Source organism: Streptomyces varsoviensis (assembly GCF_000718635.1).
GTDB lineage: Bacteria > Actinomycetota > Actinomycetes > Streptomycetales > Streptomycetaceae > Streptomyces > Streptomyces varsoviensis.
This window is the reverse complement of sequence record NZ_JOBF01000016.1, coordinates 1-115,343: the sequence shown is the minus strand read 5'-3', so window position 1 is coordinate 115,343 and position 115,343 is coordinate 1. Positions and strand designations below refer to the sequence as shown.

The 115,343-nt window shown below is 72.6% G+C and carries 81 protein-coding genes and 3 pseudogenes (1 of these 84 running past the window's edge); 43 read left to right on the top strand and 41 right to left on the bottom strand.

The annotated features are described in order from the left end of the window. The 3 genes from IF55_RS23255 to IF55_RS23245 form a co-directional block, all read left to right on the top strand. Positions 1-195, top strand: the end of a protein-coding gene (locus tag IF55_RS23255; RefSeq protein ID WP_030884120.1) for an NUDIX hydrolase. It extends 525 nt beyond the left edge of the window; the window shows 195 of its 720 coding nt (coding positions 526-720); its start codon lies off the left edge, out of view; it ends in the stop codon at positions 193-195. Positions 196-282: 87 nt separating this feature from the next. Next, the gene (locus IF55_RS23250; RefSeq protein ID WP_030884117.1) at positions 283-915 is read left to right on the top strand and encodes an HAD family hydrolase; all 633 of its coding nucleotides are present in this window, start codon (positions 283-285) and stop codon (positions 913-915) included. A gap of 251 nt (positions 916-1,166) precedes the next feature. Next, a complete protein-coding gene (locus IF55_RS23245) occupies positions 1,167-2,681 on the top strand; it encodes a N,N-dimethylformamidase beta subunit family domain-containing protein (RefSeq protein WP_063764025.1) in 1,515 nt (504 codons plus the stop codon). A 12-nt stretch (positions 2,682-2,693) separates the two neighbouring features. Here IF55_RS23245 and IF55_RS23240 read toward each other — a convergent pair whose 3' ends face one another. The 10 genes from IF55_RS23240 to IF55_RS23195 form a co-directional block, all read right to left on the bottom strand. Then, positions 2,694-6,611: an NACHT and WD repeat domain-containing protein gene (locus IF55_RS23240; protein ID WP_048832343.1), complete on the bottom strand. Its 3,918-nt coding sequence runs from the start codon at positions 6,609-6,611 to the stop codon at positions 2,694-2,696. After that, entirely contained in the window at positions 6,608-7,024 is a 417-nt protein-coding gene (locus IF55_RS39500) for a hypothetical protein (RefSeq protein ID WP_030884106.1), read from the bottom strand. Before IF55_RS39500 ends, IF55_RS23240 begins: the two co-directional genes overlap by 4 nt. A 152-nt stretch (positions 7,025-7,176) precedes the next feature. Continuing rightward, positions 7,177-7,686: a lamin tail domain-containing protein gene (locus IF55_RS23230; RefSeq protein ID WP_030884103.1), complete on the bottom strand. Its 510-nt coding sequence runs from the start codon at positions 7,684-7,686 to the stop codon at positions 7,177-7,179. 246 nt (positions 7,687-7,932) lie between these two features. Further along, entirely contained in the window at positions 7,933-9,681 is a 1,749-nt protein-coding gene (locus tag IF55_RS23225) for an RICIN domain-containing protein (RefSeq protein WP_078645030.1), read from the bottom strand. A gap of 157 nt (positions 9,682-9,838) precedes the next feature. Further along, entirely contained in the window at positions 9,839-10,828 is a 990-nt protein-coding gene (locus tag IF55_RS23220) for a zinc-dependent alcohol dehydrogenase family protein (RefSeq protein WP_030884096.1), read from the bottom strand. Then, positions 10,825-11,691 carry a carbohydrate ABC transporter permease gene (locus IF55_RS23215; protein ID WP_030884094.1) on the bottom strand — a complete coding sequence of 289 codons (867 nt, stop codon included), beginning with the start codon at positions 11,689-11,691 and terminating at the stop codon, positions 10,825-10,827. Before IF55_RS23215 ends, IF55_RS23220 begins: the two co-directional genes overlap by 4 nt. Then, on the bottom strand, positions 11,688-12,644 hold the full coding sequence (locus IF55_RS23210; protein WP_398243944.1) for a carbohydrate ABC transporter permease: 957 nt from the start codon (positions 12,642-12,644) through the stop codon (positions 11,688-11,690). Before IF55_RS23210 ends, IF55_RS23215 begins: the two co-directional genes overlap by 4 nt. 8 nt (positions 12,645-12,652) lie before the next feature. After that, positions 12,653-14,017 (bottom strand): ABC transporter substrate-binding protein, encoded by a 1,365-nt coding sequence (locus tag IF55_RS23205; protein ID WP_030884089.1) that lies wholly within the window; start codon positions 14,015-14,017, stop codon positions 12,653-12,655. Between the two features lie 133 nt (positions 14,018-14,150). Continuing rightward, on the bottom strand, positions 14,151-14,912 hold the full coding sequence (locus tag IF55_RS23200; protein ID WP_030884085.1) for a DeoR/GlpR family DNA-binding transcription regulator: 762 nt from the start codon (positions 14,910-14,912) through the stop codon (positions 14,151-14,153). Positions 14,913-15,210: 298 nt separating this feature from the next. Then, positions 15,211-17,307 (bottom strand): M6 family metalloprotease domain-containing protein, encoded by a 2,097-nt coding sequence (locus IF55_RS23195; protein ID WP_245661346.1) that lies wholly within the window; start codon positions 17,305-17,307, stop codon positions 15,211-15,213. An 87-nt stretch (positions 17,308-17,394) separates the two neighbouring features. Between IF55_RS23195 and IF55_RS23190 the strand changes: the two genes are divergently transcribed. Next, entirely contained in the window at positions 17,395-18,813 is a 1,419-nt protein-coding gene (locus IF55_RS23190) for a tetratricopeptide repeat protein (protein ID WP_030884080.1), read from the top strand. A 69-nt stretch (positions 18,814-18,882) separates the two neighbouring features. Here IF55_RS23190 and IF55_RS23185 read toward each other — a convergent pair whose 3' ends face one another. The 5 genes and pseudogenes from IF55_RS23185 to IF55_RS23165 form a co-directional block, all read right to left on the bottom strand. Further along, positions 18,883-20,094 carry a glycosyltransferase gene (locus IF55_RS23185; protein WP_030884078.1) on the bottom strand — a complete coding sequence of 404 codons (1,212 nt, stop codon included), beginning with the start codon at positions 20,092-20,094 and terminating at the stop codon, positions 18,883-18,885. Continuing rightward, on the bottom strand, positions 20,091-20,906 hold the full coding sequence (locus IF55_RS23180) for an alpha/beta fold hydrolase (protein ID WP_030884075.1): 816 nt from the start codon (positions 20,904-20,906) through the stop codon (positions 20,091-20,093). Before IF55_RS23180 ends, IF55_RS23185 begins: the two co-directional genes overlap by 4 nt. Before the next feature lie 118 nt (positions 20,907-21,024). Continuing rightward, positions 21,025-21,264, bottom strand: a pseudogene (locus IF55_RS40750) (acyl carrier protein); the annotation flags it as partial. A 139-nt stretch (positions 21,265-21,403) separates the two neighbouring features. Continuing rightward, positions 21,404-26,212, bottom strand: coding sequence for a type I polyketide synthase (locus IF55_RS23170; protein ID WP_245661360.1), 4,809 nt, complete (start codon positions 26,210-26,212; stop codon positions 21,404-21,406). Positions 26,213-26,400: 188 nt separating this feature from the next. Next, positions 26,401-33,600, bottom strand: coding sequence for a type I polyketide synthase (locus IF55_RS23165; RefSeq protein WP_245661345.1), 7,200 nt, complete (start codon positions 33,598-33,600; stop codon positions 26,401-26,403). A gap of 786 nt (positions 33,601-34,386) precedes the next feature. Here IF55_RS23165 and IF55_RS23160 point away from each other — a divergent pair. Next, the gene (locus IF55_RS23160) at positions 34,387-35,046 is read left to right on the top strand and encodes a DNA-binding response regulator (protein WP_030884060.1); all 660 of its coding nucleotides are present in this window, start codon (positions 34,387-34,389) and stop codon (positions 35,044-35,046) included. 64 nt (positions 35,047-35,110) lie between these two features. Here the strand turns inward: IF55_RS23160 and IF55_RS23155 are convergent, their stop codons facing one another. Continuing rightward, positions 35,111-36,454 carry a hypothetical protein gene (locus IF55_RS23155; RefSeq protein WP_048832341.1) on the bottom strand — a complete coding sequence of 448 codons (1,344 nt, stop codon included), beginning with the start codon at positions 36,452-36,454 and terminating at the stop codon, positions 35,111-35,113. Between the two features lie 156 nt (positions 36,455-36,610). Beyond that, positions 36,611-37,711 carry a sensor histidine kinase gene (locus tag IF55_RS23150; protein WP_048832340.1) on the bottom strand — a complete coding sequence of 367 codons (1,101 nt, stop codon included), beginning with the start codon at positions 37,709-37,711 and terminating at the stop codon, positions 36,611-36,613. A 754-nt stretch (positions 37,712-38,465) separates the two neighbouring features. On the opposite strand from IF55_RS23150, the gene IF55_RS23145 reads away from it, so the two are divergent. Beyond that, positions 38,466-39,164 carry a metal-dependent hydrolase gene (locus IF55_RS23145; protein WP_030884051.1) on the top strand — a complete coding sequence of 233 codons (699 nt, stop codon included), beginning with the start codon at positions 38,466-38,468 and terminating at the stop codon, positions 39,162-39,164. A 21-nt stretch (positions 39,165-39,185) separates the two neighbouring features. Here the strand turns inward: IF55_RS23145 and IF55_RS23140 are convergent, their stop codons facing one another. Beyond that, positions 39,186-40,676, bottom strand: a complete 1,491-nt coding sequence (locus IF55_RS23140) for an aminotransferase class I/II-fold pyridoxal phosphate-dependent enzyme (RefSeq protein ID WP_030884046.1) — start codon at positions 40,674-40,676, stop codon at positions 39,186-39,188. A 524-nt stretch (positions 40,677-41,200) separates the two neighbouring features. Between IF55_RS23140 and IF55_RS23135 the strand changes: the two genes are divergently transcribed. The 5 genes from IF55_RS23135 to IF55_RS23115 all read left to right on the top strand — a co-directional run bounded on the left by IF55_RS23135 (position 41,201) and on the right by IF55_RS23115 (position 45,583). Then, positions 41,201-42,523 (top strand): SMP-30/gluconolactonase/LRE family protein, encoded by a 1,323-nt coding sequence (locus IF55_RS23135; protein WP_245661344.1) that lies wholly within the window; start codon positions 41,201-41,203, stop codon positions 42,521-42,523. Positions 42,524-42,798: 275 nt separating this feature from the next. Beyond that, positions 42,799-43,191 (top strand): cell division protein SepF, encoded by a 393-nt coding sequence (locus IF55_RS23130; protein ID WP_030884042.1) that lies wholly within the window; start codon positions 42,799-42,801, stop codon positions 43,189-43,191. A 55-nt stretch (positions 43,192-43,246) separates the two neighbouring features. After that, positions 43,247-44,497 carry an AAA family ATPase gene (locus tag IF55_RS23125; protein ID WP_078645020.1) on the top strand — a complete coding sequence of 417 codons (1,251 nt, stop codon included), beginning with the start codon at positions 43,247-43,249 and terminating at the stop codon, positions 44,495-44,497. A gap of 118 nt (positions 44,498-44,615) precedes the next feature. After that, a complete protein-coding gene (locus tag IF55_RS23120) occupies positions 44,616-44,990 on the top strand; it encodes a nucleotide pyrophosphohydrolase (RefSeq protein ID WP_048832359.1) in 375 nt (124 codons plus the stop codon). A 116-nt stretch (positions 44,991-45,106) separates the two neighbouring features. Further along, positions 45,107-45,583: a DUF6099 family protein gene (locus tag IF55_RS23115; RefSeq protein WP_030884036.1), complete on the top strand. Its 477-nt coding sequence runs from the start codon at positions 45,107-45,109 to the stop codon at positions 45,581-45,583. A gap of 422 nt (positions 45,584-46,005) precedes the next feature. On the opposite strand, the gene IF55_RS23110 is transcribed toward IF55_RS23115, so the two are convergent. Beyond that, positions 46,006-46,935: an LLM class F420-dependent oxidoreductase gene (locus tag IF55_RS23110; RefSeq protein WP_030884034.1), complete on the bottom strand. Its 930-nt coding sequence runs from the start codon at positions 46,933-46,935 to the stop codon at positions 46,006-46,008. 59 nt (positions 46,936-46,994) lie between these two features. Here IF55_RS23110 and mmuM point away from each other — a divergent pair, with 59 nt between their 5' ends. The 6 genes from mmuM (at position 46,995) to IF55_RS23080 (ending at position 56,793) form a co-directional block, all read left to right on the top strand. After that, on the top strand, positions 46,995-47,927 hold the full coding sequence (gene mmuM / locus IF55_RS23105) for a homocysteine S-methyltransferase (RefSeq protein ID WP_030884030.1): 933 nt from the start codon (positions 46,995-46,997) through the stop codon (positions 47,925-47,927). 33 nt (positions 47,928-47,960) lie between these two features. Then, the gene (locus IF55_RS23100) at positions 47,961-49,523 is read left to right on the top strand and encodes a 3' terminal RNA ribose 2'-O-methyltransferase Hen1 (RefSeq protein ID WP_030884027.1); all 1,563 of its coding nucleotides are present in this window, start codon (positions 47,961-47,963) and stop codon (positions 49,521-49,523) included. Further along, positions 49,520-52,207, top strand: coding sequence for a polynucleotide kinase-phosphatase (locus IF55_RS23095; RefSeq protein WP_078645017.1), 2,688 nt, complete (start codon positions 49,520-49,522; stop codon positions 52,205-52,207). Before IF55_RS23100 ends, IF55_RS23095 begins: the two co-directional genes overlap by 4 nt. A gap of 577 nt (positions 52,208-52,784) precedes the next feature. Then, positions 52,785-54,008, top strand: a complete 1,224-nt coding sequence (locus tag IF55_RS23090; protein ID WP_030884021.1) for an arginine deiminase — start codon at positions 52,785-52,787, stop codon at positions 54,006-54,008. 152 nt (positions 54,009-54,160) lie between these two features. Then, complete coding sequence (gene argF / locus IF55_RS23085; protein ID WP_030884017.1) at positions 54,161-55,180, top strand: ornithine carbamoyltransferase; 1,020 nt, start codon at positions 54,161-54,163, stop codon at positions 55,178-55,180. 143 nt (positions 55,181-55,323) lie between these two features. Next, complete coding sequence (locus IF55_RS23080; RefSeq protein WP_030884014.1) at positions 55,324-56,793, top strand: amino acid permease; 1,470 nt, start codon at positions 55,324-55,326, stop codon at positions 56,791-56,793. Here IF55_RS23080 and IF55_RS23075 read toward each other — a convergent pair. After that, positions 56,771-57,250 carry an ATP-binding protein gene (locus IF55_RS23075; RefSeq protein ID WP_078645015.1) on the bottom strand — a complete coding sequence of 160 codons (480 nt, stop codon included), beginning with the start codon at positions 57,248-57,250 and terminating at the stop codon, positions 56,771-56,773. The genes IF55_RS23080 and IF55_RS23075 overlap by 23 nt on opposite strands. A 251-nt stretch (positions 57,251-57,501) precedes the next feature. Between IF55_RS23075 and IF55_RS23070 the strand changes: the two genes are divergently transcribed. Beyond that, positions 57,502-58,335, top strand: coding sequence for an enoyl-CoA hydratase family protein (locus IF55_RS23070; RefSeq protein WP_030884008.1), 834 nt, complete (start codon positions 57,502-57,504; stop codon positions 58,333-58,335). Between the two features lie 482 nt (positions 58,336-58,817). After that, positions 58,818-61,154, top strand: a complete 2,337-nt coding sequence (locus IF55_RS23065; protein ID WP_048832358.1) for a bifunctional salicylyl-CoA 5-hydroxylase/oxidoreductase — start codon at positions 58,818-58,820, stop codon at positions 61,152-61,154. Between the two features lie 7 nt (positions 61,155-61,161). On the opposite strand, the gene IF55_RS23060 is transcribed toward IF55_RS23065, so the two are convergent. Both IF55_RS23060 and IF55_RS23055 read right to left on the bottom strand, forming a co-directional pair. After that, positions 61,162-61,989: a PaaX family transcriptional regulator gene (locus IF55_RS23060; RefSeq protein WP_030884003.1), complete on the bottom strand. Its 828-nt coding sequence runs from the start codon at positions 61,987-61,989 to the stop codon at positions 61,162-61,164. Then, positions 61,982-63,619 carry an AMP-binding protein gene (locus IF55_RS23055; protein WP_030884001.1) on the bottom strand — a complete coding sequence of 546 codons (1,638 nt, stop codon included), beginning with the start codon at positions 63,617-63,619 and terminating at the stop codon, positions 61,982-61,984. The genes IF55_RS23060 and IF55_RS23055 overlap by 8 nt, the downstream gene beginning before the upstream one ends. A gap of 118 nt (positions 63,620-63,737) precedes the next feature. Here IF55_RS23055 and IF55_RS23050 point away from each other — a divergent pair, with 118 nt between their 5' ends. Both IF55_RS23050 and IF55_RS23045 read left to right on the top strand, forming a co-directional pair. Next, positions 63,738-64,937: an acyl-CoA dehydrogenase family protein gene (locus tag IF55_RS23050; protein ID WP_211270025.1), complete on the top strand. Its 1,200-nt coding sequence runs from the start codon at positions 63,738-63,740 to the stop codon at positions 64,935-64,937. After that, positions 64,934-65,416, top strand: coding sequence for a RidA family protein (locus IF55_RS23045; RefSeq protein ID WP_078645012.1), 483 nt, complete (start codon positions 64,934-64,936; stop codon positions 65,414-65,416). Before IF55_RS23050 ends, IF55_RS23045 begins: the two co-directional genes overlap by 4 nt. A gap of 38 nt (positions 65,417-65,454) precedes the next feature. Here IF55_RS23045 and IF55_RS39495 read toward each other — a convergent pair whose 3' ends face one another. Then, complete coding sequence (locus IF55_RS39495) at positions 65,455-65,619, bottom strand: Rmf/CrpP fold protein (RefSeq protein ID WP_157854385.1); 165 nt, start codon at positions 65,617-65,619, stop codon at positions 65,455-65,457. An 82-nt stretch (positions 65,620-65,701) separates the two neighbouring features. Between IF55_RS39495 and IF55_RS23040 the strand changes: the two genes are divergently transcribed. From IF55_RS23040 to IF55_RS23005, 8 genes are all read left to right on the top strand, one after another. Continuing rightward, positions 65,702-66,631, top strand: a complete 930-nt coding sequence (locus IF55_RS23040; protein WP_030883996.1) for a LysR family transcriptional regulator — start codon at positions 65,702-65,704, stop codon at positions 66,629-66,631. Between the two features lie 258 nt (positions 66,632-66,889). Continuing rightward, the gene (locus IF55_RS23035) at positions 66,890-68,074 is read left to right on the top strand and encodes an NAD-dependent formate dehydrogenase (protein ID WP_030883994.1); all 1,185 of its coding nucleotides are present in this window, start codon (positions 66,890-66,892) and stop codon (positions 68,072-68,074) included. A 233-nt stretch (positions 68,075-68,307) separates the two neighbouring features. Beyond that, positions 68,308-69,762: a glyceraldehyde-3-phosphate dehydrogenase gene (locus IF55_RS23030; RefSeq protein ID WP_030883993.1), complete on the top strand. Its 1,455-nt coding sequence runs from the start codon at positions 68,308-68,310 to the stop codon at positions 69,760-69,762. A gap of 195 nt (positions 69,763-69,957) precedes the next feature. After that, a complete protein-coding gene (locus IF55_RS23025; RefSeq protein WP_030883990.1) occupies positions 69,958-70,821 on the top strand; it encodes a phytanoyl-CoA dioxygenase family protein in 864 nt (287 codons plus the stop codon). A gap of 267 nt (positions 70,822-71,088) precedes the next feature. Beyond that, entirely contained in the window at positions 71,089-72,384 is a 1,296-nt protein-coding gene (locus tag IF55_RS23020) for a glycosyltransferase (RefSeq protein WP_157854383.1), read from the top strand. A 48-nt stretch (positions 72,385-72,432) separates the two neighbouring features. Then, positions 72,433-73,215 (top strand): PIG-L deacetylase family protein, encoded by a 783-nt coding sequence (locus IF55_RS23015; RefSeq protein WP_048832337.1) that lies wholly within the window; start codon positions 72,433-72,435, stop codon positions 73,213-73,215. 64 nt (positions 73,216-73,279) lie between these two features. Next, positions 73,280-74,464 carry an MFS transporter gene (locus tag IF55_RS23010; protein ID WP_048832336.1) on the top strand — a complete coding sequence of 395 codons (1,185 nt, stop codon included), beginning with the start codon at positions 73,280-73,282 and terminating at the stop codon, positions 74,462-74,464. A gap of 56 nt (positions 74,465-74,520) precedes the next feature. Next, on the top strand, positions 74,521-75,318 hold the full coding sequence (locus tag IF55_RS23005) for an HAD family hydrolase (RefSeq protein ID WP_063764023.1): 798 nt from the start codon (positions 74,521-74,523) through the stop codon (positions 75,316-75,318). Here the strand turns inward: IF55_RS23005 and IF55_RS23000 are convergent. Beyond that, entirely contained in the window at positions 75,275-76,804 is a 1,530-nt protein-coding gene (locus tag IF55_RS23000) for a helix-turn-helix domain-containing protein (protein WP_030883966.1), read from the bottom strand. The genes IF55_RS23005 and IF55_RS23000 overlap by 44 nt on opposite strands. 81 nt (positions 76,805-76,885) lie before the next feature. On the opposite strand from IF55_RS23000, the gene IF55_RS22995 reads away from it, so the two are divergent. Continuing rightward, a complete protein-coding gene (locus IF55_RS22995; protein WP_037965516.1) occupies positions 76,886-77,902 on the top strand; it encodes a DUF1648 domain-containing protein in 1,017 nt (338 codons plus the stop codon). Between the two features lies 1 nt (position 77,903). After that, positions 77,904-78,263, top strand: coding sequence for a GntR family transcriptional regulator (locus tag IF55_RS22990; RefSeq protein WP_030883960.1), 360 nt, complete (start codon positions 77,904-77,906; stop codon positions 78,261-78,263). A 133-nt stretch (positions 78,264-78,396) separates the two neighbouring features. On the opposite strand, the gene IF55_RS22985 is transcribed toward IF55_RS22990, so the two are convergent. Then, positions 78,397-79,077, bottom strand: coding sequence for a response regulator transcription factor (locus IF55_RS22985; RefSeq protein ID WP_048832357.1), 681 nt, complete (start codon positions 79,075-79,077; stop codon positions 78,397-78,399). Positions 79,078-79,305: 228 nt separating this feature from the next. After that, positions 79,306-80,082 (bottom strand): ABC transporter ATP-binding protein, encoded by a 777-nt coding sequence (locus IF55_RS22980; protein WP_078645002.1) that lies wholly within the window; start codon positions 80,080-80,082, stop codon positions 79,306-79,308. Positions 80,083-80,251: 169 nt separating this feature from the next. On the opposite strand from IF55_RS22980, the gene IF55_RS22975 reads away from it, so the two are divergent. Then, positions 80,252-80,788 carry a GNAT family N-acetyltransferase gene (locus tag IF55_RS22975; RefSeq protein ID WP_030883948.1) on the top strand — a complete coding sequence of 179 codons (537 nt, stop codon included), beginning with the start codon at positions 80,252-80,254 and terminating at the stop codon, positions 80,786-80,788. 106 nt (positions 80,789-80,894) lie between these two features. Here the strand turns inward: IF55_RS22975 and IF55_RS22970 are convergent, their stop codons facing one another. Beyond that, entirely contained in the window at positions 80,895-81,590 is a 696-nt protein-coding gene (locus IF55_RS22970; RefSeq protein ID WP_030883945.1) for an alpha/beta hydrolase, read from the bottom strand. 142 nt (positions 81,591-81,732) lie between these two features. Between IF55_RS22970 and IF55_RS22965 the strand changes: the two genes are divergently transcribed. After that, a complete protein-coding gene (locus IF55_RS22965; RefSeq protein WP_048832334.1) occupies positions 81,733-82,221 on the top strand; it encodes a MarR family winged helix-turn-helix transcriptional regulator in 489 nt (162 codons plus the stop codon). Between the two features lie 43 nt (positions 82,222-82,264). Here the strand turns inward: IF55_RS22965 and IF55_RS22960 are convergent, their stop codons facing one another. The 4 genes and pseudogenes from IF55_RS22960 to IF55_RS22945 form a co-directional block, all read right to left on the bottom strand. After that, complete coding sequence (locus IF55_RS22960) at positions 82,265-83,032, bottom strand: class I SAM-dependent methyltransferase (protein WP_106980455.1); 768 nt, start codon at positions 83,030-83,032, stop codon at positions 82,265-82,267. Between the two features lie 143 nt (positions 83,033-83,175). Next, positions 83,176-85,257 (bottom strand): iron ABC transporter permease, encoded by a 2,082-nt coding sequence (locus tag IF55_RS22955; RefSeq protein WP_030883935.1) that lies wholly within the window; start codon positions 85,255-85,257, stop codon positions 83,176-83,178. A 19-nt stretch (positions 85,258-85,276) separates the two neighbouring features. Continuing rightward, a complete protein-coding gene (locus IF55_RS22950) occupies positions 85,277-86,260 on the bottom strand; it encodes an iron-siderophore ABC transporter substrate-binding protein (protein ID WP_030883932.1) in 984 nt (327 codons plus the stop codon). 275 nt (positions 86,261-86,535) lie between these two features. Beyond that, positions 86,536-87,369: pseudogene (locus tag IF55_RS22945) on the bottom strand (ABC transporter ATP-binding protein); the annotation flags it as partial. Between the two features lie 199 nt (positions 87,370-87,568). Here IF55_RS22945 and IF55_RS22940 point away from each other — a divergent pair. Next, positions 87,569-88,723: an FUSC family protein gene (locus IF55_RS22940; RefSeq protein ID WP_030883927.1), complete on the top strand. Its 1,155-nt coding sequence runs from the start codon at positions 87,569-87,571 to the stop codon at positions 88,721-88,723. A gap of 21 nt (positions 88,724-88,744) precedes the next feature. Here the strand turns inward: IF55_RS22940 and IF55_RS22935 are convergent, their stop codons facing one another. The 4 genes from IF55_RS22935 to IF55_RS22920 form a co-directional block, all read right to left on the bottom strand. Further along, positions 88,745-89,554 (bottom strand): endonuclease/exonuclease/phosphatase family protein, encoded by an 810-nt coding sequence (locus IF55_RS22935; protein WP_030883923.1) that lies wholly within the window; start codon positions 89,552-89,554, stop codon positions 88,745-88,747. Between the two features lie 103 nt (positions 89,555-89,657). After that, entirely contained in the window at positions 89,658-90,641 is a 984-nt protein-coding gene (locus IF55_RS22930) for an SDR family NAD(P)-dependent oxidoreductase (protein ID WP_037965480.1), read from the bottom strand. A 122-nt stretch (positions 90,642-90,763) separates the two neighbouring features. Then, complete coding sequence (locus IF55_RS22925; protein ID WP_030883917.1) at positions 90,764-91,651, bottom strand: SDR family oxidoreductase; 888 nt, start codon at positions 91,649-91,651, stop codon at positions 90,764-90,766. A gap of 225 nt (positions 91,652-91,876) precedes the next feature. Next, the gene (locus IF55_RS22920; RefSeq protein ID WP_030883914.1) at positions 91,877-92,797 is read right to left on the bottom strand and encodes an SDR family oxidoreductase; all 921 of its coding nucleotides are present in this window, start codon (positions 92,795-92,797) and stop codon (positions 91,877-91,879) included. A 230-nt stretch (positions 92,798-93,027) separates the two neighbouring features. Here IF55_RS22920 and IF55_RS22915 point away from each other — a divergent pair, with 230 nt between their 5' ends. From IF55_RS22915 to IF55_RS22895, 5 genes are all read left to right on the top strand, one after another. Next, positions 93,028-93,315, top strand: a complete 288-nt coding sequence (locus IF55_RS22915; RefSeq protein ID WP_048832333.1) for a hypothetical protein — start codon at positions 93,028-93,030, stop codon at positions 93,313-93,315. Positions 93,316-93,548: 233 nt separating this feature from the next. Then, the gene (gene acnA / locus IF55_RS22910) at positions 93,549-96,290 is read left to right on the top strand and encodes an aconitate hydratase AcnA (protein ID WP_211270024.1); all 2,742 of its coding nucleotides are present in this window, start codon (positions 93,549-93,551) and stop codon (positions 96,288-96,290) included. Positions 96,291-96,651: 361 nt separating this feature from the next. Beyond that, the gene (locus IF55_RS22905) at positions 96,652-98,226 is read left to right on the top strand and encodes a S1 family serine peptidase (protein WP_030883906.1); all 1,575 of its coding nucleotides are present in this window, start codon (positions 96,652-96,654) and stop codon (positions 98,224-98,226) included. A gap of 195 nt (positions 98,227-98,421) precedes the next feature. After that, entirely contained in the window at positions 98,422-99,219 is a 798-nt protein-coding gene (locus tag IF55_RS22900) for a response regulator transcription factor (protein WP_030883903.1), read from the top strand. 42 nt (positions 99,220-99,261) lie between these two features. Beyond that, positions 99,262-100,545 carry a sensor histidine kinase gene (locus IF55_RS22895; RefSeq protein ID WP_048832332.1) on the top strand — a complete coding sequence of 428 codons (1,284 nt, stop codon included), beginning with the start codon at positions 99,262-99,264 and terminating at the stop codon, positions 100,543-100,545. A 1,287-nt stretch (positions 100,546-101,832) separates the two neighbouring features. Here IF55_RS22895 and IF55_RS38715 read toward each other — a convergent pair. The 3 genes and pseudogenes from IF55_RS38715 to IF55_RS22885 all read right to left on the bottom strand — a co-directional run. Then, positions 101,833-102,615, bottom strand: a pseudogene (locus IF55_RS38715) (IS5 family transposase); the annotation flags it as partial. 69 nt (positions 102,616-102,684) lie between these two features. Further along, positions 102,685-102,945 carry a DUF397 domain-containing protein gene (locus IF55_RS37515; RefSeq protein ID WP_078644997.1) on the bottom strand — a complete coding sequence of 87 codons (261 nt, stop codon included), beginning with the start codon at positions 102,943-102,945 and terminating at the stop codon, positions 102,685-102,687. Between the two features lie 12 nt (positions 102,946-102,957). Then, positions 102,958-103,812 (bottom strand): helix-turn-helix domain-containing protein, encoded by an 855-nt coding sequence (locus tag IF55_RS22885; protein ID WP_030883899.1) that lies wholly within the window; start codon positions 103,810-103,812, stop codon positions 102,958-102,960. Between the two features lie 196 nt (positions 103,813-104,008). On the opposite strand from IF55_RS22885, the gene IF55_RS22880 reads away from it, so the two are divergent. Together IF55_RS22880 and IF55_RS22875 are read left to right on the top strand one after the other, a co-directional pair. After that, a complete protein-coding gene (locus IF55_RS22880) occupies positions 104,009-104,344 on the top strand; it encodes a hypothetical protein (RefSeq protein ID WP_030883897.1) in 336 nt (111 codons plus the stop codon). 172 nt (positions 104,345-104,516) lie between these two features. Beyond that, positions 104,517-105,932, top strand: a complete 1,416-nt coding sequence (locus IF55_RS22875; protein WP_030883895.1) for a VCBS repeat-containing protein — start codon at positions 104,517-104,519, stop codon at positions 105,930-105,932. Positions 105,933-106,325: 393 nt separating this feature from the next. Here the strand turns inward: IF55_RS22875 and IF55_RS22870 are convergent, their stop codons facing one another. Further along, positions 106,326-106,934 (bottom strand): CGNR zinc finger domain-containing protein, encoded by a 609-nt coding sequence (locus IF55_RS22870; RefSeq protein WP_030883893.1) that lies wholly within the window; start codon positions 106,932-106,934, stop codon positions 106,326-106,328. 51 nt (positions 106,935-106,985) lie between these two features. On the opposite strand from IF55_RS22870, the gene IF55_RS22865 reads away from it, so the two are divergent. Continuing rightward, positions 106,986-108,473, top strand: a complete 1,488-nt coding sequence (locus tag IF55_RS22865; protein ID WP_030883891.1) for an MFS transporter — start codon at positions 106,986-106,988, stop codon at positions 108,471-108,473. A gap of 148 nt (positions 108,474-108,621) precedes the next feature. Then, on the top strand, positions 108,622-109,743 hold the full coding sequence (locus IF55_RS22860) for an epoxide hydrolase (RefSeq protein ID WP_030883889.1): 1,122 nt from the start codon (positions 108,622-108,624) through the stop codon (positions 109,741-109,743). 247 nt (positions 109,744-109,990) lie between these two features. Here the strand turns inward: IF55_RS22860 and IF55_RS22855 are convergent, their stop codons facing one another. Then, a complete protein-coding gene (locus IF55_RS22855) occupies positions 109,991-110,971 on the bottom strand; it encodes an FG-GAP repeat domain-containing protein (RefSeq protein WP_048832331.1) in 981 nt (326 codons plus the stop codon). Between the two features lie 379 nt (positions 110,972-111,350). After that, positions 111,351-115,256 carry a GH92 family glycosyl hydrolase gene (locus tag IF55_RS22850; RefSeq protein WP_037965476.1) on the bottom strand — a complete coding sequence of 1,302 codons (3,906 nt, stop codon included), beginning with the start codon at positions 115,254-115,256 and terminating at the stop codon, positions 111,351-111,353. Between the last annotated feature and the right edge of the window lie 87 nt (positions 115,257-115,343).

Here is a 115,343-nt window from a genome sequence, read left to right as displayed (position 1 = left end):
ACCGTGTACGAAGCGGTCTGGGGGCAGTACCTGGACCCGAGCAACTTCCGCCGCAAAGTACTCAAGACCGAGGGCTTCGTGCGGCCCACCGGGGAGCGGCGGCTGCCGCCCACCGGACGGCCTGCCGCCCTTTACCGCCGTGGCAGCGCGGACCTGCTCAGCCCGCCGCTGCTGCGCCGTGTCGACGAGTCGTGAGCCACGATCTGGCAGGGTCGTGAGCCACGATTCCCTGTTGAAGGAGGGAGGGGCTGACGCCGCTCCCGATCGTGTTATTCAAGTGCGGTGACGAATTCTTTGATATCGGACCGCTCGTTTGACGCGGTGCTGTGTGACCTGGACAACGTGATCCGCTTCTACGACACGAGCCGGCTGGCGGAGATGGAGCGGGCGGCGGGGCTGGCGGAGGGTACGACCGCGAAGGTGGCCTTTGAGCCCGCGACGGATCTGCCGGTGCTGCTCGGTGAGATCGGGAGGGAGGAGTGGGTCGATTCCATTGTGCTCGGGCTTTCGGGGCAGGTGCCGGGGGAACTGGCCCGGGAATTGGGGACGGCGCTGCTGAATTCGCCGTTCTCGGTGGACGAGGCGGTGGTGGCTCTGTTGCGCCGGGTGCGGGGGCGTGTGCCGCTGGTCCTGGTGACGAACGCGACGCTGGACCTGGAGGACGATCTGGTGACCATGGGGCTGGACGACCTCGCGGACCACGTCGTCAGCAGCGCCCGGGTGGGGGTGGTCAAGCCGGAGCGCGAGATCTATGAGATCGCCGCCGCGCGGGCGGGTGTTGGTATGGGGCGGTGCCTTTTCGTGGATGACCAACCGCAGAACGTAGAGGCCGCGATCGCGCTCGGCATGACCGGCGTGCACTATCGCGAATTGGCCGACCTTCGCGGGGCTTTGGGCGGCCTGCTGGGTGGTTGATTCGGCTGCCGGGGCAGCCGGGGCTGCCGGGCTGTCGGTCGTCGCTTGTCGGTTGTCGGAGGAGGGGGTGCGTGCGTCCTCGCATACGGAAATAGGTGCGCGGGCACAGGCTTGGTTGAGCGGTCGCGTTGATCGATGATCGGTCGCGGAGGGTTCCGCCCGGGGATCATGGGTGCCCATACTGCGGAAAGGGAAGCCCGAACTCCTCTTACCGTTCAGGCCGTTGCTCGATCGTTCTACAGGAGAAGCGCGTGTCCGTTGTGCAAGCTGATGTCACCACTGCCGCTCTCGCCGTCGACGGGTATCCCGGTTCGCCGAGCGTACGGGCCGGGGAGGTCCTGCGGCTGCATGTGTCGACGCGGGCTGAGCGGTTCCGGGTCGACTTCTTCCGTTGCGGGGCCGCCATTCGCCATATGGGCACGATGCACGGGATCGGCCGCTACGCGCCTCCTCGGGGGCAGGACGAGGACTGGGGGTGGCCCGGACATGACTTCGCCGTGCCACGGGATTGGCCATCCGGGGTGTATGTCGCCGTGCTGAGACCGTGCGGCGGGGACGGTTCCGGTGCCGTGGGCTCCAGCGCCGCAACTGCCAATGCCTCAGCTTCGAGCCTTTCGGTTTCGGGTGTCGATGGTTCCTCCACCGGAATTCCCTATAGCGGTGTTCCGCTCGGCGCCGAGGAACTGGACGCCCGCCACTCGCGGCTGCTCTTCGTCGTGAAGGCGCGCGAGCCGGCGCGGAGTACGAACATTCTCTACAAGGTCCCGGTCTTCACTTACCACGCGTACAACATCAGCGGCGGCGGCAGTCTGTACGGGCCGGTCGACCCCGACGATCCCGCCCCGCATACCGGCACGCCGGCCGTTTCCCTGCGGCGGCCCGGTGGGGGCATCGGGGGGCCGGTCAAGGGGCGGCCGGACCCGCATGATCCGCGGACCCCTCGGCAGACGTTCGCGCATTGGGACGCGCCCTTCATCGCCTGGCTCGAAGGCGCCGGGCTCACCGCCGACTACTGCACCGACCTCGATCTCCACGAGTCGCCCGGCATTTCCGACGGATATCGACTGCTGATATCCGTCGGCCATGACGAGTACTGGAGCGCCCGCATACGTGACAACGTCACCGCCTTCCGCGACCGGGGCGGCAACGTCGCGATATTCGGCGCGAACACCTGCTGGTGGCGGGTCGCGGTGACCGATGGCGGTACGGCCGTACGCTGTGCCAAGTATCCGCCGGGCGTGCCCCGTGGCGCCGATGTCGACCAGATGCGGGGCGCCCCCGACCACTGGTGGGAGACGGAGCCCGAGAACACCCTGACCGGCGTCAGCTACCGCAACGCGGGCGGTCATTGGGAAGGGGCCCGGGGGCCGTTGGGCTTCACCGTGCAGGGCACCGACCACAAGATATTCGCGGGCACCGGGCTGCACGACGGGGACGTGCTCGGCGCGGAGCACCGCCTGGTGGGGTACGAGTGCGACGGCGCCGCGTACGTCCGCGACGGCCTGGGGAGGGCCGTCGCGACCGGCGAGGACGGTACGCCCGCCGACTTCACCATCCTCGGCGTCGCCGACCTCCCCCAGGAGCCGGCCGCCGGCTGGCACACCGCCGCCCGCGAGGACCCCGCCCCGCGGCGCGCCGCGACCTTCGGCCTCTACACCCGGGGCGGCACGGTCTTCACCGCGGCCACCACCGACTGGCCCCGCCTCCTGCCGCTCGACGCGCGGGTACGCGCCATCACCGGCAACGTGATCACCTTGCTGTCCTGAGCACAGGGGGGCTCATCGGCGGCAGGGCGGTTCGTAGGGGAGCTGCGGAAGGTACTGCTTCCACTGCTGCCGGGTGGGGGGACCGGCGTACGCACAGATGCGTCGCGCGGCGCTGTCGGCGTCCATCGACCACAACCGCACCGTGTGGTCTGCCGAGGCGCTGGCGAGTGTCCGTCCGTCCGGGCTGAACGCGATCGACTCGACGACGTCGGTGTGGCCGGTGAGCGGGGCCCCTACCTGGTCCGTCCGGTCCGTGTCCCACAGCCGGATCGTCCTGTCGCCGCTTCCGCTGGCCAGGCGTCCGCCGCGGTCGAACGCGAGGGAATTGACGTCGTCGGCGTGGCCCGTGAGGGGTTCGCCGAGCGAGGTGGGACGGTCCGGGTCGGACACGTTCCACAGCCGTATCGACCTGTCGTTGCTGCCGGTGGCGAGCGTGCGCCCGTCCGGGCCGAACGCCACCGTGTTGACGTTGATGTCCTGGTGCCCGGCGAGGGCCCGGCCGACCGGGGCGGGCCGGGTCACGTCCCACAGCCACGCCTTCTTGTTCTGGGCCGCGCCCGCCAGCCGGCGTCCGTCCGGGCTGAACGCCACGAAGGTGACGCCGACTTCGGGTTCCGAGGTGAGGGTGCTGGGGTCGGTGGGGTGCGGCGGATCGGACACGTTCCACAGCTGTACCGTGCCGTCCTCCCGAGCGGTGGCGAGGGTGTGTCCTCTGGGGCTGAATGCGACCGACGTGACACCGGGGTTTTCGGTATCGCCGATGGCCGACCTGCCCACGCGGACGGGACGGTCCCGGCGCCGGGTCAGGTCCCACAGCCATGTCGTTCCGTCGTCGCCGACGCCGGCGAGCGTACGGCCGTCCTTGCTGAACGCGACCGCGACGATGCCGGCCGTGGGGCCGCTGAGGACGGTGGATTCGACGGGACGGTTCGGGTCCGACATGTTCCACAGCCGTATGGGGCCGCCCATGCCGGCGCTGGCGAGCGTGTGCCCGACCGGGCTGAACGCCACCGTCTTGACGGCTCCGGCATGAGAGGTCAGCACGGTGTCCGGTTGATTCCACAGCCGCACCGCCCCATCGGAGCCGGCGGTGGCCAGAGTGTGCCCGTCGCTGCGGAACGCGATGGCGTTGATGGCGTTGGTGTGGCCGGTGAGGGGCTCGCCGAGCCGAGTGGGGTGGGCCGGATCGGCCGTGTCCCACAGCCGTGCCGACTGGTCGAAACTGCCGCTGGCCAGCGTGTGTCCGTCCGGGCCGAACGCGACCGCGTTGACGGCGTTGGTGTGGCCGGCGATGGGCTCGCCGAGCTGAGTGGGGGTGGGGCGGGCTGGATCGGCCGCGTCCCACAGATAGATCTCCTTGTTGTTGCCGGTGGCCATGGTGCGCCCGTCCGGGCTGAACGCGACCGTCCGCACCTCGGGGAAGTGGCTGCTGAAGGGCTTGCCGAGTGGAGTGGGACGGGCCGGGTCCCGCACGTTCCACAGCCGCGCCGTGCCCTCGATGCTGCCGGTGGCCAGCGTGCGCCCGTCAGGGCTGAACGCCACCGCGCCGAAGCGTTCCCCACGATCGGTGATCGGCTTGCCGAATTCGGCGGGGTGTGCCGGGTCGGATACGTCCCACAGCCGCACCGTTCCGTCGAGGCCGCCGGTGGCGAGTGCGCTGCCGTCCGGGCTGAACACCACCGATCTGACGTGGCTGCTATGGCGGGTGAGCGTCGCGAGGCGGGCCGGGCGGGCGCGGTGGGACATGTCCCACAACTGCACGGTCCTGTCGACGCTGCCGGTGGCCATGGTGCGTCCGTCCGGGCTGAACGCGATCGCCCTCACCTCGTCGGAGTGACCGCTCAGCGGCGTGCCGAGGTCCGTGGGGTGTGTCGGGTCGGTCGTATCCCACAGCCGCACCGTCCCGTTGCTCCGCCCGCCGGCCAGCGTGTGTCCGTCACGACTGAACGCCACGGCCTGGACCGGGCCCGCCCTGTCCGGCAGGGCGATGGACAGCGGAGTGTTCGCGTCGGCCAGCAGGCGGGTGTACGCGTCAGGGGTGGGCTTCCGGCGGTAGGCGGTGAGGTCGAGCTGCGCCGCGAGGGACGGGTCGGTCTCGCGGAGACTGTCGGCTTCCGCCCGCAGTTGGTTGAGGATGGCGATGTTGCGCTGCCCCTCCGCGGCCATACGCTGGTCCTGCGCCGCCGAGCGCTCCACGAAGGCGTACGACGCCGCGCCCGAGGCGAGCAGGGCCAGGGCGGACAGGACGGCGATCACGACGCGCCGCACCCGCGCGGCGCGGCGCTGCTGGCGGGCGGAGGCGGCGAGGAAGAGGGTCGCGGTGGTGCTGGGGCCGTTGGCGGGCGCGGCGTCGGCCCATCGGCCGGCCGCCTCCAGTCGGCTGCCCCGGTAGAGCAGCCCGGCGTCGCGGTCCGCGCGCCGCCAGCCCGCCGCGGCGTCTTCGAGTTCCTGGCGCACGATGTTGCCGGGCCGGTCGGCGTCGATCCACTCGCGCAGCCGGGGCCAGGCGCGCAGCAGGGCCTCGTGGGTGAGGGCCACCTGGTCCGCGCCGCGCGTCAGCAGGCGGGCATCGGTGAAGGACGTGATGATCTCCGCCGCCCGGTCGGGGTCGCGGCTGTGGGCCAGCAGCGTCTCGTACGGCATCGGGCGGCGGACGTCCTCGGTCCCCTCGCCGACCTTGACGAGGCTCAGCAGCAGGCGGCGGGCGACCTGCCGGCCCGGCGGGTCGAGGCGTTCGTAGAGCTGGTCGGCGGTGTTGGCGAGGGCGTGGGCGATGCCGCCGGTGCTCTGGTAGCCGTCGACGGTGAGGACGTTGCCGTGCCGCTGCTGCCAGGTCGCCCGCAGGGCGTGGGCCAGCAGCGGCAGCCGCTCGGCCGCGTACCGGCCGCCGTCCGCGCCGGCCGCGGCGGGGCCGGTCACGGCGCTGAGGTCCCGTAACAACACCTCGACCAGGCCCGGTTCGACTTCCAGACCCACGGCGCGCGCCGGGTGGAGGATCGCCTCGCGCACCCCGGCCTCGGCCATCGGGCCGATGAACAACTGGCGGTCCTGGAGGGCGGCTTGCAGCTCCGGGTGGGCGGCGCACTGGGTGTAGAAGTCCGAGCGCAGACCGAATACGACGAGTCCGGCGGGGCCTTCGCCCGGTGCGGCCTCGGCGATGGCGGTGAGCACGTCCAGGAACCGGCGCAGCACCGGCCTGTCCACGCGCAGCGTGAAGAGCTCTTCGAGCTGGTCGACCACGATGACGCACCGGGGGGCCGGCACCTGGCCTTGGCCCCGGCCCTGCTGCCCCTGGTCCCGACCCTGACCCTGGCTCCGCCGGCGCAGCGCCGCGCGCAGCATCGCCGTGGTCTGCGCCGGCCCGAGCGCCAGGGCCAGTGCCACTTGCCGCGGCGAGGAACCGGTGATGTGCGCCAACTGCTCGGTCAGGGCCGACAGCGGGGCGGCCGTCGGGCTGAAGACGGCGCACGGCCACCGCCCCGAGCCCGGCAGCCGGCCGTCGGCGATCGCGGGCAGCAGGCCCGCCCGGAGCAGGGAGGACTTGCCCGTACCCGACGGCGCGACGAGAATCCGCGACCCGCCCTCACGCGACTGCCGGTCCAGCCGGTCCAGCAGGTCGGCGACCAGTTGGTCGCGCCCGAAGAACCAGTCGGCCTGCTCCGCCCCGAACGCCACCAGGCCGGGGTACGGGCATACGTCCCCGCCTGTGGCCGGTACGGCCCGCCGGGCGCCGCGTACACCGTCCACGAAGTGCAGGTGCAGATCCCGCTCCGTGACGGTGATGTACTGGTCCCCGACGGCCTGGTAGATACGGCTCCGCTCCGACGCGCGGGCGCGGAGGTACGGGCCCTGGTCTCGGCCCTCGTTCCGGCCCCGGTCCTGGCCCTCGGACGGGTCTTCCTCGTCCGGAGGGCCGGCGGCCGGGCTCACCGCTCGCTGATGTGCTGGTCCCGGCCCGCCTGGTACACCCGGCCGTGTCCGGTGGCGGACGCTTTCATCACCAGCGTCTCGACTCGCGCCCGTTCCGGGGCCGGAAGCGCCGGAGTGATCTCGTCGTCCAGCAGGCTCCGCAGTTCGCGGGCCAGCCGCGGGTCGGCCTCAAGGACCCGTCGCAGGCGGGCCTGCCAGTCCGAGGCCAACGCCGCCTCGCTCGCGGTGTCCCGCGCCTGCCGGGCCGCCAGGAGCTGGGGGCGGACCTGGGCCAGGGCCGCGTCCACGTCCTCGGCCTCCTCCGGCCGCACCCGTCGCCACCACGCGACGACGGCGCTACGGGCCGTCTGCCAGGAGTCCGTGGCCATGGCCCCCACCACGGCCGTACCGGCCGCCAGCACCAGCGCGTCCATCCAGGCCCCCTCAAGCAGATGCTGATGTCAACCACCGTACGCAGCAAGGCTGTTGTTCGTAAGTGCGGCGGATGAGGGACCCGGACACGGCGGTGCGCCGCGACCTGATGGTCGCGGCGCACCGACGCGAGAGGACGGACGGACAGCCGGGGTCAGCGGTTGCTGTGGTGGTGGTTGTGGTGCGGGTGGTGGTGGTTGTGGTGGGGGTGGCCCCAGTGCTTGGTGTCCACGGTGCGGTGGTGGGCGTTGCGCAGGGTGGCGGTGTCGCGGTGGTTGTCCCACGCGTAGTCGCGGCTGTTCTGGAAGACGTCCCGCGCGGTGTCGTGACCGCGGCCGGTGTGGACCTTGACGCTCTTGTGGCCGCCGAGCGTCAGATTGCGGAAGTGGTAGACCTTGTGGGTGCGGTCGCTGGTGAGGGTCCAGCCCTTGAGGTTGACCGGCTGGTTGCCGGTGTTCTTCACGGTGACCCATTCCGCGTTCAGGCTGCGGTTGGAGCGGTCGTCGTGCCCGGGGCTGTCGGCCTGTACGGCGCCCAGCACGACCGGCGAACGGTGCTTGCCCGGCGCGGGGTGGCCGGTGGCCGAGGCCGGCAGGGCCAGGGCGGCGGCCATGGCGGCCGAGCCCAGGGCGACTGTGGCGAGACGCGGTGCGAAACGGATCACGTGAACCTCCTGCGAACAGCCCTTTGTACTGGGGCTGCTGTTACCTGATGCCCGACCTGTCGCCGGGCGAGCCCCACTGTGGCCGAGCGCGAGTGCCGTGGCCGCAGAAGCGATCGCCCTTTACGAAATACGGACATTCGCACACCCTCAACGAGCCAGGCGCACACGCCTCGGCGCACCCGCACCGGCCCGCCCCCCCAAGCCTCAGCGGGCCGGCCTCAACGGTCTGATCTCAACGGGCCAGTCTCAGCGGGGAATCCGCTCCCAGCTCTCGTCCGGCTTTCCATTGCAGGTGTACTGGATCAATTGGGTGCCCTTGGTGGCGTTGGCGCCGAGGGCGAGGCATTTGCCGGAGTAGACGTTCCGCAGGGTCTTGCCGGCGTCGTCGTACCACCACTTCTCGTCGACGGCGCCTTTGCAGGTGTACTGGATCGCCCCGGCCCCGTCATCGAGGTGGGAGGCGACGCCCACGCATTTGCCCGAGTATTCGTTGCGCACGAAATAGGCGGCCTTGCCGTTGGAGTCCGTGGTGTTCTCGAAGACCCAGCGCTCGTCGCGGGCGTTGTTGCAGCCCCATTGGATGACGGGGTCGCCGTTGTCGATTCTGCCACCGCCTCCCGCGCACAGGGCGCTGTAGGAGTTGCGCAGATAGACGCTGTGGTCGGCGGCCCTGGGCTGGAGGGAGAAGACGGAGCGGTTGCCGGCGTCCTCGTTGAGTCCCCAGAGGCGGCCGGAGGATGGCGCGTAGGAGAGGTTCTGCGTGAGCCAGGGCGTGCGGGTCAGTACGGTTCCGACCTGGCCCGGCTTCGCCTCGTAAATACACGACCATTTGCCGTCGGTGGGTTCCGGCTGGCCCATGTATCCCTTCGGGCACTGGGCGGACAGGTAGTAATAGGTGCCGTCCGTGGCGACGCCCTGCAACTGGAGGACCGGGGCGTGGAAGCCGCCGTCCGCCGTGGTCGAGCCGATCGTGTCGCCGTTGTCCGCCAGGGGCAGGGCGGTGGCCGGGTTCAGGGGCCAGCGCGCCACGCGGGCGACCCCTCCGAGCCCGGCCTTGTAGTAGTCGCCCGAGACGAGGTGGTCGACCGGCCCGCTGCGGTCCAGGCTGAGCGAGCCGAGGCAGGCTCGCTGCGCTTCGGGGGGAGAGGGGCAGAACCGAGGGTCTTCTTGGGGGGAGCCGATGATGTAGCGGCCCACCATCGGCATGGCCCACTGGTGCCAGCGGGCGGAGGAGACGCCGTTCTTGATGCCGACGTCGGCGGAGGTGGTCCTCATCTTCCACAGGTGCTGGAAGTCGTAGACCTGGAGTTCGCCGCCGTTGGCCACGAAGAGTTTGTTGCCGTACCAGACCATTCCGTCGGCGTGGACGTTCATGACCGGTTCGAAATTGCCGTTGTTCTCGTCGCCCGTGGGCTTCACGAGCATGATGTGGCCGTAACTCCAGTCGTCTCCGGTCGAATTGACGATGGATACCCGGCCGTAGAGGTCGCGGTTGGGGCCGTTCTCGCCGTAGTGCCAGCTCGCCGCGTACAGGTGGTGTCCGTCGACGGTGCCGCCCGGCTGGGCGTCGTGCGAGGCGGTCAGCCCCTGGGGGTGCCAGCCCCCGCGGGGGTCGTAGGAACTGGTCTTGTCGTCTTCGGGGTCCCAGCAGAAGCCGTTGTCATGGTATGTGCCGTTGAGGTACGTCGTATGGCACAGCTTCTGCCCGACGCGCTGGCGGGAGAGGGCCACGGCGGCCGGCGTCGTCTTCGTGACGGCGCCGGACTTCTCGACGCCGCGAATGGCCGGGCCGTTGGCGTCGTACATCGACGCGCGGTCGATGAGCAGTCGGAAATTGCCGTATTCGCTCTTCGCCATCGGCGTCAACGGGCCTTCCATCGACGCGTCTTCGGCAGCCGCGGGCTGGGCCGCGATGAGGGTCAGCGCGGTCACGGCGAGCGAGAGCAATACCGCCGTGAAGCGGTGCAGGAATGCTGATGGTCTCTTATGTGTCACGCAGGGTCATGTTACTTTGCACGCCGCTTGTCTTCGTACGTTTATGCGACCACGGGAGGGCTCCCGACGGACGGTCCTGACCGCCCCGCAGGCGGCGGCAGTCCGCCAGGAGCCCGAAGCCCGCCGCCCCTACGGCGTCACGACTTCGGCGTCCCGACTACGGCGTCACCACGATCTTCCGCCCCTGCCCCGCCTTGAAGCGGTCGATCGCCTGCGCGTACTCGTCCAGCGGCAGCCGGTCGCTGATGAAGACGGACGGGTCCAGGACGCCCCCGGCGAAGAGCGCCGCCGCGCGCTCGTAGCTGTGCAGGACGGCCATCGAGCCGGTGATGGTGATCTCCTGGTTGTAGATCTTGTACGGCTCGATGACGGCGGTCGTCGCGTAGTCGGCGACCCCGAACTGGAGGAACGTACCGCCCTTGGCGACCCGGCCCAGGCCGTCCTGGATCGCGGCGGCGTTGCCGGTGGCGTCCACGACGAGGTTCCAGCCCTGTGGCCGGTCGAACTCGTCGGCGTGCGCGGCGGCCCGCGAGACGCCCAGCGAACGGGCCGTGGCCAGCCGCTCGGGGTTGATGTCGAGGACGTCGACGCTGACGGCGCCGGTGCGCTTGGCCAGCTCCAGCATCATCAGGCCCATCGTGCCGGAGCCGTAGATCAGGACCTCCGCGCCGAGGGTGGAGCGCAGCACGTCGTAGCCGCGCACCGCGCAGGACAGCGGTTCGATGAGGGCGGCGTCGCGCACGTCCACGTGGTCGGGGAGGCGTACGCAGTTGGCGACGGGGGCCACCGCGTACTCCGCCGCGCCGCCCGCGACGGTGACGCCGATCGCGCCCCACCGGTCGCAGAGGTTGCCGCGCCCGGCCCGGCAGTACGCGCACTCGTGGCAGTACAGCGAGGGGTCGACCGCGACCCGGTCGCCGACGGACACCTCCGTCACGTCCTTGCCGACGCCGACCACCTCGCCCGCGAACTCGTGGCCGGGCACCACGGGCAGCACCGGAGCGAACTCGCCCTGGAGGATGTGCAGATCGGTGCCGCACAGTCCGCACGCGGCGACGTCGACGACGACCTCGCGCGGCCCCGGCGTGGGGTCGGGCACCTCGGTGACCGATACCTTGCCGGGCGCCTCGATGAGCGCAGCTTTCATTTGACCGCTCCTAGCGAAAGGCCCTGGACGAGTTTGTCCTGGGCGGCGAAGCCGGCGACGAGCACCGGCAGGGACACGACGACCGACGCGGCACAGAGCTGGGCGAGGAACAGGCCCTGGCTGGTGACGAAGCTGGTCAGGAAGACGGGGGCGGTCTCGGCGACCACCCCGGTCAGGACTCGGGCGAAGAGCATCTCGTTCCAACTGAAGATGAAGCAGATCAGCGAGGTGGCGGCGATGCCCGGGCCGGCCAGCGGGGCGACGATGCGCACGAGGACCGTCGGCAGCCCGGCCCCGTCCATGTGCGCCGCCTCGATGACGGAGACGGGGATGTCGGCGAGGAAGGACTGCAGCATCCACACGGCGATGGGCAGGTTCATCGAGGTGTAGAGGATGACGAGCAGCCAGACGTTGTCCAGCATCCCGGCGTTCTTCGCGAACAGGTAGATCGGCAGCAGCCCCGCGACCACCGGCAGCATCTTCGTGGACAGGAAGAAGAACATCGCGTCGGTCCACTTGCGGACCGGCCGGATGGACAGCGCGTACGCCGCGGGCAGCGCCAGGACGAGGACGAAGAGCGTCGACATCACGCTCGCCGTCACCGAGTTGATCAGCGCGGGGGCGGGGTCGGCGCCGCCGCCCGCGCCGAAGAACTTCTTGTAGCCGTCCAGCGTGAGCGACGCGGTGAGCGAGGGCGGGTTGGTGGCCGCGTCCGGCTCGGAGTGCAGCGAGGTGAGCAGCATCCAGAAGACGGGCAGGCAGAACAGGATGCCGGCGACCCAGGCCAGCAGGCCGAGCGCGGCGGAGCGGCGCCGGGCCCGGCGGGCCATCGGCGGCAGGGACGTCGTGGCGATGGCGGTCATGCCTGGTTCCCTCCTTCGCGGAACAGGGACGAGACCACCCGCAGCGCGAAGGTCGCGATCACGATCGTGCCGATCACGACGAGCACACCGGCGGCGGAGGCCATCCCGTACTCATGCGCTCCGTAGAAGGTCTGGTAGATGGTGTACGGGAGGTTGGCGGTGCCCAGCCCGCCGGAGGTGATGGTGAACACCGCGTCGAAGTTCTGCACGACGTAGATGGAGCCGAGCAGGATGCCGAGTTCCAGATAGCGGCGCAGGTGCGGCAGGGTCAGGAAGCGGAACATCTGCCAGGCGTTCGCGCCGTCGAGGCGGGCGGCCTCCATCATCTCGGCGGGCCGGCTCTGCAGTCCGGCGAGCAGGATCAGCATCATGAACGGCGTCCACTGCCACACCAGCGCCGTCTCGACCGCGACCAGCGGCATGCCCGACACCCAGTCCGGCTGGGCCGGCGAATGGTCCCCGAAGAGCCCGGCGATCCATGTCCAGGCGCCGTTGAGCAGCCCGTACTCGGGGTTGTAGAGGGCGTGCTTCCACAGCAGCGCGGCCGATACGGGCACCAGCAGGAACGGCGTGATGAGCAGGGTCCGTACGAGCCCCCGGCCGCGGAACTTGCGGTCCAGCAGCACCGCGAGCAGCAGCCCGAGCACCACGGAGACCAGGACCACGGTCACCGTCAGCAGGATCGTGGTGAGGACCGACTTGCGCAGATCGGCGTCGGACGCGGCGGTGATGTAGTTGTCGAACCCGGCGAAGCGGCGGGCGTCGGGGGCGAGCGCGTTCCAGTTGAAGAGCGAGATCACCAGCGTCGCCACGAACGGGAGCTGGGTGACGACGATCAGGAACACCAGGGCGGGCAGCAGCGGGGCGCGTCTGGCCCAGGCGCGCTTGCCGCCGCGGCGGACGGGGGCGACGGGGCGCGGCGCCGCCGGGGCGGTCCGCGGGGAGTCGTTCAGGGCAGTGGTCACCGGTACTTCCTCCCGGTCTTCTCGGCCAGCGCCTGCGACTTCTTCAGGGCCGCGTCGACGGACTGGCGGCCGGCGATGGCGGCGCTGATCTCCTGGGAGACCTTCAGGCCGAGGTCGGTGAACTGGGGGATGCCGACGAACTGGATGCCGGGCGCGGGCCGGGGCTGCACGCCGGGGTCGTTCGGCCGGGCGGAGCGGATCGCCTCCAGCGTGACGTCCGAGAACGCCGACGCGGCCTCCTTGTACGCGGGACGCGCGTAGGTGGAGGCGCGGCGGCCGGCCGGCACGTTGGCCCAGCCGCTCTTCTCGCCGACCAGCTCCTCGTACTTCTTGCCGGAGGCCCAGGAGATGAACTTCCAGGCGCGTTCGGTGTTGCGGGACGCCTTCTCCATGCCCCACGCCCAGGTGTAGAGCCACCCGGAGCTCTTCGTACGCTCGACCGGCGCCGGTACGTAGCCGATCTTGCCCTTCACGGGGGAGTTCGCGGCCTCCAGCGAACCGGCGGCGGACGTGGCGTCGTACCACATGGCCGTCTTGCCCTGGGTGAGGTTGTTCAGGCACTCGGCGAAGCCGGACTGCGCGGCGCCGGTCTCGCCGTGCGAGCGGACCAGGTCGACGTAGAACTTCGTGGCCTTCTCGAACTCCGGGGAGTCCAGCCGGGCCTTCCAGTCCTTGTCGAACCAGGTGCCGCCCATGGTGTTGACGACGGTGGTCAGCGGCGCGGCCAGCTCGCCCCAGCCGGGCAGGCCGCGCAGGCAGATGCCCTTCATGCCGGGCTGGGCGCCGTCGGCCTTGGCGGCGAGGTCGGCGACCTGCTGCCACGTCGGATGCTCGGGCATCTTCAGCCCCTTCTGGGCGAAGACGTCCTTGCGGTACATGAGGAACGACGACTCGCCGTAGAACGGCTCGGCGTAGAGCTTGCCGTCCTCGGCGGTCAGCGACTGGGTGAGGGGGCGGAGGATGTCCTTCTGGTCGAAGGCGGCGTCCTTGGCGACGTAGTCGTCGAGCGGGTGCAGCCAGCCGTTCTTCGCGAAGAAGGGGACCTCGTAGTTGCTGATGGTGGCGACGTCGTACTGGCCGCCCTGGTTGGAGAAGTCCTGGCTGATCTTGTCGCGGACGTCGTTCTCCGGCAGCACCGTGAAGTTGACCTTGATGCCGGTCTCCTTCGTGAAATGGGCCGCGGTGAGCTTCTGCAACTCCATCATCTGCGGGTTGTTGACCATGAGCACATTGATGGTGTCGCCGCCGGAGCCGGTGCCGCCCGCTCCGGCGCACGCGGTGCTCGTGGCGAGGAGGGCGGCGGTGGCGGCGGCCACGCGTATGCGTGTGCCGCGGCCCCGGCGTCGGTGCTGAAGGGGCATGGAGCCTCCTGGCGTTCGGGCGCGGTAAAGGCGGTAGGGGCGGGTGAGGCGGATAGCGGCGGGCGGAAGGACGTACGTACGGGGGAGGGGTGGGGTCAGCCGCGGGGACGGGCCAGTCGCCCGCGGCTGCCGGTCAGACCCGGATGACCTGCGGGCCCAGCAGCGTGTAGCGCTGGGCCTCGGCCGGCGGCAGGCCGGTGTCGGTCACGATGGCCTCGAAGTCCGCGACATCGGCGAACCGGCAGAAGCTGACCGCGCCGAACTTCGTGTGCACCCCCGCGAACACCCGCCGCCGGGAGCCGCGCACCGCCTGCGCCTTCACCTCGCTGACGGCCGGGTCGGGCGTGGTCAGGCCGTGTTCCCGGGAGATCCCGTTGGCGCCGATGAACGCGAGGTCGATGACGAACCCGGCGAGCATCTTGGTGGCCCAGTGGTCGACGGTGGCCATCGTGCCGCTGCGCAGCCGGCCGCCGAGCAGCAGGACCGTGGCCTTCTCGGCGTCGGCCAGGGCCTGCGCGACGGCCAGCGAGGCGGTGACGACGGTCAGCGGCCGGTCGCGGGGCAGCGCCCCGGCGATGAGCTGCGGGGTGAACCCCTCGTCGATGAACACGGTCTCCGCGTCGCTGAGGAGCCGGGCGGCGGCGGCCGCCACCCGGGTCTTCTGCGGCACGAGCTGGGTGGTGCGGACGGCGAGGGTGGTCTCGAACCCGGAGCTCTCGACCGGGTAGGCCCCGCCGTGGGTGCGCCGGACCAGCCCGTGTTCCTCCAGTACGTGCAGATCCCGGCGGATCGTCTCCTTCGCCACCTTGAAGTCGGCGGCCAGACCGGTGACATCGACGCCTCCGGTCCGCCGAGCGAGTTGGAGGATTCCTCGTCGGCGTTCCTCGGTGTTCACGGCATCTTCCCTGCGGTCTGCTGTGGAGCGACGCCCGATCGGGCGCCTGGCATGTTTGTACAAGCGCCGGGGTGATGGTGAACAGGGTCTCCGAGAGATTGATGGGGCCCGTTCGTGCCCGTTTTCCGGCTCGTATCACCGCTGGTCAGGTGCGCCATGAGGGATATGTCGGGTGGAGCCGCGGCCCCGCTTGGGCCGACTGAGCTCCGTTTGAGGCCCGTTCGGGCATGGGAGGACGCCCGGCACGGCGGCGCCCCGGAGCCGTGGCATCCGGCCCCGGGGCGCGCGGGAGTGATCTTCAGCGACCGAGGTCGCAGGTGGCCCGCACGTGCTGGCGCGGGTCGCTCTCGGACCGGGCGTCGAGGGTGACGCGGCCGTGCCGGGCGGCGTCCGCGCGGGCGGTCACGGCGACCGGGACGGTGACGGTCTTCCCAGCCTCGGCGGTGGCGAGGCGGTTGGGCAGCCAGGCGGACCAGCCGCGGGCCGTGCCCGCGACGGAGAGCCGGTAGACATCGGAGGACAGGTGCGGCGCGCTCCCCGCGCCGCCGGTGTTGGTCAGCGGGAACGCGCACACGGCGCGCCCCTTGGCCGGCGAGCCGTGCGCGGTGCCGCGCCGCAGGTCCAGGCCGCGGCGCTGCGGACCCGCGCCGTCCAGGGACTTGACGGCGACGGTGTAATCGAGCACCCCGGAGGCGTCGCGGTGGATGTCCAGGACGTAGAAGTGCAGCCGGTTGGCCCGGTCCACGTACTCGTAGCTGCTGCCGGAGTCCGCGCCCGCGTGGAAGAGGGCGTCGCTGAGCTGCCGGTAGTCGCCTATGGTGATCTTCTGCTGGGTGCCGTCGGGGCGCTTGAAGTCCACCATGTCGATGTCCTCGGGGTGGGCGTCGACCACCCACGCGAAGGGCGCCCGGTCCTTGTCCTTGGTCTTGGAGATCAGCACGCCGTGGTCCGGGGTGAAGGAGTCCATGCCCATGCGGTCGACGACCTCGACGGTGTAGTTGTCGTAGCCGCCGCCGTCGCACATCGGATCTTTCGCGGGGGAGCAGGCGGGCGAGCGGTCGCCGCTCATGGTGATGTTGACGCCGGACAGGCCCCGCTCGCCGGGCGGCGCGGAGCGCGCGGTGACGCGGGCGACGGCGAGGCCGGAGCCGGCCAGGGCGTCCCGGTCCAGGCGCAGGACGTTCTTCTCGTCGACGATGCCGAGCTTGAGCTTGTCGCGCAGCACATGCTGGGAGCCCATCGTCGCGCCCTCGGTGGCCGGGATCTGCCAGCGGGTGTGCGGGCCGCCGGGCCCGTTGAAGGAGCCGCGCGAGAGCATGCTCCAGATGCCGGTGTACGCGCGCCGGGGCGGCGATCCGTAGGGGTTGTTGTAGTTGTCGGCGATGCCGAGGATGTGGCTGAACTCATGCGCGTACACGGCCATTCCGGAGCTTTCGGCCTGCGTGGAGGAGCCGTCCTCGGCGTTGGGCCAGATGCGGGCGGCGGCCTGCCAGGAGGTCCACGGCACATAGCGGGTGGCGGCCGCGTTGCCGCCGCCGGCGATCGGCGACGGCGGCCCCCAGGCGGCCGGCACGTCCTTGGGGCCGGCGAACTTCATCTGGCCGAACTCCTGCCAGGCCGCCGACTCGTCCTGCCCGGCGGTCAGGTAGAAGACGAAGTCGAACTCCTTGGTGCGCTCGGCGCCCACGTCGGCGATCCAGGCGGCCTTGCCGTCGGTGCGGATGTCCTTGCCGCAGACGTCGCCCACGGGGCAGGCGCCGGGGTTCATCGACGTCTCGATGCCGTACTGGTACGACTTGAACGGCATCCGGTACGTGCCGAAGCCGGTGAGGTCGACGCCGAGGCGGCCGCCGGAGTCCTCCATCCAGTACTCGTTGATCGTGTGGCCGTGGTTGAGCTTGCCGGGCTTGTTGAGGAAGTCCTGATAGAAGCGCGGCAGTTGGGCCCGCGGCACATTGGACGCGGCGGGCTGCGGGTTGCCGAAGATCGTCGCCCCGGCCGGCTTGCTGACCGTGAACTCCTCGTCGGGGTAGTCCAGCAGCACGAGCGCGCCCTTGAACGTGCGCTTGGTCGGCTTCACGTCCGGGTCGGCCCAGTGGGTGCCGGGCACCGCCCGGTAGTCGGCCCACGTCATGTCGTCCGGGTTGCGCCAGTTCTGCGGGTCGATGGGGCGGCTGAGCGGCGGCCGGGCCGGGGCCGCGGGGTCGGGGTGGGCGCGCGCGGGGGCGGCGGCGAGCGCGGCCAGCAGCCCGAGGAGGAGCGCGACGGTGCCGACGGCGCCGGGCCGCGCCAGAGGACCGCCGCGCATACGGGCCCGTCTGCGGGGGAGGAAGGGGAGGAGGGAGCGGGGGAGGAACACGACGCACCTCTTGTCGGTAATCTTCAACAAGGACATGACAAGCGATCGGACGGCTTTCCTACCGCTGCCAAGGTAAGGCGGGGGCGGAAGGGACACCAGAGGGTCGAGAAGTCGAAGGGGACCATGACGGACACCGACCGGCACGGCCACGCGATGTCGCACACCGGCCAGCAGGCCCTGACCCACTACGAGAACGCGCTCGGGGCGCTGCTCCTCTTCCGCGGCGAGGTGGCCGACGAGTCGCGGGCCGTCCTGGACGCCTCGCCGCACTCCGTCATGGGCAACGTACTCGCCGCCTACCTGGGGCTGCTGGGCACCGAGGAGAAGGACGCCGCCGCCGCGCACGACGCCTTCGTCCGCTACCAGAAGTCCTGCCCCGCCGGGGAGACCGCGCGCGAACGCATGCACCTCGCCGCCGCCACCGCCTGGTTCGCCGGCGACCTGCGCCGGGCCGGCGCGCTGCTCGGCGAGATCACCGTCGCATACCCCCGCGACGTGCTCGCGCTCGCCGCCGGGCACCAGATCGACTTCTTCACCGGCGACGCCGCCCGGCTGCGCGACCGCGTCGGCGGCGCCCTGTCCGCCTGGCCCGAGGGCGACCCGCAGTACGGGCAGGTGCTGGGCATGTACGCGTTCGGGCTGGAGGAGACCGGCCACTACAGCCGCGCCCAGCAGACCGCCCTCGCCGCCGTCGAACGCGACCCGCGCGACGTGTGGGGCATCCACGCCGTCGTGCACACCTACGAGATGCAGGGCCAGTTCGCGGAGGGCATCCGCTACCTCGACGCCCGCACCGACGACTGGGCCGCCGGCAACTACCTCAACGTGCACAACTGGTGGCACTACTGCCTCTACGCCCTGGAGGCCGGCGACACCCGGCGCGTGCTGGAGATCTACGACGCCGTGCTCCACAACGACCAGTCCCAGGGACTGGCGATGGAACTCCTCGACGCCTCCGCCCTGCTGTGGCGGCTCCTGCTCGCCGACCACGACGCCGGGCCCCGCTGGGCGGCGCTCGCCGACGCCTGGGCCGCCCGCCGCGACACGCCCTACTACGCCTTCAACGACGTGCACGCCGTCATGGCCTACGTCGGCGCGGACCGCATCGCCGACGCCGAACGCCTCGTACGCGACCGGGAGGCATGGCTCGCCGACGCCCGCCCCGACGTCACCAACCACGCCATGACCGAACACGTCGGCCTGCCCGTGTGCCGGGCCCTGATCGCCTACGGCCAGCGCCGGTACGGGCAGGTCGTCGAGGCGCTGGCCCCCGTCCGCTACCGCCTCGACGACTTCGGCGGCAGCCACGCCCAGCGGGACGCGATCCAGAAGACCCTGCTGGAGGCCGCCCTGCGCGCCGGACGCACCGACACCGCCCGCACCCTGGTCAGCGAGCGCATCAACCTGCGCCCCGTCTGCCCGTACAACTGGCTCGCCCAGGCCCGCCTCGCCGACCGCCTCGGCCGCGCGGCGGAGGCGGCGGCAGCGCGCGTACGGGCGGAGGAACAGGCATCCTCGGGGGCGGCGGCGCTGCGGGGGTGAGGGCGGGGGCGGCGCTGCGGGGGTGAGGGGGCGGTGCTTGAGCGGCCAGGGGCACTGTCCGGGTGCCGCTCACCCCGTCCCCGCCCGTACGTCTCCCGGCGGCCGTCGGCCCGCCGCCCGCGCGGCGGCCTCTTCCAGGCGGTCCGCCGCCGCCGACGTGCCGCCCGCCGCGCGGAAGGAGGCGCCGATCGCCTCGGCCGCCGCGCGGTGGCCGCCGGCCGGGTCGAGGACGGCGTCGATCGCCGCGCCCAGCCCCTCGGCGTCCACCCGGCCGAAGCGCACCCGCACCCCCGCGCCCGCGGCCACGACCTGCCCCGCCACGATCGGCTGATCGTCGCGGATCGGGGCGAGGACGAGCGGCACCCCGTGCCACAAGGACTCGCAGACGGTGTTGTGGCCGCCGTGGCAGACGACGGCGGAGACGCGGCGCAGCAGATCGAGTTGCGGCACGTACGGGCGTACGAGCACGTCGGGCGGGACCGGGGCCCCGGCGAGCGTACGGCCGGGGTCGACGACGATGCCCTGCACGCGGTGGCGCGCGGCGCGCAGCGCGGCCACCGCCTCCGCCAGGAACCGGCCGCCCGCGTCCGCGTTCGCGGTGCCGAGCGTCACGAGCACGGCGCGGCGGCGCGGGTCCAGCGCCGACCAGGGGAAGTCGGCGGGGGCGGGGCGGGCGGCGATGGCCGGACCCACCAAGTGCACGTCAGGGTGCGGGAGTCGAGCGGCGCCGAGTAGCGCGCGGCCGGTGAAGGCGACGACCCCGTACGGGGAGAAGCGCGGGTCGGTGCCGCGGGCGGGGTCGCCGATCCGTTCCCGCAGTCCGCGCAGCAGGCCGCTGACCCAGGCGGCCACCTTGGGCATGCCCGCCAGTGGATCGGCCAGTTCGGCGGAGGTGGTGCACGAGGTGACGTACGGGACGCCGCGGCGCTCGGCGACCAGGGCGCCCGCGACGGCGTGCTGATCGGCGACGACCACATCCGGGGCGAACGCCTCGATCGCCGCGTCCACGCCGGGCGCCATCGCCTCGGCCAGCGGGACGAAGAACTCCTCCCACAGGAACCGGAACGCCGCCGGCCCGGCCAGCTTCGGCGGCCTGCTCGTCGCCGTGCCGGGCAGCGCGCAGCCGAACACCGTGGCCTCCGAGCCCACCAGGCCCCGGAGCGGGTCGGCGTGGCCCGCCCACGCCACCCGGTGCCCGCGCGAGCGCAGCTCGCCCGCCACGCCCAGCAGCGGATTGACGTGCCCGACCAGCGGAGGGACGACGAACAGAAAGCGCGTCACGGCGCCGCCGCCCCGGACAGCGCGTGCTCCCGCACCCAGGAGAGAAGGAGCTCGCGGGTCTCGGCGGTGCGCTCCACCAGGACGGAATGGCCCTGCTCGGGCAGGACGACCGTCCGGCAGGACGGTAACTTCCGTCGCAGGACGGGGGCTTGGGCGGACAGCCCGGACTGGTCGCCGAAGAGCGCGAGCAGGGGGCAGCCGATCGCCCGCAGGCCGTCGTCGATGACCCGGCCCGCCGGCACGTCCTCGGCCAGCGTCGTGGTCTGCAGGATGCGGCCGGCGGAGCGGGAGAGCCGGGCTGTGTGCGCGCCGTGCTCGGCGCGGATCCAGCCGATGACCTCCTTGCGGGCGAGCCGGTCCTTCGCGTCGGCGAGCCCGTCGGCCATGTGCCGGGCCCACGCGGCGACCGGCGGCTCGGACTCGATCATGGTCACGGTCGCCACCCGCTCCGGGTGCCACGCGGCGACGGCAGCCGCGACCGTACCGCCGAACGAATTGCCCACCACATGCGCCGGCCGCCGTTCGCCGAGCGCGTCGAGCAGGGCCACCAGGTCGTCGACGAAGCACTCCAGGCGGTAGCCGGTGCGCGGGCGGTCGCTGCGGCCGTGCCCGCGCAGGTCGTACATGATCACGTCGATGCCCTCGGCGGCGAAGGCCGGGCCGAGGGTGAAGTAGTAGCTGGCCAGGCTGTCGGTGAGCAGGCCGTGCACGAACACCACCAGCGGCGCCCCGCCCGCTCCGGCGGGCGGCCGCACGGCGGCGTCGAGGCGCTGGACGTGCGTGGTGATCCCGCCCGTACGGATCTTGGCCATGGGGTCAGTCCTGTTCGGTGGGGGAGGGGGAGGTGGTTGCCTCCGTCGCGGCTGTCAGGTCTGTCGGGTCTGTCGGGTCCGTCGCGTCCGTTGTGGCTGTCGGGTCCGTCGTGGTTGTCGCGCGGAGGGAGTCGACTACGTAGTCGACCAGTTGGCCGATCGTCAGCGCGATGATCTCGTCCAGTTCGAGGTCGGCGATGAACGCGGCGAAGTTGACCCGGTCGCCGTAGTGTTCGCGCAGCGCTCCGGAGAGTCCGACCAGGTCGATGCTCTCCAGTTCCAGATCATCATGGAAGGTGGTCTCCCGCGCGATCTCGGCGTCGTCGAGCCCGTACTCCGCCAGCAGCTCACGCAGCATGCCCGCGATATCCGCCAGTACGGAGGCGGGGTCGGGGTCGGGGTCGGCGGCCGGGAGGAGGCCGTCACCGGGGCCCGCCTCGGCTGCCCCGGCAGCCTCGGCCGCCCCGGTAGCGTCCGCCGTCGCGAGCCCCGTAGCGTCAGTGGTCATCGCGTTCTCCTGTCTCCTCTTTCTCCTCTGCCTGCTCTTTCCGCGCTTTCTGTACTGGCTGCTCTGGCCGCTCTGGCTGTTCGTCAGTCGCCGTCCACGCGACGACGTAGCTCCGCGCGGGCAGGCCCGGCGAATTGGCGGTGTCGCACACCCGCACGGCGTACGGAACGCCGCCGGCCACCACGCGCAGCCGGTCGCTGTCCGCCGCCGCCACGCGGTAGTCGGCGGGGCGGCCGCGCAACCCGGTGCCGCGCGCCTTGGCGACGGCCTCCTTCGCCGCCCAGAACCGCGTGAACCACACGGCCGCGCCGTCGCCCCCGGCCCGCGTCAGACCGTCGAGGAGTGCCAACTCCTCGGCGGCGCAGGCTGCTTCGACGGTCGCCCTGGGCCGGTTCGTGACCTCCTCGACGTCGATGCCGCACGGGCCGCGCCGGGCGATGGCGACGCCCGTCTCCGCGCAGTGCGCGATGGAGACGACGACGCCGTCGACCGCCCGTCCGTGCACGCCGTACACGACCGGCCGCCCGGACTCGTCGTTGCGCACGGCGATCTCGGCGGGATAGATCTCGGCGGGGTCTTCCTCGCGCGGCCCCTCCTTCCACAGCAGGCCGCGTACCGCGTCCTTGGCGGCGATCCGTCCGAGCAGCCACTGTCGGCGGCGGACGGGGGAGAGCCGCTCGTACTGGGCGCGTTCGGCGCTGCCGAGCATGTTGCGCATGATCAGTTCGCGGGTGGCGAGGTCCGGCCAGCGCTCGCAGACCTGGGCCCAGCCCTCCGGCCGCAGCGTGGACAGCGTGTTCCGGCCCGGGAACCGGTCCACCGCCCGGATGCCGGGATCGGTGTCGAACCGGCGGTCCGTCCACCCCGTCACCTCGGCCCACACGCGCCCGCCGTGGACCAGTCGCATGTCGGCGGTCAGGGTGTTGCCGGTGACCTCGGTGATACGGATCGCGCACATCAGGCGCGTACCGGGGCGGGGCTCCGGCCCGTAGAAGCGGATGCGGTCCATGCCGACCGGGAGGACGGTGGTGCGCTCGGTGCGCGTCGCCATGATCCAGTAGCCGAGGAGCTGCCCGGCGTTGTCGAGCAGCGCGCCGGGCGCTGCGGGCGCGGTGAGCAGCCCGCGCACGTGCCGGTCGCCGATCGCGGTCAGCTCGGTGACGCCTTGGAAACGCGGGCCGTGGAACATCCACCGCTCGCTGTAGAGCTGCTCGGCGCGCAACTCCGGTACGCGCTCGGTGGCGGCCGGGGTTATGGGCCATGGTGCGGGCGGGTCCGGATGCGCCCCCTGCCTTCCCTCCCCGCCGCCCGCCAGCTCCACGACGGCGCGGGCGAACCCCGTCAGGCCCACTTCCACCCGGTTCGGCGCGGTCCGGCGCACCGTCACCGGTACGTCCACCGACGGAATCGCCTCGATCCACTTGAGCAGCCGCACCTGATGCACCGCGACGGACCGCAGGCCGGGCGCGGCCCGTTCGGCGATATCCATGAGATGGCGGATCACCGTGGTCGCGGGCACCACCGGCCACCGGTCGATGTCATCGGGCCAGCCCGGCCGCTGCCGGAAGAAGCAGTGATCGAGTAGGTAGGGCATTTCCTGCACGTCGATGCGGAGGGTGGCGGGGACGGGAGGAGCGGTGGACGCCGATGCGGGCGTGCGGCTGTCTGTTAGGGCTGTTTGAGGCGACATTCCTTCTTTTACGGGCGTGAGTCCGGCAGCGGCGCGAGGCGGGCGGAAACGGGGCTGAGGCGGCTCGGGGCTCCTTGGGCGGGCGTGGCCTCGCCGGGCGGCGGCTATCAGGTCGGCGGCGGTGGCGGCGGTATCGGCTAGCAGCGCGGAGAACTCGGCGGCTATCGGAAGTCCGGCCCCTACGCGTTCGAGGCGCGCCAGGGGGTTGTTGTCGGGGGCGGGGGTCTCGTCCGTATTGCTGTTGACGGGAGCGTCCGCTCGGGGCGCCTCTGCCGTTGGTCTGGGCGACAGCCCGGTGAGGATGCCCCGGGCCTCGGCGGGCAGGGAGACCGACGCTCCGCCGAGGTTCAGCCGGAAGCCGGGACGAGAGGGGCGGGCGGGACGGCCCGCTGCCGGAGTGGCGGCGGGCGGAGGCCCGTGCGGGGCGAGCAGCGGGCCCACGTCCGGTTCGGCGCCGTACGCCCACAGCGCGGTGGCCACCCGGCGGAGCTGCGCCAGGCTGTCCCGTGTCCCCGCGTGCGCGGAGACGACGAGCCGGTCCCGGCCGGCCAGCGTGTCGTCGATCAGCGAACCGAGCTGGCCCGCGCCGAGCTGGACGAAGGCGCGGAACCCCGCGCCGTGCATGGCGGAGATCAGTTGCCGGAACCGTACGGGCTCCAGCAGGTGGCGTACGAACAACTCCCGCACGGCGTCCGGTTCGTGCGGGTACGGCGCGGCGGTCGTCGCCGACCACACCGGGGTCGTCGGCGGGCGCAGCGTGTACGCCTCCGCGGCGGCGCGGATCGGCGCCAGGTACGGCGCGAGCATCGGCGTGTGGAACCCGGAGCGGAACGGCAGGACCTGGCCGACCACGCCCCGCGCCCGCAGGCGCAGCACGACGGCGGTGACCGCGTCGTGCGGGCCGCAGATCATCGACTGGTTCGGGGCGTTGTCGTGCGAGAGCACCACGTCGTCGCGGCCGGCCAGTTCGGCGCGTACCCGGTCGGCGGGCAGGCCCAGCACGGCGAAGGCCGCGCCCGGCACGCGTAGCGCGTCGGGGTCGAAGCCCGCGAGGAACGCGTCGACCTCGTCCGCCGCGTGCATGCCGCCGCAGGCCATGGCCGTCCACTCGCCGACGCTGTGCCCGGCGACCGCGTCGGGCACGACGCCCAGGCGTCGCAGGGCGGCGTCGAGCACCCGGCCGAGCTGGAACACGGCCGCGCCGTGCCGGCCCACGTCCCCGACCCTCGCCCCGCCGGGCGACCAGTCGAGGCCGAACCGCTCCGCCAGCTCGGCGACGCGCGGCTCGAACTCGGCCTCCAGCCCCGGGAAGACGAACGCCGTACGCCCGCCCGCCGCGCCCAGCAGAGGCGCAGGCGCGAACCACACATCGCTGCGCCCCCGCCAGGGCGTGCCCTGCGCCACGGCCCTGCGCGCCAGCGCGAGCCGGCGCCGCGTCGGGTCGACGACGCCCAGCCGGCACGGCTCGGCCACCCGCGCCCGCTCGTCCAGCCCGGCGGCCAGCACCGCCGAGTCGTCCGCGGCCAGCAGCGCCGCCAGCGCCTCGGGGGAGCCGGCGGCCAGCCGCAGCACCCGTTCCGGCTCGGTCAGGCCGGTCGTGGAGGTCGGGGAGGTCCGGGAGGTCGGGGAGGTGCGGGGGGTGGTGGGCCGCGTACGGGCGCCGGGGCGGGTGCTCGCGCTCGCGCCGGAGCTGGGGCCGGTGCTCGTACGCGCGTCAGGGCCCGTGGCGGTGCGTGGAGCCTCCTCCAGTACGACGTGGGCGTTGATTCCGCCGAAGCCGAAGGCGTTGACGCCCGCGCGGCGCGGGGCGCCGCTCGTGGGAACCTCCCATGGCCGGGCGCGGTCGAGGGGGGTGAAGCGGGTGCGGGCGAGGGCGGGGTGGGGCTCGTCGCAGTGCAGGGTGGGCGGCAGCACGCCGTGGTGCAGGGCGAGGGCCGCCTTGATCAGCCCGGCGACGCCCGCCGCCGGCATGGTGTGGCCGATCATGGACTTCACCGAGCCGATGACGGCGCGGCGCGCACTGCCGCCCGGCCCGCCGAACACCTCGGCCAGCGTGGCGAGTTCGGCCTCGTCCCCCGCCGGGGTCGCGGTGCCGTGCGCCTCCAGCAGCCCCACGGAGTCGGCGGCTCGCGGGTCGAGGCCCGCCGACTCCCACGCCTGGCGGACCGCGCGCACCTGGCCGCCGGAGTCCGGGCTGAACAGGCTCGCCGAGCGGCCGTCCCCGGCCACGCCGGTGCCGGACACCAGGGCGTAGACGCGGTCGCCGGCACGCTCGGCGTCGGCGAGGCGCTTGAGGACCACGACGCCCGTGCCCTCGCCGATCAGCACGCCGTCGGCGGCGCGGTGCAGGGGGCGGCAGCGCTGGCTGCGCGACAACGCGCCGAGCTGGCTGAAGACGCTCCACAGCGTGATGTCGTGGCAGTGGTGCACGCCGCCCGCCAGCACGACATCGCAGCGGCCCGAGCCGAGTTCGCGTACCGCGTGGTCGACGGCGACGAGGGACGACGCGCAGGCCGCGTCGACGGTGTAGGCGGGGCCGCGCAGGTCCAGCCGGTTGGCGAGGCGGGAAGCGGCCAGGTTCGGGACGAGCCCGATGGCGGACTCCGGCTGTTCGGGGCCGAGTTGACCGGCGAAGGCCGCCTGAATGCGCGTCAGTCGCTCTTCGTCGAGTTCGGGCAGCAACTCGCGCAAGGTACGCGTCAGTTGGCGTGTGACGCGCACGCGCTGGTCGAGGCGGGCCAGGCCGGGCGTGAGATAGCCGCCCCGGCCGAGCACGACCCCGACCCGCTGCCGGTCGGCCGGCAGCGCCCCGTATCCGCCCGCGTCCCGCACGGCCCGGTCGGCCACCTCCAGCGCGATGAACTGATCGGGCTCCGCCCCCGCGACCGACGCCGGCATGACGCCGAACCGAGTGAGGTCGTACGCCGCCCCCTCGTCCACGAACCCCCCGCGCCGGCAGTACACGCGATCGGCCCGCCCCGGCCCCTCCGGCACGTAGAACTCCTCGTCCCACCGGCCCGCCGGAACCTCCGTGATCGCGTCCACGCCGCCCACGATGTTCCGCCAGTAGCCGTCCAGGTCCCCGGCGCCCGGGAAGAGCGCCGCCATACCGACGATCGCCACCGGCGGTGTACGAGCCGCGATCGGGGGCTGTCCATGGGGCGGCTCCTCCGTGACCACTGCCCGGGGGGCGTTGGCCGGCGCGGCGCGGTCGCGGTCGGCCTCGGCTCCGCTTACGGGCCTGGCCCCGCTCGCCGTCCCGGCCCCGCTCCCGGGCCCGGCTCCGGTCCCGGCGGTCACCATCCCGACGCCGTGTAGAGGACCGAGTGGAGTGTGGGGGCGCCCCAGGCCAGTTCGCGCAGCAGGCTGAGGGGGCCCTCCTCGGGGTCGATGAGCTTGATGCCGCGGGCGGCGTACGAGCGCGCCAGCTCGGGGGTGACCATGCCGCCGCCGGTCTCCGTGGCGGCCCAGGGGCCCCAGTGCACCGTCAGGCCGCGGCGGTCGGGGGTGGACCAGCGGCGGCCCAGTTCCTCCAGGGCGTCGTTGGCGGCCGCGTAGTCGCACTGGCCGCGGTTGCCGAGGGCGGCGGCGAGGCTGCCGAAGAGGACCGCGAACCGCGGCCCGCCGTCGGGCAGTTCCCCTGCCGCGTCGAGGAGGACGCGCGCGCCGTCCACCTTCGTGGCGAACACGCGCCGGAAGGACTCGGCCGACTTCTCGGCGACGAGGCGGTCCTCGATGACACCCGCCGCGTACACGATCCCGTCGAGCCTGCCGTGCTCGGCGTGGATGTCCTTCACCGCGGCCCGCACCGCCTCCTCGTCCCGTACGTCGACGGCGCGGTAGCCCACCGGGCTGCCGAGTTCCCGCAGGTCGGTGATGGTGGCGCGGACCTCGCGCGCCGCGAGTACGGCCGAGGCCGCCCGTTCGATCCCGGCGGGCGAGCCCGCCCCGGCGGCGATGAGGGCGGCCCGCACCCCGTCCCGTCCGACGGCCCCCGCCGTCACGGCGTCCTCGGCGGCGGTCGGCGCCGGGGTGCGGCCCAGCAGTTCGATCCGGCAGCGGCTCGCCGCGGCGAGGGCCCGGGCGCAGCGGGCCGTGATGCCGCGCGCGCCGCCGGCGAGCAGGACCACCGCCTCGCGGTCGAGCCCGGCGGCGGCCGCCTCCGCGACGCCGTCGCCCGCCGGCCCCGCGCCGGTGGCGGCGAGGGTGCCGAGGCCGGTGGGCACCGGGCGCAGCGCACGCCGCCGGCCTCCGGAGGACAGGACGACGACCGGCTCCCGGCGTTCCGCGACGGTTCCGGCCGTTTCGGAGAAAGTCCCGGAGGCTTCTGCGGCGGGGGCCGCAGCGGCCTCGGTGGCGGCTTCTGTGGCGGGGGCCGCAGCGGCCTCGGTGGCGGCTTTTGTGGCGGGGTCCGTGTCCGGGCCTGTGGTGGCTTCCATGTCCGGGCCCGTGGTGGCTTCCGTGGCGGGCTCCGTGGCGGCCAGTTCCGCTACGACTGCCTCCGCCGCCGCGTCCGTACCGTCGGCCGTCCCCACCTCCACGAGCCGCACGGCGATGTCCTCGTACTCGCGGGCCAGGCTGCGGAAGAAGCCCCGCAGCCCGCGCACCGCGCCCGACTCCCGGCGCTCGACGGCGAGCAGCCGTCGCAGGCCGCCGTCCGCCAGTACCGCTTTGAACAGCGGAAACGCGTCAGGGAGTGAGGTCTCGGGGGCCTCGAAGGCGTGCAGGTACACGGCGGTGCCGCCGCTGATCCGCGCGGGGGGCTGGTCGCCGGGCGCGATCACGGGGTGCGTGCCGAGGGCTCGGAGCCGTTCCGCCAGGAGTTCGGCGAGCGGGCCGCCGCCCAGCAGCGTGACGGTGCCGCCGGGGGCGAGGGGCGCGGCGACCGGCGGCAGGTCGACCTCGGTGAACTCCAGCCGTTGCGGGGGGAGTACGGAGGCTTCCGGGGGTGCTGCGGCGGCGGGCGGCGGCGCGGCGGCTTCTGGCGGCGGCTGCTCCGAAGCCTGTGGGCCGCCGAGCCGGGCTGTGAGCAGCCCGGCTATCGCCGCCGCCGTACGCGCCGAGCTGACCTGGTCCAAGTCCGCACCGTCGCCCAGGGGCAGCCCGAGGCGGGTCGCCAGCTCCCCGGCGATCTCCGTCCTCTTGATGGAGTCGACGCTGAGATCCGCCTCCAGGTCCAGCTCCGGCTCGATCATGTCGACCGGATAACCGGTGCGCTCCGCGACCACCGCCAGTACGGACGCGAGGACGCGCCCCGGGTCGGCAGCGGCTCCTTCCTCGGCCTCGGTGGGCTCGTGTTCGGATACGGGCTGGTCTTCGGATACGGGTGCGGCTTCGGATACGGGCGCGTCTTCGGGCAAGGGCGAGGGCGCGGGGGAGAGTGCGACAGCGGGCGCCGGTGGCGCCCCAGCGGGCTGGGCCGGCTCCGTACCGCCCAGATAGCGCAGCAGTACATCGCGCTGGGCCGCGACCATCTCCCGGCTGCTGCGCAGGAATTCGGCGATCAGGGCGTCCGGGCCGGACGGCGGGGCGCCGGCGCCGTCTTGGGTGGGGTTCTCCGGCACGATCAGCTCCGTGAGGGGGCGGGCGGGTTGGAGGGCGTTGGGCAGGAGAGTGCCGTCGGCGTGGCGGACGAGCTGGCCGTCCACGGTCCACCCGGCGGCGGAGGGCGCGGTGCTCCTCTCCGCGTCCACGGCGTCGCGGCCTTGGAAGAGACGTCCGGTACGTACGTCGATCCCGGCCACGGCCAGTTGGGCGACGGCGGCCAGGAAGCCGTACAGTCCGCCGCGCCGCCCGCCGCCGTCCAGCGCGACGGCGCGGTGCGGGCGGTCGCCGAGCACGGCGGAGACCAGCCGGGTCAGCACCCGCCCGGGCCCCGCTTCCACGAAGACCCGGGCCCCGGCCGCGTACATGGCCTCGATCTGCTCGGCGAACCGGACCGGCGCGCCGATCTGTTCGGCGAGCCCGGCCCGTACGGCGTCCGGGTCGGCCGGGTACGGGGCGGCCGTGCTGTTGGCCCACACCTGAACCGATGGCGCGCGTACGGGCAGGGCCTGGAGCGTGCGGGCGAACGCGTCGCCCGCGCCCGCCATCAGCGGGCTGTGGAACGCGCAGGCCACTTGGAGCCGCTTCGCCGAGAGGCCCGCGTCCCGCAGGTGCCCGATCGCCGCCTCCACGGCCGCCGTCGGTCCGGAAACAGCCGTCTGGCGCGGCGAGTTGCGGTTCGCCGTGACGACCTCGCCCGCGAGTCCGGCGAGCGTCAGCACCTTGTCCACGTCCTCGGCCGCCGCCCTGACGGCCGCCATCGCACCGGGGTCCTTGCCCCGGACCCCGGAGAGGATCGCCTCGGCGCGGGCGGCGCTCGCCGTGAGCAGATCGGCGGGTGCCAGGGCCCCGGCCACCGCGAGGGCGACCAGCTCGCCATAGCTGTGACCTGCGGTCATGTCCGGCCGTACGCCCACGGAGGCAAGGAGTTCGGCGGCGGCGAGCCCGGTGATGCCGAGCGCGGGCTGGGCGACGGCCGTGTCGGTGAGCCGGGCGAGCTGGGCGGCCGCCGTCGCGTCGTCGAAGGCGGTCGGCGGATGGAGCGCCCCCGCCCACCGAGCGCCGAGCCGCAGCCATCCCTGCAACTCGGGGAAGGCCACAAAGAGGTCGGCGAGCATCCCGGGCCGCTGACTGCCCTGCCCGGGGAAGAGCAAGGCCACCTTGCCGTCTCCGATGGCCACTTCAGACGGCCCTTGGGCGCCCACGCCGGCCGGACCGCTGACGCCCCGCCCCCTTGCGCCGGCCGGGTCATTCCCACCCTGGCCCGTCCCTCCCGCCATGAAGAGCCGCCCTGTTGCCGCCCCCTCACCCTCGCTCTCCGTCCCCTCCACCGCCCTGCGCAGCAGCCCCGTCAGCTCCGGCACGCTGTCGGCCAGCAGGGCGATTTTGACGGGCTCGCCCCGCGCGGCGGCGGAATCGCTGCGGCGGGCGGTGCTACGCGCGTAGTCGCGCAATCGCCATGTGGCGCCGCTCTCGACCTGGTCGAGGAGCGTACGGGCGGCCCGGCGGGCGGTGGCGGCGTCCTTGCCGCGGAAGGTGAACAGCTCGGTCGGCCACTGGTCGAGCGCGTGGGCGGCCGGGGCCTGGGCGTACGCGCGTAGAACGACGTGGAAGTTGGTGCCGCCGAAGCCGAAGGCGCTCACCCCCGCGATCCGTTCCGCCGGTTCCGCGGGCCAGGGCTGGGCCGTGGAGTGGAAGACGAACGGGCTGCGGTCGGCGTCCCACGCCGGGTTGGGATCCCGCAGGTGCAGGGTCGGCGGCCGTACGCCGTGGTGGAGCGACAGGGCCGTCTTGATCAGCCCGGCCAGCCCCGCCGCGCACTTGGTGTGGCCGATCTGCGACTTCACCGAGCCGATGGCGCAGCTCCCCGGCGTGGCCCCGGCCGCGGTGAACACCTCGGTGAGGGTGGCCAGTTCGGTGCGGTCGCCGACGACCGTGCCGGTGCCGTGCGCCTCGATGAGGCCGACACGGGCGGGGGAGACGCCGGCGTTGCGGTAGGCGCGGGTGAGGGCGGCGCGCTGCCCTTCGGGGCGGGGCGCGGTCAGGCCGAGGGCGCGGCCGTCGCTGGCGCTGCCGACGCCGTCGATGACGGCGTAGACGCGGTCGCCGTCGCGTTCGGCGTCGGCGAGCCGCTTGAGCACCACGCAGCCGACGCCCTCGCCGAGCGCGATCCCGTCGGCCGACCGGTCGAACGTCGCCGAGCGGCCGGTGGGCGAGAGGGCGTGCACGGAGGAGAAGAGGAGGTAGTCGTTGATGCCGTTGTGCAGGTCGGCGCCGCCGCACAGCACCAGGTCGCTGGTTCCGGCGGTCAGTTCCTTGCACGCGACGTCGACGGCGGTGAGGGAGGAGGCGCAGGCGGCGTCGACGGTGTAGTTGGCGCCGCCGAGGTCGAGGCGGTTGGCGATGCGGCCCGCGATGACGTTGGCGAGCATGCCGGGGAACGAGTCCTCGGTCAGGCGCGGCAGTCGCTCGTCGAGGGCGGCGGGGAGGTCGCCGACGTACGCGGGCAGGACCGTGCGCAGGGTGGTCGCGTTGGCGAGGTCGCTGCCCGCCTCGGCCCCGAACACCACCGACGTACGGGCGTGGTCCCCGCCGGTCCGGCCGGCGTCCGCGAGGGCGCGCCGGGCGGCCTCCAGCGCGAGGAGCTGCACGGGCTCGATGCTGCTCAGGGAGGCGGGCGGGATACCGAAGCGCAGCGGGTCGAACGGGATCTCGGGCAGGAATCCGCCCCACCGCGACGGGGTGCGCTCGCCGTCGCCGTCCGGCGCGTAGTACCGCTCGGGGTCCCAGCGCCCGGCCGGCACCTCGGTCACGCAGTCCTTGCCTGCCAGTACGTTCGCCCAGAACGCGGCCGTGTCGGGGGCGCCTGGGAACATGCAGGCCATGCCGACGACGGCGATGCGCAGCGGTTGGGGCACGGGCCGCCCGGCGGGTTCGGGGATGAGGCCCAGGGCCTCGCGGACCGCCTCGTTCCGGGTCCGCAGCCAGTGGGCGGCCCCTTCGCCCACCGAGTGGTGGAGGGCGGCGACGGTGGTGACCTCGTCGCGCAGCACGCACACCTCGCCGGCCATGAACATGCCCTCGGCGTCCTGGCGCCCCTCATCCACGGGGCGCAGCTCCGCGCCGACGCGCTCGATGCCCTTGCTGGCCAGCCGCAACCGGCCGACGTTGAACTCTTCGAGCCGCGCCCACCGCTCGCGGTCCGGCAGCCCCCGCGCGCCCAGTTCCTCCTTGAGGGCGGCGAAGTCCGCCGTGAACGCGCTGTGCGCGCAGCGGGTGGCGTGCCCCGGCGCGGTCTCCAGCAGGTCGGTCCGCTCGGCGGCGAGGACCCGCCGCTGGAACGGCGGCCGCACGGCCCCGGCCCGTACCGCTTCCTCCGTGAACAGGTACGCCGTACCCATCAGCACCCCGAACGCGACGCCCGCGCGGGTCAGCGGGGCCGCGAGGGCGGCCACCATCGCGGCAGACCGCTCGTCGTGGACGCCGCCCGCGAACAGGACGGTGATGCCGGCGGGGGAGGGGCCAGCGGAATCCTCCGGGCCGGTGGGGGCCGCCCCGCCGCGCGTCGGGCCGGTGGAAGCCGCCCCGCTGCTCGCCCCTTCCGCCAGGAAGTCGAGCAGGACCTCGATCTGGGCCTCCCAGAGCGGAAAGCTGTTGCGCGGGCCGACGTGCCCGCCGCACTCGGCGCCCTCGAAGACGAACCGGCGCGCCCCGGCCGCGAGGAACTGCCGCAGCAGCCCCGGCGACGGTACGTGCAGGAACGCGGCGATGCCCGCCGCCTCCAGATCGGCGGCCTGCGCGGGCCGGCCCCCGGCGATGATCGCGTGCGTCGGCCGCAGCTTCCGTACGACCGCGAGCTGGGCGGCCCGCACCTCCTCGTCGGCGAACCCGAGGATGCCGACGCCCCAGGGCGCGTCGCCGACCGCCTCGCGCGTGCGCTCCAGCATCGCCTTGGTCTGCTCCGCGTCGCTGAGCGCCAGCGCGAGAAACGGCAGCGCGCCGCCTTCGGCGACCGCGACCGCGAACTCGGGACCGTCGCTGACGCGCGTCATAGGCCCCTGGACGATGGGGAGGTGCGTGCCCAACGCCCGGGCGCCGGGGGAGTGGGGGCCGAGCGCTGCGGCGGGCGCGTCGTCCCTGGCCGTGTCGGCGATCGCGGTCATGACGCCGCGTACGGCCTCGGCGACCGTCGGCCGGCTACGGGCGAAGGAGGCGGCGAGGAAGGCGTCCTGGCCGACGGGGAGGAACTGGGTCCGCAGATCGTCCCCGCCGATCGTCCTCTCGAACTCGGCCTTGGAGCCCGGTAGTTGGGGTGCGCCCGGCCCTCTCCGCAACAGGACGCGGGTGCCGTGGTGCAGTACGGTCTCCGAGCCGTCGAGGCCGCTGAGCGCCTCGGTGATCTCCAGCGGCAGCTCCGCCTCGTCCAGCAGGGCGAGTTGCGTGTCGAGGACGACGCCCGCCGCGCCTCCTGTCACGGCAGCGGCGGCGGTACGGGCCCCGATGCCGCCCCAGGCCCACACGGGCACGTCGATACGGGTGGAGCCGAGGAGCTGTTGCAGCAGCACGAACGTGCTCAACTCGCCGACTCTTCCCCCGCACTCGTTGCCGCGGGCGATCAGGCCCCACGCCCCTGCCTCGACGGCTCGTACGGCCTCGGCGAGATCGGTGACCTCGGCCAGGACCCGGCGGCCGGGTAACTCGTCGGGGCGCCGGGCCGGGTCGGCGAGCAGCACGAACTCCGCGCGGTCGGGCAAATCGGCTGCTGATATGGGGCAGTTGGGGCGGACGCGCACGCCGAAGGGGCGTCGGGATGGGGACCAGAGATCGGTGCGGGCGAGGAGTTCGGCGGCCAGTGCGGGGGCGTCGGCGGGCAGTTCGAGTACGCCGAGCGCGCCTGCCGCGCACGCCGCCGCGGTGAGCCGGGGCGACGGCCGGTGGACGGGGTTGACCACGATGACCGGTCCCGGCCGCGAACCGGAAGGCGACCGCGAACCGGAAGGCGACCACGAACCGGAAGGTGACCGCGGCGGCTCGGGGGAGGGGCGCTCCCGCTCGGGCGCGGGCTGAACGGAATCGGGCGTCGCGGAGGGCGCGTTGGACGGTCTTGGACCCGGCATCCTCATGGGTTCTCCCGGCTGCGTGATCGGTCAACCAGCGAGTGGTGCGTAGGGTGCGTAGTAGACGGGACGGTTTTCCGGACGGTCAACTGTCCACTTCCTACAGCTAGTTACTCTCCGTCGTCCGTGTGCGCCGCGCTCGCCGCCGGGCATTTCGCCCCTAGTGGCCCAACGGACCGTGGCTTATCGCGCCCGCCATGCCCGAGTAACGCAATGGAGATGAAATTGTCATGCTCACATAACTGTGTGCCTATCGGCGAGGTCGAGATTGTGGGGCAGATCACACCTGGGTGGCGACGGATTCCGGGCGGACGGTCCGCTCGTGCCAGGGGCGGGGCCGGCTGCGGGGGTGTGGACGGAGGGGTGGAGGGGTGGGCTGGAGGGCGCCCGGGGGGCGCTCCGGAACCTGATACCGGGTCAGTTCGGATCTAGTGGCGGCGGCGGTGCGGAACATGATGGTGCGTCAGTTCAATACCTGGCGCGAGGTCGGCCCTGAACCGTACGCGACCGGCCCGGCGTGGGTACGGTGGCGGCTCGGGGGGGTGTTCAGGGGCCCCGGGGGCGTCGCCGGGGGTACGGGCAGGGGATCGGGATTACGGGGACTGGGGAGGGGCGGTTCGTATGGCTGAGGCAGGCGCGCCGGTGACCGTCGCACTCGTCGACGACCACCCCGTCGTCCTGGCGGGCATCGAGTCCTGGTACGCCGCCTCCGAACGCCCCATCACCGTGGTCGCGAAGGGCCCCGACACCGCGCTCGCCCTGACCGGCCCGGGCAGCGCCGCCGACGTGGTGGTCCTCGACCTCCAGCTCTCGCGCGGCGCGCCGGTCTACCCTGAGCTGAAGCAACTCGTCGCGATGGAGCGGCAAGTCGTCGTCTACACCATGCAGGAGAGCCAGGAAGCCGCCCTGACCTGCCTCGACCTGGGCGCCTTCACCTTTCTCACCAAGGCCGAGGGAGAGAGCCACCTCGTGGCCGCCACGCTCGCCGCCGCCGACTGCCGCCCGTACACGCCCCCGGCCCTCGCCGGAGCCTTCGGCAGCGACGCCCGGCTCGGCCGGCCCTCGCTGGCGCCGCGCGAGGTGGAGGTGCTGCTGGAGTGGTTCCAGTCGGAGTCCAAGGCCATGGTCGGGTTCAGCCTCGGGATCTCGGTGCGTACGGTCAACACCTACCTCGACCGGGTGCGGATCAAGTACGCCAACGCGGGCCGTCCCGCGCCGACCAAGGCGAACCTCGTCGCCCGCGCCATTCAGGACGGCTGGGTCTCGCTCGACGAACTGTGAGCGGGGGAGGCGGGGCGGGGGGCGTGCCGTCCGTACCGTCGCCTGAGCCCGTGGTGGGTTCGCCTCAGCCCGTACCGTCGCCTGAGTCCGTGGCGGGTTCGCCTGAGCCCGTACCGCCCTCGCCGTCGCCCCCGTCACCGGTGGTATCGGCGGTATCGGCGGTGCCGCCCTCACCCCAGTCATCGGTGGTGCCGCCCGGTACGGCGCATGCCGCCTCGACCCACAGCCGGCCCTCGCCGCGCAGCGTCCGCACGTGGATGCCCGGCTCGCCGGAGAGCGGGATGTCCGTACGCGGGGCGTCCGTGACGACGCTGACACGCACCCGCCCGCCGCCGCGTATCACGGTCGCGCGGGCGGTGTGCTCGGCCGTGGTGAGGGCGGTGAGCACGGGTTCGGTCAGCGCGCGCCGCAGCCGGCGCGGCACGGGGGCGGGCGTGCCGCGCACGGCGAGCTGTACGTCCACGCCGTTGCGCTCCGCGACCCCGATGCACGCCCGCAACTCGTGCACCAGCGGATCGGCGGCCTGGTCCCGCTCCGCGAACAGCCGCCGCAGCCGAGCCGCTTCGAAGGCGCAGCGGCGGCGCACCCGGTCGTCCGCCGGGTCCAGCGCCCCGCCCGCCAGCCCGGCCAGCAGCGGCAGCACGGAACGGCGCAGATCCTCGTAGCGCGCCCGCTGGTCCGCGTGGATACGGGCGGACACCTCGGCCTCGGTCCGTACCCGCTCCTGCTCCCGCGCGGTCGCGCTCGCCGCGGCGGCGCACCCCCGCAACAGCCCGGCCATGACCGCGGCGGCCACCTGGAACGCGCAGATGACCATGGCGCTGACCGCCATCCCCGCCGCCGCCTGACGCGACGGCGCGCCCGCCGCCAGCAACTGCGCCAGCGTGAGAACCACGCAGCAGCCGATGAACAGCAGCGTCCACCGCAGCCGCTCGCCGTACAGCAGCAGGACGCCGAACCAGCCGATCTCCAGGAACGACCAGTGCGGAGTGGCGAGAAAGTACGCGGCGGGCAACTGGCTGGTCGCCACCGCAGACGCCGCCAGCGCACAGCCGAGCCCCACGACGGCCCACCGCCGCGAACGGGCCTGCTGTCGGGCCGGGGCCTGCTGTTGGGCCCGGGTCTGTGGCCGGAGCCGGGCCCGCGGCTTGAGCCGCCGCCCGCGCCCCCGCCCCCGCCCCCGCTCCCGCCCCCGGCCCCGCGCGCCGAGCCGTACATCCACGGCCATCACCAGCGTGAGCACCCCGAAGGCCGCGAACTGGAGCCAGGGCTGTCGGTAGTGGCCGAGATTGGCCAGCAGGGCGGGGAGCGCCAGCCCGAAATGCACCGCGCCGAGAATGACCAGCCCCGCCACGCGCAGCCCGCCGCGCATGTCATCGGCGATCCGTTCCGTCAGCGCCTCGGACACCCGGCCTCCCCTCCCGTCCGCCACCGCGGAACCCAGCCGCGGGAATCCGGCCGCGGGACCCAGCCGCGGAATTCCGGCCGCGGGAGCCCAGCCGCGGGACCCAGCCAGCGCGACGGCCCCGCAGACCTTCGGCCGCTCTCCCCTCCCCGCCCCTCCTCACACATGCGGCCACTCCAGCCGTACGGTCGTGCCCCGGCCCGGTGCGGAGTCGACGGTGGCGCGGCCGCCGACGGAGGCCATGCGCTCGACGACCGACCAGGCCAGCCCGCGGCAGTGGGCGGGTACGAGCGTCACGTCGAACCCGGCGCCGTCGTCGCTGACCGTCACGGTGACCCGGTCGCCCGCGCGCCCCGCCCGTACCGTGGCGTGGTCGACGCCCGAGTGCCGTGCCACGTTGCGCAGCGCCTCCGCCACGCCGTCGCGCAGCGCCACGACCGCCGGGTGCCAGGCGCTGCCGAGCCCGTCCGCGAACTCCGCCCGTACGCGCAGCGGGTTCTCGGCGATCTCCTCGCGCAGCTCCCCGGCCACCTCCGACTCCCCGGTCATGACCCGTTCCGCCGCCAACTTCCGTAAATCCTTGGCCGCCTGACGCCGCAGCACGTCGCCGGGGATGGACTGGCCGCGTACCGCGACCATCAGCAGGGTGGCACACGCGGTGTCGTGCAGCGTGGCCAGGTACTCGCGCTCCGCCGAGCGCTGCGCCTGGGCGACCTCGTGGCCGCGCCGGGCCGCGGCGGTCCTCGCGGCCGCCGCGTCGGCGGTGCGGCTGCTGCGCAGGACGAGCCGGTACAGCCCTTGGGCGAGCGAGGACTGCACCAGCAGCCACCCCACGTTGGGCAGCGCGTACGACCAGCCCGCCGGCCGGTCCAGCATCGCCCCGGCCAGATCGGCGGCGGCGAGATACAGGGCCAGCGCGAGCGCGACCGGCGCCGGGTACATCAACTGGTACGCCACGGCCACGATGCTGACGGCCACCAGCACCCAGGTGCTGCCGTGCAGCGTCTGCGACGCGGGGACCGTCAGGGCCTGGCTGAGACACATCCCGGTCAGCACCGCCACGTCGGCGGCGAGCAGCGGCCGGGGCCGCCGCCCGGCCGTGCCGAGCCGGTAGTGCACGGCGCTCCACCCGAGCACCCCAGCCGCGATCGCCGCGGCCGCCGGCATCGCCTCCACCGGCATCGCGGGCGCCGCGAGCAGCGCGCACGAGCACACGACGACCGCGCGGATGCGGTACGCGTACCGGCGCCCGAAACTCACGAACTCCCGCTCGGCGGGGCCGGGGCCAGGGCCGGGGCCGCCCGGTCCGTCCGGTCCGCCAGGCCCGTCCGGTCCGCCAGGCCCGTCCGGTCCGCCAGGCCCGTCAGCACGACGTTTCGGAGGCCGGTCAGGAGACCGGTCCGGAGACCGGTCAGGAGGCCGGTCCGGTTCGAATGCCACGCCTGTCACGCCGCGCCCCCGCCCGCCGGGATTTCCGCCGCCGATTATCGGTTGTCGGTTGTCGGTCGATTGACCGTCACACGTCCGCGGCCGCCGACGATAGCGTCTGTCAGGTCAGCGTGCGGGCCGCTCCGGCACCTTGCCGGGACGGGGCCCGCACATCGCCGGAACGTCCTCACCGCCCGGCCCGGGGCACCACCCGGTCGAGGCCGCCGAACTCAAGGCCGCCGACCGGTGCTCCGGGCCCGTGGGACACCCGGCCCCCAAAGCCCGGAACGCCGGGTCTCCTGCCCCACGGGGGTGGGCAGGGGCACCCGACCCGGCGTTCCCGGCGTTCCCAGCGGCCTCTGCGGCCGACGGCCCTCCACTGCCCGCCCATGCCGCCGCCCGGCAGATCGTTCGAGCGGTTCGTCCGAGCGGTTCGTCCCAACAGTTCGTCCGAGCGGTTCGTTCGAGCGGTGCCCGCCGGCCCCGCACCCTTGGCGAACCGGCTCTGATCAGGCTGATAGCGTCTCTGCCGAAAGTGAGGGCACGTCATATTCGTGCCGCCGGGTCGGGAAGGATCGAACGCGCGATGATGGGCCATTCGCACGCCATGAGCGGTGCGCTGATCTTCGCGGGCACCGCGACGTACCTCCCGCCCATGCTGCTGGACACGCACCTCTCGCCGCAGGAAATCCTGATGGGCACCGTGCTCTGCGCCGGCGCCGCGCTCCTGCCCGACCTGGACCACCACGACGGCACCATCGCCAACTTCCTCGGCCCGGTCTCCAAGACGCTGTGCCGCTTCGTCGCCTGGGCCTCCGGCGGCCACCGGCACGCCACGCACTCGCTGTTCTTCGTGGCGTTCATGACCATCGGGAGCTGGGCGGGCGTGACATATCTGGGCCGCCCGTTCACCCTCGGCATGTCCTTCTTCCTGCTGGCCCTGGCCGTACGGGCACTGAACCTCTGCCCGCCCGGGCACGGTTTCTCGGCCTGGGGCACCATCGTGGCGATGGCCGGAATGGGAACGGCCGTACTCGCCAAATTCATCCCCTCGGCCCCCGGCTGGCTGCCCTACGCCATCGGACTGGGCTGCCTGGCGCACCTGCTGGGCGACTCCATCACCAAGATGGGCGCGCCGTGGCTGTGGCCGCACAAGAAGCGCTACGAGATCGTGGTGATCCAGCACACCGGCAACAAGCTGGAGACGGAGATACTCACCCCCCTCATGGGCGTGGCCACCGTCGTCCTCCTCTGGTTCACCGCCCTGTCGCCGAACGCCATCTAGCCGCGCTCCCGCGCGTACCGCTCAGTCCTCCTTCCGTACGCGTACGGTCCGCAGGGTCGGGTCCATCGCGTCCGGGACGTGCATGCCGCCCGCGACGCCGGTCTCCAGGTAGCGCAGTACGGGGGCCGTCAGCCGCTCGCCCGGCAGGGCGGCGGGGATGCCGGGCGGGTACGGGGTCAGCATCTCGGCGACCACCCGCCCCTCGGCCTCGGCCAGCGGCACGGTCTCGATGGGGCCGAAGAACGCGTCGCGGGGCAGGCAGGCCTGTTCGAGCCGGAGTTCGCTGGACGGCGGGACGTCGACGACGGGGGCCGGGCGCAGCCGCGGGGCGTGGTCGGCCAGCCCGCGCAGGGCCGTGAGCAGCGCGTCCGTGGTCTCCGCGTCGTCGGCGTGGGTGATCTGGGAGCTGATCCTGCGGTGGTCGGCGAGGTGCGCGTCGATGTGGTGGTGCTCGCGCAGCCAGTCGGCGGCGCGGTAGCCCGTGGTCCCCAGCCCCTGGACGTCGATCACCACCGGGAGCGGGTCGAACCCGGCGGCCAGCCCTGGCCCGCAGAAGTCCTCGCGGTCGTTGACGTGCAGCCCCTCGATGTCCTCGATGGCCGCGCGCGCCTCGGCGGCCAGATCGAGGGCGTGGCTCAGCAGCCGGTGGCCGTCCAGCGCCATCTGCCGCCGCCAGCCGTCCATCCCGGCGTAGAGGAGTACGGAGGGGCTGGTGGTGCCCAGCAGATCGGCCCGCGAGGCGAGGACGGCGGGGTCGACCAGATCGCCTTGGAGGTGGAAGACGGAGCCCTGCTCCAGCCCGCTGCCCATCTTGTGGATGCTGGTGACGCAGACGTCGGCGCCGGCGTCCATCGCCCAGGACGGCAGCTCGGGATGGAAGGGCAGATGCGCGCCCCACGCCTCGTCCACGATGAGCGGGCGCCCCCGCCGGTGGCACACCTCGGCGATGGCCCGCAGGTCGGCGCAGCTCCCATACGGCGTGGGGCTGGTGACCAGCGCGCCCATGGCGTCCGGGTGCTCGTCGAAGGCCCGCTCGAACTCGGCCGCCGACGGCGGGTGCGCCAGGTGCCGCTGGTCGTCCCAGGACGGGTCCGTCCACACCGGCCGCACCCCGGAGATGATCAGCCCCGAGACCACCGACTTGTGCGCGTCGCGGCCCACCAGCAGCTTCTCGTACGGGCCGGCGACCGCGAGCATCGCGGCCTTGACGGAGAGGGAACTGCCGCAGGTGGAGAAGAAGGTGTGCTCGGCGCGTACGGCATCGGCCATCAGGGCCTCGGCCCGTTCCAGTACGCGGCCGGTGGTGCGCCGGTCGTCGAGGCCGCCGGACGCCAGCAGGTCACCGTAGAAGACCGCGTCGCCGAGCACCTCGCGCACCCGCGGGTCCGCCCCGCGGGCCTGCTTGTGCCCGGGCGGGGTGAAGGACAGCTCCTTCGACTCGCGGTAGCGGACCAGGGCGTCGAGTACCGGCGCCTCATGGTGATCCACGTGATCATCTTGATCGACAGCCATGGACAGACGACTGCCCCTGACGGCCCGCCCCCAATCCCTTTCCCTGGCGCACCCCGAATTGCCGCCGGTCACCTGATTGGCGATCAACTTCCTTGCTCGGCAAAGGACTGTGGTGCCGTGGGCCTTTATCCGTCTGCGGCGCAGGCGGCCGGCCGTTCACTTGATTGGCGGATGAAGTGGAAGGGACGGGGAACAGGTGTCATGGATGTGCTTACGGGTACTCCCTCCGGCACCGCCCGACGAATAGCTGAACGGATAGCGGAGACAGCGGAGATAGGGGAGATTGCGGAGCAGGGGAGATAGCCGAGAGGGGCCGGCGGAGACGGATGGCCGAAAAGCCGGCTGAACGGGTAACGGCGCAGGTGGGGCGGGCTGCGCATAACTGGAGGCGGCATGAGCGTTTTCCGTGATCCGGCAGCGGGTCGGGCACGACTTGTCGGGTGGGGTCGGGGCCGGTTTCCCGGGCGGGGTCCGGCGCGGCTTCCCGGGCGGGGTCCGACGCGGCTTCCCGGGCGGGGTCCGGCGTGCGGGACGGCTTCCGCTTCGGTACGGGCGTCGGCTCCCGCTTCGGCATGGGCGTCGGCTCCCGCTTCGGCATGGGCGTCGGCTCCCGCTTCGGCATGGGCGTCGGCTCCCGCTTTGGCATGGATGTCGGCATGAGTACGCGCCGATGGGGGCGGCCCGCCCGTACGAAAGAGCCCAGTCGCCCTCCCATTCCTCCTCCCCCTCCCGCCGTCGCCTCCGCGAAAGGGCCGCGCCCCCTGCCCGTACCGCGCGTCATCGCCCCCGAAATCGAGGGGCCGGAGGACGTGATCGTGGATGACGCGGGCCGGATCCTGGCCGGGGCCGCGGACGGGCGCGTGTGGCGGTTCGCGCTGCCGGAGGAGCCCGGGGGCGATATCCGGCCGGAAGTCGTCGCGCGCACCGGGGGCAGGCCGCTGGGCCTGGAGGCCGTACCGGGCGGCGGGGTGCTCGTATGCGACGCGGAGCGCGGCCTGCTGCGGGTGGACCCCGAGACGGGGGCCGTCGTCACCCTCGCGGACGCGGTGGCCGGCGCGCCCCTGCGCTTCTGCAGCAACGCCGCCGCGGCGGCGGACGGCACCGTCTACTTCACGGTCTCCAGCCGCCGTTACGGCCTCCAGGACTGGCTCGGCGACATCCTGGAGCACACCGCTACGGGCCTCCTGCTGCGCCTGCGGCCGGGCGGGGAGCCCGAAGTGCTGCTGGACGGGCTCCAGTTCGCGAACGGCGTGGCGCTCGCCACGGACGAGTCCTTCGTCGCGGTGGCGGAGACCGGCGCGTACCGCGTCAGCCGCTACTGGCTGCACGGGCCCCGAGCCGGCCGCTACGACTGCCTCGCTGACGACCTGCCAGGTTTCCCGGACAACATCTCGCGCGATATCTCGCGCGGTGCCGCCCGTGGCATCCGCGACGACATCTCCAGCGGCAGCTCCCCTGACGTTTCTCCCGGCATCTCCCGTGACGTCCCCCGTGGTGCTGACGGCGTGTTCTGGGTCGCTCTCGCCGGGCCGCGCCAGCCGGGCCTGGACTGGCTGCACCGCAGGGGCCCCGCCGTCGGTCGGGCGGCGTGGAAGGCGGCGCGGCACGCCCCGCCCCGGCCGAGCCGCACCGTACGCGTCCTGGGAATCGGTACGGACGGCGGCGTCGTCCACGATCTCCGGCGCGCCCGGAGCCCGTACCGGATGGTCACGAGCGTCAGCCGGGCCGGCTCGTATCTGGTGATGGGCAGTCTGACGGAACGGGGCGTCGCCGTCGTCGATCTCCCGCCGTTGCCGCCATTGCCGCCGTTGCCGACGGGCCGCGCGGATGGCGATAACCGGCATTAGCCGGTGGCGACCGCTTCCGCGTCCGCGCTTCTTTCTTACCTCTTCTACACCTCTTCTCCCTCCTCTCCCTCCCGCATCCTTCTCTTTCTCTGCTTCTCCCGGTGGGTGGGCGCAGATGCCCGTACTGGCCCGTGCGGCCGGGCCGGTTTGTATCGGCTTTGCTACGGGATCGTTCATACGCGGCCGGATGCGTGTCATTCGGCGCAGAGATTGTGTGTTCATCTTTAAGATTGCGGGATGCATATAGCCAGCACACTTCCCAACGGGGTGATCCGGTGATCGGTCGCGACGCCACCGACGAGCAGTGGGAGGGCCTGGCCGAGGTCGTCCCCCTGCGCAGCCGCAACGCATGGCCTTCCTGGCCCAACCACCGGGCGCTGCCCGAGGAGGAGCCCGACGAGGAGCAGCGCCGGTTCGTCGTCATCCGGGTGCAGGTCTTCGCCGACGCCCGTGAGGTCGCCGAGTACCTGATCGCCCAGATCCCGGTCCTCCTCGATCTCAGCGTCGCCGACAGCGAGGTCGCCAAGCGCATCCTGGACTTCTCCAGCGGGGTCGTCTTCGGCCTGGGCAGCGCCATGCACCGGGTCGACGCGAACGTCTTCCTGCTGGCGCCCGTGGGCACCGAGGTCGCGGAACCGGCGATCGGCTCCGGCGTACCCCGATCGTAGGAAGACCCGTCAGCTAAAACGGTTCGCCGTACGGGCCGGTGCATACGGTCCGGGCATGGACGCACGCTGCGCCGGACCGGCCGCCACAGTTCGCCCGACCGCTCGCCCCACCGTCACCGAGATCAGGCTCTCCGCCTTCAAAACGCACCGCAAAGCGACCTTCCCGCTCGGCCCGCTCACCCTCTTCACGGGCGCGAGCGGCAGCGGCAAGTCCACCGTCCTCCAGGCGTACGAGGCGCTGGGCCGGCTCGCCGGCGGTGAGCGCCTCGCCGCCGCCCTGGCCCCGGTGGCCGGCGGGAGCGCCGCCTGCGTACCGCGCCAGGCCCGACCGGACGCGCAGGGGCGGCGCGGGTTCCGCATCGGCTGCACGGTGGACGGGCCGGCCGGCGAGATCCGCCTCGACCTGGCCGTACAGGCCGAGCCCGAACTGCGCCTGGTCGGCGAACGACTCACCGGGGCCGGCTGCACCCTGCTGTCCAGCGCGCTGCGCGACCCCGAGCGGCGCAGCGTGCAGGCCGCCTGGCACACCGCCGGCGCCGTCCCCGTCACCCGCGCCCCGCTCCCCGACGACCTGCTCGGCACGGCCCTGCTGCCGCTGCGCGTCGCGGGCAAGACGGCGGGGCAGCGGCTCGTGCTCCAGGCCGCCGAACAGGTCGTGGTCGCCCTGCGCTCCGTCTTCGCCTGCGACCCGCGGCCGGAGCTGATGCGGGCCCCGGCCCAGGCGCGGGACGCGCTGCTGCGCAGCGGATGCGACAACGTTGCCGCGGTGCTGGGGCGTACGAGCAGGGAGTGCGCCATCCGGCATACGGCCCTGGTGGCGGCGGTACGGGCCGGGTGCCGGGGCGCCGCGGTGGACGGGCTGAGCGCGCGAGAGACGGAGGGCGGTCTCGTACGGGCCGTCCTGGCATCGGCGCCGGACGGCGACGGGATGCCGGTGGAGCGGCTGGGCGACGGCGAACTGCGCTACCTCGCGCTCGCCCTGGTCCTGCTGACCGGGCCCGGCGTGCTGGCCATGGAGCGGGCCGCGGAGGTGCCCGAGGCCCGGCAGTCGCTGACTCTGCTCCTCGACGGGTTCGACCGGTGCCTCGACCGGCGGCAGGCGCGCGAACTGCTGGCGCTCGCGGTGCGGATGTGCGCACGGGGGCACATCAGGCTGGTGGGGACGGTGGCCTCGGCCGAGACCCTTGGGGTGGGGGAGACGGGGAAGACAGGCGAGCCGGGGGAGCCGGGGGAGCCGGGCGAGCCGGGGGCCGAGTGGGGCGGGGAAGTGACGGTGGTAGACCTGGGGCGTGACCGAAACCCCTGATTCCGCACGTACGACCTCTGCTTCCGCGCCGTCGGCCCACGCACGAGACGCGGCTGACGCAGGATATGGAAGAGACGGAAGAGACGGAAGAGACGGAAGAGACGGAGACGTACGGACGCTGCAGCGGCGGCTCGTCGAGTTCGCGGCGGCGCGCGACTGGCAGCAGTTCCATACGCCCAAGAACCTGGCGGCCGCGCTGAGCGTCGAGGCGTCGGAACTGGTGGAGATCTTCCAGTGGCTGACGCCGGAGCAGTCGGGGCGGGTGATGGCAGATCCGAAGTCGGCGGCGCGGGTCGAGGACGAGGTCGCGGACGTGCTGGCGTACCTGTTGCAGTTCTGCGAGGTGCTGGGGATCGACGTGCTGGCGGCGCTGGCGGCGAAGATCGACCGCAATGAGCACCGCTTCCCGGCGGTGCTCCCGGGGGCGCTCCCGGGGGCCGCGGAGGCAGAGCGGAACGGTCCGCTTACGGCCGATCGTCACTCTCCGGAGTGATTGAGTTATCCACAACGCATTTGGTATCCACAGATTTCTGCTTTCCCCTGGCTTTTCCGGCGGTTAGTCATCACTCTGGGTAGTGAGGTCGAGACGGCGGAGAGCGGGGACGGAACATGGAGGCAATGCGGCTCATCGGAGTCACACGGCACGCCCTGGCAGGAGCCAGCGGCGTGTGCGACATCGTCATGGAGGCATGGCAGGTACAGGCGTTGGCCCAGGCGATGGGCAGTCATCTGGCGGCCACGGGCCCGGCGGAGATACGGGCGGAGGCGAGCGGCCTCAGCGAGGCGGGCGGCCGGGCCTGCGGCGCGTTACGCCAGTCCGTCCTGCGAGATGGCGGGGTGCGGGCCACGCAGCTCTCCGAGGTGCGGGACCCGCGGCGGGCCTTGCTGGGGCTCGGCGGACTGCTCGGAGATGTGGGAATCGCCCTGGTCACGGTCGCTTCGGCGTCCGACGAGGACGGCGTGTACTGGCAGTGCATGGAAGCCATCGACGCCGCCGACGAGTCCAGCGACCGGGTGCTCGGACTGCTCAGGCGCTTCGCGGTCCGCGAGCGCGGCCCTGACGACGCGTGGGCCCGCCGCGCGTGAGGCGAGCAGCGGCCCCAGGCCCGGACGGGGGCGGGCCCGGCGCCCGAGGAGCGGGGAGGAGCGCACTACTGACCACGCAGGCGGCGGCCCGCTACATACGCCCACGCACATCACCCCATGCACGCAAGCACGCACGCCACCGAGATCAGCTCACGCGCATCAACCCGTACGGATACGGCCACCCCTGGGCCCCACCACGGCAGCCCACCCACCCAGGACCGCACCTGCCCCCGCACGGGAGCCCACCCATGCAGGACCGCACCCCCGCCCATGCGCGGCAGCCATCCGCGCAGCGCCGCACCCAGTGCACCCCGCCTGGCCACCCGGCCATCCGGCCCAGCGGGCCATCCGGCCGCCGGCCGCCGGCCACTCGATCACCTGGGCCGGCCCTCGCGCGTGAGCGGACCAGCGTCAGCGAACCGTCAGCGGGTCGACACCTGCGGCATGACCTTGTCGGCGATCAGTTCCAGGTGGTCGAGGTCCGACAAGTCGAGGATTTGGAGGTAGATGCGCTGCGATCCGACCGACTCGAACTTGCCGATCTTCTCGGCGACCTCGTTCGGGGAGCCGGCGAGGCCGTTCTCCCGGAGGTCCTCCACGCTGCGGCCGATCGCCTCGGCCCGGCGTGCGACCTCCGCGTCGTCCTTGCCGACGCAGGCGACGAGGGCGTTGGAGTAGACGAGCTCGGACGCCTTGCGCCCCCGCTCCTCGGCCGCCGCCCGCACCCGGGCGAACTGCCGCTCCGAGTCCTCCGGGGACGCGAAGGGGATGTTGAACTCGTCCGCGTAGCGCGCGGCGATGGCGGGGGTGCGCTTGGTGCCGTGGCCGCCGACGAGTACGGGGATGCGGGGCTGGGCGGGCTTGGGCAGGGCGGGTGAGTCGGTGAGCTGGTAGTACGTGCCGTCAAAGGAGTAGCGGTCGCCGACGGGGGTGTTCCACAGCCCCGTGATGATCTCCAGTTGCTCCTCCAGCCGCCCGAACTTCTCCTTCGGGAAGGGGATGCCGTACGCCGCGTGCTCCTCGGCGTACCAGCCGGAGCCGAGGCCGAAGTCCACTCGGCCGCCGGACATCTGGTCGACCTGGGCGACCTGGATGGCGAGTACGCCCGGCAGCCGGAAGGTGCCGGCCGTCATCAGGGTGCCGAGGCGGATGCGCTTGGTCTCGCGGGCGAGCCCCGCCAGCGTGACCCAGGCGTCGGTCGGGCCGGGCAGACCGTCGACGTTCCCCATGTGGAGGTAGTGATCGGAGCGGAAGAAGGCCCCGTAATTGAGTTCCTCCGCGGCCTGCGCGACGCGGAGAAGGGTGTCGTAGGTTGCGCCCTGCTGAGGTTCGGTGAAGATGCGAAGATCCATGCCCCCCATCTTGCCTCGCGTGCCGGTGAGCCGGTCACCGCGTGGCGCGAGGACCGCTGATGACCCCTGTTCCCACTGTCCCGCTCGCCGTGGCCCTCGACCGCGGGCCGCTCGTCCTCGACGGCGGGCTGTCCAACCAATTGGAGGCGCAGGGCTGCGACCTCTCCGACGACCTGTGGTCGGCGCGCCTCCTCGCCGACGACCCGCGGCAGATCGAGGAGGCGCACACGGCCTATGCGAGGGCGGGCGCGCGGGTGCTGATCACCTCCAGCTACCAGGCCACGTACGAGGGGTTCGCGCGGCGCGGGGCCGGGCGGGCCGAGGCGGGGGCGCTGCTGCGGCGGAGCGTGGAGCTGGCCCGGCGGGCGGCCGGCGCGGTGGAGGGCGAGGTGTGGGTCGCCGCGTCCGTCGGGCCGTACGGGGCGATGCTGGCGGACGGCGGCGAGTACCGCGGGCGGTACGGGCTGAGCGTGGCGGAGCTGGAGCGGTTCCACCGGCCCAGGGTGGCGGCGCTCGCCGAGGCGGGGCCGGACGTGCTCGCCCTGGAGACCGTGCCGGACGCGGTGGAGGGGGAGGCGCTGCTGCGGGCGGTCGAGGGATGCGGGGTGCCCGTGTGGCTCAGCTACACCGTCGCGGGGGAGGCGACCCGCGCCGGGCAGCCGCTGGCGGACGCCTTCCGCCTGGCGGCGGGCAACGACCAGGTGATCGCGGTCGGCGTCAACTGCTGTGAGCCGGGCGACGCCGAGCGGGCCGTGGAGATAGCGGCGCGGACCACCGGGAAGCCGGTGGTGGTGTATCCGAACAGCGGGGAGGAGTGGGACGCCCGGGCGGGGGTCTGGAGGGGGCGGGCGACCTTCGACCCGGCGCGGGTCCAGGTGTGGCGGGCGGCGGGCGCCCGGCTCATCGGGGGGTGCTGCCGGGTCGGCCCGGACCGGATCGAGGAGCTGTCCCGCGTGCTCGGCGGCGCCGCGGGCAGCGGCGAAAACCAATAGGAGCGCAGGTAGAAGGGGGGAATAATGGCACATGTGTTCCTGACAATCACCACGACCGGCAGCCCTGAGCGCCCCGCGTCCGATCTCGGATACCTGCTGCACAAGCACCCCGACAACGCGCAGCGCTTCTCCACCTCCTACGGCACCGCGCACGTCCTCTATCCCGAGGCGACGGCGGAGCGGTGCACGGCGGCGCTGCTGCTGGAGGTCGATGCCGTGGCGCTGGTCCGGCGGGGGCGGGGCAAGGGGCGCGGCGGCGCGCCCGACTCGGCGCTCGCGCAGTACGTCAACGACCGTCCGTACGCGGCGTCTTCGCTGCTCTCCGTGGCGATCGGCAGCGTGTTCTCCAGCGCGCTGAAGGCGCAGTGCCGGGCCCGCCCCGAGCTGCCCGGGCGGCCGATGCCGCTGCGGATCGAGGTGCCCGCGCTGCCGGCGCGCGGCGCCGAGGACCTGGTGCCCCGGCTGTTCGAGCCGCTCGGCTGGGCCGTGACGGCGGAGCCGGTGGCGCTGGACGAGCGGTTCCCCGAGTGGGGCGACTCGCGGTACGTACGGCTCGTGCTGGAAGGCGAGCAGCGGCTCGCGGACGCCCTGCGCCAGCTCTACGTGCTGCTGCCGGTGCTCGACGGGGCCAAGCACTACTGGGTCGCGCCCGACGAGGTCGACAAGCTGCTGCGCTCCGGCGAGGGTTGGCTGGAGAACCACCCCGAGCAGCGCCTCATCACCAGCCGCTATCTGGCCCGGCGCGACCGGCTCACCCGGGACGCGCTCGAACGCCTCGAACTCGCCCGGCTCGCCGAGGCCGACGGCAGCGAGCTGGAAGAGCTGGACAACGCCGTGGACGAGGAGAGCGACACCGAGGAGAAGCCCGTCCCGCTGGCCGTGCAGCGGCGTGAGGCATTCCTCGGGGAGCTGCGCGCGGCCAAGGCGGCCCGGGTGCTCGATCTCGGCTGCGGGCAGGGGCAGTTGGTGGCCGCGCTGCTGAAGGAGGCGCAGTTCACCGAGATCGTCGGGGTCGACGTGTCGATGCGGGCGCTGAAGGCGGCGGCGCGGCGGCTGCGGCTGGAGCGGATGTCCGAGCGGCAGGCCGCGCGAGTGCGGTTGCTGCAGGGCTCCCTGGCCTACACCGACAGCAGGCTCAAGGGGTACGACGCGGCGGTGCTCAGCGAGGTGATCGAACACGTCGATCCGCCGCGGCTGCCCGCCCTGGAGTACGCCGTCTTCGGCGCGGCCCGGCCGGGGACGGTGCTGGTGAGCACGCCCAACGTCGAGTACAACGTGCGCTGGGAGACCCTGCCCGCCGGGCACGTCCGCCATGGCGACCACCGCTTCGAGTGGACGCGCGCGGAGTTCCGCGCCTGGGCCGAGGGCGTGGCCGAGCGGCACGGGTATGCGGTGGAGTTCCGGCCCGTGGGCCCCGACGACCCGGAGGTCGGCCCGCCCACCCAGTTGGCCGTCTTCACCATGGACGCGCGGGACGGGAACACACGGGACGGAAACGCGCGGCAGGGGAACGCGCGGCAGGGGAACGCGCGGGACAAGAGCGCTCAGGGTGACACCACGCGGAACGAGACCGAGAAGGAGGGGAAGGCGGCATGACCGGCACCGAGACCACCACCGCGGCCACAACCGAAGCCAAGACCGAAGCCAAGACTGAAGCCAAGACCGAAGCCACGAAGGGAGCCACGGCCGAAGCCGCCGGGGCGAATCGCGCCCAGCGCGCACTCGCCGTGCCCGATCTCTCCCTCGTGGTCCTCATCGGTGCCACCGGTTCCGGCAAGTCCACGTTCGCGGCGCGTCACTTCAAGCCCACCGAGATCATCTCCTCGGACTTCTGCCGCGGGCTGGTCAGCGACGACGAGAACGACCAGAGCGTCAGCCGGGACGCCTTCGACGTCCTGCACTACATCGCGGGCAAGCGGCTCGCGGCGGGGCGGCTCACCGTCGTCGACGCCACGAGCGTCCAGGCGGAGAGCCGCAAACAGCTCGTACGGCTGGCCCGCGAGTACGACGTGCTGCCGGTGGCCATCGTCCTCGACATGCCCGAGGAGGTCTGCGCGGCGCGCAACGCGGCGCGCCCCGACCGGGCCGGTCTGCCCCGCCACGTCATCCAGCGCCACCAGCGCGAACTGCGCCGCTCCCTGCGCCACTTGGAGCGCGAGGGGTTCCGCAAGGTGCACATCCTGCGCGGCGTGGAGCAGGCGGAGGCCGCCGAGATCACCCTGGAGCGGCGCTACAACGACCTGCGCCACCTCACCGGACCGTTCGACATCGTCGGCGACATCCACGGCTGCCGCTCCGAGCTGGAGACCCTGCTCGGCAAGCTCGGGTACGCCGTCGAACGGGACGGCGCGGGCCGACCGGTGGACGCCGCGCACCCCGACGGCCGCACGGCCGTCTTCGTCGGCGACCTCGTGGACCGCGGCCCGGACAGCCCCGGCGTGCTCCGCCTCGTCATGGGCATGGTGGCCGCGGGCCACGCGCTGTGCGTGCCCGGCAACCACGAGAACAAGCTCGGCCGGTACCTGAAGGGCCGAAAGGTCCAGCACACGCACGGGCTCGCCGAGACCGTCGAGCAGTTGGAGAAGGAGGACGACACCTTCGTCGCGGAGGTGCGCGCCTTCATCGATTCGCTGGTCAGCCACTACGTGCTCGACGGCGGAGGGCTCGTCGTCTGCCACGCCGGGCTGCCCGAGAAGTACCACGGCCGCACCTCCGGCCGGGTCCGCTCGCACGCCCTGTACGGGGACACGACGGGGGAGACCGACGAGTTCGGCCTGCCCGTGCGCTACCCGTGGGCGGAGGACTACCGGGGCCGTGCCGCGGTCGTCTACGGCCACACGCCCGTGCCGAACACCTCCTGGATCAACAACACCATCTGCCTCGACACCGGTGCCGTCTTCGGCGGCAAGATGTCCGCTCTGCGCTGGCCCGAGCGCGAGCTGGTGGACGTACCGGCCGAGCGGGTCTGGTACGAGCCGGCTCGGCCGCTCTCGACCGAGGCGCCCGGCGGCGCCGACGGCCGGCCGCTCGACCTCGCCGATGTCGCGGGGCGGCGGACCGTGGAGACCCGGCACCTGGGCCGGATCGCGGTGAAGGAGGAGAACGCCGCCGCGGCGCTGGAGGTCATGAGCCGCTTCGCGATCGACCCGCGGCTGCTCGCCTACCTCCCGCCCACCATGGCGCCCTGCGCGACCTCGAAGGAGGACGGCTATCTGGAGCACCCGGCGGAGGCCTTCGCCGGCTACCGCGCGGACGGCGTGCGCCACGTGGTGTGCGAGGAGAAGCACATGGGGTCGCGGGCGGTGGTGCTGCTCTGCCGCGACCAGGACGTCGCGCGGGAGCGCTTCGGCGCGGCCGACGGCCTGACCGGGGCCGTGCACACGCGCACCGGACGGCCGTTCTTCGACGACCCGGAGCGGACCGAGGCCGTCCTCGCGCGGCTGCGGGCCGCCGTCGACGCGGCGGGCCTGTGGGAGGAGCTGGCCACCGGCTGGCTGCTGTTCGACGCGGAGCTGATGCCGTGGTCCCTGAAGTCCGGCGGGCTGCTCCGCAATCAGTACGCGGCCGTCGGCGCGGCCTCCCGCGCCGTCTTCCCGGGCGTGCTGTCGGCCCTGGAGTCCGCGGCGGCGCGCGGCGTGGACGTGTCCGGCCTCCTCGGCCTCCAGCGCGAGCGGGCCGCCGACGCGGCGGCGTTCACCGAGGCGTACCGGCGCTACTGCTGGCCGGTCGAGAGCCTGGCCGACGTGCGGCTCGCGCCGTTCCAGATCCTGGCCGCCGAGGGGCGCAGCCTGGCCGCCGTCCCGCACGACGAGCAGTTGGCGTGGCTCGACCGCCTTGTCGACGCCGACCGGGGCGAGCAGGGCGGCGGGCTGCTGACCCGTACGCGCCGGCTCGTCGTCGACACGGAGGACGAGGCGTCGGTCGCCGAGGGCGTGCGCTGGTGGCTCGACCTGACCGCGGCGGGCGGCGAGGGCATGGTCGTCAAGCCGCTCCAGGCGTATGTGCGCCGGGAGGACGGCAGACTCACCCAGCCCGGCGTCAAATGCCGGGGTCGCGAGTACCTGCGCATCGTCTACGGCCCGGAGTACACGCGCCCGGAGAACCTGGACCGGCTGCGCGTACGGCATCTGGGGCACAAGCGCTCGCTCGCCCTGCGCGAATACGCGCTCGGCCTTGAGGCGCTGGACCGAATAGCGGACGGCGAGCCGCTGTGGCGGGTGCACGAGGCGGTGTTCGCGGTACTGGCCCTGGAGTCCGAGCCGGTCGACCCCCGTCTCTAGCCTCCCCGGCGGCCCCGGCCACCACCCCGGCGGACCCCGGCCACCCCGCTGGCCCTCGGCCTCCGCGGCGGGCCCTCGGCCTCCGCGGCGGGCCCCGGCCTCCGCGGCGGGCCCAGGCCCCCGCTGGCCCTCGGCCACCCTGGCGGCCGTCGGCTACCCCGGGTGCCTTGGTCGCCCGGTCGCCGGGCAGCCTGCCCCGGTGCCCCGGTGCCCCGGTGCCCCGGTGCCCCGGTGGCCCGGTGGCCCGGTGGCCCGGTGCCCCGGTGGCGGCCTCAGTGGCGGGGTGGCGACGAGGGGCGCGAGACGGCGTCCCGGCCAATCCGGGCCGGGGGGCCACGGGCCCAGGCCCCGGTGGCCCCCCACCGGGCTTTCGGACCTCGGGGCGACGGGAGCCCCGGCCGTCCGGTTCCGGTTCCGCGTCCCCGGTCCTGCGCCCCGGTCCTCCGGCTCCGGTCCCGCGTCCCGGTCCTCCGGCTCTGGTCCTGCACCCCGGTCCTTTGGCCCGGTCCGGCTCCACGCCGGAACCTGGCGCGTCGGGTGCTGAGTGATCACGGCTGGTTCGGGCCAGGATGGGCGCATGGGATTCCATGTCGACTCCGAGGCCGGGCGGCTGCGCCGCGTCATCCTGCACCGCCCCGACCTGGAGCTGAAGCGCCTCACGCCGTCCAACAAGGACGCCCTGCTCTTCGACGACCTCCTGTGGGTGCGGCGCGCCCGTGCCGAGCATGACGGCTTCGCCGACGTGCTGCGCGAGCGCGGCGTCGAGGTGCACCTCTTCCAGGACCTCCTCGCCGAGAGCCTGGCGGTGCCGGCGGCCCGTACGCTCGTGATGGACCGGGTCTTCGACGAGAAGGAGTACGGGCCGCTGGCCACCGGGCCGCTGCGCGCCGCGTTCGACGAGATGTCGGAGACGGAGCTGGCCGGGGCGCTGGTCGGCGGGATGACGAAGCGGGAGTTCCTGGCCGGGTACGCCGAGCCGGTGTCCGTGCGGTTCCACGCGATGGAGCTGGACGACTTCCTGCTCAACCCGCTGCCCAACCACCTGTTCACCCGCGACGCCTCGGCCTGGGTCTACGACGGGGTCTGCATCAACGCGATGCGCTGGCCGGCCCGCTGGCACGAGACGGTGCACTACGAGGCCGTGTACCGGCACCACCCGGTGTTCGCGAGCGCCGAGTTCAACGTCTGGTCGGAGGGGCAGGCGGCCTACCCGTCCACCATCGAGGGCGGTGACGTGCTGGTGATCGGCGACGGGGCGGTGCTCATCGGGATGAGCGAGCGGACCACGCCGCAGGCCGTGGAGATGCTGGCGCGCGGGCTCTTCGAGGCCGGGTCGGCCCGGACGATCGTGGCGCTGGACATGCCGAAGAGGCGGGCGTTCATGCACCTGGACACCGTGATGACGATGGTGGACGGCGACACCTTCACCCAGTACGCGGGGCTGGGCACGCTCCGCTCGTACACGATCGAGCCGGGCGCCGGGGAGCAGGACCTCAAGGTCACCGACCATCCGCCGGGCCATATGCACCGGGCCATCGCGGCGGCGCTCGGGCTGGACTCGGTGCGGGTGCTGACGGCGACGCAGGACGTGCACGCGGCGGAGCGGGAACAGTGGGACGACGGCTGCAACGTGCTGGCGATCGAGCCGGGCGTGGTGGTCGCGTACGAGCGGAACGTGACCACCAACACGTTTCTGCGCAAGAACGGGATCGAGGTCATCACGATCCCCGGCAGCGAGCTGGGCCGGGGGCGGGGCGGCCCGCGGTGCATGAGCTGCCCGGTGGAGCGAGATCCTGTGTAGTCGGTGATGGAGCCCGCGCCCGGGCCCGTCACGGAGCCGCGCCGTAGCCCGATCGAAGTCAGGCCGTAGCCCGTGCCGCATCGCTATACGGTGAGTCGTATACACTTCCGTAATTCCCCCTCCCCTGTAGTCGTGATCGAGGAGCCCACCCCATGGCGATAGATCTCACCGGCCGCCACTTCCTCAAGGAGCTGGATTTCACCGCCGAGGAGTTCCGCGGCCTGGTCGACCTGGCCGCGGAGCTCAAGGCGGCCAAGCGCGCGGGCGCCGAGGAGCAGCGGCTGCGCGGCAAGAACATCGCCCTGGTCTTCGAGAAGACCTCCACCCGTACGCGGTGCGCCTTCGAGGTGGCCGCCGCCGATCAGGGCGCGTCCACGACCTATCTCGACCCGGCCGGTTCGCAGATCGGGCACAAGGAGTCGGTGAAGGACACGGCGCGCGTGCTGGGCCGGATGTTCGACGGGATCGAGTACCGGGGGCGCGGCCAGGAGATCGTCGAGGAGCTGGGGGAGTACGCGGGCGTCCCGGTCTTCAACGGGCTCACCGACGAGTGGCACCCCACCCAGATGCTGGCCGACGTGCTCACGGTCGTCGAGCACACCGCCAAGCCGCTGGAGCGGGTCGTGTTCGCCTATCTGGGGGACGCCCGCTACAACATGGGCAACTCCTACCTGGTCACGGGCGCCCTGCTGGGGATGGACGTACGGATCGTCGCCCCGCGCCGGATGTGGCCGACGGACGAGGTGGTGGCCGAGGCGCGGCGGTTGGCCGAGGGTTCCGGGGCGCGCGTCACGCTCACCGAGGACGTGGCCGAGGGGGTGCGCGGCGCGGACTTCGTCGCCACCGACGTCTGGGTGTCGATGGGCGAGCCGAAGGAGGCGTGGGACGAGCGGATCAAGCTGCTCGCCGGGTACGCCGTGACCATGGACGTGCTGCGGGCCACCGGCAACCCCGAGGTGAAGTTCCTGCACTGCCTGCCCGCCTTCCACGACCTCGGCACCGCGGTCGGCCGGGAGATCCACGAGCAGCACGGGCTGACCTCCCTGGAGGTCACCGACGAGGTCTTCGAGTCCGAGCACTCCGTCGTCTTCGACGAGGCCGAGAACCGCATGCACACCATCAAGGCCGTGCTGGTCGCGACGTTGGGCGGCGGGGGCGCGGCGTCCGCGTGACGGCCGCCCCGCAATCGCATAGCCATACGCCCGGATGGGCGATCATGCATCGATAGCGGTTACTATTCACCTATTCGGTGGGGTCCGGGCGTCCATGCCCGGGCCCCACCCGCTTGTGCACGACCAGAGAAGAGAACCACCCCATGCCCCCGTCCGGCCTACGCGTCAAGTCCCCCGATCTGCTCATAGCCGAGTCCGGCGCGGATCTCGAAGGACATGGCCTCAAGCGCACCATGGGCCTCTTCCAGCTCGTGTGCTTCGGCGTCGGCGCGATCGTCGGCACCGGCATCTTCGTCGGCCTCTCCGACACGGTCGCCCAAGCCGGCCCGGCCGCCGCCGTCTCCTTTGTGATCGCGGCCGTGACCTGCGTCTTCACCGCCTTCTCGTTCGCGGAGCTGGGCGGCGCGATCCCCGTCTCGGGCTCCTCCTACTCGTACGCCTACGCGACGCTCGGCGAGGGCGCGGCCTTCGTCATCGGCTGGTGCCTGCTGCTGGAGTACGGCGTCTCGGTCTCGGCCGTCGCCGTCGGCTGGGGCCAGTATCTGAACGAACTGCTCGCCGGGGTCATCGGCCACCAACTGCCCGCGGCCCTGTCCAACGCCCCCGGCGAGGGCGGCGTCGTCAACCTCCCCGCCGTCGTCGTGATGCTGCTCGCCGCGACGCTGCTGGTGCGCGGGGTGCGGGAGAGCGCGCGGGCGACCGCGTTCATGGCCGTACTGAAGATCGCGGTGCTCGTTCTGTTCTGCGCCATCGCGTTCACCGCGTTCAAGGCCGGCAACCTCTCGCCGTTCGCCTCGCACGGCGTCGCCGGGGTCACCTCCGGCGCGTCGGTCGCGTTCTTCTCGTACATCGGCTTCGACGCGATCACGACGGCCGGCGAGGAGGTCAAGAACCCGCGGCGGACCGTCCCCCTGGCGATCATGATCTGCATCGGCGTCGTCACGCTGCTGTACTGCCTGGTCGCGTTCGCCGCGGTCGGCGCGATGTCCGCCGACGCCGTGGCCGACCGGCCCGCGGCCCTCTCGCTCATCGTCAACCAGGTCACCGGCTCGACGCTCGGCGGCGGCATCATCGCCTTCGGCGCGGTCGTCGCCATCGCCTCCGTCGTCCTGGCCGTGATGTACGGGCAGACCCGCATCCTCATGTCCATGTCCCGGGACGGGCTGATCCCGCGCGTCTTCGAGCGCGTCTCCCCGAAGACCTCGACGCCCGTCGCGGGCACCTGGATCGTCGCCGTGGTCTTCGCGGCCCCCGCCGCGCTCGTACCGCTGGACGTGGTCCTGAACCTCACCACCATCGGCACCCTCGCCGTCATGGCCGTGGTCAACGTCGCCGTGATCGCGCTGCGCCGCACCCGCCCCGACCTGCCGCGGCCCTTCCGGGCCCGGCTCTTCCCCCTCACGCCGCTCCTCGGCGTCGGCTTCTGCCTGTATCTGATGTACGGGACGGGGCCGGCGACCTGGGCGCAGTTCGCCGTCTTCCTGGCGGTCGGCGCGCTCGTGTACGTCTGTTACGGGCGCCCGCGCTCGCGGATCGGCGCCCGGGCGGGTACGGACGGCTCCCGCGTCCCGGCGCGCGCGGGCGCGAGCGTCAGTACGCGGGACGGAGGGTGAACCAGACGGCCTTGCCGTGTTCCGTGGCGCGATAGCCGGACGCCGCGCTCAGCGTACGGATCAGCAGCAGACCGCGGCCATGCTCGTCGAGGTTCTCCGGCGAGGGCGACGGCGCGGGGATCCGGCCGTCCAGGCCGCCCACCGGGGCCGGATCGCGGTCGTGCACCTCGACCTGGCAGCCGGTCTCCAGCACCTCGACCACCAGCTCTATCGGGTCGTCGCCGCTCGTGTGCTCCACCGCATTGGCCACCAGCTCCGCCGTGAGCAGCTCCGCCGTGTCGCTGTCGCCCGCCGCCTCGATGTCCGTGAGCGCACTGCGGATCAGGGCGCGTGCGATCGGCACGGCGGCCGTGGTGTGCGGCAGGAAGATGCGCCAGAAGGCCGGGCGGGCGGTATCGGGCAACGTATCGGTCCGTTCATAGCAGGCACCGGGGGGCGGAGCGGGCACAGCAGGCATAGCGGGACTAATAGAAAGACTCTTTCCAACTTCAACAGTACGAAATGGTGCGCGTGATGTCAGAGTCCCCGGTCCGGGGCTTGTGGGACTTACGGCCCCTCGACGCCGGGGCGCCGTGCGGCGGCTGTCTCGCCCCTCGTTCCTCGCCGTATAGCGCGGTTATCGCGCACTCGTGACGACAGTCACGCTTCGGTGATAGCTTCGATGGGCAGGCAGCACCAGCCGTCCGGCTGAAGGAGGCCGTGCCCCACATGAGTCCGTTCACCGGGTCCGCGCACCGCACCGAGGCCGAGGAGTGGCGGAATCTGCGCCTCACCCTCGACAACGGCGTCGCGACCGTCACCCTCGCCCGCCCCGAGAAGCTCAACGCCCTCACCTTCGGCGCCTACGCCGACCTGCGCGACCTCCTCCCGGAGCTGGCCCGCGACGGTTCCGTACGGGCCCTCGTGCTCGGCGGCGAGGGGCGCGGCTTCTGCTCCGGCGGCGACGTCGACGACATCATCGGCGCCACCCTGGCCATGGACACCGGTCAACTGCTCGACTTCAACCGGATGACCGGCCAGGTCGTACGGGCGCTGCGCGAGTGCCCCTTCCCCGTGGTCGCCGCGGTGCACGGCGTGGCCGCGGGCGCGGGCGCGGTCCTCGCCCTGGCCGCGGACTTCCGGGTCGCCGACCCCTCCGCCCGCTTCGCGTTCCTGTTCACCCGCGTGGGGCTGTCCGGCGGTGACATGGGCGCCGCGTATCTGCTGCCGCGCGTCGTCGGCCTCGGGCACGCCACCCGGCTGCTGATGCTCGGCGAGCCGGTCCGCGCCCCGGAGGCCGAGCGGATCGGCCTGATCAGCGAGCTGGCGGACGAGGGCCGGGCCCCGGCCGCCGCCGCCGCGCTCGCCCGCCGGCTCGCCGAGGGCCCCGCCCTCGCCTACGCGCAGACCAAGGCGCTGCTCACCGCCGAACTCGACATGCCGCTGGCCGCCGCCGTCGAGATGGACGCGGCGACGCAGGCGCTGCTGATGAACAGCGCCGACTACGCCGAGTTCCACGCCGCCTTCACCGAGAAGCGCCCCCCGAAATGGCAGGGCCGATGACACCCGCCTCCGGCGCACCAACGCCCTTGCCGGGCTCAGCGCCCTTGCCGGGCTCAGCGCCCTTGCCGGGCTCAGCGCCCTTGCCGGGCTCAGCGCCCTTGCCGGGCTCAGCGCCCTCGCCAGGAGCAGCGGCCGTCCCCTCGCCAGGGGCAGCGCCCCCGGCAGGAGCAGGCCCCTTGCCAGGGGCAGCGGCCTCGCCGGGGGCAGCGCCCCTGCCAGAAGCGGCCCCCGCGCCGGGCGCTGCGTCGCCGCCAGGCGCAGCCCCGTCCTCCGGGGCAGCATCGCCACCGGGCGCGGTCGCGTCCCCAGCCGCAGCCCCGTCCGCTGGGGCAGCCGCAGCGAGCCGAACAGCCGCAGCGGCCAGAGCTGGCCGAGAAGCCGCAGCGGCCGGAGCGTCCGGCACAGGCACAGGGTTCGGACCGGCCAAGACCGCCGCAGCGCTCGGCGCGGCCGAAGCCTCCGTAGCGCTTGGCGCGGCCGAAATCTCAGCGGGGCTCGGCGCAGCCGAAACGGCCGGCGTCGCCGTAGCCCGCCGCATCGCCGTCATCGGTGGTGGACCCGGGGGGCTCTATACCGCCGCGCTTCTCAAGCGGCTCGATCCCCGGCGCGAGATCACTGTCTGGGAGCGGAACGCTCCCGACGACACCTTCGGCTTCGGTGTGGTGCTTTCCGACGAGACGCTCGGGGGCATCGAGCATGCCGACCCCGTCGTGTACCGCGCGCTGCGGGAGGAGTTCGTGCGGTGGGACGACATCGACGTGGTGCACCGCGGGACGGTGCAGCGCTCCGGCGGGCACGGGTTCGCGGCGCTCGGTCGCCGGCGGCTGCTGGAGATCCTGCATGAGCGGTGCGCCGCGCTCGGCGTGGAGCTGCGTTTTCGGACGGAGGCCCCGCCCGCCGCCGTGCTCGCCGGCTCGTACGACCTGGTCATCGCCGCCGACGGGGTGCACAGCCTCACCCGCGAGGCCCACCGGGACGCCTTCCGGCCGCGCGTCACCACGCACCGCTGCCGCTACATCTGGCTCGCCGCCGACTTTGCCTTCGACGCGTTCCGCTTCGAGACCGCCGAGACCGAACACGGCATCATCCAGCTCCACGGCTACCCCTACGCTCCCGCCCGGGGGGAGGACCCCGGCGCCTCGACCGTCATCGTCGAGATGCGCGGAGAGGTCTGGCGCGCCGCCGGCCTCGACCGCTGCGACGAACAGGGCTCCATCGACCAGTGCGGCAAGCTGTTCGCCGACGCCCTCGGCGGCCGGCCGCTGCGCGGCAACAAGTCGAGCTGGACCGCGTTCCGTACGGTCGTCAACGAGCACTGGTCGCACGGCAGCACCGTGCTGATCGGCGACGCCGCGCACACCGCCCACTTCTCCATCGGCTCCGGCACCAAGCTCGCCGTGGAGGACGCCCTCGCGCTCGCCGCCTGCCTCACCGAGCGGCCGACGGTCGCCGAGGCGCTCGCCGCGTACGAGGCCGAGCGCCGCCCCGTCGTGCAGTCCACCCAGCGCGCGGCCCGCGCCAGCCTCGAATGGTTCGAGGACCTCGCCGTCTACGCGGACCAGCCGCCCCGGCAGTTCGCCTTCAACCTGCTGACCCGCAGCCGCCGCGTCACCCACGACAACCTGCGGCTGCGCGACGCGGAGTTCGTGGCCTCCGTCGAGCGCGAGGCGGCCGTACCGCCCGGCACGCCGCCGATGTTCACGCCCCTGACCCTGCGCGGGCTGACCCTGCGCAACCGCGTCGTCGTCTCGCCGATGGACATGTACAGCGCCGAGGACGGCACGCCCGGCGACTTCCACCTCGTCCACCTCGGCGCCCGCGCCCTCGGCGGCGCGGGCCTGGTCATGACCGAGATGATCTGCGTCAGCGAGCGCGGCCGCATCACCCCCGGCTGCGCCGGCCTGTACGCGCCCGAGCACGAGCGGGCCTGGCGGCGCGTCACCGACTTCGTGCACACGAGCGCGCCCGGCACCGCCATCGGCGCCCAGATCGGCCACTCCGGCCGCAAGGGCTCCACCCGCCTCATGTGGGACGGCATCGACCAGCCCCTGCCGCACGGCAACTGGCCGCTGGAGGCGCCCTCGCCGCTGCCGTACCGCCCCGGCGTCAACCAGACCCCGCACGCCCTCGACGCCGCCGGACTCGCGGCCGTACGCGAGCAGTTCGTACGGTCCGCGGAGGCCGCCGACCGCGCCGGATTCGACCTCCTGGAACTGCACTGCGCGCACGGCTATCTGCTCTCCTCGTTCCTCTCCCCGCTCACCAACCGGCGCACCGACGCCTACGGCGGCGACCTCGCCGCCCGGCTGCGCTACCCCCTCGAAGTGTTCGACGCGGTACGGGCCGTGTGGCCCGCCGACAAGCCGATGACCGTGCGGATCTCCGCGACCGACTGGGCGGCGGGCGGCACCACCGGCGCCGACGCCGTCGAGACCGCCCGCGCCTTCGCGGCCCACGGCGCCGACGCCATCGACGTCTCCACCGGCCAGGTGGTCCCCGACGAGGCCCCGGACTTCGGCCGCTCGTACCAGACGCCGTACGCCGACCGCATCCGCAACACGCTCGGCGTGCCGGTCATCGCGGTGGGCGCCATCTCCTCCTGGGACGACGTCAATTCGCTCGTCCTGGCGGGCCGCGCCGACCTCTGCGCGCTGGCCCGCCCGCACCTCTACGACCCGCAGTGGACCCTGCACGCCGCCGCCGAGCAGTCCTATACGGGCCCGGGCGCGCCGTGGCCGCTGCCGTACCGGGCGGGCAGCCGCACACCCCCGACGGGCCGCACGGACGGCCCTAAGCCCCGACTCACCCTCGGTACATGACGGCCCGTCAGGAAAGCTGTCGCGCCGCGTACACCGCCCCCGCGTCCCGCAGCTTGCGGTGCAGCGCGGCGAACACCTCGGCCGCCCGCGCGCCCGGCCAGTCCGGCGGCAGCAGCGCGGGCGGCAGCCCCGGGTCCGCGTAGGGGAGCCGCCGCCAGGAGTCCAGGGCCGGGAGGTAGTCGCGGTAGGCGTCCTCGGGCGGCACGACCCGGCGGCGCGCCCAGCGGTGCAGCACCGGCTCGTGCGCGTCCAGGAAAGCCTGGTGGCGTTTGGCCAGGCCGGTCAGGTCCCACCAGCGCGCGACCGCCGCGGCCGTCGGCTCGAACCCGGCGTGCTCGCCCCGGAAGAGATCGACGTAGCCGTCGAGCCCCAGCCGCTCCAGGGTGTGGCGTGTCTCGTCGTGGAGGTGCGCCGGAGCGATCCACACGCCCGGCGCCGCCGTGCCGAACCCCAGCCGGGCCAGCCGCGACCGCAGCAGATGGCGTTTGCTGCGCTCCTCCTCCGGCACCGAGAAGACCGCGAGCAGCCAGCCGTCGCCGCACCGCCCGGCGGGCCGCGGGTAGATGCGCCGGTCGCCGTCGTCGAGGAGCTGCCGGGCGTCGGGGGAGAGCGCGTAGCCGGCCGCCCCGCCCGCCGTACGGTCCGCCACGAGCAGCCCGCGCCGCTTCAGCCGGGAGACCGCCGACCGTACCGAGGGCGCGTCGACGCCCACGGCGCCCAGCAGCCGGACGAGGGCGGCGACCGGCACCGGGCCGGCGGGGGAGTCGGCGTCCCCGCGCCCGTACGCGCCGTAGAACGTGACGATGAGGGAACGCGGAGTGTGCTGGTCAGTCACGGGGAAACTGTAAAGCGCCGGTGCGCAGCCGGAACCGCTGGAGCTTGCCGGTCGGGGTGCGGGGCAGCGCCTCGACGAACACGATCTCGCGCGGGCACTTGTAGGGCGCGATCTCCTTCTTGGTGAACTCGCGGAGCGCGGCGACCGTCTCGGCGGTGCCCGCGAGCCCCAGCCGGAGGACCACATGGGCGACGACGATCTCCCCGCGCTCCGCGTCCGGCCGCCCCACCACCGCCGCCTCGGCCACGTCGGGGTGGCGGGACAGCGCGTCCTCGACCTCGGGGCCCGCGATGTTGTACCCGGCCGAGATGATCATGTCGTCGGCGCGCGCCACGTAGCGGAAGTAGCCGTCGGGCTCCCGGACGTACGTATCGCCGGTCAGGTTCCAGCCGCCCTGTACATAGCCGCGCTGCCGGTCGTCCGCCAGATAGCGGCAGCCCGTGGGCCCGCGCACCGCCAGCAGCCCCGGCGCGCCGTCCGCCACCGGCTGCCCGTCCGGGCCCACGACCCGCGCCTCGAACCCGGGCACGGGGAGCCCGGTGGTGCCCGGCCGGATGGCGTCGTCGGCGGCGGAGATGAAGATGTGCAGCATCTCCGTCGCCCCTATGCCGTTGATGATGCGCAGGCCGGTGGCCTGGTGCCAGTCGCGCCACAGGGCGGCGGGCAGGTTCTCGCCGGCGGACACGCACCGGCGCAGCGACGACGTGTCGTACGAACCGAGCCTGCCGAGCATCGCACGGTAGGCGGTGGGCGCCGTGAACAGCACCGAGACCCGGTGCTCCGCGATGTGGGCGAGCAGCCGCTCGGGGCCGGCCCGTTCCGCGAGCAGCGCGCAGGCGCCCGCCCGCAGCGGGAAGACCACCAGCCCGCCGAGCCCGAACGTGAAGCCCAGCGGCGGAGTGCCCGCGAACACGTCGGTGGGCAGGGGGCGCAGGACGTGCTCGGAGAAGGTGTCGGCGATGGCCAGTACGTCGCGGTGGAAGTGCATGCAGCCCTTGGGCCGGCCCGTCGTCCCCGAGGTGAAGGCGATCAGCGCCACGTCGTCGGCGGCGGTCGCCACCGGCTCGTACGAGGCGGGCTTGCCGGCCGCCAGCCGCAGCAGGTCGCCGGGGCCCTCGCCGCCGAACGCCGTGACGCGCAGCCCCGGCACCCGCGCCCGTACGAGATCGTCGAGGCAGTCGGCGGCGCACAGCGCGTGCCGTACGCGGGCGATGTCGCAGATGGTCGCCAGCTCGGAGGCGCGCTGCGCGGCCAGCACGGTGACGGCCACCGCGCCCGCCTTCATCACCGCGAGCCAGCAGGCCGCCAGCCAGGGCGTGGTGGGCCCGCGCAGCAGCACCCGGTTGCCGGGCACCACCCCGAGATCACGGGTCAGGGCGTGCGCTATCCGGTCGACGTGGCCGCGCAGCTCGTCGTACGTCCAGACGCCCGCCCCGTCCAGCACGGCCGGCCGCCGCCCGGAGTCCGCGCCGAGCCGCCGGACGGTGGCGTCGAGGAGTTCGGCGCCGCAGTTGAGGCGCTCGGGGTAGCGCGGCGCGGGAGGCTCGCGGAGCAGCGTCGGCCACGCGTGGGCTGGGGGCAGATGTTCGCGCGGAAAGGTGTCGACGTGGGCCGACGGACTGAGCTCCATGACGCATGCGCCCCCTCGCGCCGAAAAGGGAAGTGGGGGTCTTGCAGGCAGCGACGATCCGATGTCAGCGTAACGTCTTGGTGACGGCAGTCAACAGACCGCGATAAGGAGGCGCCCGGTGACCACCCCCTTCGCGCTGACACCGCACCAGCGGCAATGGTGCGCCGAACTGCGAACACTTGCCGCGGAACGCCTCCGCCCGCTCGCCGCCGAGGGCCCACTCGCCTCCGAGGGCCCGCCCGGCCGCGTCAATCGGCCGCTCGTCGCGGCGCTCGGCGACCTCGGGCTGCTGGCCCGTGTCTTCCCGGCCGAGGGGCCCGTACGGGCCATGGACCTCTGCCTGCTGCGCGAATCGCTCGCCGCCGAGTGCACGGAGGCCGAGACGGCACTCGCCCTCCAGGGCCTGGGCGCGTACCCAGTCGCCCTCTCCGGCACCGACGCGCAGCGCGCCCGCTGGCTGCCCGGCGTCGTCGCGGGCCGCGCCGTCGCCGCCTTCGCGCTCAGCGAGCCCGACGCCGGCTCCGACGCCGCCGCCCTCGCCCTGCGCGCCGAGCCGGACGGTTCCGGCCGGTGGCGGCTGACCGGCGAGAAATGCTGGATCTCCAACGCCCCCGAGGCCGACTTCTACACCGTCTTCGCCCGTACGACCGCGGGCGCGGGAGCCCGCGGCGTGACCGCCTTCGTCGTACCCGCCGACCGCCCCGGCCTCACCGGCGTGCCGCTCGACATGCTCAGCCCCCACCCCATCGGCGCCCTCGCCTTCGACGCCGTCCCCGTCACCCGCGACGACCTGCTGGGCGAGCCGGACGCCGGCTTCCGCGTCGCCATGCGCACGCTCAACCTCTTCCGGCCCAGCGTCGGCGCGTTCGCCGTCGGCATGGCACAGGCCGCCCTCGACGCCGCCGTGCGCCACGCGGGGGAGCGGCAGGCGTTCGGCGGCCCGCTCAAGGACCTCCAGGCCGTCTCCCACCAGCTCGCCGAGATGGCGACGCGGACGGAGGCCGCGCGGCTGCTGGTGTACGCGGCCGCGGCGGCGTACGACGCGGGGGCGCCCGGCGTCGCGAGCAGTTCGGCCATGGCCAAGCTGCTAGCCACCGAGACGGCCCAGTACGTCGTGGACGCCGCCGTCCAGCTCCACGGCGCGCGGGCGCTGCGCCGTGGCCACCTGCTGGAACACCTCTACCGGGAGGTCCGCGCCCCGCGCATCTACGAGGGGGCGAGCGAGGTGCAGCGGACGATCATCGCCAAGGAGCTGTACCGGGGGCGGGCGGGAGGCCCCGGCAGCACTGCCGCGTCACGAGAAGGAGAGAACCGATGAGCGACGAGTCCGCGGGGCGGGAGGCCGAGCCCGCAGGGCGGGAAGCGGGGCCCGCAGGGCGGGAAGCCGGGCCCGCCGAGCCGGAACTGGTGCGGATCAACCCGGCGGAGCTGTCGCCGCCCACCGGTTTCACGCACGCCGTGACGGCCACCGGCGGACGGCTGGTCTTCCTGGCCGGACAGACGGCGCTCGACGGCGACGGCAAGGTCATCGAGGGCGACCTGGTGACGCAGTTCGAACAGGCGCTGACCAATCTCCTGGCCGCCTTGCGAGCGGCGGGCGGGCGACCCGACCAACTCGCCAGGGTCACGGTGTACGCCACGGACGTGGCCGAGTACCGCGCCCACGCGCCCGAACTCGGCCGCGTATGGCGGCGGTTGGCGGGGAGCGACTACCCGGCGATGGCGGTCATCGGGGCGGCGCGGCTCTGGGACGAGCAGGCGCGGGTGGAACTGGACGGAATAGCGGTCCTGCCGTAACCGAACAACCGAACAAGGGGCTCACTCTCCCTCCCCTTTCACTCCTTTTTCACTCCTTCCGAGCGGGCGGCGGCGAAGCCGCGCAGCCAGGCGGCGCGCAGGGGGTCGCCGGCCGGGTAGGGGCAGTCGGCGCTGGACTCGCCCAGCTCGTGGGCCAGCCGCCCTTCCTTGAGCGCTGCCACCATTTCGCCCCGCGCCGCCATAGGGAATCCGCCTCGCCGTCCGTCTCATCCGATGTCGTACACAAGTTTGGCGTCTCCGTCCAAGATCGGGTAGACCGGGAAGGTGCTGTTTCGCCAACTCGAATATCTGGTGGCCCTGTCGCGCGAGCGGCACTTCGCCCGCGCCGCGCAGGCGTGCTACGTCTCCCAGCCCGCCCTTTCCGAGGCCGTACGGAAGCTGGAGGACGAACTCGGCGTGCCCCTGGTCCGCCGCGGCCGGAAGTTCGAAAGCCTCACGCCCGAGGGCGAACGCATCGTCCTGTGGGCACAGCGCATCCTCGCCGACCGCGACGCCCTGACCGACGAGGTCGACGCCCTGCGTACGGGCCTCAGCGGCCAACTGTGCGTGGGCTCCGTACCGACCGCCGCGACGGCCGTATCGCTGCTCACGGAGCCCTTCTGCACGGAACATCCGCTGGCGAGCGTACGCGTTCTCTCCGATCTCAGATCGGAGGATATGCTCCGCAAGATCCAGGATTTCGAGATCGACGCGGGAATCACTTATCTGCGCGCTGGAATTTCGGAGAAATTTCAGGTGGTTCCGCTTTATCGGGAGCGTTATGTGCTGCTGACCGGAACGGCCATAGGCCGCCCCGGCGCCCGTAACGCGACCTGGGCGGAGGCGGCCCGGCTGCCGCTGTGCCTGCTGGTCGGCACGATGCAGGGTCGGCGCGTGCTGGACGAGATCTTCGAGATGGCGGGCGCGCGGGCGGAGCCGGAGGTGGAGACCGACTCGGTGGCCTCCCTGTTCGCCCACGTCAGGACGGGGCGCTGGGTGGGCGTGGTGCCGTACGCGTGGCTGCATGTCTTCGGCGTGCCGCGCGGGATGCGGGTCCTGCCGCTCGTGGAGCCGGACCACACCGTGCCGATGGGGCTGGTGACGACGGTGCGGGAGCCGGGCTCGGTGATGGCGCGTGCGCTGACGGAGCTGGCGCGCAGGACGGACGTGGCGGCGGTGCTGGAACGCCTGCCGACGGATTCACTGACCGGCTGACCGGCTGACCGGCTGACCGGCTGACCGGCTGACCGGTTGAGCGGCTGAGCGGCTGACCGATTGAGCGGCTGACCGACTGGCTGGCTGAGCGCTGAGCGTGGCCGGGCCGCTGGACTCGACTCTGATAGGGCGGACTTATCAGATATTCCAAAATGCCTCTTTGACGGTGTCGGGAAATGGGGCCAGGGTGGAAGCAGTTCGGAATTCGGCACACGGCCGAAGGAATATCCGACTGCTTATACGGCACAGGAGTCGATGATGGCCAAGATAGTCTGCGTTCTGTACCCGGACCCGGTGGACGGATTCCCGCCGAAGTACGCGCGGGACGGCATTCCCGCCGTGACCGGCTACCCCGACGGCCAGACCACGCCCACCCCCGAGGCCGTCGACTTCACCCCCGGCGAACTGCTCGGCAGCGTATCGGGCGAACTCGGCCTCCGTACGTTCCTCGAAGAACGCGGCCACACGCTGGTCGTCACCTCCGACAAGGAGGGGCCGGACTCCGAGCTGGAGCGCGAACTCGCGGACGCCGATGTCGTCATCTCCCAGCCGTTCTGGCCCGCCTATCTCTCCAAGGCGCGCATCGCGAAGGCCCCGAACCTCAAGCTCGCCATCACCGCGGGCATCGGCTCGGACCACGTGGACCTGGACGCGGCCATCGAGCGCGGCATGACGGTGGCGGAGGTGACGTACAGCAACAGCATCAGCGTCGCGGAACACGCGGTGATGCAGATCCTCGCCCTGGTCCGCAACTACCTCCCGTCCCACCAGTGGGCGAGGGACGGCGGCTGGAACATCGCCGACTGCGTGGCCAACGCCTACGACCTGGAAGGCATGAACGTCGGCGTCATCGCGGCCGGCCGGATCGGCGTCGCGGTCCTGCGCCGCCTCGCGCCCTTCGACGTCAAGCTGCACTACACCGACAAGCGCCGGCTGCCGCGCGAGACCGAGGAGGAGCTGGGGCTGACGTACCACCCGGACGCGCGGGCGCTGGCCCGCGCCGTCGACGTGGTGTCCATCCACTGCCCGCTGCACCCGGAGACCGAAGGACTCTTCGACGAGAAGCTGATCGGGGAGATGAAGCGCGGCTCGTACATCATCAACACCGCCCGCGCGCAGATCGTCGACCAGGACGCGGTGACGGCCGCCCTCAAGTCCGGCCAGCTCGCCGGCTACGCGGGCGACGTCTGGTACCCGCAGCCCCCGCCCGCCGACCACCCCTGGCGCACCGCCCCCCACAACGGCATGACGCCGCATGTCTCCGGCACCACCCCCTCCGCCCAGGCCCGCTACGCCGCCGGCACCCGCGAGATCCTGGAGGACTACCTGGCCCAGCGCCCCATCCGCGACGAATACCTCATCGTCGACGGCGGCAGCCTCGCCGGCACCGGCGCCACCTCCTACACCGCGGGCACCGGCACCGCCCCAGGCGTCAGCGCCTGACCCCCTTCCCCCTCCAGCAGCACGGGCCGGCCCGGCACCCGCCGACCGGCCCGCTCCGCTGCGCGATTGCCGCCGAGGCCGAGGCCGAGGCTGGAGCCAGGGCCCGAGCCGGGGTCGGTACCGCTGGGGCGTACGGGAAACCGTGCCGGGTTTCCGCCTGGGCGGCACCGCCCGGAGGGGTGGAAATGCGTATGGCTATCATGTGAGCGCTGCCTAGCTCGAAAGATGGACCTGTGACTGTCAACGACGACTCGTTCACCAACTGGAAGCACCGCGAGGAGATCGCGGAGTCCATGATCCCGATCATCGGAAAGCTGCACCGGGAGCGTGATGTCACGATCCTGCTGCACAGCCGCTCGCTGGTGAACAAGTCGGTGGTGAGCATCCTCAAGACGCACCGCTTCGCCCGGCAGATAGCGGGCGAGGAGCTTTCGGTGACGGAGACGCTGCCGTTTCTCCAGGCGCTCACCGCGCTGGACCTCGGGCCCGCCCAGATCGACCTCGGGATGCTCGCCGCGCTCTACAAGGCCGATGACCGCGGGCTGACGGTGGCCGAGTTCACCGCGGAGGCGGTCGCGGGCGCGACGGGCGCCAACAAGATCGAGAGCCGCGCGGGGCGCGACGTCGTGCTGTACGGCTTCGGCCGCATCGGGCGCCTCGTAGCCCGGCTGCTCATCGAGAAGGCCGGCTCCGGCAACGGGCTGCGGCTCCGCGCCATCGTCGTGCGCGGCGGCGGCGAGCGGGCCGCCGAGGACCTGGTCAAGCGCGCCTCGCTGCTGCGCCGCGACTCCATCCACGGCCAGTTCCAGGGCACGATCACCGTGGACGAGGCGAACAGCACGATCGTCGCCAACGGCAACGAGATCAAGGTGATCTACGCCAACGACCCCTCCGAGGTCGACTACACGGCGTACGGCATAAAGGACGCCATCCTCATCGACAACACCGGCAAGTGGCGCGACCGCGACGGCCTCGCGAACCACCTGCGCCCCGGCATCGACAAGGTCGTCCTGACCGCACCGGGCAAGGGCGACGTCCCCAACGTCGTACACGGCGTCAACCACGACATGATCAAGCCGGACGAGCGCATCCTGTCCTGCGCCTCCTGCACCACCAACGCGATCGTCCCGCCGCTCAAGGCGATGGCGGACGAGTACGGGGTCCTGCGCGGTCACGTGGAGACCATCCACTCGTTCACCAACGACCAGAACCTGCTGGACAACTACCACAAGGCCGACCGGCGCGGCCGCAGCGCCCCGCTGAACATGGTCATCACCGAGACCGGCGCCGCCTCCGCCGTCGCCAAGGCCCTCCCGGACCTGAAGGCCCCGATCACCGGCTCCTCCATCCGCGTCCCGGTGCCGGACGTCTCCATCGCGATCCTCAGCCTGCGGCTCGGGCGCGAGGCCACCCGCGAGGAAGTCCTCGACTACCTCCGCGACGTCTCGCTGACCTCGCCGCTCAAGCGCCAGATCGACTTCACCAGCGCCCCCGACGCGGTGTCGAACGACTTCATCGGCTCGCGCCACGCCTCGATCGTCGACGCCGGCGCCACCAAGGTCGACGGCGACAACGCGATCCTCTACCTCTGGTACGACAACGAGTTCGGCTACTCCTGCCAGGTCATCCGCGTCGTCCAGCACGTGTCCGGGGTGGAGTACCCCACCTACCCGGCACCCGTGGCCTGAGGGCAGGGCTCCCGCCGACCTCCCGCCCCGGTGGGGCACGGTGGACGGACGTGCGTTGAGTTCAGGCCGCCCCGCCCCGCCGTGGCCTGAACTCCTCCGTTTTCGCACACACGTACGTGGGCAGCCTGCACCCACCACTGGAGGCTCACCGCCTCACGCACCGCACGCCGCGTCGGCGGAAAGGCGGGTACGTCCATGGCCGATCTGGCGAGATTCCCCCCGTCCGCCGCGCCCCAGGACCTCATCGACGCCATCGAACGGCACGGCGTCGTCGTAGCCGAGCACCTGCTCGCCCCGGACCTGCTCGACCGCCTCAACGCCGAACTCGACCCGCTCCTCGAACGGGCCGCGCCCGACCACGGCAAGGCGTTTCTCAACCCCACACTGTCCGAGTTCTTCGGCGAACGGACCCGCCACCTCACCGGGGTCTCCGCCGTCTCACGGGTGTTCGCCACCGAAATCCTCACCCACCCCCTCCTGCTCGCCGTCTGCGACGCCTTCCTGCTGCCCGGCTGCGCCCGCTACCAGCTCAACCTCGCGCACGTCATCGACCGGGGGCCCGGCGCGCGGCGCCAGTGGCCGCACCGCGACGACGAGGGCTGGGACGTCTACCTGCCGTGCGGCCACCCCGAGTTGCAGGTCGCCTCGGTCCTCGCGCTGCGTGACTTCACGGCTGACAACGGCGCCACGCTCGTCGTCCCCGGCAGCCACCGCTGGCCCGACCGGGCCCGTACGGCGACAGACGCCGAACTGGTGCCGGCGGAGATGAGCGCCGGCTCCGCCGTCATCTACCTCGGCTCCACACTGCACGCCGGCGGCGCCAACTCCACAACCGACCAGTGGCGCAGAGGCATGCAGGTCAGCTACGCCCTCGGCTGGCTCCGCACCGAGGAGAACCACTTCCTCACCACACCACCCGACATCGCCCGCACCCTCCCGCGCCGCTCCCAGGAACTGCTCGGCTACGCCGTCCATGACGCCGTGGAACGCCAGGGCGGTGCGCTGGGCCACGTCGACCTCCGCGAACCGGTCGAACTCCTTGCCGAGGGGGCTCTGTAGCGCGAAAGCCGTGGGCGGGGGTCGGGTCGGCCCGTACGCGTCCCCGCCGCCCACATCGAAAGCGTCGGAAGCGTCGGAAGCATCGGAAGCGAGGAGGCAGTGCCCGAAAGGCGATCGCCGCACTACGGCCCGGCCCGGCCGCCGACGGCCGCCCCGATGCGCGCGCCACTGCCCGTACAACGCGACGGCCACGAACGCGGCAGCGGCGAACGCAGCAGTCACGAACGCACACACCCGCGCGCCCTCCCCCAAGTGCCCCTACCCAGCGTGCCGTTGTCGCGCCTGACGCCCGTCATCGGCTCGGCGCGGGTAGCGGCCGCCGAGCGGGAGTTGTTCGCCCTGCGGTCCCGGCTCGACGGGCGCGAGGTCTGGCACGTCAGCGACACCGCGGCCCGCGGCGGCGTGGCGGAGGCGCTCCGCGAAGAGCTGCCGTACTTTCGCGGCGCGGGCATCGACACGCGCTGGGCGACCCTGGCGGCGCCCGCGCCCTTCCGGCGGTTCACCAAGGCGCTCTACTACCAGTTGTGCGGCGTGCGCACCGGCGAGGACGGCCTCTGGCCGGAGATCGAGCGCGGGCGCCTGCTGTACGAGCGTGTCTGCCGGGCTTCCGCGGACTGGCTCATCGCCGCTGCCGCCGACCGCGCCGGCATCGTCGTCGTGCACGACCACCAGGCGGCCGGCCTGGTGCCGCCGCTGCGCGAAGCCGGTTTCACCGTGCTCTGGCGGGCCCACATCGGCGCGCCGCTCCACCCTCAACAAGCCGAGCCCGCTTGGGAGTTCCTGTACCGCTATCTCGCGTACGCGCACGGCTGCATCGCCTCGTACCCCGGTGCGCTGCCCCGCGGCCTGCCGCCGCTGCCGGGCCCGTACATCGTGGCCCCCTCGATCAACCCGCTCGCCGCGAAGAACATCCCGTTGCGCGCACCGGCCGAGCGCGTACGGGATGTGGTGGGGCCGCTCCCGCCCCACACGCCGCTCATCACGCAAGTGGGCCGCTGGGACGCGGTCAAGGACGTCCCCGGAGTGATCCGCGCCTTCGCCGACCACGTGGACCCCGCGTTCGGGGCCCGGCTGCTGCTCGTCGGGCCCAGTACCGAAGGCGACCCGCAGGCCGCGGAGGTCTACGAGAGATGCTGCCGGGTGCGGTCGGAGCTGGGGCGGTTACGGGCGCGGGTGCACGTACTGCGCCTCCCGGTCGCGGACGCGCGCGAGCACGCGCTGACCGTGAACGCCATCCAGCGCTGTTCGGCCTTCGTGGTCCAGAAGAGCCTGGCCGAGGGGTTCGGGATGACGGTTTCCGAGGCGGCGTGGAAGGGCCGGGCCGTGATCGCCTCCCCGGTCGGCGGGCTGCGGCGGCAGGTCGCGCACGGCCGGAGCGGGCTGCTGCTGGCCGGCCCGGACGACCTGGCGGGCCTGGGCGCGGCGGCCGACCGCCTGCTCGCGGACCCCGCCTACGCCGCGGAACTCGGCCGCGAGGGGCGGGAGCGGGTGCGCCGCCACTTCCTCATCGACACCGGGGTACGCGACTTGGCGCGCGTACTCGCTCGCACGGCGCCGACCTGACGACTTAGTGGCATCAAGGCCCGATGGAGAAGGGAAAAGGGGAGATCAGTGCGCGTCCTTGCCCTGGGGGCCCACCCGGACGACATCGAACTGCTCTGCGCCGGCACCCTCGCCCACTACGCGAACCAGGGCGCGCACATCACGGCCGCGGTCTTCACCGACGGCGCACTGGGGTCCGGCGCCCCGGCCCCCGCCGATACCGCGGCACTGCGCGAGGCGGAGGCGCGGCGGGCCATGGCGGTCCTGGGCGCGGAACTCATCTGGCTGGGGCTGCCGGACGGGTTCCTGTACGACACCCGCGAGACCCGGACCCGTACCGTCGACGTCCTCCGCCGCGCCCGGCCGGACCTCGTCCTCGCCCACCATCCCGACGACTACCACCCCGACCACCAGGCGGCGAGCCGACTGGCGTCGGCGGCGCGGCTGCTGGCCCGCGAACCGGCGCTGACCACCGGGTACCCGGCCATCGCGACCGTACCGCCCCTGTTCCACCTGGACACCCTGGCGGCCACGCACGGCGCCCCGGACCTGTGGGTCGACATCACCGCGACCATGCCGCTCAAGGAGGCCGTGCTCGCGGAACACCGCAGCCAGAACGCCGCCAGGCGCGCCCGCAAGGGCAGCGACTTCATCGACCTGGCCCGGCAGCAGGCGGCGCGGCGCGGCGAACAGGCCGGAGTGCGGTACGCCGAGGCGTTCACCCGCGCCCCCGCCCACCCGGCCACCACCCCGGCCGACCTGACGCCGCCCGGCATCACCCTCCCGTACCGCCTGGCAGCCGAGCCGAGGCGCGGAACCGCCCTGGAGCACGGCCCGCCCGCGACGAGTTGACGCGGGAGGCCGGGGTCCGGGACCGACAAGACCGACAAGACCGACGAGGAGGCCGCGTACGGCCATGGGCACGGGCAGCGCGTACAAGGCGCTCACACGCGACAGGGGCGCGACGGCGCTCTACGCCGTCTTCTTCATCAACGGCCTGGTGCTGGCCAGTTGGGCTCCGCGCATCCCGCAGATCAAGGCGGACCTCGCTCTCACCGAGGCCGAACTCGGCGTGGCACTCCTGGGCGTGGCGCTGGGCTCCCTGCCGGCGATGGCGGTGGCGGGCGTCCTGGTCAACCGGTTCGGCGGCCACGCCGTCGCCCGTGTCGCCGTGGTGTGGTACGCGGCCGCCATCGTGCTGCCCGCGCTGGCCCGTGATCTGACCGGGCTCACCGCGAGCCTGACCGTGCTGGGAGCGGCGGTGGGCTCGCTCGACGTGGCGATGAACACCCACGCGGTGGACGTCGAGCGCGGCTCCGGCCGGTCCCGGATATCCTCGTTCCACGGTCTTTACAGCGCGGGCGCGCTGGCGGGCGCACTGCTCGGCACGGCCGCCGCGGCGCTGGGCCTCACACCGCTGGCCCAGTTCGCGGGCACGGCGCTCGTGACGGCCGCGGCCGCAGGCGTCGCGGGCGCTGCACTGCGCCCCGCCGCCACCACCCACCGGCCCAGCCCACGCGGCGGCCGACGGCTGACCGTTCACCCATTGCCCCTCCGCCTGCTGCTGCTCAGCGCGTTGGGCCTGTCCGTGCTGATGATCGAGGGAGCGATGACGGACTGGGGCAGCGTCTACCTGGCGGGCCCGCTGCACGCCGGGCCGGGGCTGGCCGGTACGGGGTACGCCGTCTTCGCGCTGGCCATGATGGCGGGGCGGCTCGGCGGGGACCGCGCCGCCGCGCGCCTGGGGCCGGTCAGGACGGTGCGGTACGGGGCCGTGCTGAGCGGATGCGCGGCGGCGGCCGCTCTCCTGGCCCCGCACCCCCTGGTCGCGGTGGCCGCCTACGGCGCCGTGGGCCTGGGCATCGCCGCCTCCTTCCCGCTGGTCGTCAGCGGGGCCGGGCGCCGACCCGCCGGCGCGCACGGTACGGCCGTGGCCACCGTCACCTCGACCGGCTACCTGGCGTTCCTGGCCGGGCCGCCGCTGATCGGCTCGTTGGCGTCGCTCGGCTCGCTGCGTACGGCGCTGCTGGTGGTGCCCGCGCTGGCGGTGACGGCGGCGTGTCTCGCCGGGCTGCTCGCCCCGGGGGCGGAAGAGACATAAGGAAGACGCAGACGACAGGCGCCTACGGAAGCCACCCACGAAACAGGAGATCGCTCATGCACACAGCCGCTCTGTTCGACCTCGACGGCACATTGATCAATACGGAGCCGCGCAACCGGGCCGCCTGGTCCCGCCTCTTCAGGCGTCACAAGGTGCCGCATGACGACGACACTTTGCGGGGGTTCGCCGGGCGCCCCGGAAAGGAGGCGCTGGCCGACCACCTCCACTCCTTCCGCGGGCACACGCTGGAGGAGCTGCACGCGGAGGTGGTCTCGTACTCGGAGGCGCCCGACCTGCCCGCCGTCGAGCCCGTCGCCGGGGCCCTGGACCTGCTGGCCCGGCTGAGACGGCAGCGCGTCCCGCTGGGCGTGGTGACATCGGGCCCCCGCGACTACGCCCGCGCCGAACTCGACGCCCTGGGCGTGCTGAGCGCCTTCGACGTGCTCATCACCGCCGACGACGTGACCCGCGGCAAACCCGACCCGCAGGGCTACCTCGCGGCCTGCGCCGCCCTCAAGGCCGAACCCGCCCGGACCGTGGTCTTCGAGGACGCCCCGGCCGGCATCAGCGCCGCGAAGAGCGCCGGAACCTTCTGCGTCGGCCTGACGACCACACAATCCGCCGCCGCCCTGACCGGCGCCGACCTCCTCCTGCCCGACCTGACCCAGGTGACCTGGCCCCTCCTCCCCCCGACGGACCCGGCCCCCGAAGACCAGGCCCCCGAAGACCAGGCCCCCGAAGACCAGGCCCCCGAAGACCCGACTGTCTCCAACGGCCGGGCCCCCGGCGACGCGGCTCCCGCGAGCGCCCTCAGATGTCGCGGAACGTCTCGATCTGGGCGCCGATCGAGTTGAGGCGCTCGGCCAGGTCCTCGTAGCCGCGGTTGATGACGTAGACGTTGCGCAGGACGGAGGTGCCCTCGGCGGCCATCATGGCGAGGAGGACGACGACGGCGGGGCGCAGGGCCGGGGGGCACATCATTTCGGCGGAGCGCCAGCGGGTGGGGCCTTCGACGAGGACGCGGTGCGGGTCGAGGAGTTTGACGTCGGCGCCGAGGCGGGTGAGGTCGGTGAGGTAGATGGCGCGGTTGTCGTAGACCCAGTCGTGGATGAGGGTCTGGCCCTGGGCGGCGGCGGCGATGGCCGCGAAGAAGGGGACGTTGTCGATGTTGAGCCCCGGGAACGGCATCGGGTGGATCTTGTCGATCGGGGCGCGCAGCTTCGACGGGCGTACGGTCAGGTCGATGAGCCGGGTGCGGCCGTTGTCGGCCGGGTACTCGGGGGTGCGCTCGTGGTCGAGGCCCATCTCCTCCAGGACCGCCAGCTCGATCTCCAGGAACTCCACCGGGACCCGACGGATCGTCAGTTCCGACTCCGTCACCACGGCCGCCGCGAGCAGGCTCATGGCCTCGACCGGGTCCTCCGACGGCGCGTAGTCCACGTCCCGGTCGATGTGGCGCACGCCGTGCACGGTCAGCGTCGTGGTGCCGACGCCCTCGACCCGTACGCCCAGCTCCTCCAGGAAGAAGCAGAGGTCCTGGACCATGTAGTTGGAGCTGGCGTTGCGGATGACGGTGACGCCCTCGTGCCGGGCGGCGGCCAGCAGCGCGTTCTCGGTGACCGTGTCGCCGCGCTCGGTCAGCACGATGGCGCGGGTGGGGGCCACGGAGCGGTCGACCTCCGCGTGGTACGTGCCGTCCGTCGCCGTCACCTCCAGGCCGAAGTGGCGCAGCGCCGTCATGTGCGGCTGAACGGTCCGGGTGCCGAGGTCGCAGCCGCCCGCGTACGGGATCTTGAACCGGTCGAGGCGGTGCAGCAGCGGGCCGAGGAACATGATGACGCTGCGGGTGCGGCGGGCCGCCTCGGTGTCCATGGCGGCGAGGTCCAGTTCGGCCGGCGGCACGATCTCCAGGTCGTTGCCGTCGTTGATCCAGCGGGCCCGGACGCCGATGGAGCCGAGCACCTCCAGGATTCGGTAGACCTCCTCGATCCGGGCCACCCGGCGCAGCGTGGTGCGGCCCGCGTTGAGGAGCGTGGCGCAGAGCAGCGCCACACACGCGTTCTTGCTCGTCTTCACGTCGATGGCGCCCGAGAGCCGGCGCCCGCCGACCACGCGCAGATGCATGGGCCCCGCGTACCCGAGGGAGACGATTTCACTGTCGAGCGCTTCACCGATTCGGGCGATCATCTCAAGGCTGATGTTCTGGTTGCCGCGCTCGATGCGGTTGATGGCGCTCTGACTGGTGCCGAGCGCCTCGGCGAGGTGCGTCTGGGTCCATCCCCGGTGCTGTCGGGCGTCGCGGATGAGCTTGCCGATGCGGGCGAGGTACGCGTCTGTCATGCGACAGACGGTATCTCAGATATGAGATTCCTTCTCAATCGACAGTTGTTCTACTACTATACGAACAACGGGAGGTTCACCATGACTGATACGCGCGCTTCGGCAGCAGCCGACCCGCACCGCAGCCCCCGGGCCGCCGCCGTCGCGGCCCTGCCCTTCCTGGCCGGAGCCCTGGTCGTAGCCGGTGTGTACGCCTCGCTGCGCCACCGGCTCCCCGACCCCATGGCCACCCACTTCGGCTCCGGCGGCGAGCCCGACGGATTCACCTCATTGGCCGCCACCATCTGGGTCCCGGTCATCGGAATGCTCCTCACCGGAGCCGTCTTCGCCGCCATCAACTTCTTCTCCGGCGCCCCGCTCCGCGCCCGCCGCGGCATCACGGCGATCGGCTACGCCGTCGCCGGCCTCCTCGGCTACCTCTTCGTCGCGATCTTCTACGTCAGCGCGGACGTCCCAGACGCCGCCGACGTGCGGTTCCCGGCGTGGCAGATCGCCGTCGCCCTCGGCCTCGCGGCCGCCGTCGCCGCCATCGGCTGGCTCGTCGCCGGCCTCCTCCCCGCTCCCGCCGGCCCCGGGCCGCGGGACGCCGCGCCCCAGGCCGAACGGCTCGGCCTCGCCGCCGGCGAACGCGCCGCCTGGACGCGCTCCATCGGCTCCATGCCCGCCGCCGTCATCGGCGTCGCGGCGTTCTGCGCGGGCCTCGTCCTCGTGTTCACCGTGGGCACCGGCCCGGCCATCGCGCCGCTCCTGCTCGGTCTCACCGCCGCCATGCTCGGCAGCCTCCGCGTCACCGTCGACCGGCGCGGCCTCAGCCTCGCCCCGCGCGTCCTGCCGCTCCCGCGCGTCCGCATACCGCTCAGCCGCATCGAGGAGGCGCGCGTGCGCGACATCCGCGTCTTCAAGAACTTCGGCTGGGGCTACCGCGTCCACCCCGGCGTCAGCGGCATCGTGCTCCGCTCCGGCGAGGCCATCAGCCTGCGGCTCGCCACCGGCAGCGAATTCCTCGTCTCCATCGACGACGCCCGCACCGCCGCCGGCCTCCTCAACTCCCTCATCGACCGGCGGCCCGCCGCCGGCCGCCGCGCCGGCGGGAGGTGACGTGCTCTTCCGCGTCGACCCGGCCTCGCCGGTGCCGCTCGGCGACCAGATCGCCGGCTGCGTCCGCGGCGCCATCGCCGACGGCTCGGTCCGTACGGGCGAACGCCTGCCCGCCGCCCGCGAACTGGCCCTCTCCCTCGGCGTCAACGTCCACACCGTGCTCCGCGGCTACCAGCGGCTGCGCGACGAAGGGCTGCTGGAACTGCGCCGCGGCCGCGGCGCCGTCATCACCGCCGGCGCCTCCCCCTCCCGTGCCCGCCTCATCGAGGGCGCCCGCGACCTCGTCGCCCAGGCCCGCGCCCTCGGCCTCGCCGACGACGAGATCCTGGCCCTCATCCGAACCGGGCTCGCCCCGGGATGAGGCCCGGCCCTGGCCCCCGGGGGCGGTGTGGGCCGGTCGTGCGTTCGTACGGCCGTAAGAGGCGTACGGGCCCGTCCTACGGCTACGGCCCCACAGCTCGTACGGCCCCCACGCCCCGCACGGCCTCGCGCGCCTACGACCCCAAGTACCGGATCACCGCCAGCACCCGGCGGTTCTGCTCCTCCGCCGCCGGCAGGCCCAGCTTCGTGAAGATGGCGGCCACATGCTTCTCCACCGTCCCCGGTGTCACCGTGAGCGTGTGCGCGATGCCCGCGTTGGAGCGGCCCTCGGCCATCAGGGACAGCACCTCCCGCTCGCGCTGGGTGAGCGCCGCCAGGTCCTCGGCGCGCCGGGTGGCGGCGGCCAGTTGTGTGACGACCTCGGGGTCGAGGGCGGTTCCGCCCGCGGCGACGCGGGTCAGCGCGTCGGTGAACTCGGCCACGTTCGCCACCCGGTCCTTGAGCAGATAGCCGACGCCCGCCGAACCCGCCGCCAGCAGCCGGGTGGCGTACCGCGTCTCGATGTACTGCGAGAACAGCAGCACCCCCGTACCCGGGTACGCGCCGCGAATGTCGATGGCGGCCCGCAGCCCCTCGTCGGTGTGGGTCGGCGGCATCCGGATGTCCACCACCGTGACATCCGGCCGGTATTCGGCCACCGCCGCGCGCAGCGCCTCGGCGTCGGCGACCGAGGCGCACACCTCGTGGCCGCGGTCGGCCAGCAACTGAGCGAGCAACTCCCGCAATATGCGGGCGTCTTCGGCGATGACTACGCGGCGCTGCCCCGCCCTCGTGGCGCGCGGCCGAGGGGTCAGACATCCCGCCGCCAGTATTCGGTCGCCGAGGACGAGAACGGTCGCGACGTAGAGCCACAGCACGGCGAAGCCCGCCCAGGGGTGGAGCGTGTCGGGGTCGGGTTCGGCCACGGCGAGGGAGCTGGACGCGATGATCGTGGGCAGGGACTTCGCCACCGTGGTGCCCGTGAAGCCGGAAGGCGCGGCGCGGCTCGGCCGGAACGCGGGGGAGCCCCGCTGCCGCCGCGGTCATGCGGTCCACTCCGTCCGCCCCGTCCGCTCGGCGCGAGATGGGGGGCCGGTGTCAGTGTCAGTGCCGCGATACTCGACGCTTCCGCCGGTCAGTTGGAAGAACGCCTCTTCCAACGTCCGTCCCTGTGCCGTCAGTTCGGCCACAGACGTGTCGGCGAGCAGCCGACCCCGCCCGATCACCACCAAGTGGTCGGCGGTCAGCTCCATTTCGCTGATCAGGTGGCTCGACAGCAGCACCGTGCGGCCTTCCGCCGCCAGCGACCGCATCAACTCCCTTATCCAGCGCACCCCCGCCGGGTCCAGGCCGTTGACCGGTTCGTCGAAGAGGAGCACGGCCGGGTCGCCCAGCAGCGCCGTCGCGATGCCGAGCCGCTGTGTCATGCCGAGCGAGAACGTGCCCGCCCGCCGCCGCGCGACGCCGCTCAGCCCTACGGTGGCGAGCACGTCGTCGACGCGGCGGCGGGGGATGGAGTTGCCCGCCGCCAGCGCCGCCAGATGGTGGTAGGCGCTGCGCCCCGGATGGAACGTACGCGCCTCCAGCAGCGCCCCCACCTCGCGCAGCGGCCGGCGCAGCTCCCGGTAGGCCCGCCCCCCGATCCGGGCCTGCCCGGCGTCCGGCGCGTCCAGCCCCGTGACCAGGCGCATCGTGGTGGACTTGCCCGACCCGTTCGCGCCGAGGAAGCCGGTCACGCTGCCCGGTCGCACGTCGAAGCTCAGCGCGTCGACGGCGACCGTCGAGCCGTAGCGCTTGGTGAGATTCCGGATCTCGATCATCACAACTCCCCGGCGCACAGTCGTATGTGTGCGCTCATGGACAGCCACGCTAGGCACCCGCGGCCCGCCCCGGAACGCGGCTGACCACCAACTCCGGCTGGGGGAAATCCCCCAGCCGGAGCGGATCGGAGTGGTGCCGGATGCGGGCTCGGGCCGTCATCATGCGGGGATGAACCGGTATCCGATGTACGGACCGACGCCGGCCGTCACGCGGCTCGCGCGGTACACGGGGAGCGAGTTCGACGAGATCAGAGGGGATGTCCCCGACCCCTTCGAGGTCCAGGGGTCGGGCCTGGTCTGGCGGCCCACGCGGGAGCACTTCGGCGTGCGGCTCGGCGAGCGCCTGGTGGCGCACGCGGGCTATGTGCCGGTGCCGTTGGCGGTGGGCGACGCCCGGATACGGGCCGCGGGCATCGGCAGCGTCATCGTCGCGCCCGACCAGCGGGGGCGCGGGCTGGCCCGTAGCGTCGTGGCGGCCGCGGTGGAGCACGGCCGCGGGCGGGGGCTGGAGTACGGGCTCCTCTTCTGCCGGCCGGACCGCGTCCCCGTGTACGAGCGGCTGGGCTGGCGGCTCCTGGAGGGCGACGTACAGATCGAGCAGCCCGGCGGGCCGATCGTCATGCCGCTGCGCTCGATGTGGCTGCCGATCAAGGAGGGGGTGGTGTGGCCGAGCGGGCCGATGCGGCTGCTGTCCCTGCCGATGTGACGCGCCCGCCACCGGCTCGGCAGCCGGGGCGCCCGCAACCGCTCCCCGCGCCGGACGCGCTGACGGCCCGTACGGCGGGCGGCCGTTGACGAGAGGCCGGGCGGGGTCAGTCCTCGGCCGAGGCGATACGGGCGAGGAGGGCGGCCAGTTCGGCGGGGGCGGACAGGAAGGGGGAGTGGCCCGTGGCGAGGCGTTCGATACGGCTCGTGCGCGCGGCCATCTTCTCCTGCATCGGCGGGCGGAGGGCCCGGTCCTCCTCGCACAGGATGTACGTGGAGGGAACGGTCCGCCAGGCCGCCTTGGTGAGCGGCTCGTGGAACGACCGCACGCTCTGCTCGACGAGTTCGCCGATGGCGCGCTCGGCCAGGTCCTCGGGCACGTCCTGGTAGAGCCCGGAGCGCGGGTCCTCGAAGCCGGGGGCGGAGCCTTCGAGGTCGTCGCGCTGCGGGATACCGTGCATGCCGCGGGCGTATTCGCCCTCCTCGGGCACGTAGGCCGCGAGGTAGACGAGGCGGGTGACGTTCGGGTGGTCGCCCGCCGCCTCGGTGATCGGGAAGCCGCCGTAGGAGTGGCCGACGACGACCACGGGGCCCGCTGTCTCGCGCAGCCGCGCGGACACCTCCTCGGCGTCGGCGTACATGCCCGCGCTGGGCGTGCCCTGCGGGCCGCCGCTGGGCAGGGCCACCGTCCGGGACTGCCACCCGTCGGCGGTGAGGGCTTCCTGGAGCGGGGCCCAGCAGGTGGGCCGGTGCCAGGCACCGTGGACGAGGAGGAAGGCCGGGCGGGGATCGGTGGTGGGCATGGAGGTGCTCCTGAGTTTGTGGCAGGCATGTGACAGGCTTACTGTTAAGTTGACAGTAGGCCTGTCATCTTGTGCCGGTCAAACTCCAGGCCGGCGCACCGGTCATGCGAAACTTGGGCGAGCACGAGAGGTGGAATCAGCGATGCCCCGAACGCCGTCGAGCGTCGAGACCGTCAGCGACGCGCACGAGGGGCGGCTCGAATACGCCCTGTGGCAGGTGAACAGGACCCTGCTGAAGGCCCTGGACGACGAGCTCAATCCGCTCGGCCTGACCATGAGCCAGTTCGGCACGCTGAACCGGCTCGCGGTGCACGGCCCGAGGTGCACCGCCGACCTCGCCCGCGACGCCGGGATGCGCCCGCAGACGGTGGCGCAGAGCCTGGCCCCGCTGCTCAAGGCGGGTCATGTGCGCCGCCGCGGACATCCGGTCCACAAGCGCGTCCAGCTCATCGAGCTGACCGACCAGGGGCGCCGTGTCTGGGAGGACGCCGATCGCAGGGCCGCCGCCGTGGAGCGGCGCATCCAGGAAGCGCTCGGCGAGCGATGCCATCAGACCATGTGCCGCGACGCCTGGAAGATCGTGGACGCGTTCGGCGGCACCGCCGACGAGGCGGCCGGCGGGCCTCACTGACCCGTGCTGCGACCTCAGTCGTGCCTGAAGGTCGGGGCCGTGGCTACAGGTCGGCGACGCGCCAGACGCCGACCGACTTGTCGGTGAAGTCGTACCGCACGCCCGTGTCGCCTTCCTGGGCCACATAGACCTCCGAGCAGTTCTCGTTGATGACATGGCTCGGCGCGGGGAGGGAGAACGGCGGGAGGGTGAGGTTGAGCGAGCGCCAGCCGCCGGTCTCGATATCGGCGGCATTGTCGGTGCGGTCCGTGAAGGTGGTCGTCGCGAAATACGTGGAGCCGCCGCGTTTGACGTTCTCCAGCGCGGCACGCACGGCCGAATCGCTGAAGTGCACCAGACAGTCCCGCGAGAAGACCATGTCGACCTTCGGAAGCGGACTCCGCGTGATGTCGAGAACGCGGAATTCGCGGCCCGGCCGCGCGAAAACGCGGGCGTTCCGCTCGACGATTTCGGGCACGAGGTCGGCCCCCGTATAGGCGTCGAGCCCGAGGTCCAGCCGGGACATCCAGTAGAAGTCCCCGCACGGGATGTCGAGCAGCGTACGGACGCCGAGCCGCGCGAGCAGCCGGGGCAGCTCGGCGCGGAGCGTGGCGGTCTGGGCCAGGTTCGAGCCGTTGCCCGAACGCGACGTGTCCTTCTCGTCGCCGCCGCTGCCCCGCTCTTCCGCGCCCGCGAGATACAGGTTCCAGGTGTCGTTGTCGTACAGCTCGGTGAAGACGCCCTCCATCGTCCGGTCCGACGAGGGGCAGGGGCAGGGGCTGGGGGAGCGGGGCACGCTGATGGACGGGAATCCGCGATTCATGGGGCTCATGACAACCCCTCCGATAAAGACATGACGGAATGAATCGATACCCGAACAGGCTCCCGTGGCCCCGGATGCCTGTCAACGGCACCTATCCGGCATCCGGCCCAATATCCGGGGCCCGTCCCGCCCGCAGGGCCCAGCCCCTTCCGCTATCGCCCCGCCGTCCGAGTCCGCACCAGCAGCCACAGGAAATACGGCGTCCCGATGACGGACGTGAGGAGTCCCGCGCCGAGCTGGGCCGGTGCGATCACGGTCCTTCCCAGCATGTCCGCCGTCCCCACCAGCACCGCGCCGAGCAGCACCGCCACCGGCACCACCCGTACGTGCCGACGGCCCACCAGGGCGCGCGCGGCGTGCGGGGCGACCAGGCCGACGAAGGCGATGGTGCCCGCGCAGGCGACGGCGGTGGCGCTGAGCAGTACGGCCAGCACCAGGAAACCGAGGCGGGAGCGGGACAGCCCCAGGCCCAGCAGTCGCGGCGTGTCCTCGTCGAGGGAGACGAGGTCGAGTTCGGTGCGGCGGACGGCCGCCACGGCGACGGCCACCAGCAGGACGATGGCGAGCGGCAGCAGATCGGGCGGCGTGCGCCCGTACGTGGAGCCGGAGAGCCAGGTCAGCGCTTTGGTGGCGTTGAACGGGTCGGTGAGGACGATGAACAGGCTGATCAGCGCGGCGCTCGCGGTGGCGACGCCCATGCCGACCAGGACCAGGCGGTTCTGCCGGAAGCCGCCGCGCGCGGAGAGCCCGAAGACGAGGGCGGAGGCGAGGGCGGCGCCCGCGAAGGCCGCGGCGGCGAGGCCCGTCGGGCCGGCCTGCGGCACGGTCGTCACGAGGATCACCGCGCCGAGCGCGGCGCCGCCGGAGACGCCCAGGACGCCCGGTTCGGCGAGCGGATTGCGGGTCACGGCCTGGACGAGGGTGCCGGACAGGGCGAGGGCCCCGCCCGCGAGGAGCGCGGCGAGCACCCGTGGCACGCGGGTGTCGAGGACGAAGGAGACGGCCCGGCCGGCCCTGCCCTGCGTCCAGTTCATGACATCGCCGAGCAGCAGCTTGGAGTCGCCGAGCAGGACGGCGGCGACGGCCAGCGCGATCAGCGCCGCCGCCAGCACCACGGTCACGGTCAGGAAGACGGTCCGGCTACGGATGCGCAGCCGGTCGGGCGGGGCGGCCGCGCCGGTGTCCTTGCCCCGGGTCGCGAGCACCACCAGGAAGACGGCGCCGACCAGGCTGGTGACCACGCCGGTCGGCACGGCCACCGACGTGTCCGCCGACACCAGCGCCCGTAGCGCGACATCGGAGCCGAGCACGAGGGCCGCGCCGGCCAGGGCGGACAGCACGACGCTCGGCCGTACCCGGGTGAGTCCGCGGTAGCGACGCGCCAGCAGCCGGATGACGGCGGGGGCGCACAGCCCGACGAAGCCGATGGGCCCGGCGAGGGTGACGGCGGTGGCGGAGAGCAGCGCGGACAGGACGACGGTGGTCACCCGGGTGGCGCGTACGGGCACGCCGAGGCCGCGCGCGGCGTCGTCGCCGAGGGCCAGGGCGTCGACGCGGCGGGCGATCAGCAGCAGCCCGGCCAGGGCGGCGACGGCGAGCGGCACCATCCACAGCACGCCGCCGAAGCCGTTCTGCGCGATGCTGCCCTGGTTCCACGCGTACAGCCCCTCCGTCTGTACGGGGAAGAGCAGCAGCAGCCCGCCCGTGACGGAGGCCAGGCCGAGGGTCAGGGCGCTGCCCGCGAGCACCAGCCGTACGGTCCCGGCGCCCAGGCCGGAGAGCCCGAGGACGAGCGCCGCGGCCGCCAGGCCCCCGACGAAGGCGACGCCGGAGGACGCGAACACGGGCAGCGAGACGCCGGTCGCGGCGGCCAGGCCGAGCGAGAAGTACGAACCGGCGTTGACGGCGAGGGTGTCGGGCGAGGCGAGCACGTTGCGGCTGACGGCCTGGAGGGCGGCGCCGGCCATGCCGAGCGCCGCGCCGACGAAGAGCCCGGCGGCCATGCGCGGCAGCCGGGAGGCGACGACGACGGACGCGTCCGCCGGGTCGGCGCCCCCGGTGAACGCCTTCCACACCTCGGCCGCGCCGACGGCGGAGGTGCCCTGGGTGATGTCGACGACCGCGAGGACGGCGACCAGCGCGACGAGCGCGGCCGTCACCACGACCGCGCCGCCCGTCCGGGGGGCCGCGGCCGCGGGGGAGGCGGGAGGTGCGGTGGGGGTGGTGACGGCCATGATGTCTACGCGCGCCCCGTCATCGCTTCTTCAGCGCGGCGACGACGGAGTCGACGTACGACTCCATGGAGGCCGTGCCGCCGAACATCCATACGCCGTCGGGCAGCCGGTGCGTCGTGCCGGCCTTCACGAACGGCAGCGACTTCCACACCGCGTTGTCGGCGAGGGCGCCGGAGAACGGTGAGCTGCTCTTGTCGTCGTCGTTGCCGATGTACCCGAACTCGGTGTCCTTGTCGAGCTTGGTCAGCCCCTCGACGTCGGTGGAGCCGAGCCCGTAGGCCGGGTCGCCCTTGAGCTGCCACGGGTTCTTCAGTCCGAGCTTGTCGTTCACCGCGCCGATCAGCGAGCCGCCGAGGTACGGGCGGATGGACACCTGACCGCCGTTCACGTACCCGTCCGCGAAGGCGAACTTCGTGCCCGTGCGCCCGGCCTTCGCCAGCTCCTCCCGGCCCTTGGCGAGCTTCGCCTCGAAGCCCTGCTTGAGCTTGCCGGCCTGCTCCGTGGTGCCGGTGGCCTGGGCGATCAGATCCAGGTTCCTGGTCATCTGCCCGATGGGGTCGGACCCGTCGGCGGACTTCACGTCCAGTACGGGGGCGATCTTCCGCAGTTGCGCGATGGCGGCCTTGGGGAGGCCGTCGGTGGCGACGATGAGGTCGGGCGCGATGGCGGCGACGGTGTCCATGCTCGGTTCGCCGCGCGTGCCGATGTCCTTCGGCTCGTTCTTCAGCGGAGCGGCCTTGTCCCAGGTCTTGTACCCCTTGACGTCGGCGACGCCGGCCGGCTGTACGCCCAGCGAGACGAGGTGCTCGACGACGTTCCACTCGGTCCCGACGACCTTCTTGGCGGGCCCGTCGAGCTCCACCTTCGTGCCGGAAGCGCCGGTGAGGGTGATGTGCCCGCTGCTCTTCTCGGACTTGTCCGCGGCCGGCTCGGACGTGCCGCACGCGCTGAGGGCGAGCGCGGCGGCGGCCACGGCGGCCGTGGCGAGGAGGGATCGTCTCATGGGATGGCACTGAGCCTTTCACTGTGCGCGCCGCGCCGTGCGCCGCGCGCGTTCTGCTTGCTGTCTTGCGTGACTGTCTTGAGTGGCTGTGTTGCCTGGCTGTCCTACGTGGTGGGGGCGCCGGACCGGGCCGGGACGCCGTCCGGGGACGCGGTGCCGCTGTCGTGCGGCACGCCATCGCCCGGGACGCCGTCCGGGGAAGTGCCGCCGGGGTGCGCGGTGCTTTGTCGCGCTGGGGCCCCGCCCGGGGCGGCGGTGTCCCCGTCCGCAGCCCGGCGCGTGTGGTAGCGGCCGATCGCTCGGGTGCGCAGCCGCCCCGTCAGCGGATCGGCGGAGACCTCGATGCGGATGCCGTACGTGTCCGTCAGCCGCTCCGGGGTGAGTACGTCCTCGGGCGCGCCGTCCGCGATGACGCGGCCCGACCCGAGCAGCACGATCCGGTCGGCGACGGCCGCCGCCTGGTCGAGGTCGTGCAGGACGACGCCGACGGCGATGCCGTGTTCGTCCGCCAGGTCCCGTATCAGGTCCAGGAGTTCCACCTGGTAGCGCAGGTCGAGGTAGGTGGTCGGCTCGTCCAGCAGCAGCACGCCGGTCTCCTGCGCCAGGCAGCCCGCGAGCCATACGCGCTGGAGCTGGCCGCCGGAGAGGTGCTCGGCGCCCCGCTCGGCGAGTTCGGCGACGCCGGTCATGCCGAGGGCCCGGTCCACGGCCGCGCGCCCGCCGGGGTCGGAGCGGCCCCAGCGGCCCCGGTGCGGGTACCGCCCGAACTCCACGACGTCCCGCACGGTCAGCCCGCTGGGCGTGGGCCGCCCTTGGGGGAGGAGCGCCACGCGGCGCGAGAACTCGCGGGGTGTCAGGGCGAAGCAGTCCGTCCCCTCGTCGAGCGTCAGCTCCGCGCTGCGCGCCCGCTGGAGCCGCGCGGCGGTGCGCAGCAGCGTCGATTTCCCGCTGCCGTTCGGGCCGACCAGTACGGTCACCTGGCCCGGGGACAGTTCGAGGGACGCCTCGTGCACGACGTCGACACCGTCGTACGCCACGGTGACGCCCGTGGCGGAGAGCGTGTGGCCGCGGGTACGCGCGGGCTGGGGGAGTTCTTCACCGACCTTCACGCGGCAAAGGTTAGCCTAACCTAATCTTGGCTGAAAATAGCCCCATGGAACGGCCCGCGCCGGCGGTCCCCGCGGCCGGGGTGAATCACGCCGAATGCCTACAAAACTCCAAATACCCCCAAATGCCCCTGAGATGTGTAAGGTCGCCGCAGACAGCCACCCGGGAACGCGCACCATTCCCGACCCAGGAGGCCGGCACATGTCCAACAGGCTGGGGAGCGCCCTCGCCGCCGAGGTCCGCGGCGTGGCGCGAGCCACCGGCCGGGCCGCGAAGTCCGCGGGCCCGGAACGCGACACGGCCGTACAAGCGCTCAAGGCAGCGGCGGCGGCCCTCGCGGCGTGGGCCCTCGCCGGCTGGTGGTGGCACGCGCCGATGGCGCTGCTCGCGCCGTGGACCGCCGTGGTTCTCGTACAGAGCACCGTCTACCGCTCGCTCTGGTCCGCGGCGCAGCAGTTCGTGGTCGTCGCGACGGGCACCCTGATCGCCGCCGCGGCCGCGACGCTCACCCACGACGTGATGGCCGCGATGGCGATCGCGCTGCCGATCACGGTGCTCCTCGGCACGTACTCCCGGTTCGGCGAACAGGGCTGGTACGCGCCGACCGCCGCGCTGTTCGTCCTCACCTACGGCTCGTACGGGCCCGTCGAAATCCTCCACCGGCTCCTGGAGACGCTGCTCGGCGCGGTCGTCGGCGTCCTCGTCAACGCGCTCGTGCTGCCGCCGGTGCACACCGGCGGCGTGCGCCAACTCCGCGCCCGCGTGCCCACGGACTGCGCCGACCTGCTGCGGGACGCGGCGGACGGTATCGAGAGCGGGTACGACTCGGCGGCCGCCGAGGACTGGTACGCGCGGGCCCAGCGCCTCGGCACGACGGTCGCCGAACTCGAATCCGCCCGCCGCCGCGCCGAGGAGAGCCGCCGCCTCAACCCCGGCCGCCGGCTCCGCCGCTCGGCCCCCCATCCCCCGCCGGGTGGCGGCGAATTCCGCTGGGAACGCGTGGCCGGTCACCTCGCGTCGCTGACGCGCTCCCTGGCCGAAACCGTTCGCGAACGCCCCCGCTTCGCCGCCCCTCCCGAGACGGCGCTGGGCGCGCTGGCCGTCCTGCTCCGCGCGGCGGGCGACGTCTGCGCCGTCGACGCCGACCGGTTCGGACCGGCCGAAGCCGACGAGGAACGAGCCGTACGCGCATGGGACGAGGCCCAGGAGGCGAGCCGCCGCCTCGCCTCGCACCACACCGACCCGGACGGCGGCCCGGTCACCGCCTCCCTCGGCGAACTCACAGTGGCGGCCACCCGCCTCCTCGACGACCTGGAAGCGGTAGCCGCCCCACCCGACGCCACCGGCCGCACCTGAACCCGGCCGCCCTCCGCCCCCTCACACCCAGGCCCCCGGGCTCCGCTCCGGCGCCTCGAAGTCGGCCAGCACCCCGTAGTGGTCGCTGACCCGCACCCCCTCGACCGGCTCCACGAGGAACCGTTCGCACGCCGTGACGCGCAGGGTCGGCCCGTACGCCCCACAGCGCGCCAGCACGTAGTCGATCCGCCGCCCGGGCTCCAGCGGCATGTCGCCCGCGCGCACCAGGGGGTTGCCGGGGTCGAAGGTGAGACCGGGGTCGCCGGGGTGGGCGCACTCCCAGGCGTCCTGGTAGCAGACGCTGACACCGTCGATGGAGCGCAGCCCCCGCCAGAAGCGCAGGCTCGCCGCGTCCGGGCGGGCGTCGAAGTCGCCCAGCACGATGGCGTGCCGGAGGCGGCCCTCGCTCTCGGCCAGCATCTCCTCCGCGAGCCCGGCCGCCCGCAGCGCCTGCCGCTCCCGCTCGTACTCGAAGCCGTACGGCCAGCTCGGCTTGTGGTGCACGACCAGGACGCCGCCCAGGGGTTCGCCGTGGCGCAGTTCCGCGGCGGCGACCCCGCACCAGGGCGTGCGGGGCGTCCGGTCGGAGACCTGGAGGGGGTCGGTGCGTACGCGGCCGAGGGGCGCGCGTACGGCGAGCGCCGCGCCGACGCCGTCCGGGGACCGGCACGGGTGGGGGACGACGCGCCAGCCGTCGGCGGCGAGGACGCGCAGGTCGTCCGCCACCACCTCCTGGAGCGCCAGCACATCGGGGGCCGCCTCCGCGATCCGGGCGGCGAGGGCGCGCCGCCGGGCCGGGCCGTCGGCGTACCAGGGTTCGAGGACGTTCATCGTCAGGACGCGCAGCCGCCGGGCGGGCCGAGCGTCCGCCGGCCCGGCCGGACGCGGGCCCGCACCGCCGGCCCCCGGCCTCCGGTCCGGCCGGCCCTCGGAGTCAGGCCGTCCGCTGGTTATAGGCATGGGCCGCCCTGTCGTTCATGGCGCTGCCCCAGGCGCGCAGCCGGCGGGCGGCGAAGCCTTCGGGCGGGGCGATGGAGTTGCCCTCGCGCAGGGGCTCGCGGGTGCCGGTGCCCTTGGGGAGGAGTCGCGCGGCGAGGGCGCTGAGGCGGACCGTGGTGGCGGGGGCGATGCCGTGGGCGAGGCCGGCGGCGCGGGCCGCGGGGGTCAGGACGACGCGGGCCCGCCGGCGGACCACGCCGGACACGATGCGCTCGGCCGCGCGCTGGGCGTTCATCGAGATCAGCGGGGCCCCGGCCAGCGCCGAGAACCACGCGAACTCCTTCGACCGGTCGCCGCCGAACTGGGCGTGCAGATGCGAACCCGTGCGCATGAGCCCCGGATAGACGCCCGTCACGCTCACCCGGTCGGCGGCCGTCTCCGTGAGCAGCCCCTCCGCGAGCACGCCCGTCGCCGCCTTCGCGCACGCGTACGGCAGCAGATGCGGTACGCCCAGGAGGCCGCCCACCGAGGAGATCAGCGCCAGCCGCCCCCCGTACGGGCTCCGCCGCAGATACGGCAGGGACTCCAGCGCGGTGTGCAGCGCCCCCGCGAACATGGTGTCCATGGCGGACCGGAACTCCTCGGCGCCGATCGAGTCCAGCGGCGCGACCTGGATGATCCCGGCGTTGGCGACGACGATGTCGGGCCCGCCCGCCACCTCGTGCGCCCTGCGCATCAGGGCCCGTACGGCCTCCTGGTCGCGCACGTCGCAGACGACGCCGTGCACGGCCGTCCGCGGGTGGCGGTGGCGCAGCATCGCCTCGGCGTTCTTGAGCTCGTCGCCGTCGCGGGCGGCCAGGGTCACGGCGCAGCCGCGGGCGGCCAGCCGGTCGGCGATCAGCAGGCCGAGCCCGCGCGACCCGCCGGTGACGCAGGCCGAATGGCTCTCCAGGTCCGGGGGAGCGGCTGAGGTGCGCATGGGGGGTGTTCCTCTCGTGGGGCGTACGGGCGTAGGGCGGCGCGGCGGCGTACGGGCGCGGGAGCGGCGGCGTACGGACGTAGCAGCGACCGCGTACGCGCGTACCGGCGGCGGCGCGTGCGTCACGGCAATGGTGTGCCGCCCGTCGCGTTCATGACCTCGGCGGTGATGAAGTTGGCGTGCGCGGAGGCCAGGAACACATAGGCCGGAGCCATCTCCGCGGGCTGCGCCGGCCTGCCCAGCGGCGCCTGCTTCCCGAACTCGACGGTGTCCGGCAGCGTCGCGGGGATCAGCGGGGTCCATACGGGCCCCGGGGCCACCGCGTTCACGCGGATGCCGTCGCCCACCAGCATCTGGGCGAGGCCCTGGGTGAAGGTGACGATCGCGCCCTTGGTCATCGCGTAGTCGAGCAGGTGGGGGCTGGGCTTGTACGCCTGCACGGAGGTGGTGTTGATGATGGAGCCGCCCGCGGGCAGGTGCGGCACGGACATCTTGCAGAGCCAGAACATGGCGTACAGGTTCGTGTGGACGACGCGGTCGAACTGCTCGGTGGTGATGGCCCCGATGCCGTCCGGCTGGGACATCTGGTAGGCCGCGTTGTTGACCAGCACGTCGATCCGCCCGAACTCCCCGGCCGCGCGGTCCACCACCTCGCGGCAGGCCGACTCCTCGCGGAGATCGCAGGGCATGGCGATCGCCGTCCGCCCCGCGTCCTCGACCAGCGCCGTCGTGCGCCGCGCCTCCTCCGCCTCTTCGGGGAGGTAGGTGAAGAGGACATCGGCGCCTTCGCGGGCGTAGGCGAGCGCCACGGCCCGGCCGATGCCGGAGTCGCCGCCGGTCACCACCGTCTTGCGGTCGTTGAGGAGGCCGCTGCCCCGGTACGAGTTCTCGCCGTGGTCGGGCGGCGGGTCCATCGGCCCGGTCCAGCCGGGGTGCTCCTGGCCCTGCTGGGGAAAGTCGGGCCGGGGGTGGGCGGTGGTCGGGTCCTGCGGGTCGCGCGCGTCGGTCATGGTCCCGGTGCTCCCTCTGTGGTGTCCGCGGTGTCGTGGTGTCCGCGGTAGCCGTGGTGTCCGTGGTGTCCGTGGTGCCTGTGCTGTGCGATCTCCGCCGCCGCCCGATGCCTGTGCCCACCTCCCCCCACCCTCTGTCGGTTCGCCCTCTTCCACCACCTCAAGGACTGCGGAGGGTGACGGGGAGCGGCGTGCGCCGCAGCGGGCGCCGGCCGTCGTCGATCGTCAACGGCTGTCGGTGTACCCGCCGGTCGCGGCGATAGTCTCGCCCACCGTGTAACTGGAGTCGGCGTCGCTGGCCAGATACACGAAGGCGGGGGCGATCTCCTCGGGCTGGGCCACCCGGCCCATCGGGGTCTGGGTGCCGAGCTCGGTGAGGTAGTCGTCGGTGAAGCGCTGCCCCGCGAGGTTGAGCGGGGTCCAGGTGGGCCCCGGGGCGACGACGTTGGCGCGGATACCGCGCTGGACGAGGTGCGGGGCGATGGACTTGGTGAAGACGACCACCGCGGCCTTGGAGGCCGCGTAGTCCATCATCAGGTCGCTTCCCTTCAGCGCCTCCTCGGAGACCGTCGCGATGATCGTGTCGCCCTTCTTCAGGTGCGGCAGAGCGGCCATGACCAGGTGGAAGTAGGCGTAGACGTTGGTCTTGAACACGAGGTCGAACGCCTCCGCCGTGAGCTGCGACAGCTCCGTCTGGCTGTTGAGGTACGCGGCGTTGCTCACCAGGATGTTCAGGTCGCCCAGCTCGGCCACGGTGGCGCGGACCGTCTCCGCGCAGAACTCGGGGTCGCACAGGTCGCCCGGCAGCAGCAGGCACCGCCGCCCGAGCGCGGTCACCTCGTCCCGGACCTGCTCGGCGTCCCGTTGCTCCGCCGGCAGGTAGACGATGGCGACGTCGGCGCCCTCGCGGGCGTAGAGCAGTGCCACGGCGCGGCCGATCCCCGAGTCCCCGCCCGTGATCAGGGCGGCCTTGCCGGTGAGTTTGCCGGCGGGCCGGTAGTTCCTCGCCTGGTAGCGCGGCTTGATCTCCATGTCCGCTTCCAGACCGGGCCGCTCCATTCGCTGGAAGCGGTAGGGCGGGAAAAGCTCGTCGTCGACCTGGGCGGCGGACTCCGACGCTGTGTTCGGTGCACCGTTGGCGGACATGGCGGGGGCCTCCTGGCGGGGTCGGTGGACACTCCTGGCGGTCGGTTGGCTCTCGAAGCCATTCCTAACCGGGGCGCAAGGTGCTAAACGGGCATTCGGGGGAGCCCCGGAGTGGCGATCCACGCGATTCATGGGTGCCGCCGATCCATGTGATTCGCCGGCGTCGCCGCGGGGCACTCGGCTGGCGCTCCGGCGATCGCGGAGGAGCATGTGCAGTACGGAGGACCCTCATGAGTCACGGGAAGAACATGAGCCACGAGAAGCACGAGCACCGGCACGAGCCGCGGGAGCACGCCTCGCGTACGCCGCCCGAGCGCACGCCGCATGAGCACAAGCCGCCCGAGCACAAGCCACACGGCCACGCGGAGACCGCCGCCGAGGAGGTCATCGACGAGGTCGAGGACGCGGAGGCGCGCGGTCCGCTCGCCGAGGAGGAGCGCGAGGCCGAGAAGGGCGGCGAGGCGGCGGACACGCTCACGCCCAGCCCCAAGGCCCAGGAAGATGTCCAGAACACCTGAAGCCCCGCCGGAAGTCCCGCCGGAAGTCCCGCGTGGGCCCGGTCGGAGGCGGTCGCGGGCCGGGCGGCGCATGACCGGGCGGGAGCGATGTACTAGAGTTATCTCGACATCGAGATATCTGCCGAGAGGCGTACCGCTGCCGCGCCAGTAAGGCATACCTAACTTAGGTTGACCTTAGCGGATCGGCAAGATCCTGTGACGGCAGGATCGCGGTAGTACGCGCGAATTCATGCATGAAGGAGACTGTCGTGTCGGCGAACAGCTTCGACGCCCGCGCCACGCTGCGCGTGGGCGACGAGTCGTACGAGATCTTCAAGCTGGACAAGGTCGAGGGCGCCGAGCGCCTTCCCTACAGCCTGAAGGTGCTGCTGGAGAACCTGCTCCGCACCGAGGACGGCGCGAACATCACCGCCGACCACATCCGCGCGCTGGGCAACTGGGACCCGAACGCCCAGCCCAGCCAGGAGATCCAGTTCACGCCGGCCCGTGTGATCATGCAGGACTTCACCGGCGTGCCCTGCGTCGTGGACCTCGCCACCATGCGCGAGGCCGTCAAGGAGCTGGGCGGCGACCCGGCCCGCATCAACCCGCTCGCCCCGGCCGAGCTGGTCATCGACCACTCCGTGATCGCCGACCGGTTCGGCACCCCCGAGGCGTTCACGCAGAACGTGGAGCTGGAGTACGGCCGTAACAAGGAGCGCTACCAGTTCCTGCGCTGGGGCCAGACCGCGTTCGACGAGTTCAAGGTCGTCCCGCCCGGCACCGGCATCGTCCACCAGGTCAACATCGAGCACCTGGCCCGTACGGTCATGGTCCGCGGCGGCCAGGCGTACCCCGACACCCTCGTCGGCACCGACTCGCACACCACCATGGTCAACGGCCTCGGCGTGCTCGGCTGGGGCGTCGGCGGCATCGAGGCCGAGGCCGCGATGCTCGGCCAGCCGGTCTCCATGCTGATCCCGCGCGTCGTCGGCTTCAAGCTCTCCGGCGAGCTGCCCACCGGCACCACCGCCACCGACCTGGTCCTCACGATCACCGAGATGCTGCGCAAGCACGGCGTCGTCGGCAAGTTCGTCGAGTTCTACGGCGACGGCGTCGGCGCCGTGCCGCTGGCCAACCGCGCCACCATCGGCAACATGTCGCCGGAGTTCGGCTCCACCGCCGCGATGTTCCCGATCGACGCCGAGACCATCAAGTACCTGAAGCTCACCGGCCGCGACGAGCAGCAGCTCGCCCTGGTCGAGGCGTACGCCAAGGAGCAGGGCCTCTGGCACGACCCCAGCCGCGAGCTGGAGTTCTCCGAGTACCTGGAGCTCGACCTCGCCACCGTCGTGCCGTCCATCGCCGGCCCCAAGCGCCCGCAGGACCGCATCGTCCTGGCCAACGCCAAGGAGCAGTTCGCCACCGACGTCCGCAACTACGTCGCGGACGACGAGGAGGCGGGCAAGGAGTCCTTCCCGGCCTCCGACGCCCCCGCCGCCCACAACGGCGTGCCGACCAAGCCGACCACCGTGACCGGCCCCGACGGCGTCACCTACGAGATCGACCACGGCGCCGTCGCCGTCGCCGCGATCACCTCCTGCACCAACACCTCCAACCCGTACGTCATGGTCGGCGCCGCGCTGCTGGCCAAGAAGGCGGTGGAGAAGGGCCTCACCCGCAAGCCGTGGGTCAAGACCACCCTGGCCCCCGGGTCCAAGGTCGTCATGGACTACTACGACCGCGCCGGCCTCACCCCGTACCTCGACAAGCTGGGCTTCAACCTCGTCGGCTACGGCTGCACCACCTGCATCGGCAACTCGGGCCCGCTGCCCGAGGAGGTCTCCAAGGCCGTCAACGAGAACGACCTCGCCGTCGTCTCGGTGCTCTCCGGCAACCGCAACTTCGAGGGCCGGATCAACCCCGACGTCAAGATGAACTACCTGGCGTCCCCGCCGCTCGTCGTCGCGTACGCCATCGCCGGCTCCATGAAGGTGGACATCACCACCGAGGCGCTGGGCACCGACACCGAGGGCAACCCGGTCTACCTCAAGGACATCTGGCCCTCCGAGTCCGAGGTCGAGACGGTCGTCGCCTCCGCCATCGGCCAGGAGATGTTCACCAAGGACTACTCCGACGTCTTCGCGGGCGACGCGCAGTGGCAGGCCCTGCCGATCCCGACCGGCAACACCTTCGAGTGGGACAGCGAGTCCACGTACGTCCGCAAGCCCCCGTACTTCGAGGGCATGACGATGGAGACCTCCCCGGTCTCCGACGTCGCGGGCGCCCGCGTCCTCGCCAAGCTCGGCGACTCGGTCACCACCGACCACATCTCCCCGGCCGGTGCGATCAAGGCCGACACCCCGGCCGGCAAGTACCTCACCGAGCACGGCGTCGAGCGCCGCGACTTCAACAGCTACGGCTCGCGCCGCGGCAACCACGAGGTCATGATCCGCGGCACCTTCGCCAACATCCGGCTCCGCAACCAGATCGCCCCCGGCACGGAGGGCGGCTTCACCCGCGACTTCACCCAGGCCGCGGACGCCGCCGACGCCCCCGTCTCGTACATCTACGACGCCTCGCAGAACTACCAGGCGCAGGGCATCCCGCTGGTCATCCTGGCCGGCAAGGAGTACGGCTCCGGCTCCTCCCGCGACTGGGCCGCCAAGGGCACCGCGCTGCTGGGCGTGAAGGCCGTCATCGCCGAGTCCTACGAGCGCATCCACCGCTCGAACCTCATCGGCATGGGCGTCCTCCCCCTCCAGTACCCGGAGGGCGCCTCGGCCCTCTCCCTCGGCCTGACCGGCGAGGAGACCTTCGACATCACCGGCGTCACCGCCCTCAACGACGGCGGCATCCCCGACACGGTCAAGGTCACCACGGACAGCGGCGTCGAGTTCGACGCCAAGGTCCGTATCGACACCCCCGGCGAGGCGGACTACTACCGCAACGGCGGCATCCTCCAGTACGTGCTGCGCTCGCTGATCAGCGAGTAGGCAGTCCCGTACGGCAGTCCTGTACGGCAGCCCCGTACGGCAGTTGAAGGGCCGCATCTCCGAAAGGGGGCGCGGCCCTTCCGCATTCCGTACGTCGCCCCCCACGCCGCGTTACACGGCTGTGGCGATACACGGCTGTGGCGATACACGACTGAGCGGTCGTCGCTGAGCGTCTGATACGCGCGTGAGCCCTGCCGGCGGTCCGGCGGGTCCAGCATCGGTGGCCGGAAGGGACGGGCCGGACGCCGTTCCTCCTTCATGCGAGCCAGCCATGCGAGCCGGCCGTGCGAGCCGGCCGTGCGAGCCGGTCGTGCGAGCCGGTCGCGGGGACGGCCCGCGGCGGACGAAAGGGGAGACGCTGATGCGCAATTGGAGAAGCCGGAAGGCGGCCGCCGCCCTGACGGTCGGGGCCGCCATGGCCGCGACCGTGCTGGCGGCCCCACCGGCGCAGGCCATCCTCGGCGGCGCCGAGTCGGCCCACGCCTACTCGTTCATGGGGTCGTTCCAGCCCTCCTACCCAGCGTCGCCGCGCCCGGACGGACACGGCTGCGGGGTGGAGGTCCTCGCACCGCAGTGGGTGCTGACCGCGAGCCACTGCGCCGGGAAGAACCCGACCGGGGCGAGAGTGGGGGTCCCCAAGGGCTGGAAGGTCCGGGTCGGGTCGCTGGACCCCGCGTCCGGCGGCGAGGTCGCGGAGGTCGATCACTACTACCGGCTGGCGACCGTCGACGACGAGGGCGGGTTCTGGGGCAAGGACATGGCGCTGATGCACCTGCGCACCCCGGTGCGGGCCAAGCCCGTGCGGATCGCCTCGGCCACGCCGGCGGACAACGCGCCCGTACGGATCATGGGCTGGGGCATGACCTGCGACGACCTCGACGACTCGGCGTGCTTCCCGAAACGGCTCCGGGAGGCCGACACCGTGGTCCAGCCGGTCGCGAAGTGCCCGAATCACGCGGACGCCGGAGAACTGTGCATCGGCAGCGCCGACGGCCGCGTCGCCGCGTCGAACATGGACTCCGGCGGGCCCGCGCTCGTCCGTGAGGACGGCCAATGGGCGGTGGCCGGTGTGGTCAGCGGCCCCGACGAGGCGAGCGGCCACACGCTGTATACGGACGTCACCCGGCACGCCGACTGGATCAACGGCATCATCAGCGGCGCCCACGTGCCGCCCGACGACAAGATCCCGAACGTGGAGGGCGCGGTGGACCTGGGCACCTGCGCGGGCTCGGTGGTCAGCACCCCGGCCTCCCGGCCGCAGGACCCCGCGCTGATGATGACCAACGGCCACTGCGTACAGGGGAAGCGGCCCGCGCCCGGAGCCGCGCTGACGGACCAGCCGGCCGACCGCGACGTGCCGATCGCGGACCGCCAGGGCTACCCCAAGACCACCGCCCACGCGAAACGGCTGGTGTACGCGACGATGACGGGCACCGATGTCGCGCTCTACCGTCTCGACCAGACCTACGCGCAGTTGAAGGCCAAGGGCGCGAAGGTCTTCCGGCTCGCGTCCGAGCCCGTACGCGCGGGCGATTCGCTGACCATGGCCTACCCCAGCCGCCGCTTCCACTGCACCGCCGAGGCCGTGGTCCCGCACCTGCGGGAGGGCGGCTACCAGCAGGACCACTCGATCCGCTACGCCACCAGCGAGGACTGCGCCCCCTGGTTCGGCACCTCCGGTTCGGCGCTGCTCTCCTCCGACGGCTCCACGGTGGTCGGTATCCACAACACCCACAACGACGCCGGTGAGAAGTGCACCGACGACAACCCGTGCGAGGTGGGCTCGGACGGGACCGTGACCTCCGTCAAGGGCCGTGGCTACGGCCAGCAGGTCTACGGGGTCGCGGCGTGCGTGACGGCGGGGTCGAAGCTGGACCTGTCGCGCCAGGGCTGCACGCTGACTGGTGCCGAGCCGCGTGGGGGCCACGGGAGTTGAGGGGGAGCCGTCGTCACGGGCGCTGATGGGGCGAGGCGCGGTCGCGGGCGTTGATGGGCCCCCGGCGGGCGCTAATGGGCCAACCTCGGTGGCGGGCGCTGTTGGGTAAGCCTCCGCCACGGGCGCTGATTGGGCAATGGTGACCTCCTCGTCGCATCATGGTCCCCCACTACCCAGCACGTCCGATGGGGGAAGATGTCGGTTCCAGCGGCCGAGGGAAACGTTCCGGCGCCCGGGGCGGTGGCGATCCTGCTCGTAGAGGACGACGAGGTGATCCGCAGGACGGTGACGCTGGCGCTGGAGCGCTACGGCTACCGCGTCACCTCCGCCGCCGACGGACTGACCGGTCTCGAACTGTTCCGGCAGGGCGGACACGACCTGATGATGCTGGACATCATGCTGCCGGAGCTCGACGGCATCGGACTGTGCCGCCGGATCAGGGAGACCAGCACGGCCCCGATCCTGATGATGTCGGCTCGCGGGGACACCCCGGACATCGTGGCCGGCCTGGAGTCGGGCGCCGACGACTACGTCGTCAAGCCGGTCGACACCGCCGTGCTGGTGGCCCGTATCCGGTCCCTGCTGCGCCGGGCCACGTTCGCGCCGGTCCCGGTACCGGCGGTGGCGGCGGAGCCCGGCACCGCGACGGCCGTGCCGGGCGGCTCCCTGGCCCCCCTGCCGGAGAGCCCGTCCCGTCCCGATCGGAACCCCCGGCTTGTCTTCGGAGACCTGGCCATCGATACGGCCGGCCTGGAGGTGTTCCTGGCCGGTGAGCCGGTCGCGCTGGCCCCCACCGAACTCCGGCTGCTGCTGGAGTTCGCCGCGCATCCGGGCATCGTCCTGGACCGGCAGACCCTGCTGCGCAACGTGTGGGACTACGGCTGGGACGGCGACAGCCGGGTGGTCGACCTGTGCGTACAGCGGCTGCGGAGGAAGATCGGAGCGGGGCGCATCGAGACGGTCCGGGGCTTCGGATACAAGCTGAGGGGCTGAGGAGTTAAGGGGGATGCGGGGCTGAGGGGTTGGGGAGCTGACATGGGAGCGCGGCGGTCGCTGCACAACTGGCGCTCGTCGCTCAACTGGCGGTCGCTGCTCAATTGGCGCTCACTTCGCTGGAAGATCGCCCTCCTGGTGACGGCGGCGTGCTGCGGCATCGCGCTGACGGTCGGGCTGCTGGTGCACCGCAGTACGTACAAGTGGTCCATGAACGACGGCGGGGCCAAGGCGCGCAACGCCCTGAACACCGCCCTCGCGGAAGGCGAAGGCGGCGACAGGGGTACGGCGCGCCTGGTGGGCCCCGAGGACATGCCGGCGGCTCTGGTGCGCATGATCCGGGAGGACGGGAGCGGCGACCTGTACGACGAGAGCCACGAGTACCAGCCGCGGATGTGGGCCGGTGAACGGCTGCCCGACGGGCGCCTGGTGGCCGTCGCGGTCGACATGGGCCCCGACCAGCGCAGCCGCCGCGCCCTGGACCGGCACATGTGGGAGTACTCGCTGATCGCGCTCGCCGTCATCGTCCCCCTGTCCGCCCTCGCCGCCGAACTCCCCAACCGGCGACTGCGGCGGGTGGCGCGTACGGCCCGGCGCATAGCCTCCGGCGACCTGGCCGCCAGAACCGGGACGGGCGGCCGGGAGGGCGACGAGATCACCGAGATCTCGGCCACCGTCGACTCGATGGCCGACAGCCTCCAGGACCGCCTGCGCAGCGAACAGCGCTTCACCGCCGACGTAGCGCACGAACTGCGCACCCCGCTGATGGGCCTGGTCACCTCCGCCGAACTCCTCCCCGACAGCGAGGCCACCGATCTCGTCAGAGGCCGGGTACGAGTGCTGCGCACCCTCGTCGAAGAGCTACTGGAGATCTCCCGCCTCGACGCCGGCGCCGAACACGCCGACCTGCGCCCCGTGGCCCTCCCCGACTTGGTCCGGGACTCCCTGGCCCGTACGGGCCTCGACGCGACAGTCGCCGTCGGCGCCGCGCCGCCCGCCGTGGTGGAGACCGACCCCCGGCGGCTCGACCGCATCCTCGCCAACCTGATCGTCAACGCCCACCGGCACGGCGCCGCCCCGGTCGAGATCACCGTCGAGGACACGGCCGTCGTCGTCCGCGACCACGGCCCAGGCTTCCCCGCCACCCTTCTCGCCGAAGGCCCCCAACGCTTCCGCACCGGAGCAGCCGAACGCGGCCACGGCCACGGCCTCGGCCTCACCATCGCCTCCGGCCAGGCCAAGGTCATCGGCGCCACCTTGCTCTTCTCGAACGCGGCCGCTGACGGCGGCGCCGTCGCCACCGTCCGGCTGCCGCCGGTCGGTTGACGCCGATGGGGCGGTATTCGGTGTGGGTGGCTGCGGGTTTCGTCCCAGTGACGACGGAGGTGGGTCGTGGTTGGCTCGCTGGCTGCGGGTCGGTGGGAGTGAGCGTCACAGACAGCCGCCGGGTGGGGCGGTATTGCGCCCGGTTGGCTGCGGCTTTCGTCTCGGCCCCTGCGGGGCCACAGCGCCTGTAGCGACGGGTGGGACGGTGGTGGGGACCGCTGGAAGCTCCGCTGCGCTTCGCCGCTGGCTACTGGCAGGTAGAGTGCGATTGCCGCCCGACAAAAGCGCCTTTTGGGATGCGGAATCGGGCGGTAACCCAACTCTGTTGAACAGTGAACCTGGCACATCGGGCATACCGGGCGCACTCGCCGTCAGAGTGGCGTTCCCCCAGCCGTGGGCCCCGTCCGTACGGGCGGGAACGACACCCGAACGGCCAGCACACCCGGCGCAGCGCAGCGCGCCGCCCCCTGCCGAATCGTCGTGGATCATAGGCCCGCGCCCTCCCCGAGCCGCACCCGACGAACCCGCCACCACCACTTCGCGGCAGCAGCCAGCGGCGAAGCCACGACCCACCTCCGTCGTCACTGGCGTGAACCTCCAGCTACAACGCACCCGCACTCCGCAACTACCGGCGCAGCGCAGCGCGCCGCCCCCTGCCGCCAGTCGTTGATCACAGGCCCGCGCCCTCCCCGAGCCGCACCCGACCACCCCGCCACCACCACCACTTCGCGGCAGCAGCCAGCGGCGAAGCGCAGCGAGCCCTCCCTAACCCCAGCCACACCCCCACCCGCAGGCAGCGAACCGAACCCCAGCCCGGCCCCCTCCCCTCCCGCTGCCAGCGCCTTGGACCCGGAGGGTCCGAGACGAAACCCGCACCCACCCACACCGAATACCGCCCCACGCGGCAGCCAACCCACCCCCAACCCGAGGGCGCCGTACCAGTGCCGGGACCGGCAATGTTCGCCCGGAAGGAGCGTCGTCCGGTGCGTCCGATCGTGCGGCGGCCGGAAGCCCTGGTAGCGGAGCTACCAGGGCTTTTGGTCAACGCCGCCGGGGGCACCTCCCAGCGCTAGCTGGGGGCGTGCGCGCCGGGCGGCGCGACGGAGCAAAGCTTGCCGGGAGGGGCGCTAGCCCTCGGCCTCGGTGCGCCACCGGTGCAGGAACACCGGAGAACCCACCTCGACCCCTAGCCTGACGACTCCACCAACGAGCGACTGCGTGCGGCGGTCGCCAAGGCGAACGTCGCCTGATACAGCACCAAACCGTTTCTGATGGCTCTTGGATGGTGTCGCGGGGCCAGATGGCGATCACGGTGACGGTGAGGGTGCCGTTGCGGCCGGCCACCGCGCGGAGCCGCCTTCGTTCGAGAAAGCCCAGTACCGGCGGCGCAACGCGGTCGAGCGCTGGCCGCCTTCCCGGCCACGGTTGCGGCGGTCGGCCCGCTGGTCGTCCGGCTCGGCGATCGTCCCCTTGAGGCCCCGGCGGCGTAGGCAGGCGCCGGTTGCCGCGGCTGGCGTACGCCTTGTCGCCGCGCACCCGGTCCGGGCGGCGGCGCGGGCGGCCGGGCCCGCGGCGGGCAATGCGCAGCGTCTCCAGCAGCGGCACGGGGGTGGGGCCGTCGCCCCGCTGGCCCGGTGAGGTGAGCCAGGTCAGCGGGCGGGCCCGGTCGCGCCCCCGTTTCGGGGGAAGTCGCGCGGGGGCCAGTGCCGGGCCCCGGCCGCATGCTGAGGGGCCCGGCAGGAAGTGGAGCCGATGTTCGCCGCCCACTCCCGCTGCACCTTGCGGGCCAGGGTGCCGTCCGGATCACCGGCATCGGCCTCGATCTGCAACCTGGCCAGGATCTGCTGCCAAGTGCCGTCCGCCGACCAGCGGCGATGCCGCACGTCGACGGTCTGCCAGGCCCCGTACCGCTCCGGCAGGTCCGGTCCGGGGCACCCCGGGCCGAGCCCGGGACAACACCCCCTTTACCACTATCCGGTGACCGGCCCACTGTCCACCAGGCCGGCCGTTGGCCGGCAGCAACGGCTCGACCATCCGCCACTGCGCATCGGTCAGTTCATGCCGCCGCACCACGCCCAACGCCTGCCCGGCCCAGAACCCCTGACCCACCCCGCCCGACAGGGAGCCATCGGAAATGGTCTAGCGGGGGCAGTCGTATCGCCCTGCTTTGGCGGCTTGTATGAAGGTGCGGAGGCTGGCGGGGGTGGTGGTGACGATGACGTCGGGGGCGTCGCTTTCGCGGAGCTTGATGACGGCGGGGGCTGCGGCGGCTACGTTCAGACAGTTAGCCCCTTGAGCGCTGTATGACGAATTCTGCCAATCGCCGGGGGCCTTGGCGACGTAGAGGCAGTTGGACCCCTCCTGGCTGTAGGAGGACTTCTGCCAGATGTGAGCGGGCACTATTGCTTCCCTTCAGAGGCTCTGAGCGATGCTGTGGATCAGATCGCGGGACGCCTCCGGTTTGAGCGCGTAGCTTTCGAGGCGGTCCAACACACTCCGGTATTTCACGAGGTGGGCCTCTGCGTCGAGTAGTACGTTGCCGTGGTCCGAGTCGAGCTGAACCGTGTCGAGCTGCGGCACTGAGCCGCCGAAGTAGTCGATGGGTTGCCCAGAACCGTGGAGCGCGCCGACGCCGAACGGGATCACTACGACCGTGACGTTCTCGCGCTCGCCCATCTCGATGAGGTGCTGGAGCTGGCCCCGAGTTACGTCCGGACCGCCGAATCCCATGTGCAGGGCCGCCTCGTGGACGATCGCCGTCAACGGGGTCGGATTGTCCCCGTCGAGGATTCCCTGCCGCCTGATCCGGAACGACAGTCGGTGTTCCACCGCATGCGGCGGAAGCTGCGGGACCGTCGAGTCGAAGAGCACGCGCGCGTGGTCCCTGGTTTGGAGCAGTCCGGGCATGTGAACCATGGTCGCGATGCGCACGTACGTGGCGTGGTGTTCGAGTTCGGCCAGGTCGAGGAGGCCGGCGGGGAGAACTTCCCGCTCCTGCTCCCACCAGCCTCGATACTGGCGGCCAGTCAACTCCGTGAGTGCCGCGACGTACTCGTCATCCGCGCAGTTGTACAGAGCGGCCAGTTCCCGGACCCGATCCGCGCTCACCACATAGCGGCCGGCTTCCATGTTGCTGATCCGCGACTGGTTGGCGCCGGATAGCGCACCTGCCTGGGTTGCGGACAGGTCCGTGCGTTCACGGAGTCTGCGCAACTCCGCACCCAAGCGCCGCTGTCGCACGGTCGGTGGACGATTGATCGGGGCCATGTCGGTCCCTCTCTGCCTAGGGCGAGACGTGTTGGCGTCACCCTAATGGAGGGTGTTGGGCTCTATGCGGGCAAAGCTGGGAATCCATTCCAAGGTTCACGCTACGGTGTGACCCGAGCCACTTCGGCTGGCGCGGCCGTGCCGTGCGTGCACTGCCGCGCCCTGGTCCAAATCCCCCTCCTGACGGGAGACTTCCATGGCCAAAACACCCCCACAGCAGCCCGTAACCGTTCCCCTGACGCTTGATCAGGAACTGTGCGAACTAGCACTCATTGGCGCGCCGCGATCCTTCGCCGTCGTGCAGGAGTGGGACACGGACACGGAGGACCCGGACGGGGAGGTCGTCGCATGGGGGTTGGCCCATGAGGACGGGCGCGTGCACGTGGTCAGTACTGGTGGCCGTACGCAGTACAGGCTCAACTCGCCGGAGCAGGCGGTCTGCTGGTTCGGTCGGGAACCCGGGGTGACGGCGCGCATCGTGTGGTTCGCGCCACCGGCGAACCCGGCGTTCGAGCGGGGGGAGGCGGCGTAGCGCGGGATGGCTTGATGGTGGAGTTGGGTTGCCGCCCGGCGAAGCGGGCCATACCGGACGCGGAACCGGGCGGTGAACCAACCCTGTTGACGGATCAACTTGCGCGGACTGATGCTGGTCGGCCGTCACCGACTGGTGAACCGTAAGGGCGGGGGATGGGGAGACGACGGATATGCGGAGGCCATCGCTTCTGGCCGGCGCGGGAACGCTCGTACTCGCGGCAGGCGCGCTCGGCGCCTGGTGGGTGGCCGACCGGCCGGCGGCGGACCCGGGCGGCGTGAGCCCGCAGGTGGCCACGGTGGGTTCGGGGCGGGGAGCCGATGTCGACGGCGATGGCTTCGACGACCTGGCCGTCGGGATGCCCGACGCTCCGGTCCAGGGGCAGGCGGGCGCCGGCAAGGTGGCCTTGGTCCACGGTTCGGGGAAGGGCCGCACGGTCGGCCGTCACCAGACCGTGAGTGGGGCGGTCGACGGCGAAGCCGTACGGGCAGGTGACCGGTTCGGGGCGGCGCTCGCGCTCGGTGATCTGGACGGTGACGGGTACGCGGATCTGGTCGTCGGGGCGAGTGGCCGGACGGCGGGAGGCGAGAAGGGGGCCGGGGCGGTGACCGTGGTCTTCGGCTCGCGGTCCGGGCTCTCGCGCACCGCCGTCGATTTCCACGCGCCGGCCCCGACGCCCGGGGGCCGCTTCGGCGGCCAGTTGGCGCTGGGGGACTTCGACCATGACGGGCTCGACGACGTGGCGGTGGTGGACGGCAGGCAGGTCGCCGTGGTTTCCGGGGCGAAGGACCTGCGTTCGGCTGGTGCCGAGGGCGTCACCGTGCACACACCGCCGGGCGGCGGCGGGGGAACGGACCGCATCGCGACCGGCGACGTCGACGGGGACGGTTACGACGACCTCGTCACCGTCGCCCACGCCGACGACCCCGCCGACGGGGGCACCCTCGGTGTCCTGCCCGGTTCGCGCGAGGGGTTGAAGGGCGCCCGGCCCGGGGAGCGGGTGGAGCTTCCGTTCGCCGGTTACGCGCCTGTGGTCGGTGACATCAACGGTGACGGGAAGGACGACGTCCTCCTGGCCACCGGCTTCGGAGACGGCCCGCGTGACGCGGTGCTGCGTACGTACCCGGGGAGCACGGACGGCCTTGACGTGACGGGGGCCGTCGCATGGCGGGGCCCGCTGCACCTGAGCGACACCGCGCGACTGGCCGACCTCGACGGCGACGGCCACGACGACCTGGTGGTCGGCGACGACCAGAACGGCGCGGGGGCCATCACGGTGATCCGGGGCGGCACGCACTGGCTGGGCCCCGCCACGGCACGCACGATCTCCCTCGACACCAAGGGCGTCGCCGGGGCCGCCGAGCCGAACGACCGGTTCGGCTCCACGCTGGCCCAGGGCGACTACAACGGCGACGGCACCCCCGACCTGGCCGTAGGCGCACCAGGCAAGAGCCACGGCCGCGGCGCGGTCAGCCTGCTGCCTGGCAGCCCCTCGGGCCTCACCGGCAGAAACTCCACCATCTTCGGCCCGGACGCGCTCAACGACCCAGCGCCCAAAGCCTCCTTCGGCGCCTCCCTCGGCGGCTGAAAAGGCTGACCTGCGGAGCACTTCCCCGCCAGCGCCGGAATCGCCGCCACCCCTATTCGCTATCGGCGTTCGGCCCGGTGGACAGCGGACTGCCTTCCCGCCCAACGCCGTTGCGGTGAGCCCCGTTCAGCCCGGCAACCATGACCGCCTTGGGGCGTGCTCGATCTATCGCGGGGCCGAGCCCCAGGGCTGGTACATGGGGTGTGGGGTACCGGTCGCCATGGTGGCCGAGGCATTCGCCCGGCCGGACGTGCGTACTTGGAATCGCGTACGACCTGACGCCTGGCCAACACCGCCAGCGGCGCCGTACCGCGCCGGTTCGGCGTCACCGAAGCCCGGCGCGAGCAGGTGTCTCCGCCCATGGCCCCCTCGGGCAGTGGCAGGTGCCCGGGATCAACGCGAGCTGCGTCGGCTCCGGTAGGCCGCGACGCTGGCCCGGTGGGCGCAGGTTCGGGTGCAGTACTGCTTCGAGCCGTTGCGCGAGAGGTCCACGTAAGTGGCCCGGCAGGTCGGTCCGGCGCACACGCCGAGACGGGCGGGGCCGAGTGTGGCGATGACGGAGGCCAGTGCGCTGAGCGTGGTCGCGGCCAGGTGCGCGGAGCGGCGGTCGGTGTCGGAGGTCACCTCGGTCCACCAGCGGTCGTCCTCGTGGCGCAGTACCGGGGTGGCGCGGCTGCGGCGCAGGCCGTCGTTGATCAGTGCCGCGGCTTCGGCCGGGTCCGCGTTCGCCCGTTCGAGCACGTCACGCACGGTCTTGCGCACCGCGCGGACTTCCGCCAGGTCTTCGCGGGTGAGATGCCGCGGCTGCGACCCCGGCCCTTGGCTCGCGGCCGAACTCGAACTCGGTGGCGCAGCCGCCGGGTGACCGTCGAGGAAGTTCTGGAGCTGCTCCACGGTCTCCAGCGCGTCCTCTCCCTTGATCGGCATCAAGGTGTTGGCCAGGTCGACGGCCGTCTGGACCACCAGCGGGTTGTAGTACGGGCTGTAATACGCATCCTGCATTTGACGTGTCTCCTCGCTGCTCCGTAACGTTACACTCAAAGGAGCTTTCACATGTCACAACATACTCGGCGGGGGGTGACCCCGCATGCGATCACGACCCCGTCAGCAAGGACCCCGGCGCCGGAGCGTACCGACGCTCCGGACGGGCGCCGGCTGGGGCTGACGCTGGGGATGCTGGTGCTGCCGATGTACGTGGCACTGGGAGCGCCGTCGGTGGCCCTGCCGGCCATCGGCCGCGCACTGGCGGTGCCGTTCGGGGCCACCGCATGGGTTCTCGCCGCGTGGTCGCTGACCTCCGCGCTCGCGATGCCGGTCGCGGGCCGGCTGCTGGTCCGCTGGAACCCCTTCCAGGTCCTCGTCGCGGGGGTCGTGGCGCTCGCCGCCGGCTCCGCGCTCGCCGGAGCCGGGCCGACCCTGTTCGTCGTGATCGTCGGCCGACTGATCGGCGGCGCCGGGGCGGGCGCGACCGTGATCGCCGTCTTCGCCGCGGCCACCGTCCTTCCCGGGCGGCATCGCATCCGCGCCCTGGGGATCATCGCGGCCGCCAGCGCGACCGCGTCGGGGTGCGGAACGCTGTTGGGCGGGGCGGTGACCGCATGGCTCGGGTGGCGCGCCGTGCTCGCGATCCCGGTCCTCGCGCTGCCCCTCCTGCTGGTCGCCTTGCCGAGTCGGCGCGCGCTGACGCGGAGCGGCGGCGACGAGCGGAACGGCTCGTCCGAGCGCGACGGTTCGACCGGGCGCCTCGATATCGTCGGCGCGGCCGTGCTGTCGGTGCTCGCCGGCTCCGTGATCACGTTGCTCCAGGCGCACTCGGTCGGCCTGCCCGCCCCGGTCACGCTCGCCGTGGCCGCCGCCGGGGTGCTCGCCGCCGCGGGCCTGTGGCGGCGCGTGCGCAGCACGCCCGACGGGTTCGTGCCGCGGCGGGTGATCGCGTCCCGCGGCTTCCTGGCGGCCGGGCTCATCGGCGGGGCCGTCTTCGCCGGCTACTACGGGGTGCTGTTCCGCGCCCCGTCCCTCATCGAGCAGGCCACGGGCGGCGGCCCCCTGGTAGCCGGCGTGTTCCTGGTCCCGGCCGCCGCCTGCTCGGTGCTGACCGCGCGGCTGGTCGGCACCTTGACCGACCGGTTCGCCGGCTGGCAGGTGACGGCCGGGCTCGCGGCGCTCACCGTCGTCGGCGTGCTCGTGGTCGCGGTCTTCTCCGGGCCGATCCCGGTCGTCGCCGGTACGGCGTTGACCGTGTGCGGGTTCGCCGGCGCCCAAGCCGTACTGGTGGGCCTCGCCCCGGACCTGGTCGCCGCGGACGACCGCGACACCGCGCAGGGCCTGCTCAACTTCATGAACGCCCTCGGCGGCGGGATCGGTCCGGCCGCCGTCGCGGGCCTGTCCGGCATCGTGCCGGCACCGGCGGCCCTCGCCGCGCTCGCGGCACTCCCGCTGGCCGGGCTCGCCCTCAGCCTGACTCGCCGGCCTGCCGCTGTCCGCCGCCCTACCGCCGATCACTGCCTCGGACCCGACGCCACGCGTGGGAGCCCGCGATGACGGCCCGCCCGCCTCCGAGACGCCGGACCCACCCGCCTCAGAGATGCCGGACCCACCCGCCTCTGATCCGATAACGCCTTGATGGCCCGTAACTTGACGCGCAGTAACTTGACGACCCGTAACTTGACGACCAGTAAGGAGCCTTGCCATGACCGCCGAGCCCTTCGAGGTCAGCGTCACCGAAGCCGAGATCGCGGACCTGCGTGAACGACTGCGACGTACGCGGTGGCCGGAGCGCGAGCCGGTGGACGACTGGTCGCAGGGGCTGCCGCTGGCGTACGCGCAGGAACTGTGCCGAAGCTGGGCCGAGGAGTACGACTTCGGGTTCGCCGAGCGGCTGAACGCGTTCCCGCAGTACCGCGACACGATCGACGGGCTGGGCATCCACTTCCTGCACGTCCGCTCGCCGGAACCGGACGCGTTCCCGCTCGTGCTCACGCACGGGTGGCCGGGTTCGGTGCTGGAGTTCCTGGAGGTCATCGGCCCGCTGACCGACCCGCGCGCGTACGGCGGCGACCCGGCGGACGCGTTCCACGTGGTCGCGCCGTCGCTGCCGGGGTACGGCTGGAGCGACAAGCCGTCGACGCCCGGGTGGGGCGTCATGCGCACCGCGCGCGCCTGGGACACGCTGATGGGTTCGCTGGGTTACGAGCGGTACGGCGCGCAGGGCGGCGACTGGGGTTCGGCGGTGTCCGCGGCGCTGGGCGAGGTGGCGCCCGAACGGGTCGCCGGCGTGCACCTGAACCTGGGGTCCGTGGCGGCGGGCGCGTTCGACGACCCGACCCCCGGGGAACTGGCGAATCTGGCGGCCGAGAAGGAGATGCAGCGCACCGGCCGGGGGTACTCGGCGATCCAGTCGACCCGCCCGCAGACGCTCGGCTACGGCCTCACCGACTCCCCGGCGGGGCAGGCCGCGTGGATCGCCGAGAAGTTCTGGGCGTGGACGGACAACGACGGCCACCCCGAGGACGCGTTGTCGCGGCAGACGATCCTCGACGAGATCTCGGTCTATTGGTTCACCGCCTCGGCCACGTCGTCGGCGCGCCTGTACTGGGAGAGCTTCGCCAACTTCCGGGACAAGGTGACCGCGCCATCGGGGCTGTCGGTCTACCCACGCGACATCACCCGCCCGTCGAGGCGAGAGGCCGAGTTGCGCTTCACCGACCTGCGCTGGTTCGAAGAACTGCCCCACGGCGGCCACTTCGCCGCCCTCGAACAGCCCGAGTCACTGGTCGAGCAGGTCCGTGGCTTCTTCCGCCTGTTCCGCTGACGTCCCCCTGGGCGGGCCGTGCCCAGGGGGCCTGCCCGCCTTTGCGGTGCCCGGTGGTTGTGCGGTGGTTGTGCGGTACACCAGCCCGTCGATTCGGCAACTCCGCCCACCGCCACGAACCAGCCGGCCGGCCCCAAGCCCCGTCGGCCGACCGACCCACCCCACCGAAACGACGAGTGCGGCGACGCTCGTCAGCGCCGCCGCACCTCATCTCCCACCCAGCCCCGTACCAGGGACGTCAGTTACCTCAGAAAAGCAGCTTGAACTGGTTCCAGCCGGAGTTTCCGATCTTCACTCGGGTCTTGTACGGGGCGGAGGCGCTGCCCGTGCCCTTGTAGAGCCACAGGGCGCCGGACTTGTCGCGGGCGATCAGGTCGCTGCGGCCGTCGAGGTCGACGTCGCCGGTGGAGAAGAGGGCGTTGAACTGGTTCCAGCCGGGGCCGATCTTCGTACGGTCGGCGAAGGGCTTGTTGTAGTCGCCGGTGCCCTTGTAGAGCCACAGGACGCCGTCGCGGTCGCGCGCGACGATGTCGGTCTTGCCGTCGCCCGTCAGGTCGCCCTGGCCGGCGATCGCCGTGTACTGGCCCCAGCCCGGGCCGACCCGGTGCGCGACGCCCGTGAACGTCCCGTCGGGGTAGGCGAGGAAGAGCCAGAGCACGCCGTCCCGGTCCCGGGCGAGGAGGTCCGACTCCTTCGCGCCGCCGAGGTTGCCCGGCGAGAACACCAGGTCGTACTTGTTCCAGTCGCCCGGGATCTCGCGCGAGGTGGTCGCGGTCGAGTAGATCAGCGAACCGCTGTTCGTACGGGCGTACAGGGCGTCCGCGAAGTCGTCCTTGTCGTTGTCGATGGTGGACGCCGCGTTGAAGTCGCCCCAGCCGTCGGTGACGTAGTCGCGGGCGTCCAGGCCGCCGCGCCCGTCCGGCCAGTAGAAGTACAGCTCACCGGAGTTGTTGACCGCGGAGACGGGGAAGATCGGAGCGCTGCCGGGAGCCGCGGCCTTGAGCGACTTGAGCGCCCCGTGCGAGGCGGGCCGGTGCTCCGCCGCCTTGCGCACGGTGTCCTTGAGCGGGGCCGGCGCCGCGTCCTTGGCCATGGCGGTGCCGGCGGTGGTGCCGACCAGAGCGGCGACTAACGCGGCGGTGGCGACCCGGGAAAGGGTGCGTCTGCGCGTACGGCCGGGGGAGTTGGGGGAAGCCGCGGCACCGGGAGAACTGGAGGAAAGGGTCATCAATATCTCCAGAAGTCGTGAGATGAGTCGCGACGCGCCTCCATGTGATGAGACGCGTCGCGGTAGCTCCTGGATCTTTGCACAACTCCTTTACAAGTCAATCGGTTTTGTCAGGAAGCGTGAGCGCCGACTGATTGCTGGAGCCGTACCTTGCCCGCCGGGTCGGTCAGCGTCGCGTGTCATTGGCCGCGAACGACCCGTCCTTGGTGTCGACTTCGCGCCACTTCGGATGCCAGAACCAGCCCCGTACGTGGTCGCCGGCCCATGCGGCCGGGAGATTACCCCCGGCCTGGGGGAACGCGCCGTACCGTACCCCGCGCCCCGGCGGCGGATTGCGATCCCGCCGCCGGGGCGCCAAGGGGGGCCGAGCAGTGGTCGGCTACTTCAGCAGCTCGATCTGGGCGAGCGTCGCCTTGCCCGTCGGCACCAGCCGGTAATGCGTGTACGAGCCGGGGGACCGGACCGTGAACGTACGGGTCTGCCGGTCCCAGGGGAACGACTCGTGCGCCCGCCGGTCCAACTGCCGCCAGTGCTCACCGTCGTCGGAGCCCTGGAGCACCCAGCCGGACGGCGCCTTGTCGTGCGCCGACGAGGTGAGCGTGTACTGCACCGCCCGCGTCGCCCGCCCCGGCCTCACCTCGGCCGCGGTGAACGTCGCGTCCGTGGCCGAGGTGTTGTCGACCAGGTGCGAGCCGTCGCCGCCGCCGGTGAGGACGACCTCCGACTTCGGGGTGGTCGCGTCCTCCAGCGGCGTCGGCGGCTTGTCGCCCTTGGTGATGGACGTGGGCCCGTCGTGCTGCCCGCTGCCCCAGGAGGAGGGCTTGTCGCCCATCGCGAACTCCAGCGTCCCGCCGCGCGCGAGCAGCGAGTGGGGGAGCGCGGTGGAGTTCCAGCGCTTGCCGTCGACCTTCAGCCCCTGCACGTACACGTTGCGCGCGCTGTTGCGCGGGGCCTTGATGACGAGGTCGCGGCCGTTCTCCAGGTGGACGGTGGCCTTGGTGAAGAGCGGGGACCCGACCGCGTACTCGGGGCTGCCCATCACCAGCGGGTAGAAGCCGAGCGAGCTGAAGACGTACCAGGCCGACATCTCGCCGTTGTCCTCGTCGCCCGGATAGCCCTGGCCGATCTCGCTGCCGAGGTAGAGCCGGGAGGTCACCTCGCGGACCTTGGCCTGCGTCTTCCAGGGCTGGCCGGCCGCGTCGTACATGTAGGCGATGTGGTGCGCGGGCTGGTTGCTGTGCCCGTACATGCCCATGCGTACGTCCCGGGCCTCGGTCATCTCGTGGATGATGCCGTTGTAGGAGCCCGCGAAGTCCGGGGAGGCGGTCTCCGGGGTCGAGAAGAACGTGTCGAGCTTCTTCGCGAGGCCGTCGCGGCCGCCGTAGAGGTTCGCCAGGCCCTTGGTGTCCTGGGGCGCGGTGAAGGCGAAGTTCCAGCCGTTGGTCTCGGTGTAGTCGTGGCCCCAGACGCGCGGGTCGTACTTGTCGGGCGTCAGCCGCCAGTTGCCGTCCGCGTCCTTGCCCTGGAAGAAGCCGATCTTCGGGTCGAAGAGCTTGACGTAGTTCTGGGCGCGGCTGAGGAAGTACGCGGACTCCTCCTTGTAGCGCGCCTTGTGGGTCTTGGCGTAGAGCGCCTGGCCCATCTTCGCGATGCCGAAGTCGTTGAGGTAGCCCTCCAGCGCCCAGGACATGCCCTCGCCGGTCTTGGTGCTCGTATAGCCGAGGAAGACCGAGGTGTCCATGCCCTTGCGGCCCACGCCCCGGTCCGGCGGGGCGACCGTCGCGTTCTTGACCGCGGCCTCGTACGCCGCCTCGGCGTCGAACCGCACCCCCTTCTGGTACGCGTCGGCGAAGGCCACGTCGGAACTGGTGCCGGTCATCAGGTCGGCGTAGCCGGGGGAGGACCAGCGGGAGATCCACCCGCCGTCCTTGTACTGCTGTACGAAGCCGTCGACCATCTTCCCCGCGCGCTTCGGGGTCAGCAGGGAGTAGGCGGGCCAGGTGGTGCGGTAGGTGTCCCAGAAGCCGTTGTTGACGTACACCTGGCCGTCGACGATCTTGGCGCCGGTGCGGGTGGGGGTGTTCTCGCCCGTCGGCTTCGAGAACGCGCTCGCGTACTGGTACCGGGGGCGGTGCGCCGAACCGGTGTTCTCGGAGGCGGAGTTGGGATACAGGTAGAGCCGGTAGAGGTTGGAGTACAGCGTCGTGAGCTGATCGCGGGACGCGCCCTCGACCTCGATACGGCCGAGGATGGAGTCCCACGCGGCGCGGGCCTTGCCGGTGACCGAGGCGAAGGAGGCCGACGCCGGGATCTCCTGCTGGAGGTTGGCCTTCGCCTGGTCGACGCCGATCAGGGAGGTCGCGATGCGCAGCGTGACGGTGCGGTCCTTGCCGGGCTTGAAGCGCAGATAGCCGGTGACGTCGTCGCCCCCGCCGCCCTTCAGCTTGCCGCTGTCCGTCACCGGGGCGTCGAAGACGCCGTACACGAAGAGCCGGCCGGCGCCCGTGGACAGGCCGCTCTTGACGTCCGAATAGCCGGTGATCACGGCGTGTTCGGGGTCGAGGGTGAGCCCGCCCTCGTTCTTGACGTTGTCGAGGATGACGCTCGCGTCGTCGCCGGGGAAGGTGAAGCGCATCATCGCGGCATGGTCGCTGGGCGCCAGCTCGGCCTTGAGGCCGTTGTCGAACGTGACGCCGTAGTAGTGCGGATTCGCCGTCTCGCGCTCGTGGTGGAAGGGGAGCGCGCGGGCGGTCCGCCGCGCGTCCGGCACACCGGCCGCCGCGCTCGGCATCACCTGGAAGGTCTGCCGGTCGCCCATCCAGGGGCTCGGCTCATGGCTCGCGCTGAACGCCTGGATCGCGGGCAGGTTGTCCGCGTTGTTCCCCGCCGCGTACTGGTAGAGCCAGTCCGTGGAGCCCGCGTTCGTCACCGGCGTCCAGAAGTTGAAGCCGTTGGGCACGGCGGTCGCCGGGAAATTGTTGCCGCGTGAGAAGCTGCCGCTCGAATTCGTGCCGCGGGTCGTCAGCGCGTAGTCCGCGAAATGCGTGAGCCGCTTTTCCGGCGGGGCCGGCGCGATCGAGATGTCGTCCACCCAGCCGCGGAACTTCGCCGGGCCGGCCGGGGAGTCGTACGCCACCAGTACGCGGGCGATGGTCTTGCCCGCCGCCACCGTTCCGATCCGCGACTCCTTGTTGTTCCACTGATTCGCGTACAGCGTCTTGGAATCCGCCTGGCCCTGCGGGGTCAGCCGGGCGCCGTGCTGGTCGACGGCGTTCAGGTCGCTGAGGTACGTACCGTCCGTGAAGGCGAGATCCAGCGCCACGTGCGTCGCCGGGTAATTCGGGTCGTACTCCGGCATCGACGGGAGAATCTTGTACGACAGTTTCGTCTGCCGCGTGACCTTCGTGTGCGTCGCGAAGACCTTGTTGTACGAGTACGCGCGTCCCGTCGCCTTGTGCGTGCCGGCGTAGCGCAGCGCGTGCGTGCCGCTGAAGCCGACGTTGGCCTTGGCGGTGGGGGAGCCGGTCGGGCCGCGGTCCACATATGTGCGCATGTCCGAGGGGGGCGGCGGGGCGTCCTCGCCGTTCGACAGTTGGAACTCGGCGAGTTGGGTGATGGCGTCGCCGCCGTTGCGTGAGATGTCGAGGCGGTAGTGTTTGTATGCGGTGGAATTCTTGAAGCCGAACTCGCGGGTCTGCTGCCGCTTTTCGAAGGACTCGTCCTTACGGGCGTCCAGCGCCGTCCAGTTCTTGCCGTCGTCGGAGCCCTTGAGCGTCCAGTCCTTCGGGTCGCGGCCGGGCGCGTCGTTCGCGGACGTGAGCGCGTACCGGACGACCTTGACCGGCTCGGACAAGTCGAATTCCAGCCAGGCGGTTTTCTCGAAGGTGAGCCATTTGCTGGTGGTCTCGCCGTCCAGCAGGTTCTCCTTGACCTCGCCGGAGGCGGTGTTCTCGCCGCTGGCGCGTACGGCGGTGACCTTTTCGGTGACGCTGCCGGGTATGCCGGAGGAGTAGCCGCCGTCGACGCCGGACGCTTTCTTCTTGCCGCCGGGGCCGGTCTCTACGGTGTTTCGCCAGTCGGGCTGGGGGTCGGCCGTCTCGAAGGAGGAGTGGAACTCTTGGGTGGGGTTTTGGGGCTGGTGGGGGTGGGGGGATTGGTGGGGCTGGGTGGGGGTGGCTGCTGCTGCCATGCCTGCCGCCATGCCTGGTGCCGTCGCCACGAGTGCGGCCGCCGCCAGCAGGGCGGCCGGTCTGCTGACCGCCCGCCATCGTCGTCTCTGTCGCATCCTGTGCCTCTCAACGCATGTGACAACGTTGTCAATTGAGTTGCGCAGAGATAAGTAGGACGCGGGGGGCCGGGGGTGTCAAGGGGG

Bases quoted from the DNA above. Each gene is read 5' to 3' on its own strand.
- IF55_RS22915 (WP_048832333.1), top strand. From the start codon at position 93,028: ATGAGTCACGGGAAGAACATGAGCCACGAGAAGCACGAGCACCGGCAC.
- IF55_RS23010 (WP_048832336.1), top strand. From the start codon at position 73,280: ATGGGCACGGGCAGCGCGTACAAGGCGCTCACACGCGACAGGGGCGCG.
- IF55_RS22885 (WP_030883899.1), bottom strand. From the start codon at position 103,812: ATGGCCCCGATCAATCGTCCACCGACCGTGCGACAGCGGCGCTTGGGT.
- IF55_RS23045 (WP_078645012.1), top strand. From the start codon at position 64,934: ATGAGCGACGAGTCCGCGGGGCGGGAGGCCGAGCCCGCAGGGCGGGAA.
- acnA (WP_211270024.1), top strand. From the start codon at position 93,549: ATGAAGGAGACTGTCGTGTCGGCGAACAGCTTCGACGCCCGCGCCACG.
- IF55_RS22905 (WP_030883906.1), top strand. From the start codon at position 96,652: ATGCGCAATTGGAGAAGCCGGAAGGCGGCCGCCGCCCTGACGGTCGGG.
- IF55_RS23180 (WP_030884075.1), bottom strand. From the start codon at position 20,906: ATGGCCAAGATCCGTACGGGCGGGATCACCACGCACGTCCAGCGCCTC.
- IF55_RS22925 (WP_030883917.1), bottom strand. From the start codon at position 91,651: ATGACCGACGCGCGCGACCCGCAGGACCCGACCACCGCCCACCCCCGG.
- IF55_RS23190 (WP_030884080.1), top strand. From the start codon at position 17,395: ATGACGGACACCGACCGGCACGGCCACGCGATGTCGCACACCGGCCAG.
- IF55_RS22950 (WP_030883932.1), bottom strand. From the start codon at position 86,260: ATGAGACGATCCCTCCTCGCCACGGCCGCCGTGGCCGCCGCCGCGCTC.
- IF55_RS23070 (WP_030884008.1), top strand. From the start codon at position 57,502: ATGAGTCCGTTCACCGGGTCCGCGCACCGCACCGAGGCCGAGGAGTGG.
- IF55_RS22930 (WP_037965480.1), bottom strand. From the start codon at position 90,641: ATGCGCACCTCAGCCGCTCCCCCGGACCTGGAGAGCCATTCGGCCTGC.
- IF55_RS23215 (WP_030884094.1), bottom strand. From the start codon at position 11,691: ATGACCGCCATCGCCACGACGTCCCTGCCGCCGATGGCCCGCCGGGCC.
- IF55_RS23170 (WP_245661360.1), bottom strand. From the start codon at position 26,212: ATGGCGGCGCTCTTCCCGGGCGCCGGGGACCTGGACGGCTACTGGCGG.
- argF (WP_030884017.1), top strand. From the start codon at position 54,161: ATGGCGATAGATCTCACCGGCCGCCACTTCCTCAAGGAGCTGGATTTC.
- IF55_RS39500 (WP_030884106.1), bottom strand. From the start codon at position 7,024: ATGGACGCGCTGGTGCTGGCGGCCGGTACGGCCGTGGTGGGGGCCATG.
- IF55_RS23160 (WP_030884060.1), top strand. From the start codon at position 34,387: ATGGCTGAGGCAGGCGCGCCGGTGACCGTCGCACTCGTCGACGACCAC.
- IF55_RS22855 (WP_048832331.1), bottom strand. From the start codon at position 110,971: ATGACCCTTTCCTCCAGTTCTCCCGGTGCCGCGGCTTCCCCCAACTCC.
- IF55_RS22870 (WP_030883893.1), bottom strand. From the start codon at position 106,934: ATGCAGGATGCGTATTACAGCCCGTACTACAACCCGCTGGTGGTCCAG.
- IF55_RS22965 (WP_048832334.1), top strand. From the start codon at position 81,733: ATGCCCCGAACGCCGTCGAGCGTCGAGACCGTCAGCGACGCGCACGAG.
- IF55_RS23095 (WP_078645017.1), top strand. From the start codon at position 49,520: ATGACCGGCACCGAGACCACCACCGCGGCCACAACCGAAGCCAAGACC.
- IF55_RS22960 (WP_106980455.1), bottom strand. From the start codon at position 83,032: ATGAGCCCCATGAATCGCGGATTCCCGTCCATCAGCGTGCCCCGCTCC.
- IF55_RS23025 (WP_030883990.1), top strand. From the start codon at position 69,958: ATGGCCGATCTGGCGAGATTCCCCCCGTCCGCCGCGCCCCAGGACCTC.
- IF55_RS23125 (WP_078645020.1), top strand. From the start codon at position 43,247: ATGGACGCACGCTGCGCCGGACCGGCCGCCACAGTTCGCCCGACCGCT.
- IF55_RS22980 (WP_078645002.1), bottom strand. From the start codon at position 80,082: ATGATCGAGATCCGGAATCTCACCAAGCGCTACGGCTCGACGGTCGCC.
- IF55_RS22850 (WP_037965476.1), bottom strand. From the start codon at position 115,256: ATGCGACAGAGACGACGATGGCGGGCGGTCAGCAGACCGGCCGCCCTG.
- mmuM (WP_030884030.1), top strand. From the start codon at position 46,995: ATGACCCCTGTTCCCACTGTCCCGCTCGCCGTGGCCCTCGACCGCGGG.
- IF55_RS23055 (WP_030884001.1), bottom strand. From the start codon at position 63,619: ATGGAGCTCAGTCCGTCGGCCCACGTCGACACCTTTCCGCGCGAACAT.
- IF55_RS22895 (WP_048832332.1), top strand. From the start codon at position 99,262: ATGGGAGCGCGGCGGTCGCTGCACAACTGGCGCTCGTCGCTCAACTGG.
- IF55_RS22860 (WP_030883889.1), top strand. From the start codon at position 108,622: ATGACCGCCGAGCCCTTCGAGGTCAGCGTCACCGAAGCCGAGATCGCG.
- IF55_RS23035 (WP_030883994.1), top strand. From the start codon at position 66,890: ATGGCCAAGATAGTCTGCGTTCTGTACCCGGACCCGGTGGACGGATTC.
- IF55_RS22935 (WP_030883923.1), bottom strand. From the start codon at position 89,554: ATGAACGTCCTCGAACCCTGGTACGCCGACGGCCCGGCCCGGCGGCGC.
- IF55_RS22955 (WP_030883935.1), bottom strand. From the start codon at position 85,257: ATGGCCGTCACCACCCCCACCGCACCTCCCGCCTCCCCCGCGGCCGCG.
- IF55_RS23145 (WP_030884051.1), top strand. From the start codon at position 38,466: ATGATGGGCCATTCGCACGCCATGAGCGGTGCGCTGATCTTCGCGGGC.
- IF55_RS22995 (WP_037965516.1), top strand. From the start codon at position 76,886: ATGACTGATACGCGCGCTTCGGCAGCAGCCGACCCGCACCGCAGCCCC.
- IF55_RS22865 (WP_030883891.1), top strand. From the start codon at position 106,986: ATGTCACAACATACTCGGCGGGGGGTGACCCCGCATGCGATCACGACC.
- IF55_RS23110 (WP_030884034.1), bottom strand. From the start codon at position 46,935: ATGGATCTTCGCATCTTCACCGAACCTCAGCAGGGCGCAACCTACGAC.
- IF55_RS23195 (WP_245661346.1), bottom strand. From the start codon at position 17,307: ATGTCCTTGTTGAAGATTACCGACAAGAGGTGCGTCGTGTTCCTCCCC.
- IF55_RS39495 (WP_157854385.1), bottom strand. From the start codon at position 65,619: ATGGCGGCGCGGGGCGAAATGGTGGCAGCGCTCAAGGAAGGGCGGCTG.
- IF55_RS23090 (WP_030884021.1), top strand. From the start codon at position 52,785: ATGGGATTCCATGTCGACTCCGAGGCCGGGCGGCTGCGCCGCGTCATC.
- IF55_RS22940 (WP_030883927.1), top strand. From the start codon at position 87,569: ATGTCCAACAGGCTGGGGAGCGCCCTCGCCGCCGAGGTCCGCGGCGTG.
- IF55_RS23080 (WP_030884014.1), top strand. From the start codon at position 55,324: ATGCCCCCGTCCGGCCTACGCGTCAAGTCCCCCGATCTGCTCATAGCC.
- IF55_RS23075 (WP_078645015.1), bottom strand. From the start codon at position 57,250: ATGCCTGCTGTGCCCGCTCCGCCCCCCGGTGCCTGCTATGAACGGACC.
- IF55_RS23205 (WP_030884089.1), bottom strand. From the start codon at position 14,017: ATGCCCCTTCAGCACCGACGCCGGGGCCGCGGCACACGCATACGCGTG.
- IF55_RS22970 (WP_030883945.1), bottom strand. From the start codon at position 81,590: ATGCCCACCACCGATCCCCGCCCGGCCTTCCTCCTCGTCCACGGTGCC.
- IF55_RS22975 (WP_030883948.1), top strand. From the start codon at position 80,252: ATGAACCGGTATCCGATGTACGGACCGACGCCGGCCGTCACGCGGCTC.
- IF55_RS23220 (WP_030884096.1), bottom strand. From the start codon at position 10,828: ATGAAAGCTGCGCTCATCGAGGCGCCCGGCAAGGTATCGGTCACCGAG.
- IF55_RS22880 (WP_030883897.1), top strand. From the start codon at position 104,009: ATGGCCAAAACACCCCCACAGCAGCCCGTAACCGTTCCCCTGACGCTT.
- IF55_RS23115 (WP_030884036.1), top strand. From the start codon at position 45,107: ATGGAGGCAATGCGGCTCATCGGAGTCACACGGCACGCCCTGGCAGGA.
- IF55_RS23005 (WP_063764023.1), top strand. From the start codon at position 74,521: ATGCACACAGCCGCTCTGTTCGACCTCGACGGCACATTGATCAATACG.
- IF55_RS22900 (WP_030883903.1), top strand. From the start codon at position 98,422: ATGTCGGTTCCAGCGGCCGAGGGAAACGTTCCGGCGCCCGGGGCGGTG.
- IF55_RS23140 (WP_030884046.1), bottom strand. From the start codon at position 40,676: ATGGCTGTCGATCAAGATGATCACGTGGATCACCATGAGGCGCCGGTA.
- IF55_RS22875 (WP_030883895.1), top strand. From the start codon at position 104,517: ATGCGGAGGCCATCGCTTCTGGCCGGCGCGGGAACGCTCGTACTCGCG.
- IF55_RS22920 (WP_030883914.1), bottom strand. From the start codon at position 92,797: ATGTCCGCCAACGGTGCACCGAACACAGCGTCGGAGTCCGCCGCCCAG.
- IF55_RS23000 (WP_030883966.1), bottom strand. From the start codon at position 76,804: ATGACAGACGCGTACCTCGCCCGCATCGGCAAGCTCATCCGCGACGCC.